Annotated in this window: 91 protein-coding genes, 1 pseudogene and 1 riboswitch (1 of these 93 running past the window's edge); of the genes and pseudogenes, 11 read left to right on the forward strand and 81 right to left on the reverse strand. The window is 50.4% G+C overall.

All coding sequences use genetic code 11. From position 1 onward, the window contains the following. The first annotated feature begins 525 nt into the window (after positions 1-525). Positions 526-942 (forward strand): DUF4395 domain-containing protein, encoded by a 417-nt coding sequence (locus D7Z26_RS23060; protein WP_120979390.1) that lies wholly within the window; start codon positions 526-528, stop codon positions 940-942. Between the two features lie 85 nt (positions 943-1,027). On the opposite strand, the gene D7Z26_RS23065 is transcribed toward D7Z26_RS23060, so the two are convergent. Then, positions 1,028-3,604, reverse strand: a complete 2,577-nt coding sequence (locus tag D7Z26_RS23065; protein ID WP_158602412.1) for an outer membrane protein assembly factor BamB family protein — start codon at positions 3,602-3,604, stop codon at positions 1,028-1,030. A gap of 265 nt (positions 3,605-3,869) precedes the next feature. Beyond that, positions 3,870-5,897, reverse strand: coding sequence for an NAD-dependent DNA ligase LigA (ligA, locus tag D7Z26_RS23070; RefSeq protein ID WP_120979392.1), 2,028 nt, complete (start codon positions 5,895-5,897; stop codon positions 3,870-3,872). A 175-nt stretch (positions 5,898-6,072) separates the two neighbouring features. Here ligA and D7Z26_RS23075 point away from each other — a divergent pair, with 175 nt between their 5' ends. Continuing rightward, positions 6,073-6,447, forward strand: a complete 375-nt coding sequence (locus D7Z26_RS23075) for a hypothetical protein (RefSeq protein WP_233567150.1) — start codon at positions 6,073-6,075, stop codon at positions 6,445-6,447. Between the two features lie 40 nt (positions 6,448-6,487). On the opposite strand, the gene D7Z26_RS23080 is transcribed toward D7Z26_RS23075, so the two are convergent. From D7Z26_RS23080 to D7Z26_RS23125, 10 genes are all read right to left on the reverse strand, one after another. Further along, a complete protein-coding gene (locus D7Z26_RS23080; protein WP_120979394.1) occupies positions 6,488-7,501 on the reverse strand; it encodes a S66 family peptidase in 1,014 nt (337 codons plus the stop codon). Then, a complete protein-coding gene (gene pcrA / locus D7Z26_RS23085; protein ID WP_120979395.1) occupies positions 7,498-9,861 on the reverse strand; it encodes a DNA helicase PcrA in 2,364 nt (787 codons plus the stop codon). The genes D7Z26_RS23080 and pcrA overlap by 4 nt, the downstream gene beginning before the upstream one ends. Then, entirely contained in the window at positions 9,851-10,570 is a 720-nt protein-coding gene (pcrB, locus tag D7Z26_RS23090) for a heptaprenylglyceryl phosphate synthase (RefSeq protein ID WP_120979396.1), read from the reverse strand. Before pcrB ends, pcrA begins: the two co-directional genes overlap by 11 nt. Before the next feature lie 624 nt (positions 10,571-11,194). Continuing rightward, positions 11,195-11,854, reverse strand: a complete 660-nt coding sequence (locus D7Z26_RS23095; RefSeq protein ID WP_120979397.1) for a MarR family transcriptional regulator — start codon at positions 11,852-11,854, stop codon at positions 11,195-11,197. A 126-nt stretch (positions 11,855-11,980) separates the two neighbouring features. After that, positions 11,981-12,859, reverse strand: a complete 879-nt coding sequence (galU, locus tag D7Z26_RS23100; protein ID WP_120979398.1) for a UTP--glucose-1-phosphate uridylyltransferase GalU — start codon at positions 12,857-12,859, stop codon at positions 11,981-11,983. A 21-nt stretch (positions 12,860-12,880) separates the two neighbouring features. Continuing rightward, on the reverse strand, positions 12,881-14,242 hold the full coding sequence (locus D7Z26_RS23105) for a UDP-glucose dehydrogenase family protein (protein ID WP_120979399.1): 1,362 nt from the start codon (positions 14,240-14,242) through the stop codon (positions 12,881-12,883). Positions 14,243-14,409: 167 nt separating this feature from the next. Continuing rightward, positions 14,410-16,926: a U32 family peptidase gene (locus tag D7Z26_RS23110; RefSeq protein ID WP_120979400.1), complete on the reverse strand. Its 2,517-nt coding sequence runs from the start codon at positions 16,924-16,926 to the stop codon at positions 14,410-14,412. 147 nt (positions 16,927-17,073) lie between these two features. Further along, entirely contained in the window at positions 17,074-18,999 is a 1,926-nt protein-coding gene (locus D7Z26_RS23115) for a stalk domain-containing protein (protein ID WP_120979401.1), read from the reverse strand. A gap of 40 nt (positions 19,000-19,039) precedes the next feature. Next, complete coding sequence (locus tag D7Z26_RS23120; RefSeq protein WP_233567152.1) at positions 19,040-20,167, reverse strand: S1C family serine protease; 1,128 nt, start codon at positions 20,165-20,167, stop codon at positions 19,040-19,042. Between the two features lie 160 nt (positions 20,168-20,327). Further along, a complete protein-coding gene (locus D7Z26_RS23125; protein WP_325050470.1) occupies positions 20,328-20,546 on the reverse strand; it encodes a hypothetical protein in 219 nt (72 codons plus the stop codon). Between the two features lie 287 nt (positions 20,547-20,833). Between D7Z26_RS23125 and D7Z26_RS23130 the strand changes: the two genes are divergently transcribed. The 3 genes from D7Z26_RS23130 (at position 20,834) to D7Z26_RS23135 (ending at position 23,402) form a co-directional block, all read left to right on the forward strand. Further along, complete coding sequence (locus D7Z26_RS23130) at positions 20,834-22,453, forward strand: nitrite/sulfite reductase (protein WP_120979402.1); 1,620 nt, start codon at positions 20,834-20,836, stop codon at positions 22,451-22,453. A gap of 129 nt (positions 22,454-22,582) precedes the next feature. Further along, positions 22,583-22,738 carry a hypothetical protein gene (locus tag D7Z26_RS27350; RefSeq protein WP_158602413.1) on the forward strand — a complete coding sequence of 52 codons (156 nt, stop codon included), beginning with the start codon at positions 22,583-22,585 and terminating at the stop codon, positions 22,736-22,738. Positions 22,739-22,817: 79 nt separating this feature from the next. Further along, positions 22,818-23,402 carry a hypothetical protein gene (locus tag D7Z26_RS23135; RefSeq protein ID WP_120979403.1) on the forward strand — a complete coding sequence of 195 codons (585 nt, stop codon included), beginning with the start codon at positions 22,818-22,820 and terminating at the stop codon, positions 23,400-23,402. A 60-nt stretch (positions 23,403-23,462) separates the two neighbouring features. On the opposite strand, the gene uvrA is transcribed toward D7Z26_RS23135, so the two are convergent. From uvrA to uvrB, 3 genes are all read right to left on the reverse strand, one after another. Beyond that, positions 23,463-26,321, reverse strand: coding sequence for an excinuclease ABC subunit UvrA (gene uvrA / locus D7Z26_RS23140; protein ID WP_120979404.1), 2,859 nt, complete (start codon positions 26,319-26,321; stop codon positions 23,463-23,465). Positions 26,322-26,452: 131 nt separating this feature from the next. Next, positions 26,453-27,436 carry a diaminopimelate dehydrogenase gene (locus D7Z26_RS23145; RefSeq protein WP_120979405.1) on the reverse strand — a complete coding sequence of 328 codons (984 nt, stop codon included), beginning with the start codon at positions 27,434-27,436 and terminating at the stop codon, positions 26,453-26,455. A gap of 1,155 nt (positions 27,437-28,591) precedes the next feature. Further along, a complete protein-coding gene (gene uvrB / locus D7Z26_RS23150; RefSeq protein WP_120979406.1) occupies positions 28,592-30,592 on the reverse strand; it encodes an excinuclease ABC subunit UvrB in 2,001 nt (666 codons plus the stop codon). Positions 30,593-30,840: 248 nt separating this feature from the next. Between uvrB and D7Z26_RS23155 the strand changes: the two genes are divergently transcribed. From D7Z26_RS23155 to D7Z26_RS23170, 4 genes are all read left to right on the forward strand, one after another. Further along, positions 30,841-31,869 (forward strand): SPFH domain-containing protein, encoded by a 1,029-nt coding sequence (locus D7Z26_RS23155; RefSeq protein ID WP_120979407.1) that lies wholly within the window; start codon positions 30,841-30,843, stop codon positions 31,867-31,869. A gap of 17 nt (positions 31,870-31,886) precedes the next feature. After that, a complete protein-coding gene (locus tag D7Z26_RS23160; protein WP_120979408.1) occupies positions 31,887-33,002 on the forward strand; it encodes a hypothetical protein in 1,116 nt (371 codons plus the stop codon). Positions 33,003-33,200: 198 nt separating this feature from the next. Next, the gene (locus D7Z26_RS23165) at positions 33,201-33,467 is read left to right on the forward strand and encodes an autorepressor SdpR family transcription factor (RefSeq protein WP_120979409.1); all 267 of its coding nucleotides are present in this window, start codon (positions 33,201-33,203) and stop codon (positions 33,465-33,467) included. 5 nt (positions 33,468-33,472) lie between these two features. Continuing rightward, positions 33,473-34,156, forward strand: a complete 684-nt coding sequence (locus D7Z26_RS23170) for an SdpI family protein (protein ID WP_120979410.1) — start codon at positions 33,473-33,475, stop codon at positions 34,154-34,156. Positions 34,157-34,168: 12 nt separating this feature from the next. On the opposite strand, the gene D7Z26_RS23175 is transcribed toward D7Z26_RS23170, so the two are convergent. The 7 genes from D7Z26_RS23175 to ftsE all read right to left on the reverse strand — a co-directional run bounded on the left by D7Z26_RS23175 (position 34,169) and on the right by ftsE (position 41,033). Then, positions 34,169-34,486, reverse strand: coding sequence for a DMT family transporter (locus D7Z26_RS23175; protein ID WP_120979411.1), 318 nt, complete (start codon positions 34,484-34,486; stop codon positions 34,169-34,171). Beyond that, the gene (locus D7Z26_RS23180; protein ID WP_120979412.1) at positions 34,486-34,830 is read right to left on the reverse strand and encodes a DMT family transporter; all 345 of its coding nucleotides are present in this window, start codon (positions 34,828-34,830) and stop codon (positions 34,486-34,488) included. The genes D7Z26_RS23175 and D7Z26_RS23180 overlap by 1 nt, the downstream gene beginning before the upstream one ends. A gap of 99 nt (positions 34,831-34,929) precedes the next feature. After that, positions 34,930-35,043: riboswitch (guanidine-I (ykkC/yxkD leader) on the reverse strand. Between the two features lie 41 nt (positions 35,044-35,084). Beyond that, positions 35,085-36,509 (reverse strand): PDZ domain-containing protein, encoded by a 1,425-nt coding sequence (locus tag D7Z26_RS23185; RefSeq protein ID WP_147423889.1) that lies wholly within the window; start codon positions 36,507-36,509, stop codon positions 35,085-35,087. A gap of 103 nt (positions 36,510-36,612) precedes the next feature. Continuing rightward, positions 36,613-38,088: a S41 family peptidase gene (locus D7Z26_RS23190; protein WP_120979414.1), complete on the reverse strand. Its 1,476-nt coding sequence runs from the start codon at positions 38,086-38,088 to the stop codon at positions 36,613-36,615. Positions 38,089-38,215: 127 nt separating this feature from the next. Then, complete coding sequence (locus D7Z26_RS23195) at positions 38,216-39,385, reverse strand: murein hydrolase activator EnvC family protein (protein ID WP_120979415.1); 1,170 nt, start codon at positions 39,383-39,385, stop codon at positions 38,216-38,218. A gap of 54 nt (positions 39,386-39,439) precedes the next feature. After that, positions 39,440-40,357 (reverse strand): permease-like cell division protein FtsX, encoded by a 918-nt coding sequence (gene ftsX, locus D7Z26_RS23200; protein ID WP_120979416.1) that lies wholly within the window; start codon positions 40,355-40,357, stop codon positions 39,440-39,442. Continuing rightward, positions 40,347-41,033 (reverse strand): cell division ATP-binding protein FtsE, encoded by a 687-nt coding sequence (gene ftsE, locus D7Z26_RS23205; RefSeq protein WP_325050471.1) that lies wholly within the window; start codon positions 41,031-41,033, stop codon positions 40,347-40,349. Before ftsE ends, ftsX begins: the two co-directional genes overlap by 11 nt. A 242-nt stretch (positions 41,034-41,275) precedes the next feature. Here ftsE and D7Z26_RS23210 point away from each other — a divergent pair, with 242 nt between their 5' ends. Then, positions 41,276-42,760, forward strand: coding sequence for a VanW family protein (locus D7Z26_RS23210; RefSeq protein ID WP_120979417.1), 1,485 nt, complete (start codon positions 41,276-41,278; stop codon positions 42,758-42,760). Positions 42,761-43,485: 725 nt separating this feature from the next. Here the strand turns inward: D7Z26_RS23210 and argH are convergent. The 49 genes and pseudogenes from argH to D7Z26_RS23455 all read right to left on the reverse strand — a co-directional run bounded on the left by argH (position 43,486) and on the right by D7Z26_RS23455 (position 96,548). Continuing rightward, entirely contained in the window at positions 43,486-44,907 is a 1,422-nt protein-coding gene (argH, locus tag D7Z26_RS23215; protein WP_120979418.1) for an argininosuccinate lyase, read from the reverse strand. A gap of 138 nt (positions 44,908-45,045) precedes the next feature. Beyond that, a complete protein-coding gene (locus D7Z26_RS23220; protein WP_120979419.1) occupies positions 45,046-46,287 on the reverse strand; it encodes an argininosuccinate synthase in 1,242 nt (413 codons plus the stop codon). 84 nt (positions 46,288-46,371) lie between these two features. After that, positions 46,372-47,331, reverse strand: coding sequence for an ornithine carbamoyltransferase (gene argF, locus D7Z26_RS23225; protein WP_120979420.1), 960 nt, complete (start codon positions 47,329-47,331; stop codon positions 46,372-46,374). Positions 47,332-47,391: 60 nt separating this feature from the next. After that, positions 47,392-48,582, reverse strand: coding sequence for an acetylornithine transaminase (locus tag D7Z26_RS23230; protein WP_120979421.1), 1,191 nt, complete (start codon positions 48,580-48,582; stop codon positions 47,392-47,394). Between the two features lie 30 nt (positions 48,583-48,612). After that, entirely contained in the window at positions 48,613-49,404 is a 792-nt protein-coding gene (gene argB / locus D7Z26_RS23235; protein ID WP_120979422.1) for an acetylglutamate kinase, read from the reverse strand. 15 nt (positions 49,405-49,419) lie between these two features. Continuing rightward, complete coding sequence (gene argJ, locus D7Z26_RS23240) at positions 49,420-50,649, reverse strand: bifunctional glutamate N-acetyltransferase/amino-acid acetyltransferase ArgJ (protein ID WP_120979423.1); 1,230 nt, start codon at positions 50,647-50,649, stop codon at positions 49,420-49,422. 28 nt (positions 50,650-50,677) lie between these two features. Continuing rightward, positions 50,678-51,730 (reverse strand): N-acetyl-gamma-glutamyl-phosphate reductase, encoded by a 1,053-nt coding sequence (argC, locus tag D7Z26_RS23245; protein ID WP_120979424.1) that lies wholly within the window; start codon positions 51,728-51,730, stop codon positions 50,678-50,680. Positions 51,731-51,949: 219 nt separating this feature from the next. Continuing rightward, complete coding sequence (locus D7Z26_RS23250; protein ID WP_120979425.1) at positions 51,950-52,870, reverse strand: YitT family protein; 921 nt, start codon at positions 52,868-52,870, stop codon at positions 51,950-51,952. 104 nt (positions 52,871-52,974) lie between these two features. Further along, a protein-coding gene (gene prfB, locus D7Z26_RS23255; protein WP_233567154.1) for a peptide chain release factor 2 occupies positions 52,975-54,094 on the reverse strand; the annotation gives its coding sequence in 2 pieces (ribosomal slippage) (positions 52,975-54,015 and positions 54,017-54,094; 1,119 coding nt in all). Between the two features lie 31 nt (positions 54,095-54,125). After that, positions 54,126-56,642 (reverse strand): preprotein translocase subunit SecA, encoded by a 2,517-nt coding sequence (gene secA, locus D7Z26_RS23260; protein WP_120979426.1) that lies wholly within the window; start codon positions 56,640-56,642, stop codon positions 54,126-54,128. Positions 56,643-56,857: 215 nt separating this feature from the next. Further along, on the reverse strand, positions 56,858-57,421 hold the full coding sequence (gene hpf / locus D7Z26_RS23265; protein ID WP_120979427.1) for a ribosome hibernation-promoting factor, HPF/YfiA family: 564 nt from the start codon (positions 57,419-57,421) through the stop codon (positions 56,858-56,860). Between the two features lie 222 nt (positions 57,422-57,643). Beyond that, positions 57,644-57,841, reverse strand: coding sequence for a cold-shock protein (locus tag D7Z26_RS23270; protein WP_120979428.1), 198 nt, complete (start codon positions 57,839-57,841; stop codon positions 57,644-57,646). Between the two features lie 333 nt (positions 57,842-58,174). Then, positions 58,175-58,334: pseudogene (locus tag D7Z26_RS28145) on the reverse strand (DapH/DapD/GlmU-related protein); the annotation flags it as partial. 714 nt (positions 58,335-59,048) lie between these two features. After that, positions 59,049-60,440 (reverse strand): glycosyltransferase family 2 protein, encoded by a 1,392-nt coding sequence (locus tag D7Z26_RS23280; protein WP_120979430.1) that lies wholly within the window; start codon positions 60,438-60,440, stop codon positions 59,049-59,051. A gap of 21 nt (positions 60,441-60,461) precedes the next feature. Continuing rightward, on the reverse strand, positions 60,462-61,646 hold the full coding sequence (locus D7Z26_RS23285) for a class I SAM-dependent methyltransferase (RefSeq protein ID WP_120979431.1): 1,185 nt from the start codon (positions 61,644-61,646) through the stop codon (positions 60,462-60,464). 2 nt (positions 61,647-61,648) lie between these two features. Further along, complete coding sequence (locus D7Z26_RS23290; RefSeq protein WP_158602414.1) at positions 61,649-62,551, reverse strand: NAD-dependent epimerase/dehydratase family protein; 903 nt, start codon at positions 62,549-62,551, stop codon at positions 61,649-61,651. A 2-nt stretch (positions 62,552-62,553) separates the two neighbouring features. Next, complete coding sequence (rfbC, locus tag D7Z26_RS23295; RefSeq protein ID WP_120979433.1) at positions 62,554-63,078, reverse strand: dTDP-4-dehydrorhamnose 3,5-epimerase; 525 nt, start codon at positions 63,076-63,078, stop codon at positions 62,554-62,556. After that, a complete protein-coding gene (locus D7Z26_RS23300; RefSeq protein WP_120979434.1) occupies positions 63,075-64,310 on the reverse strand; it encodes a class I SAM-dependent methyltransferase in 1,236 nt (411 codons plus the stop codon). Before D7Z26_RS23300 ends, rfbC begins: the two co-directional genes overlap by 4 nt. 3 nt (positions 64,311-64,313) lie before the next feature. Then, complete coding sequence (rfbG, locus tag D7Z26_RS23305; RefSeq protein WP_120979435.1) at positions 64,314-65,381, reverse strand: CDP-glucose 4,6-dehydratase; 1,068 nt, start codon at positions 65,379-65,381, stop codon at positions 64,314-64,316. Further along, a complete protein-coding gene (gene rfbF, locus D7Z26_RS23310; RefSeq protein WP_120979436.1) occupies positions 65,378-66,148 on the reverse strand; it encodes a glucose-1-phosphate cytidylyltransferase in 771 nt (256 codons plus the stop codon). Before rfbF ends, rfbG begins: the two co-directional genes overlap by 4 nt. 120 nt (positions 66,149-66,268) lie before the next feature. After that, positions 66,269-67,333 (reverse strand): glycosyltransferase family 2 protein, encoded by a 1,065-nt coding sequence (locus tag D7Z26_RS23315; protein WP_158602415.1) that lies wholly within the window; start codon positions 67,331-67,333, stop codon positions 66,269-66,271. Positions 67,334-67,335: 2 nt separating this feature from the next. Continuing rightward, on the reverse strand, positions 67,336-68,583 hold the full coding sequence (locus D7Z26_RS23320) for a glycosyltransferase (protein WP_120979438.1): 1,248 nt from the start codon (positions 68,581-68,583) through the stop codon (positions 67,336-67,338). A 14-nt stretch (positions 68,584-68,597) separates the two neighbouring features. After that, positions 68,598-69,722: a non-hydrolyzing UDP-N-acetylglucosamine 2-epimerase gene (wecB, locus tag D7Z26_RS23325; RefSeq protein ID WP_120979577.1), complete on the reverse strand. Its 1,125-nt coding sequence runs from the start codon at positions 69,720-69,722 to the stop codon at positions 68,598-68,600. Between the two features lie 13 nt (positions 69,723-69,735). Continuing rightward, positions 69,736-70,587, reverse strand: coding sequence for a dTDP-4-dehydrorhamnose reductase family protein (locus D7Z26_RS23330; protein ID WP_120979439.1), 852 nt, complete (start codon positions 70,585-70,587; stop codon positions 69,736-69,738). Then, entirely contained in the window at positions 70,575-71,588 is a 1,014-nt protein-coding gene (locus D7Z26_RS23335; RefSeq protein WP_120979440.1) for a polysaccharide biosynthesis protein, read from the reverse strand. Before D7Z26_RS23335 ends, D7Z26_RS23330 begins: the two co-directional genes overlap by 13 nt. Before the next feature lie 42 nt (positions 71,589-71,630). Continuing rightward, on the reverse strand, positions 71,631-72,905 hold the full coding sequence (locus tag D7Z26_RS23340; protein ID WP_120979441.1) for a glycosyltransferase family 2 protein: 1,275 nt from the start codon (positions 72,903-72,905) through the stop codon (positions 71,631-71,633). 40 nt (positions 72,906-72,945) lie between these two features. Further along, positions 72,946-75,069 (reverse strand): hypothetical protein, encoded by a 2,124-nt coding sequence (locus D7Z26_RS23345; RefSeq protein ID WP_120979442.1) that lies wholly within the window; start codon positions 75,067-75,069, stop codon positions 72,946-72,948. A gap of 17 nt (positions 75,070-75,086) precedes the next feature. Then, positions 75,087-75,803: an IspD/TarI family cytidylyltransferase gene (locus D7Z26_RS23350; protein WP_120979443.1), complete on the reverse strand. Its 717-nt coding sequence runs from the start codon at positions 75,801-75,803 to the stop codon at positions 75,087-75,089. After that, on the reverse strand, positions 75,800-78,430 hold the full coding sequence (locus D7Z26_RS27575) for a WD40 repeat domain-containing protein (RefSeq protein ID WP_199731768.1): 2,631 nt from the start codon (positions 78,428-78,430) through the stop codon (positions 75,800-75,802). The genes D7Z26_RS23350 and D7Z26_RS27575 overlap by 4 nt, the downstream gene beginning before the upstream one ends. Positions 78,431-78,452: 22 nt before the next feature. After that, complete coding sequence (locus D7Z26_RS23360; protein WP_158602416.1) at positions 78,453-79,514, reverse strand: NAD-dependent epimerase/dehydratase family protein; 1,062 nt, start codon at positions 79,512-79,514, stop codon at positions 78,453-78,455. 369 nt (positions 79,515-79,883) lie between these two features. After that, positions 79,884-81,812, reverse strand: coding sequence for a glycosyltransferase (locus D7Z26_RS23365; RefSeq protein ID WP_158602417.1), 1,929 nt, complete (start codon positions 81,810-81,812; stop codon positions 79,884-79,886). Between the two features lie 71 nt (positions 81,813-81,883). Then, positions 81,884-82,222, reverse strand: a complete 339-nt coding sequence (fliT, locus tag D7Z26_RS23370) for a flagellar protein FliT (RefSeq protein WP_120979446.1) — start codon at positions 82,220-82,222, stop codon at positions 81,884-81,886. Then, entirely contained in the window at positions 82,215-82,610 is a 396-nt protein-coding gene (fliS, locus tag D7Z26_RS23375; RefSeq protein ID WP_120979447.1) for a flagellar export chaperone FliS, read from the reverse strand. Before fliS ends, fliT begins: the two co-directional genes overlap by 8 nt. A gap of 21 nt (positions 82,611-82,631) precedes the next feature. Continuing rightward, on the reverse strand, positions 82,632-84,182 hold the full coding sequence (fliD, locus tag D7Z26_RS23380; RefSeq protein ID WP_120979448.1) for a flagellar filament capping protein FliD: 1,551 nt from the start codon (positions 84,180-84,182) through the stop codon (positions 82,632-82,634). A gap of 12 nt (positions 84,183-84,194) precedes the next feature. Beyond that, entirely contained in the window at positions 84,195-84,458 is a 264-nt protein-coding gene (locus tag D7Z26_RS23385) for a flagellar protein FlaG (RefSeq protein WP_233567157.1), read from the reverse strand. 175 nt (positions 84,459-84,633) lie between these two features. Next, entirely contained in the window at positions 84,634-85,707 is a 1,074-nt protein-coding gene (locus D7Z26_RS23390; protein WP_233567159.1) for a tetratricopeptide repeat-containing glycosyltransferase family 2 protein, read from the reverse strand. 72 nt (positions 85,708-85,779) lie between these two features. Then, positions 85,780-86,544, reverse strand: coding sequence for a flagellin N-terminal helical domain-containing protein (locus D7Z26_RS23395; RefSeq protein ID WP_120979450.1), 765 nt, complete (start codon positions 86,542-86,544; stop codon positions 85,780-85,782). 111 nt (positions 86,545-86,655) lie between these two features. Then, the gene (gene csrA, locus D7Z26_RS23400) at positions 86,656-86,871 is read right to left on the reverse strand and encodes a carbon storage regulator CsrA (RefSeq protein WP_120979451.1); all 216 of its coding nucleotides are present in this window, start codon (positions 86,869-86,871) and stop codon (positions 86,656-86,658) included. Position 86,872: 1 nt separating this feature from the next. After that, positions 86,873-87,292: a flagellar assembly protein FliW gene (gene fliW, locus D7Z26_RS23405; RefSeq protein WP_120979452.1), complete on the reverse strand. Its 420-nt coding sequence runs from the start codon at positions 87,290-87,292 to the stop codon at positions 86,873-86,875. Positions 87,293-87,369: 77 nt separating this feature from the next. Continuing rightward, positions 87,370-87,936 (reverse strand): DUF6470 family protein, encoded by a 567-nt coding sequence (locus D7Z26_RS23410; RefSeq protein ID WP_120979453.1) that lies wholly within the window; start codon positions 87,934-87,936, stop codon positions 87,370-87,372. A 24-nt stretch (positions 87,937-87,960) separates the two neighbouring features. After that, a complete protein-coding gene (flgL, locus tag D7Z26_RS23415; RefSeq protein ID WP_233567160.1) occupies positions 87,961-88,869 on the reverse strand; it encodes a flagellar hook-associated protein FlgL in 909 nt (302 codons plus the stop codon). 49 nt (positions 88,870-88,918) lie between these two features. Beyond that, positions 88,919-90,478 (reverse strand): flagellar hook-associated protein FlgK, encoded by a 1,560-nt coding sequence (gene flgK / locus D7Z26_RS23420; protein WP_120979454.1) that lies wholly within the window; start codon positions 90,476-90,478, stop codon positions 88,919-88,921. A 40-nt stretch (positions 90,479-90,518) separates the two neighbouring features. Then, positions 90,519-91,022: a flagellar protein FlgN gene (locus tag D7Z26_RS23425; protein WP_158602418.1), complete on the reverse strand. Its 504-nt coding sequence runs from the start codon at positions 91,020-91,022 to the stop codon at positions 90,519-90,521. Between the two features lie 33 nt (positions 91,023-91,055). Continuing rightward, positions 91,056-91,328 carry a flagellar biosynthesis anti-sigma factor FlgM gene (gene flgM, locus D7Z26_RS23430; protein WP_407643548.1) on the reverse strand — a complete coding sequence of 91 codons (273 nt, stop codon included), beginning with the start codon at positions 91,326-91,328 and terminating at the stop codon, positions 91,056-91,058. 64 nt (positions 91,329-91,392) lie between these two features. Next, on the reverse strand, positions 91,393-91,812 hold the full coding sequence (locus D7Z26_RS23435; protein ID WP_147423890.1) for a flagellar protein: 420 nt from the start codon (positions 91,810-91,812) through the stop codon (positions 91,393-91,395). Between the two features lie 88 nt (positions 91,813-91,900). Further along, on the reverse strand, positions 91,901-93,103 hold the full coding sequence (locus tag D7Z26_RS23440) for an acyltransferase (RefSeq protein WP_120979457.1): 1,203 nt from the start codon (positions 93,101-93,103) through the stop codon (positions 91,901-91,903). A 76-nt stretch (positions 93,104-93,179) separates the two neighbouring features. Continuing rightward, positions 93,180-93,941, reverse strand: coding sequence for a ComF family protein (locus tag D7Z26_RS23445; RefSeq protein ID WP_120979458.1), 762 nt, complete (start codon positions 93,939-93,941; stop codon positions 93,180-93,182). 49 nt (positions 93,942-93,990) lie between these two features. Continuing rightward, on the reverse strand, positions 93,991-95,955 hold the full coding sequence (locus tag D7Z26_RS23450; protein WP_120979459.1) for a helicase-related protein: 1,965 nt from the start codon (positions 95,953-95,955) through the stop codon (positions 93,991-93,993). Positions 95,956-96,134: 179 nt separating this feature from the next. Beyond that, complete coding sequence (locus D7Z26_RS23455; protein ID WP_120979460.1) at positions 96,135-96,548, reverse strand: hypothetical protein; 414 nt, start codon at positions 96,546-96,548, stop codon at positions 96,135-96,137. Positions 96,549-96,829: 281 nt separating this feature from the next. Between D7Z26_RS23455 and D7Z26_RS23460 the strand changes: the two genes are divergently transcribed. Then, positions 96,830-97,513 carry a DUF559 domain-containing protein gene (locus tag D7Z26_RS23460; RefSeq protein WP_120979461.1) on the forward strand — a complete coding sequence of 228 codons (684 nt, stop codon included), beginning with the start codon at positions 96,830-96,832 and terminating at the stop codon, positions 97,511-97,513. Positions 97,514-97,839: 326 nt separating this feature from the next. Here D7Z26_RS23460 and D7Z26_RS23465 read toward each other — a convergent pair whose 3' ends face one another. The 10 genes from D7Z26_RS23465 to D7Z26_RS23510 all read right to left on the reverse strand — a co-directional run. Continuing rightward, positions 97,840-98,568: a response regulator gene (locus tag D7Z26_RS23465; RefSeq protein ID WP_120979462.1), complete on the reverse strand. Its 729-nt coding sequence runs from the start codon at positions 98,566-98,568 to the stop codon at positions 97,840-97,842. Beyond that, entirely contained in the window at positions 98,558-99,736 is a 1,179-nt protein-coding gene (locus D7Z26_RS23470; protein ID WP_120979463.1) for a sensor histidine kinase, read from the reverse strand. Before D7Z26_RS23470 ends, D7Z26_RS23465 begins: the two co-directional genes overlap by 11 nt. A 146-nt stretch (positions 99,737-99,882) precedes the next feature. Further along, positions 99,883-102,582: a phosphodiester glycosidase family protein gene (locus D7Z26_RS23475; RefSeq protein WP_233567162.1), complete on the reverse strand. Its 2,700-nt coding sequence runs from the start codon at positions 102,580-102,582 to the stop codon at positions 99,883-99,885. Between the two features lie 181 nt (positions 102,583-102,763). After that, a complete protein-coding gene (locus tag D7Z26_RS23480; protein WP_120979464.1) occupies positions 102,764-103,123 on the reverse strand; it encodes an MmcQ/YjbR family DNA-binding protein in 360 nt (119 codons plus the stop codon). Further along, on the reverse strand, positions 103,120-107,475 hold the full coding sequence (locus D7Z26_RS23485) for an Ig-like domain-containing protein (RefSeq protein WP_158602419.1): 4,356 nt from the start codon (positions 107,473-107,475) through the stop codon (positions 103,120-103,122). Before D7Z26_RS23485 ends, D7Z26_RS23480 begins: the two co-directional genes overlap by 4 nt. A 147-nt stretch (positions 107,476-107,622) precedes the next feature. Further along, complete coding sequence (gene metK, locus D7Z26_RS23490) at positions 107,623-108,825, reverse strand: methionine adenosyltransferase (RefSeq protein WP_233567163.1); 1,203 nt, start codon at positions 108,823-108,825, stop codon at positions 107,623-107,625. Positions 108,826-108,953: 128 nt separating this feature from the next. Continuing rightward, entirely contained in the window at positions 108,954-109,217 is a 264-nt protein-coding gene (locus tag D7Z26_RS23495; protein ID WP_120979467.1) for an alpha/beta-type small acid-soluble spore protein, read from the reverse strand. Positions 109,218-109,580: 363 nt separating this feature from the next. Then, positions 109,581-110,054, reverse strand: a complete 474-nt coding sequence (locus D7Z26_RS23500; protein ID WP_120979468.1) for a hypothetical protein — start codon at positions 110,052-110,054, stop codon at positions 109,581-109,583. Between the two features lie 21 nt (positions 110,055-110,075). Continuing rightward, positions 110,076-112,211 carry a hypothetical protein gene (locus D7Z26_RS23505; protein WP_120979469.1) on the reverse strand — a complete coding sequence of 712 codons (2,136 nt, stop codon included), beginning with the start codon at positions 112,209-112,211 and terminating at the stop codon, positions 110,076-110,078. Positions 112,212-112,325: 114 nt separating this feature from the next. Further along, positions 112,326-115,343: the 3' portion of an S-layer homology domain-containing protein gene (locus tag D7Z26_RS23510; protein ID WP_120979470.1), read on the reverse strand. The gene runs 126 nt beyond the window's last position; only the last 3,018 of its 3,144 coding nucleotides appear in the window; its start codon lies off the right edge, out of view — the gene reads right to left on this strand; the stop codon is at positions 112,326-112,328.

A 115,343-nucleotide genomic window follows, 5' to 3' on the forward strand; every position in this document is an offset into this window, starting at 1 on the left:
CTTCTTATTAAAGAGCCTTTGAGGCTCAATCTGTATTGCTGGTTTGTCTCCGCCGACTCGAAAGTCGACCTCGACGATTGTTTGTTTCTTACGCTCAATGTTCAGTTTTCAAAGAACAATTTGTGTTGCTAGTTTGTATCGTTTGTTTCGTTATTTCGTTGTCGTCTTGAGGCGACTTAAAGAATATATCACAGACTGCTAGGCGAATGCAACCCTTTTTTCACATGGAATTTTAATACAGTTAATCATCTCTTCTAAGCCCTTTAATCGTTACGCTTGAAGTGGCCTATTCGAATGACTCCGCGCACCAGAGATTGCCGAACTACCGGCACCCTACATATCCGCCATACCTCCTTCCTCATCGATTATCCGAATGAACCTACATATGTAAGATCAAGATCGCTCTAATGAAGAAAGGCATATCGGGAAACGCATTAGAAAAAGATGAATCTATCCATTGTTATTTGATGCGTTATGAATTACATTAAATACAAGTAAACTCATCAACATTAGGGGTGAACACTCATGCACGAGGTGCCCATGCGTTATGTGAAAGCGAATCAGATCGGAATCGTTCTTTTCGTTATCCTTTCTTTTTTGATTCAACCCTGGTTGTTGGCAGCCCTATGGATTATTCAGGTCGCGGGATTGTTATCCGAAGGAAAGCTTAACTTGTTCGTCCTCCTAGCTAAACGAGTATTGAGAGGTCCCGGACAAGAAACGCAAGCGGTGGAACTTCAGCGTTTCAACAATACGTTAGCCATCCTCTTTCTCACGTTATCGCTTCTATCGTTCGCTTTCGGTTGGCAGATCGTCGGTTACGCCTTCGCAGCCCTGATGTTGCTTGCGGCAAGCGCGGCATTGCTCGGCTATTGCATCGGTTGCACGGTCTACTTCTGGTTCAAGCAAATTCGGGCCGGCAGAAGGTTCCGCAGAACTTAAGCGCACATAACGGGAAGAAGCATCTCCGGCTCACCGGAGATGCTTCTTTTTTGCTTTCATCATCGTAGATCAAGTTGACCGCGAATTAACGAATACCCGAGAGACTGACTTTTCCAAAAAAACCGTTCGACGAACCCACATACAAGTCGCCGCCCAAAACGGTCAAACTACCATATACTTGATCGCTTGGCGTAACTTCATGATACCCGACCCTAACATCGAGAAGACGAGAGTCAATGCTTCCGTTTGTTTTACTTACCGTATAGACATCGGCAACCTCTTCAACAAGCAGCTTACCGCCGAACGGCCTCAACATCCCGAACGCGGGGACCGCCGTTTGCCATATCACCTTGCCAGCCGATATATTGGCTGCTGCGGGCTTTCCGTCCAAGCGGAAGTAAATTCTTCTTCCCTCGACAATCCCCCGATCCGCTTTCCCTTTAACCGCCCATAAAGTTTTGCCGGTTCTCGCGTCGATCAAGGCGCTAGTGATATCCTTGCTATCATACAAAGCCACACCGTCATTCGATTGCTGCTTGAACAAATAGCGCTCGTCGATTCCGTCATAGTGGGTGCCATCGTCGAAAAGTATCGGTAAGGCAAGCTTCGTTTTGCCTGTCACGGCATCCGTCAGAATAAGAGAATCGACCGATTTCGTCCAATAACCGACCGGTTGGCCGTTGGGGAATCGACGATCCACGGTAAGATGAGGGTCCCACTCGTTTACCGCTAACCTTTCTTCGGTCTTCCACTTCGGCTTGCCGTCAAGCGGATTGAGCGCCGTAAGCTTGGCATCCGCAAGCAATTGGGTGCCCGTCTGGAGAAGCAAGTATGGCCGGTCGCCATTTTGAGTAATTAAATTACCCTCGCCTTGGTAACTCTTGCTCCATAACAACCGTCCTGTACGAATGTCGCGCGCCTCGATATGCGTCGTTTTTCGCCCCTCGTCCCCTGTAACGTACGAAATTGCGACAACCTTGTCCGCCGCGGCATATCCGTACTCCCAGATCCCGCCTTCAACTCTGAAAGTCTTCTCCCATTTCGAATTTCCCGTCTTCGTATCGATCGCGAGCAAACGATGTTTGGAATACGCAGGACCGCTCTCCAACTGCTTATAGAAGACAATCGTCTCGCTCTCCTCAGAATAAGCGTAAAGATGAATCTCGTGTCCAAAATCGTATTTCCACAGCCTTTTACCTGTATTTCGATCCAAACCGTACAGATGAGAAGCCTCATGCATGCCGCTAAATCCATTGTCTTCCCCTGCGACTAGCAAAGTACTCCCGATCGTTCCCACCAAGTAATTGTAGGGAAGCTCCGTTCGAACGCGCCATTTAAAATCTATGGAACGGGATGTCACCAGAGGTTTGCCTTTCTCCAGCTCCCCTGCCTTATGAAATCGCGTCGGCTCCTCCGTCGAATAAGTCTGATCGATACCGAACCCGTCCGGAATTGTCTCATCCCTATATCGGTAAGCTAACAACTCCCCCTTGTCCGACCAGGTTATCGTAAGCTCCGTCGACTTTTTTTCGTATCGCCATATTTTCAGCGTCTTAAGCTTGCCGGGTTCCGCGATGTTGTCCGACGTTTCTAGAAAATCCGGCTTGCCGAAAACCTGCTCCGCTCGTTTCTGCGTCAGACCGAACCGAAGCTCCGAACGAACCGCCGATGCGATAATTTGCGGAGTCGCGATTGAATCGTCGTACAATGAAGATACCTTCCCGTTTTCCTCTACTTGATTTTTATTCACCCACACCAAACCTAGATTAGGCCGACCCGCGCGATCGGGAACGGCTATTCCGTACCAATCGCCGTAGCTGCGCAAAGCGTATACTCTCTCGCCGGCTTCTAACTTGATTGCATCATCGACGGCCGCGGGATACCATTTAGCGCCGTTAACTTCTTTTATCGAAAGCCCCGTCGGCGGAATGTCTTGAGCTTGCGGCGCTTCTTGGGTGAAATACCACGTCGGCACCCAAGCCGTCACTCCGTCATCGTTCACTTCGACGAATTCCTTTGTTAGTGCCGTAATGGTCACTTCTCTTCGAGGATCGGCCATGTAGCCGAAAGACGGCTGAGCCGAGCCGATTAAATCGTACCCAAGCGCGTACTTCTTCGTTTTGATTTTCTGCCCGACGCGAATACCGTATTTGGACGCAAGCTTATTGTCTTCCGACGAGGACGGAGTTCGAATCGCTCCGACCGCGGGTATATAACTTCTCTTGTAGCCTTGGGCATCCCGATCATAGGAAACGGCATACGAAAGGGATCCGGATGGAGACCAGTACAGCCGGAGGCTCGCGTCCTTCGCGGTGTCGGAATAGGTCCACGTATCCATCGGCACCCATTCGGCGTTCCAATAGAGAGATGACGTTTCCGTCTCGTAGACATCTCCGAATGCTTTTCTTGCATCCTCGGCCGACATCGCCAACGACAATTCAGCCTTGATCGTGTCGTAGCTTATTCCCGCAAACTTATTCGACGATTGAGAAGGTGACGAGGCAGTTGTTATCGGTAGAGCGATTTCCTTAAGCTCCAAGTTAGTCGGAGCGGAGGGTTCGGCGGATGAGCTTGAAGCATCCTTATTCGGCGCATTCGTGCAGCCTGCAAATAAGACGGTCAGAAGCAGCATAAAGAGGTAACGCCAGACGGGCTTGTTCATTTGATTTCCCCCATCGATTTGCATTGTACTGATTAGACGAGGATAGCAGGAAATAGTTTCAATATTCTTCCAAGTTATTAAGCGTGCGACTCCTCATGGATCTGGTTATCCGAAAGGATATATAAAAGTATAATTATATGAGAATTTAACGATAAAAATAGTAAGGAAGCGCCAAATGGCGCGGGGTGAGCGTGGCGGGTGAGGGCGTTTGGAGGATGGGATGAAAAAAGGGCGAATCCGTATTGGATTCGCCCCTAGAGAGGGTTTAGTTCGATTCGCCGAGCAGACGAAGCAGTTCGTTCTCGTCTTCCAACACGGGAACGCCCAAATCCCGCGCTTTGGTCAGCTTGCTGCCCGCGCTTTCGCCGGCAATGACCAGATCGGTTTTCTTAGATACGCTGCCCGACACCTTGGCTCCGAGCGCTTCCAGCTTGCGAGCGGCTTCATCGCGGGACATGAGGGAGAGCGTGCCCGTGAGGACGACGGTTTTGCCGAATAGCGGATGGCTCGCATCCGCCGCCGCGGCTGCGGGAGCAGAAGCTTGCGGCGCTACGCCGTATTCGCGCATCCGGGCGATTCCGGCTTGAGCCAGCGGATCCCGGAAATAGCCGAAGATGCTCTCTGCGACGATGCCGCCTACGTCCGGCAAGCCGATCAGCTCATCGGCTCCCGCGGCCATCAGTCGATCCAAGTCGCCGAAATGGTCCGCGAGCATTTTCGTCGTCGCTTTGCCGGTGTTCGGAATGCCGAGCGCATTCAGGAACGAGGCAAGAGGCCTCGTCTTCGATTTCTCAAGCGCCGCCAACAGGTTCGTCGCCTTCTTCTCTCCGAAGCGCTGCAGCTTCACGAGATCGTCGAAGTTAAGGGCATATAAGTCCGCAGGCTCGCGAACGCCTAACTCGTCGTACAATTGCTCGGCGGTCTTACCGCTGAACGTCTCGATGTCCATGCAATCGCGGGATGCGAAATGGGTGATCCGTCCGATGATCTGCGGCTTGCAACCAAGACGATTGTTGCAGAACAAATGCGCGCCTCTCATTTCGAGAGGAGATCCGCAGCCCGGGCATTCGGTCGGCACTTCGATCGTACCGCCCTCCTCGTCGTCCGCCTTGCCTAGAATTTCGGGAATGACGTCATTCGAGCGTCGAATGAACACCCGCGTGCCTAGCGCATGGGACAGATTTTTACGTTCGATGTCCCCGATGTTGTTCAGCGTGCAATTCTGCACGGTAACACCCGCTAGATCTACGGCTTCTACTCGCGCGAGCGGAGTGACTTTGCCCGTTCTACCTAGCTCCCAAGAGACGGACTCGAGCACCGTCGTCGTTTCTTCCGCCTCGAACTTGAATGCCACTGCCCAACGCGGAAATTTGTCCGTGTAACCCAACGCTTCCCTCGTTCTCATATCGGTTAGTTTAATAACCGCTCCGTCGATTAAGTAATCGAGTTGGCCGCGGCGTTCGACGATCGCTTCCAGCTCGGCTGTCAATTCTTCTATGGACGAGAAATATGCGGTATATGGATTGACCGGGAATTTATTTTCCCGCAGGAAAGCCATCATCTCGCGATGATTAGCGAAGCTGACGCCTTCCGCGTAACCGACGTTATAGAAAAAAGCATCCAAACGCCGCGAAGCCGTAATCCGCGGATCGAGATTGCGAAGCGCCCCTGCCGCCCCGTTACGGGCATTCTTCAGCGGCTCGGCGGCCGTCTTGTTGTACTCTTCGAGAACGGACAGACGCATGAAGCCTTCCCCTTGCACTTCAATCGTTCCGCCTGCGAACCCGATCGTTAGAGGAACGGTTCTAATCGTACGAAGCTGGGCAAGAATGCCTTCCCCGACTTCCCCGTTGCCCCGCGTCGAACCCTGCGCCAATTCTCCGTCCCGATAAGTTAAGTTCAGGGACAAACCGTCGAACTTCAGTTCTACGACGTATTCCGGAGCAGGCAAAGGCTTATCCGGGTTTTTGGCATTGTAATCGGCGATTAGCCGATTCGCCCGGGCAGCCCAAGCCGCCAAGTCCTCGATATTCTGAGCCTTGTCCAAGCTCCATAACCTCGACAGATGGCGATGGGGTTCGAAGCCTTTCAGAATTTCCCCGCCGACCCTGCGAGTCGGGGAATCCGGAAGTATCGTCCCGCTTTCTCCCTCCAATCTCGTCAATTCGTCGTAGAGTACATCGTATTCTTTATCGCTGATCGTTGGATTATCTTCCGTATAGTATCGATGGCTATGCGCGTTAAGCTCAGCGACGAGCTCCCGCATCCGCTCCGCGATTCCGGTTTGCGCCATTCTTGTTTTGACCTCGTTTCGGATTGAAAATAACAGGCTTTTTCATTAGTCTATTTCAGCGTAGGAAGCGTGTCAAATCAAGCTTTCATCACGGGAATACGTGCCGTTTTGCTGTTTCACGTTCATATCCTCCGGTTTAATGGTTGATAGTCGCACAACCTAGGAGGTGAGAGAGATGGACAAGCAACGTTACTACGTCTCCGTCTCTGCATGCATGATCGGAACGGAGCCTTCGTTAACCGACCAGTTGACCATTCTCGCAACGAAAGAAGAAAGAGACCAGTTGCTAAGGCTACTCGAAAAGGAACAAAAGAGGACGGAGGAAACTTATCTTCGCGCCCAAATCCCCTATAAATCCGCAGACCGGGACAAAGCGACTCGTAAATACAACGACGCCCTCATCGATATTTATCGATTCATCTATCGAGTCGGGACGATCGAGACGCGCAGACATATCGAATATATGGATATTCTAGAAGAGCTCCGAACGCCCGATTATAGACAAAAAGGATACGGACACGAAGGTACCGACAGCTTGGGCACGCGTTAAAATGCGACAAGACGGCCACCGGGGCCGTCTTGTCGTATTCTCAAGGGAGAAAAGTTTGCTTCACGGTTCCTTTGCCCTCGGCGACTTCGATCTCGGCATATGCTCCGTTAACGAACGTCATTTGGGGAGGGACATGCCCGCAATCGATATCGTACACGATCGGGATTCGCAGCTCTTCCGATAGCTCCTCATAGACATCTTCCACGGTGTAGCCATCGACCGGCCGATTGGCTGAACTTCTTCCGAACAGAATACCCGAACAATCGTCGAACCATCCCGCCAATTTCATCTGTACGAGCGACCTTCGCAAATCGACGGTCGATATTTCGCAATTTTCCAACACCCATACGATAGGTTCGTCATGAGCGAATTGCCGTCTGAAACGTTGAACGTCTCCATACGGAGTTCCGATCAAGTGACGAACGACATCGATGCAACCGGCAAGCACTCGCCCCTGCATCGTGACCGCCCGGTTCCCGACCACGCGCCACTCGGTCGGTTCCTGCAAATGGAACACGCAAGGAGACGGAGTATCATGCGTCCACTCCTTCTGGTAGAGAGGCGACGAATACTGCGTTACGGACTCCCCTTGTCGCGTGGACAAGGCGGCCTGCCACTTCGCGGACGTTTCGTCGGAATAATCCCCTCTAAGATCGATAAGATTCGTTCCGTGAGCGGTCGCTATTCCGGTCGTTAACGTCACGGCCAGCAAGAGTACGCTCAAATCCGAATACCCTAATATCCACTTAGGCCGGATATCCTCGAATCGGACATTTTCCAGCATCTCGATGAGGAGTTCGCCTCCCCAAGGGGGAAAGATCAACCCGATCCGGTCGTCGGCCATCATCTCGTTAAATTCGTTGGCGCGAGTGCTTGCCGGAGCCGACTTCGCCTTATGTTGCGTCCAGACCGTAGGCCCAACCGTTAAGGAGAAACCTTTCTCCTCCATCCGACGGATCGCGAGTTTCATCATATCATGCAATTCGGGGCTCACGCCCGATGAAGGAGCCGTTACGCCGATGTTCGCGCTTTTATCCCAGGTAGGATAGATCATATCTTCGTGACCGGAGCGAATGCCGCAAGCAGTCTCTTGACGCCGGTCGGCGCAGGGAAGGCGATCTGCAGTTCCGCGTCGTTGCCCGTGCCTTTAACCGCAACGACGGTGCCGATTCCCCATTTCGCATGTTGTACTTTATCGCCGGCCGCGATCGCCATGCCGTCGCCGACGGGCTTAGCCGCCGAAGGCGTTGGCGATGAGGTTATCTTCGCACCGCCGTTCATGGGCACTACCGTAGGTCGTGCGCCGAAACCGGATGGCGTATTGCCTCCGGATGGAGAATAAGAACGGGAGCCAAAGCCTCCGCCGGTTCCCGGGCGGGAACCGTATCCGCCGAAGGAGCCCGATCGTCCGCCACCGGCCGGCGCGAATCCTTCTTTCAGCTCGCTCGGAATTTCTTCCAAGAAACGCGAAGGAGGATTAGAGCCCGTTCTTCCGTAGAGCAGTCTGGAACGGGCATTCGTGAGGTACAGCTTCTTCTCCGCTCTCGTGATGCCTACGTATGCGAGCCTGCGTTCCTCTTCCAGTTCGTCTTGTTCTTGAAGCGAGCGACTGCTCGGGAAAATCCCTTCCTCCATCCCGACGATAAACACGACGGGAAACTCCAAGCCCTTCGCGCTATGCATCGTCATCAGGATGACCGCGTCCCCGGCATCCTCGTCGTCATCATCCATCGAATCGATATCGGCGACAAGCGCGAGCTCGGTCAGGAAGGAGACGAGCGATTTATCGTCGTTGCGTTTCTCGAACTCTTGCGTAACCGAGAGGAACTCCTCGATATTTTCAAGGCGGGATTTGGATTCAAGCGTGTTTTCTTGTTGCAGCTCCAGCCGATATTCCGTCAATTCTAGCAGCTTCTCGGTCAGCTCCGTCACGGACAAATATTCGACCATCGAGCTTAGATTGTTAATGGTCTCACGGAATCCGGATAGCGCGGCTTTCGCGCGAGACTGAATATCCAGATGGTACAGCCCGTCGCCGAGCAAACCGTCGCCTTCGTTCAAGAAACGCAGGATGGACACGCCTTTGCGAGTCGCCTCGTCTTGGACTCTGGACATCGAAGTATCGCCCAATCCCCGCTTCGGCACGTTCACGATCCGCAGCAAGCTGTTATCGTCGTCCGGGTTAGAGATAAGTCGCAAGTAAGAAAGGATATCCTTGATTTCTTTGCGATCGTAGAACTTGATGCCGCCGACGATCTGGTACGGAATTTCCGACTTGATCAGCACTTCCTCGACGACCCGGGACATCGCGTTCGTCCGGTACAGGATCGCATGGTCGGCGTAACGACGCGCGCTCTGCCGGTTCTTGCGGATTTCCCCGGCGATGAAGTAACCTTCCTCATGCTCGGAATCGCCCGAATAGACCGTAATTTTATCTCCGCCGGATTGGTCGGTCCATAGGTTTTTGGCTTTGCGACCCGTGTTGTTCTTGATGACCGAGTTCGCCGCGTCCAGAATGTTGGAAGTCGAACGGTAATTCTGCTCGAGCAGAATGCTTCTGGCTTCGGGGTAATCCGCCTCGAAGTTCAGGATGTTCGTAATGTCCGCGCCGCGCCAACGGTAGATCGATTGGTCGCTATCGCCGACGACGCAAATATTGTGGTGCTTCTCGGCCAGCATTTTGCACAACGTGTATTGGGCTTTATTCGTATCCTGGTATTCATCGACGTGAATATATTTGAACTTGTTCTGATAGAATGCGAGAACGTCGGGAACGTCCTTGAACAGTTGGATCGCCAGCAACAAAAGATCGTCGAAGTCGAGCGAGTTGTTCGCCTTCAACCTTTTCTGATACTGCTTGTATACTTTAGCCACGATATCTTGAAAATAATCCCCTTGCTTCTGTTCGTACTGAGCCGGAGACATCAGTTCGTTCTTCGCGGCGCTGATGGCGGCTTGAACGGCTTTCGGTTCGAATTTCTTCGTATCGATATTGTTGTCCTTCATGACGTTCCGGATAACGGATAGCTGGTCGGTCGAATCGAGAATACTGAAATTGGAGCCGAAGCCGATTCTCTCGATATCCTTGCGAAGCACGCGGACGCACATCGAGTGGAACGTACTTACCCAAATGTCTCTGCCGGACGGACCGACGAGCTTGGACACCCGCTCCTGCATCTCGCGCGCGGCTTTGTTCGTAAACGTGATCGCCAAAATGCTCCAAGGAGCCGCGAGCCGCTTGGAGATGATGTGGGCAATCCGATGGGTTAGCACGCGGGTCTTGCCGCTCCCCGCTCCCGCCATGATAAGCAGAGGTCCTTCCGTCGTAATCGCGGCTTCCTTCTGCCTCGGATTCAGTTTATTAATAGAAGCATCGATATCGATCGAGCTTGAGTTATCCCGTTCAAAAAACATGATCTTGCTCCTTTGCCGCTGGTTTCACCGCGCCCACCGTCGCTAACGCGGCTCCCAGATTATCGTATATGACGTTTCCGACGACGATCGTATCGGCTGCCGCCGCGGCTTGCTCCGCTTTATCGGGGCCGTCGATTCCGCCGCCATAAAATAGATGTGCTTGCTTTAGATTAGATTTGATTCGCTTGAGTAAATCCATGTCGCCGAAAATCCCGCTATACTCCACGTATAGCACCGGCACGTTCCATAACCGATCGGCCACTTGGACGTAAGCCAGCGCTTCGTTAGGCGCTAGGTTCGCTTCCGCTCCGGTAAGACGGGCAACCGTCGAATCGGGGTTTAGGACAAGATAGGCCTCGCCCGCGATAGATTCCCAAGGCATGAGGTGCCCGAACTCTCGCAAGGCATCGACGTGATGGCCGATCAGCCATTCGGAGCGTTTCGTGTTAAGCACGCTCGGGATGAAATAGCCGTCGAAGCCGGGTACGCCGCATGTCGGATCGGATAGCTCGAACGCGCACGGCACCTCGTACCTGCGTATCCGCGACATCAGATCCACCGTGTTGTCGAAAGTAACTCCGCTGGAGCCGCCGACCAATATCGCGTCCGTCCCGGATAGGCATAGCGCATCCAGCGTCTCGTCGTCGATCTCGCGTTCAGGGTCCAGCTTAAATACGTGCCGCCATTCGCTATAAAAAGTAGGGAGCATGCTGCCTCCAATAGGAACAAGTGTTTACTTCTAGTTTACAGGAACTCCGGGTATCTTCCAAGAAGGAATGAAAGGGAGTTGGTGAAGGTGCGGTTAAGCGATTCGGCAGGAAGGGGCTGTAAGTAACGTTTCTTTACTTACACACCTCTTCTCACGTTATCGTCGGGCTGTAAGTAACGTTTCTTTACCTACACACCTCTTCACACGTAGTCACCGGGGCTGTAAGTAACGTTTCTTTACTTGGACGCCTCTTCTCACGCTATCGCGGGGCTGTAAGTAACGTTTCTTTACTTGCACGCCTCTTCTCAAGCTGTCGTCGGGCTGTAAGTAACGTTTCTTTACTTACACGCCTCTTCGAACACTACCGCAGGGCTGTATGTAACATTTCTTTACTTGCACACCTCTTCTCACGCTGTCGTCGGGCTGTAAGTAACGTTTCTTTACCTACACACCTCTTCTCACGCTACCGCAGGGCTGTAAGTAACATTTCTTTACTTGCACGCCTCTTGGAACGCTATCGCGGGGCTGTAAGTAACATTTCATTACTTACACGCGCATAGGAAGGAAAAGGAATACTTCGTACGAATTGATTCGAAAGCCATCATGACGAAAGCAAGGCAACTGCTACAGCAAAACTCTTCTCGCTTTCTCTTGCAACTCGTAGGAGTGCACGCGCAGGCCCCCGCTTCCAAGCGGTTTGAGCAACCCCTTGGCCACAAGCGACTTGAGTACTTTAATCACTGTCGGCTTGCTAAGCAGCAAACAAGAACATGCATCCTCCAGCCGCAAGGCGCGACTGAGGCCTATCGAATATCGAAGGATTTCCCGCTCGTTTACGGATAGCCCCTGCTCCGATGCGCCGCCCTTGCTCGCACGCTGCCCAAGTATCGAATACAATTGTCGTCTGCAAACTTCGGGCCTCTTGTCTATATCGTCCCAACTAAAAGGAATAAACGTATAGCCATACTGCGCGAACGTCCGGATTCTCATTTTCTCGAAATCGAAACGCTCCCTCGTAATCACCTCCGCATGGCTGACGAAACCTTCGCATTCGATGATCGCCCTAATGGGCGAGAAGAAGAAATCCCCGTAAATCTTCACGCCGGTTAGACTCAGCAACTCCTTCTCCATCTCCAATTCGTCGAATGCCCCGATAACCGGCCAAATCACTTCCTTTAGCAGCTTAACCTCTCCGGTCAGATTACGGTTCAACATCTCCAGTCTTCGGCCGTCCGCCGAGCCTTTCTGCTCCTCGAAATACCGTTCAAACTCCTTATCGAACATATTCCCTCTCCACTCCCTCCGAAAAATGAAAACGCCGCCTATCCCGAATGGGACAAGCGGCGTGTGCTTCACGCTTAACGAATATAGTTTAAGTGTACCAAACGAGTGAGAACGCGTCCAATCCATTCACCCTCTAAGCTTCTCTTCCAGATAAGCCCTAACTTCGTCCTTCAAGTCCGGACGCTCCAAAGCGAAATCGATAATCGTCTTCAGGTACCCCAGTTTTTCTCCCGTGTCGTACCGAGTACCATAGAAGTTATAGGCGAACACAGATTCATCTCGCATCAGGCGGGAAATCGCGTCGGTAAGCTGAATTTCCCCTCCGGCGCCGACGTCCTGGGTTTCCAAAATATCGAATATCGCCGGCGTTAAAATATATCGTCCGATGATGGCCACGTTGGACGGGGCCCGTTCGGGCGAAGGCTTCTCGACGACTCCGCGCACCTTCAGAATCCGGTCGCCGTCGCCGCCCGAAGGGTCCGGGTCCACGATTCCGTAACGGGACACTTCCGCCTCGGACACTTTTTTCACCGCGAGCACGGAGCCCTGCACTTGGTCGTAGACGTCCATCATCTGCTTTAAACACGGAACGTCGTCGGATTGCACGATGTCGTCGCCGAGCAGCACCGCGAATGGCTCGTTGCCGATGAACTTGCGGGCGCACCAGATCGCATGGCCGAGACCTCGCGGTTCCTTCTGGCGAATATAATGAATATCGATGAGATCCGATGGCTTCTGAACTTCGGACAGAAGATCGAGCTTCCCCTTGGACAACAAGCTCTGCTCAAGTTCGTAGGAGCTATCGAAATGGTCCTCGATCGCTCGCTTGCCTTTGCCTGTCACGATGAGAATGTCTTCGATGCCGGATGCGACCGCCTCTTCGACGATGTACTGGATACCGGGCTTGTCGATAATCGGCAGCATTTCCTTGGGCATCGCTTTCGTAGCCGGGAGGAATCTCGTTCCCATCCCCGCAGCCGGTATGATCGCTTTGCGAATTCTCATGAACGGGCACCCTCTCTGGACTTACGTTACGGGCTCGCCGGCCTTCCTCGAAGGTTCCTTCGGAATGACGGGCAAACGACCGACGCCGATGCATACGACGCCTTGCGCGTTTAACGCGGCAGCATCGAGCGCATTTCTTCCATCCATAATTATAGGGCGGTTCATCCAGTTTTTAAAGTCTTCCGCATTTATCTGTCGAAATTCGCGCCACTCGGTGACGATAATGGCCGCATCGGCGCCTCTTAATGCCTCTTCGGCGGAATCGCAAATCGTAACGCCGGAAGAAACGACTTTGCGGGCCGCATGATTCGCTTCAGGATCATAAGCGGTAATCGCGATGCCCGGATGGCGCCGGTTCAGCTCCGCGATCAGCCGAAGCGACGGAGCTTCGCGAATATCGTCGGTACCCGGCTTGAACGCGAGCCCGAGCAGCGCCACCTTGCGACGGCTCGGATCGGACAGCGCGGCTTCCAGCTTGCGAACCATGCGGAGCGGAAGCATCGCATTGGCCCTGACGGCCGCCTCGACGATCGTCTGCGGGGCTCCCGCTTCATCGGCCATGCGGACGAGCGCTCGCGCGTCCTTCGGCAAGCAAGAACCGCCGTAGCCTAAGCCCGCCGCGAGAAAGTGCGGCCCGATCCGCGGGTCAAGGCCCAGCGAGTGAGCCACCGACGGATAGTCCGCTCCCGTTTGTTCGGCAAGCGCCGCGATCTCGTTCGCGAAAGAAATTTTGACCGCAAGGCAAGCGTTCGCGGCCAACTTAGCTAGCTCGGCGCTACGCCGGTCGGTCATCATTATCGGGCCGGGCAACCGCTGATGCATCTGATTTAACCGCTCGGCCGTAGTCGCGTTAGCCGTGCCGATTACGATACGGGTAGGTTCGAAGAAATCCCGGACCGCGCAACCTTCTCTCATGAATTCCGGAATCGACACGACGTCTACCAAACAATGAACGGGCAGACGGTTTCTGATTCTCGACTCCGCTCGTTCTGCCGTGCCGATCGGAACGGTGCTCTTAATCGCGATAATTTTCCGCGAATCGTTGGCGGTCGCCGACCAGGGCTCCAATCTGTCGATAACCGACCAGAGAGCGGCTAACGACATTTCCCCCGTATCCTCCGAAGGAGTGCCGACCGCCAAAAACACAAGCTCCGCCTCATGCATGATCGCCGAAGGATCATGTCCGAAAGTCAGTCGTCCCGCTGAAGTATTACGGAGCACTAACGCTTCCAATCCCGGCTCGTGGTAGGGAATTATCCCGCGGGACAGTTGGGCGATCTTAGCCGTATCGATATCCACGCAATGTACCGAATGTCCGAGATCCGCGAACCCCGCTCCCGTCGTTAACCCTACGATCCCCGCTCCTACGATCGCTATTTTCATCGTGCGCGCCTCCTCTATATGAACCGAATGCCTAGACTCTATAGATGCTTGCTCCGATTGTAGCACCCGAGTAAAAACAAACTTCCATGATTGTGTTAGAGGAACGTAAATTATGGGCGCGCAAAAACGCCCCCCAGCCTTCGCCGGAGAGCGTGATCGTCCTCTATTTACTTCACCAATTGCCCGCGAGTAACTCCGAGCTGGTTGGTCGCCTTCAACTTGCGCCACACTTCCGGACCGCCGATCTTGCCGTCGATCGCGGCGCGGTAGAGCGTAAGCACTTCGCGAACTTTGTCCGCGTTCTCTTCCAGGAATTCGACCCGGTATGAACGAACGCCAAGCTCCATGAACGTGTCCAAGTACTCCGCGCCCGATTGCTCGATCGCATTGTACACCGTATTGCGGCAGCCTTCGTCGACTCGCACGGGATGAGACATGCCGATTCGGTCTTGCAGCGACGCCCGCTTCTCCTCGCAAGGACGGCCGCAGTTCGTGAAGTCCGTCCCTTCGCTCATGAACGTACAATAGACGCAATGCTCGGTGTGGAACATCGGCATATGTTGGTGGATCACCAACTCCAGTCTGGAGGTGTCCGAACGGCGCAGCATATCGACCATCTGCTGAATGTTCAAGTCGTACGAAGGCGTTACCCAGTCCAAGCCCGCTTCGCGGAAAAGATTAACGGTCTTATGGTTGGCCACATTCAGCGAGAAGTCGCCGATCAGCTCCGGATGTTGTTTGTCCGGGTTCTCCATGCGATCCTTCAAATAATAGTAGAGAGCGCCCGTGTTCCGAACGAGTACCGCATCCGGCTTCAGGTTCAGAATGTTGCGATGGTAGCCGTTCTCGCCCGGCATATGAATGCGCGGCGTAACGAGCGCGATTCTCTTGCCCGCTTCGCGACATACTTTGATCGCGTCTGGGAACTGCTTGATGAATTCGAAGTCGGCGTAGATAAGCTCTACGTCCGTTCCAACGACGGCCTTCACCTGCTCGAGCGTACGGCATAGAGCGGTCAGGACAACTTCGCTCGGCTTCACGGAAACGTCCGTGTCTTTGGAGTCCGAGAATTCGGCGATCTGACGTTTTATATATTTCGGCGGTTGTTCCCGCAGAATTTCCAATTGTTCCGCGGCTTCCCGGCGCATCCGGTTCAACTCGCGCATCGGAACGATTACGTCCCCTTTCAGCGCTACCTCCAACTGATCGAGATAGTAGAGCGTGCCGCCTAGACGTCCCAACTGATCCTGGAGCACCTCATGACCCAGCGGACGTTTCTCCGCCCGCTCAAGCGGCATCTCCGATTCGACGGCTACAGTCGTTCCTTTGCCGGGATCGGTCCATATCGTACGTAGCGGAGAGCCTTCTTGTCCGAAAACCGACACCGCCAGAGGGAATGTCCGGTAAGGCTTCTCCGTCTCGAACGTGGTACGCAATCTTCTATCCAGCGCGGGGTCGCTCGTCTTCCAAATTCGGTCCCCTTCATGAAGCCGGTTCAGGTCGACGTCGTTGCGGCCCGGAACGATCTCGATCCGCTCGCCTTCAGGTGCCTCGCCCTCAAGCTTATGTCCGCCGCGGCGAACGTCATAGACGCGGCCGCCTTCTTCCTTCTTCGTCGGATCGCCGGCATCGAACACGATGCCGTCTCCCCGCTTCAGCGGAGCTTCCAGCAAACAAACGACGGAGTCTCTTAGAATCTTCTCCACCTTGCCGAGATAGACGCCGCGACTTTTCGGGTACGTGCCCTCTACGAGCTGCTTGTTGTTCGTGCCGTCCAGGAATCCATGCGTGAAACCCCTGGAGAAGCTTTGTTGCAGCTCGCGAACCTCTTCCTTCGAAGGCTCCGATTCGTCTCCTTCGAAATACTTGTCGATCTCTTTGTTATACTTGCTGACGACGTTAGCCACGTATTCCGGGCTCTTTAGCCGTCCTTCTATTTTAAAGGAAGTAACACCCGCTTCGATCAATTCCGGCACGATATCGATCGCGGCCAAGTCCTTCGGCGATAGCAAATACGCGATGTCCCCCATCGGCTGTTGAACGCCGTCGACCATCAGATCGTATGGCAAGCGGCAAGCTTGCGCGCATTCTCCGCGGTTCGCGGAGCGGCCTCCCCACACCTCGGAAGTCAAACATTGTCCGGAGTACGAAACGCAAAGCGCGCCATGCACGAACACTTCCATCGGCAGCTTCGCTTGCTCGCCGATTTTCCGGATTTGCTTCAAGTTGTTCTCGCGACCGAGAACGACTCTCTCGATGTTGAACGGCTTCGTGAATTCGACCGCCTCGGGCGAGGTGATCGTCATCTGCGTAGAGCCGTGAATCGGGAAGTCCGGGGAAATCTCGCGAATCATTTTGACCAGTCCAAGGTCCTGCACGATCACCGCGTCCACGCCAGCGTCGATGCAAGCTTCGATCAGCTTGCGAGCTTCGGGCAACTCGTCTTCGAACACGAGAATGTTAAAGGTCAGGAACCCCTTCACTCCGTATTTATGAAGGAACGCCATAATCTCGGGCAATTCGTTCGTCTGGAAATTATGAGCGCGCGCCCTTGCGTTAAACTTCTCCACGCCGAAGAACACCGCATTGGCCCCGTTCGCAACGGCGGCCCTCATGCATTCCCAATCTCCCGCCGGTGCCAGTAACTCGATATCATCACGCCTTAAGGCGTTTTTGTCCGTCATTCTTCTATATCCTCCAAACCGCTTACCTACGCGGTAATCATCTTCTGATAGTATACCAAAATCCGAGGAACTGGGCCAAGAAAAGCGAAAAGCCGCCCTCCGGAGGAAGATTACTCCAGGGGGCGGCTTTGTGTTTGACGCTGTTTATTAGTTCGTAAACTTAAAGGAATTGATTGCCGCATCTAACTGAGCGCGATTAAAGTCGGTCGCGTTCGCATCGTTACTCATTGCTTGCAAGAAGTAAACTTTCCCTTTATTCGCGAACAAGTAGACCGTAATATGTCCCAATTTGGATGCGAGTTTACCACTGGATAGTTCATATTTGATTGCGGACACTCCCGCGTAAGTTATGTTTGTTTTCGAGTCGATTTTAAGCAAGCCGCTTTGCGTATACAAGTTCTCGAGAGCTTCCGGATAACCTTCCAAGCTATCTGCGGCTTCCACGTTCAAAGAAAGCTTAACCCCGAATCCCTCGAAAAGAAGTTCCCCCGAATCCATGTTGATGTTCGATTTGGTCCAATACTTCGGCAATGTAAGGCTGAAGTTATCTTGAACACTTGTCTTGGTTACCACAGTCCGATAATCTAATGAGTCGATAGGATCCGGGATATCTCCGAAAGTTTTTTCGATTTTAGAAAAATCGATCGTCATTCCCTTCAAGATCTGATCCAGAACCGCACTTCCTGCGGCTTTGTCTTCTCCTTTGAACGAATAATTCACGTAGTACTTGTAGTTCCCTTTTATCGCGTACACTTCGTATTCGCTCGTCCAAGTTTTCGAATCATCCGTATAAGAATCTTCCACTAATGTCGCAGGAATCCCGTTCCAAGTAATTTCGGTCGTCTTGAGTCCTTTCATGGCGGAATCTACGATCGTATCTTTATAATACTGGAATTTGCGCTTTAACCACTCTTGCGTCGTATCTCCCGCTTTTATCGAGTTGATCGCGACATGAATTCTCGAACCGTCTTTCCCGTAAAAGTTAGGAGAACTATCGTTCGAATCCAAGTTCCAACCTTGCGGCAATTGTACTTTTAGGCCGTACGTGCTACTTTCGAATGCGATTTTTCCGTCAATGATGCGTGTCAAATCCTTGATCGCTTTATTCGAAGTGTTGAAAGACGGCTTAAAACTGTCTAACAAAGCATCGTTCGCGGTCAATTCCGCACTCGATTTGGCCTTCTTGCCGTAAGTGATCGTATACAAGTATCCATTCGCTTGAATACTACGGTATTCATAATAGAAAGTAGAAGCTTTGGTCACGACGCGTTCGAAAGTGCCTCCGGGACGAACAATCGTTTTTACATCCACGACTGTCTCCCCATCATCCAGATAATCCATCAGGTTCTCGCGGATGTCGGAAGAACTCAATACCTCGGAGGGCTTTTCAACCGATATAGCTAAATAATAATCGCCCTTTACGTCGCTGAAGGAAAGCCAGCTTCCGTCAGACCATTGTTTGTCTTGAATAAGCCCCGTCGGATAATTCATCGTCCATTTATAATAGCTGTCGCCCATTAACGATTTGCCCATATCCGTATCGATTCCAGAGCCCGCGTTGCCAGAGCTTGCCGAAGCGGGGGTAATTCCGGATAACACGATTTCTTTCGTATTGGCGTCCGTCGATTGTGCCGCCCCGAAAGTTTTCGCGACGATCGCGAGCGGAACCATCATTGTGCCGTTCTTGCTCACCGGAGCAGCCGGCAATTCCGCTTTCTTGCCGTCGATCATCGCCGACTTGTTGCCTACGGTTAAGGTTACGATATGCTTCAGGTAAGTCAGCTTGATGATTTTATTATTAGTAAGCTGAAGTTTCGCCCCGAAGCCTTTCGTATTCGTGAATACGCTAAGAGGTACCATTGCATTGCCCGCGGATAAATACGGAGCTTGAATTTTGATGGCTTCGCCGTTGATTTTCATCTGGGCACTTCCGACTTTCACGCGAATTTCGACTTTACTTCCGCTAGTCGTCGCAGCCGCTGCGGGCAGTGCGCACAACAGAAAAACAATCGCAGTCAATACTACGGCTATAGCGCTTTTCCCCGTTACTTTAATTCCTTCAAATGAAAACATGAATCCTTGCTCCCCTCATATGGTCTTGCTTGAATGATGATTAGTGCGCTTGGCTTTCTGTCAATACGAGTTGCTTCGTAACCAAGTCGCCATTGGATAACAACGTGACGTTGACCGTCTGTCCCGGCAAATAAGCCTTCAAAAGCTCATTTAACTCCACGTGGGTCGCCACTTGCTTACCGTTAACCGAATACAGCTGATCGCCAACCTTTATCCCCGCCTTGGCCGCATTGCCCGGAGAAACCGCGATCACCGTCATTGGTTCTTCCGTAGGGAGACCGACGACAGCCGACCAGCTTTCCTCGAGCTCCACGCCCAACGCAGGACGCTTGACCATTCCGTATTTATAGAAATGATTCAATACGTATTGAACCGTGTCGGCCGGAATCGCGAAGCCCATACTGTCGATATCGACGTCGACGAACTTCATCGAGTTGATGCCCACGACTTCGCCTTTCAGGTTCACCAACGGTCCGCCGCTATTCCCCGGATTGATTGCCGCATCCGTTTGCAACAAATTGTAATCCGAAGAGATAGAACGATTCATCCCGCTGATTACGCCAACCGTAGCCGTATTACGCAACGAGAACGACACCGGCGTACCGATCGCGATGACCGTTTCCCCCACTTGCACTTTTAACGGGGATGGCGCGAGCGTCGCTACTTTTAATCCCGTCGCGTTGATTTTGACAAGCGCGAGATCGCTCGTCACGTCGATCTGCTTGCGGGTACCGGAGAACTCCTTGCCATCCGCGGTAACGACGACGATCCGGTCCATATCTTTCACCACGTGAGCGTTCGTTACGATCCACCCGTCGCTTTTTACGATAACTCCCGTACCATGAGCCAAGGCGAAGCGATTGCCCGAGTTTACGTCCGTCGGTTTACCGATAATGGCCACAACCGAAGGCGAAACCTTCTTAATGACATCGGGAATGACGGAATCCGGAGAGTACGTATACTTCTTAGTGGAGGCATTGTAAGAACCGGTTCCCCCGATTTGCGAGACGAGAGACGAAGCCTTTACGTACACCTCGCCATTAATTACCTTAGCGTCAACCGCTACGGTCCCTCCCGTGGCTGCGGCAGCCCCTGCCGTCCCGGCTATTGCCATAAACGCGGCAATTAAGACGGCAAGCCATACATTTCGACGATTCTTTCTAGTCAACAAGTCCCTCTCCCTGCATCTCTATTAAACAGGTTAACTCTATCATAACTAGTGCTTTATGGAAATGATAATGTAAGGATAATTTTACCTTATAAAATCAAAAAACGAGCCCCGGAGTCTAAACTCCGAAGCTCGTTCGCATCGTTGCGTATTCGTTGGATTACCAGACCCAACCGCTAACCATCTTGTAGTCGGCAGCCAGGAACACGAGAAGCGCTACAGTCGAGAAACCGATGGCAAGCACGTTCTTGCGCGGTCTCTGCAGTAGCAGACGGAACAATCCGGCGGCGATCAAGATCGTGAAAACAAGCATAAAAATATCGAAGTGTGAGTATGTACTCTCCACAGCCTCCGTTGCTGTTTCGGCTAGAAACATCATAAAGGGGACCTCCTTTATTTGACCTAATGAACCCATCTTTAACTATGTTAGCTTCTGGACGCTTGCCTTGCAAGTCCGAAGTTGACGCCGTAACAACTTTGTCACACTTTTCCTGCTAATTTCACCCCATATATTATAAGAAAAGATTGTGTTGACCATCAGAATTTTTTATAAACCGCAATTCAACCCGCGCATTGTCGCTCTATGCTTATTATGGTACGATTTAACCACTATTCAAACCAAAGGTATCGGAATTGGCAGAATTCCGACATAAAGGAGTCGCACAGATGGCTTATGAAGCGGTATGGATGGATCGTGACCCGTCCAAGTTGAATAAATTCGAATTTTACAAAATGGAAAAAGACGGCCTCGATATTATCCGCGATATCGTGGAGAAGTATTCTAAAGAAGGCTTCGCCTCGATTCCCCAGGAGGACTTCAACCTGTTCAAATGGGCGGGCGTTTACCAACAGAAACCGAATAACGGCCATTTCATGATGCGTATCCGCATACCGGGCGGCGTTCTGACTTCGGCTCAGGCACGGGTGCTTGCCCAGCTCGGACGAGACTATGGACGCAATCTCATCGACGTAACCACTCGCCAAGCGATTCAATACCACTGGCTCGAAATCGAGCATATGCCGGACATTTTCAATCGTCTTGAAGCCGTCGGCATGTCTGCTTTCGAAGCCTGCGGCGACTGCCCTCGCACGATCGTCGGCAATCCGCTCGCGGGTGTCGACCCGAACGAGCTGTTCGACACGACGCCGTGGGTCGATCAATTCGAACGCTTCTTCCTTGGCAACCGCGATTTCTCCAACCTGCCTCGGAAATATAAAATATCCATTTCTACGAACATTTATAACAGCGCGAACGCGGAAATTCAATGTTTGTCGTTCACGCCCGCTTCCAAAACGATCGACGGACAAGAAGTGCTCGGCTTCCACGTCCTTGTCGGCGGCGGACTGTCCGCGAAGCCGCACTTGGCTCGCCAACTCGACATGTTCGTTCGTCCCGAAGAAGCGCTTAAAGTCGCCATCGGCGTTACGACGCTGTTCCGCGATCACGGTTACCGGGAGAAACGTCACTATGCCCGCCTGAAATACCTCGTAGCGGAATGGGGCGTCGAGAAATTCCAAGAGGAACTGATCAAACTGATCGGCGACATGCCTTCCCTTGGAGACGATCGCACGATCGGTTGGAACGCGGCCTACTTCGACGGGGTGCACCCTCAGAACGTTGCGGGGCTCAACTATGTCGGATTAAACGTTCCGGTAGGACGAACGAACAGCGACGAATTTGAACTTCTAGCCGATTACGCGGATAAATACGGCGATGGTACCATTCGAACGACAGTATCGCAGAACGTTATCCTGACTGGAGTCGCGGACGAGAAAGTCGAAGCGCTCCTGAACGAACCTTTGCTACAGCGTCTGACTCCGAATCCGAACCGCTTCATGAGCCGCACGGTATCCTGCACGGGTAACGAGTTCTGCAACCTGGCGATCGTAGAAACGAAAGAATATGCCCGTCGAATCGCTCTTTACTTGGACGAGCATGTTCAACTGGACGAACCCGTACGCATTCATTTCATCGGTTGTCCGAATGGTTGCGGACAAAAACACGTCGCGGACATCGGACTGCAAGGTTCGCTCGTCAAAACGCCGGAAGGCATGGTCGACGCTTACGACATCGCTGTCGGCGGGACGCTAGGCCCGGGCGCGAAATACAATACGGCGCTCAAAGGCCGAGTGAAGAGCGATCTGGTAGGCAACGTGCTTGTCCAACTGATCAATTACTACAAGGATTCCCGCGAATCCGGTGAAACCTTCCATCAATTCGTCCAACGCGTCGGCATTGAATCGATGCAGAACAAATTGACGGAAATCTTGGCCGTCGCCTCTTAATCAATAAGCTTACGATCCCCCGGAGCTCGGTGCCCGGGGGATTTATTATTAGGAGCACTTAAGTGCACGCGTGATTTGGATCGAAATTTCTCATACTAATGGGCAGAAACTTTAAGAGGAGGAATTCGCATGCACGAGGAAATGTATTCGCTCGCCCTTCTGAAGCCCGAAGAAATCGAAGAGATCAGAGAAATGGAGCAAAGAATGACCGAACGGGTCGGTTACCCGATTAGCTTGATTGCTTATCATGGAGAAGCGGATATCGCCAGCGGTCGCCCGGATTAAAGTAGTTGAATTCGGAAAAGAATGGAAAATCAGTTTTAGTCCATACTAAAGGGGAATCCATCAATCGGGAGGAACCTACATGATCCATAGAAAACTGCTTAGGATTGCAACGTCGGCCTTAATCGCTTTGGCCATTCCAAGCATGGCCGCTGCGGCTGTACATCCGGGCGGCGAGCATGGCCAGCACCGCGTACACGACGAGCATAACTACCCTGGAGAAAAAAACCGTTCCGAGTCGGCGGATTGGAGCACTTATCCGGCGGACATTCAGGCGATCAAAGCCCAACTGGATAAGATCAAATCCGATCAGAAGATTTTGTTCGAGACCATGAGAACGAACGGCGAGCAAATTCGGGAAGCACGCAAGACGCTCACGACCGCGCAAAAGCAATCGCTCAAGAAATCCGCGCAGACGATTATTAAGCAGATGAAGTCTTCGCGCGAAGAAATCCACACGCTTCGCGACCAGAAGAAACAGGCGTGGGATCGGTTCCAATCCTTCGCCGATAGCAAGCAATGGAATTCCGCCAAGAGCGAGCTGCAGACGATTCTAAAACAGAAACAACAAATTTACGAGAAGCAACAGAGCGTCGTGAAGTTGCAAACGCAGCTGCTTAAGCTGATTAGCCCTTCCCACGAATCGCATATCCACTCCGTGGAATAACGAAGAAGACGAATTGTCCCTCGCGGGACGATTCGTCTTCTTTTTCTTTATATTATTTCGTTACACATTCGCCAATGCCGCTTCAGTCCGGGCGCGATCCCGTTCCAATACCGGCCCTAAATACTTGCCGGTATAAGAGCCTTTTACTTTGGCCACTTCTTCGGGGGTTCCCGTTGCGACGATCGTGCCGCCTCCGTTGCCGCCCTCCGGACCTAGATCGACCAAGTAGTCCGCCGTTTTGATGACGTCGAGATTATGCTCGATGACGAGCACGCTCTCCCCGGAATCTACGAGTCGGTGAAGGACTTGAAGCAGACGGTCAATGTCGTCCACGTGAAGTCCGGTCGTCGGCTCGTCGAGAATATACAGCATCTTGCCGGTGCTGCGACGATAAAGCTCGGCCGCCAGCTTCACGCGCTGAGCTTCTCCTCCGGACAGCGTGGTCGCCGGCTGGCCGAGATCCATATAGCCTAAGCCGACATCCATAAGCGTCTGCATCTTCCGGTGGATCTTCGGAATGTTAACGAAGAACTCCGTCGCGTCTTCGATCGTCATCGCCAGAACCTCCGCGATGCTCTTGCCTTTATATTTCACTTCGAGCGTCTCGCGATTGTAGCGCTTGCCTTTGCAAATCTCGCACGGCACATAGACGTCGGGCAAGAAATGCATCTCGATCTTGATGATTCCGTCGCCTTTGCACGCTTCGCAACGTCCGCCCTTGATATTAAAGCTGAAGCGGCCTTTCTTGTAGCCGCGAACCTTCGATTCGTTCGTCATCGCGAACACGTCGCGAATGTCGTCGAACACGCCGGTGTACGTCGCCGGATTAGAGCGCGGCGTACGGCCGATCGGAGATTGGTCGATGTCGATAACCTTCTCCAGATGCTCTAAGCCAAGGAATTCCTTGTACGTGCCCGGACGCGTCTTCGCTCTGTTCAAATCGCGTGCCAGCGTCTTATAGAGGATTTCGTTCACGAGCGTCGATTTCCCCGATCCGGACACGCCCGTAACCGCCGTGAACACGCCAAGCGGGAACTTAGCATTCAGGTTTCTCAGGTTGTTCTCCTTCGCTCCCTTGATCTCCAGCCAATTGCCGCTCGGCTTACGCCGTTCCCGCGGAACGGGGATGAACTTCCGACCGCTGAGATAGGCTCCGGTCAACGAATTCTCGTTGGCCATCACCTGCTCCGGCGTGCCTTCCGCGATTACGGTTCCTCCGTGGATGCCCGCTCCCGGTCCAATATCGATGATCCAATCGGCCGCCATCATCGTATCTTCGTCATGTTCGACGACGATGAGCGTATTGCCGAGATCGCGCATATGGTTCAGCGTCTGGATGAGCCTGTCGTTATCCCTCTGATGAAGACCGATACTCGGTTCGTCCAGGATATAGAGCACGCCCATCAAGCTGGAGCCGATCTGAGTCGCTAACCGGATCCGTTGCGCTTCTCCGCCGGACAACGTTCCCGCCGCCCGCGACAAGGATAAATAATCCAAGCCCACGTTCACGAGGAAACCCAGACGATTGTTGATTTCCTTCAGAATGAGGTTCGCGATCGCCAGCTCTTTCTCGTTCAGCTCCAATCCCGAGAAGAAGCGTTGCGCGTCGCCGATGGAAAGAGAAGTAACGTAAGCGATGTTCTCCTTGCCGACCGTAACGGCCAGCGATTCCTTCTTAAGGCGTTGGCCTTTGCACTTGCCGCAAGGCTTAGCGCTCATATAGGCTTCGATGAATTCGCGAATGCCCTCGGATCCGGTTTCCCGGTAACGGCGCTCCAAATTGTGAACGACGCCTTCGAACGGAACTTGGGCGTCGCGCGTATGCCCGAATTCGTTCTCGTAACGGAACCGAATCTTCTCCCCGCCCGTTCCGTACAAGATGACTTCCAATTGCTTGTCGTTCAGCTCCGCGACCGGTACGTCCGTAGGAATTCCGTAGTGCTCGCACACCGCGTTGAGAAACTGCGGATAATAGTTCGAAGTGCTGCCCGCCCAAGCTTCGAACGCGCCTTCCTCGATGCTGCGGGCGCGATCCGGTATTAATAGATCGGGATCGATGACCATCTTCACGCCAAGGCCGTCGCATTCGGGACAAGCTCCGTAAGGAGAGTTGAACGAGAACATGCGGGGCGCCAACTCATCCATCGAGAAGCCGCATTCCGGGCATGCGAGGTTCGAGTTGAACATGAGCACTTCCTTGTCGATGATGTCCACGAGAACTTGACCCCCGGACAGCTTCAGCGCGGTTTCCAGGGAATCCGCAAGGCGCGAAGCCACGTCGTCCTTCACCACGATGCGGTCCACGACGACCTCGATGGAATGCTTCTTGTTCTTCTCTAGCTCGATCTTCTCGGCCAGATCGCGGATTTCCCCATTCACGCGGACGCGAACGAAACCTTGCTTCTGCACGTCGGTCAGCAGCTTGGAGTGCTCTCCTTTGCGACCGGATACGATAGGAGCTAGAATCTGTAGGCGAGTACGTTCCGGGTACTCCATAATGCGGTCAACCATCTGCTCGACCGTCTGCGACGTAATCTCTATGCCATGATCCGGACAATGCGGTTTGCCCACACGCGCGAACATCAACCTCAGGTAGTCATAGATCTCAGTGACCGTACCGACGGTTGACCGCGGGTTACGGCTTGTTGTCTTCTGGTCGATAGAGATCGCTGGCGACAAGCCCTCTATCGAGTCTACGTCCGGTTTGTCCATCTGCCCGAGGAATTGACGGGCATAAGCTGACAACGACTCGACGTATCGACGCTGCCCTTCGGCATAGATCGTATCGAATGCCAAAGACGATTTTCCCGAACCGGACAAGCCAGTCAGAACGACGAACTTGTCGCGCGGAATCGTAACGTCGATATTTTTCAAATTATGGGCTCTTGCGCCCTTGATGATAATCTTCTCGTTAGCCAAAACGAAAAAGCCCCTTTCGCGACTTCGCGGGGGCTGCTTGATTTCATGCCTGCCGCAGTCGCACACAATAGGAATGTGTGTTCCCGTTCATTATACAGAACTGCGGCAGCTCATGCAAACCATTTGTTATTTTATAGAAGTTCTTTGCGAAGCTGCTCCGGGGATTTCGGCGAAAGTAATCCGTAAGGAACGTCGAACACCGTTTTCGCTCCGGACTGTCCCGCTTGCGCCATGCGGTATGCCGCCCTTGCGTAAGCAACGAGAACGCTAGCCGTAAACTCGGGATTGCTATCCAGCTTCAAGCTGAATTCGACCAATTGGGTATTGCCGTTGTTCTCGCCGGTTTGACCGCTTCTCAGTACGTTTCCGCCATGCGGCATTTTGGAATGCTCCGCTTTCAGAACATCTTCGGACACGAAATGAACGACGGTCTCGTAATCCGCGAAATAGTTCGGCATGTTCTTGATTTCGTTCGCGACCGCTTCCGCATCTGCGCCGTCTTCGAGTACGACAAAGCATTCCCGCAAATGCTTTTCTTTCGTCGTCAACACGGGGTTGCTTCCGCTACGCACGCGGTTTACGGCTTCTTCGCGCGGAATCGTGTACTGAATTCCGTTGCTAACGCCTTCCACCCGGCGAATGGCATCGGAATGGCCTTGGCTAACGCCTTTGCCCCAGAACGTATATTCTTTACCGTCAGGCAGCACTGCTTCCGCGATCAAACGGTTAAGGGAGAACAAACCCGGATCCCAACCGGTCGAAATGACGCTTACGTTTCCGTTCGTGCTGGCCGCGTCGTCGACTTTGTTGAAGTATTCCGGGATCAGCGCATGCGTATCGAAGCTATCGACCGTATGGAAATGCTTCGCCAACGACGGCCCTTGCTCCGGCAAATCCTTAGCGGAACCGCCGCAAAGAATCAAGACGTCTATCTTGCCTTTATATTGCTCGATATTGTCGATCGATACCATCGGCGTGCCCGCATTCAGGGAATCGGGATTGCGGCGGGTAAATATCGCTTCCAACTTCATATCCGGATTCTGGCGAATCGCCGATTCAACGCCTCGTCCAAGATTACCGTAACCTACGATGCCGATTGAAATAGTTTTGCTCATTTTTTCCTCCTAGATACGCGCAATGGTCGCATCCATAGGTTGCAACCGTTTGTCGCTGTTTAGTCGCATGGCGAATCATGACACACAACAACACAATTCTACACTTATATTGCCGGATTTTCATTTTATTTTTTGTGAAAATATTATAAATTTCATGGCTAAAAGAGTAACAAATTCTAAGTAACCGTAGGCTGTTGAAAAAGTCTGCAATGAGGTCCCTGAGTGCACGCTTTTTCGGGCTAGCGCATCTTACGATGATAAACATCGTAAAGGAGGTGAACTAGGCGGAAAACACTTAATTCTCTCCTACTTGCGTTGAAAAACATCGTAACAGCTAACTTTCTCTTCGAAAATGCTCATCATGCGATGAAAAACATCGTAACGGAGTCTATTTAGACGGAATTCACCCAACTCCTCCCACTCTTGCGTTGAAAAACATCATAACAGCTAACTTTCTCTCGAAATTGCTCATCATACGATGAAAAACATCGTATCGGAGTCGATTTAGGCGGAATTTCACCCAACTCCACCCACTCTTGCGTTGAAAAACATCGTAACAACTAACTTTCTCTTCGAAATTGCTCATCATACGATGAAAAACATCGTAACGGCTGGCGATTTTGGCGAAAAATGCTCTTTTCTCACCTTCTTGCGATGAAAAACATCGTAACAGAGTCGATTTTGGCGAAAAATGCTCTATTCTCACCTTCTTGCGATGAAAAACATCGTAACGGGTGGCGATATCATTGAATGTGTGTAGTAGAGCAAGGGGTGAATTGGGAGGAAAGAGAGTGATTATTGGTTACTTGAGAAACAAAACATCAACAGCGACGGATTGGGAGGCACGTGAGCGATTTTTAGTTACCTACGAAACAATACCTCAACAGCCGCGGATAGGAGGAAAAATGAGCGATTATGAGTTTCTAGCGATACAAAACATCTTAACGGAGTGAAATCCCATCAGGTGGAGGTTCAAGTCTTCAGGGTTCTGCTGGGATCAATCGCAGAAGGGCCACATGGCAATCGCACCGTTGCTCGCCTTCATTCGGGTAAGCCCCATCCAGTAAACGCGCAAGAAAAAAAGGGCCTTGCAGGCACCGCCCCAAGGTCCTTCTCCTTCCTCTCCTACCTGCTCAGCGCGTATAGCCGACAACACTACAAGCTCGCCTTCAGCTCCATCAAAGCGTCGCGAAGCTCCGCGGCGCGCTCGAACTGCAAGCTCTTCGCAGCTTCTTTCATCTCGAATTCCAGGCGTTCGACCATGGAGGCCCGATCTTTCTTCGACAGCTTGCTCAAATCCTCGAAGCCGGATAAGTACGAGCTCTTCGACTCCGCGGCTTTCGTCGCTTCGATGAGATCCCGCACCTTCTTGATGATCGTCTGCGGCGTAATGCCGTTCTTCTCGTTGTATGCGAGCTGGATCGTACGACGGCGTTCCGTCTCTCCGATCGCCTTCTCCATCGAGTCGGTGATTTTGTCCCCGTACATGATGACTCTTCCGCCCGAGTTCCGCGCCGCACGTCCGATCGTCTGGATGAGCGAGCGCTCGGAACGAAGGAACCCTTCCTTGTCCGCATCCAGAATGGCGACGAGAGATACTTCCGGCAGATCGAGTCCTTCCCGCAAGAGGTTGATCCCGATCAGCACGTCGAACGTGCCGAGCCTCAGATCCCGCAAAATCGCCATCCGTTCCAGCGTCTTGATATCCGAATGGAGATAACGCACCTTGATGCCGACTTCTTTCATATAGTCGGTCAAATCCTCGGACATCTTCTTCGTCAAAGTCGTCACGAGCACGCGCTCGTCCTTGGCGATCCGATCGCGGATCTCGCCCAGCAAATCGTCGATCTGGCCCTTGGTCGGACGTACCTCGATGATCGGATCGATGAGGCCGGTCGGACGGATGATTTGCTCCACGACCGTCGGCGTATGTTCGAGTTCAAAGGGGCCGGGAGTTGCTGAGACGAACACGAGCTGCTTCGCTTTCTCCTCGAATTCTTCGAAGCGCAAAGGTCGGTTGTCCTTAGCGGACGGCAAACGGAAGCCATGATCGACGAGTACCGTCTTCCGAGCTTGGTCGCCGTTGTACATCGCGCGTACTTGAGGCAACGTAACGTGGGACTCGTCGATAACGATCAGATAATCGTCCGGGAAGAAGTCCATTAACGTATAAGGCGTCGCCCCGCGTTCCCGGAACGTCATCGGTCCGGAATAGTTCTCGATGCCCGAGCAGAACCCCATCTCGGCCATCATCTCCAAGTCGTAACGCGTGCGCTGCTCGAGTCTCTGCGCTTCCAGCAGCTTGCCGGCGTCCCTCAGCTCCACGAGACGCTCCTCCAGCTCGCGTTCGATGTTCACGAGAGCGCGCTTCATTTTCTCCTCGCCGGTGACGAAGTGAGACCCCGGGAAAATGATGACGTGTTCCCGCTGTCCCGTAATCTCGCCCGTCAGCACGTCGATCTCCGTAATCCGCTCGATCTCGTCTCCGAACATCTCGACGCGAATCGCCGAATCCCCCCGCGAGACGGGGAAAATCTCGATGACGTCCCCACGGACGCGGAACGTCCCCCGAACGAAATTCAGATCGTTGCGCTCGTATTGGATATCGATCAGCTTATGAAGAATCGCGTTACGCGACTTCTCCATGCCGACGCGCAAGCTCAGGCGCAAATCACGATATTCCTCCGGAGAACCGAGACCGTAGATGCACGAAACGCTCGCCACGATAATGACGTCCCGCCGCTCGAACAAGGAGGCCGTCGAGGAGTGGCGCATCTTATCGATCTCGTCGTTAATGCTTGAATCCTTCTCGATATACGTATCAGTCGACGGAATGTAGGCTTCCGGTTGAAAGTAGTCATAATAACTGACGAAGTATTCCACGGCGTTCTCCGGGAAAAACTCCTTGAATTCGCTGCACAGCTGCATCGCGAGCGTCTTATTGTGGGCGATGATCAGAGTCGGCTTGTTTACCTGCGCGATCGTCTGCGCGATCGTGAACGTCTTCCCCGTTCCGGTCGCTCCTAACAACGTCTGATATCTCTTTCCCTCGGAGATGCCCTCGACTAACTGGCTGATCGCCTTCGGCTGATCCCCGGATGGTTGAAATTCCGAAACGAGCTTAAACGGCTTACTTTCCGCTTCCAAAACCGACATTACCGATATCCCCCTCTCGTCTACCGAACAGGAATAGAATGTGTGTTCGCATGGCATTCATTATACCTTTTTCCGTACGCATCGTCAAAAGAAACAAGCCAATAAATCCCATATTATCAGCGTTCCCCCAATGGAAAAAAAACCGTCTCCGCCAAGCCGATCATCAAAGCAAATGCTCGACATTTTCTGGTATGATAAGGGAAATACAGATGCCGTTCATGAACGGCCGCCGACTAGGAGAGTGAAGCATGGGTTTATTCGATTTCATTAAAGGCCAGTTCATCGAAGTCATCGAATGGCTAGACGATAAAGGGCTTCTCGTATACCGTTTCCCCGCTTACGACAACGCGATCAAGATGGGCGCGAAGCTTATCGTACGCGAATCCCAAGCCGCGATCTTCGTGAACGAAGGACAGCTCGCCGACGTGTTCGGACCCGGCACGCATACGCTCAGCACGCAGAATCTGCCCGTCCTTACCGCGCTCAATTCATGGAAATACGCGTTTAACTCGCCGTTCAAGGCGGACGTATACTTCCTCAATATGACCAATTTCACCGATTTGAAGTGGGGAACTACGAATCCGGTTATTATGCGCGATCCGGAATTCGGCATTATTCGCATGCGCGGATACGGGAACTACTCGATCAAGATCAACGATCCCGCTCTATTCCTGCGCGAGATATTCGGCACGAAACAAGAATTCAACACTTCCTCCATTACCGGTTTCTTCAAATCGATCGTCGTATCCGGCATTAGCGACTTGATCGGCGAAGCGAAAATTCCGGTCGCGGACTTGTCCAGCTCCTATAACGAGCTTAGCCACCTGTCCGTTACCAAGCTGCAGCCGCAGTTTGCCGCCTTCGGCTTGGCTCTCACCAGCTTAACGATAGAGAACATTTCCTTGCCGGAGGAAGTCGAGAAAATGATCGACCGCAAGTCCTCGATGAATATCGCCGGCAATCTCGATCAATACATGAAATACCAGACCGCCGAAGCGATCCGCGAAGCCGCGAACAATCCCGACGGCGGCGTTGCCGGAACCGGAGCCGGATTGGGTGCGGGCATGGCGATGGGGCAAATGATGGGCCAGATGATGAATCAGATGTCCGCTCGTCCGGCTGACACTCAGCAACAGCCCTACGCCCAGCAAGCGCCCGCTCAAGCTGCTCCTTCGCAACCCTCCGCGCAGCCTGCCGGCAAAAAGTTCTGTTCCGAGTGCGGCAGCAAGCTGGCCGAGAACGCCAAATTCTGCTCCGAATGCGGAAGCAAAACATAACGGAGGCCAAGCGCGATATGAGTACCGAGACGACAGCGGCGGCCATCCGCTTCCCGTGCGCAAGCTGCGGGGGGCCGATGGTATTCGATACGGAAAGCCAGAATTTGAAATGCCAATACTGCGCCGCGGAAAAGACGATCGATAGCGTGGTCGGGGAAGCCAAGGAACACTCCTTCGACGATGAGGACGAGGACCTCGAAAGCTTGCATGATTGGGGAACGGAGCAGCAAGCCGTCCATTGCGAGGCTTGCGGAGGGGAAACGCTGATCCCGCCCGATCAGACGACGTCGCTATGCGTTTTTTGCGGGTCTCCTAAGGTTCTTCTGGAGGAAAACGTGCGCAGCATCCGTCCGGAATCGATTATCCCGTTCCAGGTGTCCCGCGACCAGGCGCTTAGCTCCTTCGCCTCCTGGAAGAAGAAACGATGGTTTCTCCCGAACGCGTTCAAAAAGCAGGACGTCCGTTCCGAGCTGAATAGCATTTATATTCCTTATTGGACTTACGATACCGAAACCTACTCCGTCTATACCGCAGAGGTCGGCGTTTATCATTACCGCACGGTTACCCGTACCCGGGTCGTCAACGGCAAGACGGAAACCTACACGACGACAGAGCGTTATACGGTTTGGCATTATACGAACGGAGATTACGACCGCTCGTTCGACGATATTCTTATTCCCGCATCCGGGCATTACGACGAGAAGCTGCTAGAGAAGCTTGGCGACTTCAATCTCGACGAACTGCACGCCTATAGACCGGAATACTTAAGCGGCTATATTTCCGAACGCTACTCGGTTACCCGCGAGGAAGGCTGGGAGGAAGCTCAAGACGTCGCGAACGGACAATTAAGAGATGAAATCAAGGATATTATCGGGGGCGACGAAATTCGTAACCTGAACATCCGAACCACCTTTGACGACATTACTTATAAGCATCTGCTGCTCCCGGTATGGAACGCTAGCTATACTTACAAATCCAAGCCCTTTTACTATATGGTCAACGGTCAGACGGGAACGGTATCCGGTCACGTCCCTCGCAGCGCCATCAAAATTACTTTTTTCACGTTGTTATGCCTGGGAGTCGCGGCTGCCGTCGTATTGTTCGTCATGAGCCAGCAGACGTCAACGACTTAACCTCTCGCTTCAAACCAATGAGTGCAAGAACGGACGCGAACCTGCCGCCCGTTCTTTTTTTCGCGGAAAACGGCTTGACGCTATTTAATATTTAGCTTATCATCTAAATATAAGATTTAGACAATTGGCTAAATATCAAATAGTGGGATTCGCGCTCAAGCATTCACATACGTCAGCCATCCCCGAGGAGGAAGCCTCATGAACGACGCCTTCAAGGCGCTCTCCGATCCGACCCGCCGCAAGATCCTCCAGCTTCTGAAAGAGAAGGACCTTAGCGCCGGGGACATCGCCGATCAATTCGACATCTCCAAGCCGAGTATTTCCCATCACCTGAACATTCTAAAGCAAGCCCGTCTCGTGCAAGATGAACGCCAAGGGCAGAACATCATCTATTCCATTAATCTGACCGTCATGCAAGAAGCCATGGGCTGGTTTCTCGGAATGATCGGTACCAAAGGAGACTAACCGCTATGACGACGAATTCGAACACGCCTGCCAAAACCTCTTGGCTCAATCATTCTTGGATCCTCATTGCCATTAACGTTCTGATTTTCATCGTAATGTTCCTAGTTTTTAACGATAAGCTTCCCGACAACGTGGCTTCCCATTACAACGTCCACGGGGAAGTAGACAGGACGATGGCGAAGTGGAGCTTCTGGCTTCTGTATGCCGGACTCGGCATCGCCCTGCCCGTGCTCATCTCCTTATCTCGTTACATCGATCCGCGCCAAAGCAATTACGCCCGGTTTGAAGGCTACTTCTACTTGATACGGTGGGTAATCAGCTTGTTCCTTCAAGCTGTCTTCCTGTTCATCATCCTAGATAACGCGGGATATGACCTCCCGATGCCCAAGTTGATCGTTGGAGGCCTCGGAGTATTATGGATGCTGGTCGGCAACCGAATGGGGCAGGTGCGCAGCAACTTCTTCATCGGGATCAGAACGCCCTGGGCGCTTATGGACGACGACAATTGGAGACACACGCACCGCCTGGGAGCCAAATTGTGGGTTGCGTCCGGCTTGCTCATGTTCGTTACGGCTTGGTTCGGATCCATGCCTTGGCGAATCGGAGTAACGATCGCCGGCGCGGCGGCCAGTTCGCTTATACCGACCGCATATTCCTACCTACTCTTCAAAAACAAAAGAAACGCCTAAGCGATGCTTTCCTTAGTGGCCGATTATTTTCAGTCCGATAACGGAACCTAAGACGAGACAGAGGAAAAAGATTCGGAGAACCTGGCGGGACTCCCCATAGAACAACATCCCGACAAGAGTCCCGCCCACGGTTCCGATCGCGGTCCAGATCGCGTAGGCAGTTCCCATCGAGATCGACTTCATCGCCACCGACAACAACAGGAAGCTGGCGACGAAGCCGCCTCCGAGCAACAGCATGCTCACCGCATCTTTTTTCAGATTATAACGATTCATTCCGATTACGCCGACTACTTCGAACAAACCCGCGCACACGAGCAACAACCAAGCCATTATTCCTCGACCTCCCGTTCGGAGCCGTGAGACGTCATTTTCAAACCCGCGATTCCGATAATCATGACGATAACCAACCCTATCTTGACTGCGTCCAGCGTCTCTCCGAAAAAAATGGTTTCCGCCAACACCGTTCCCGCGGCGCCGATTCCCGTAAATATCGCATACGCCGTCCCCACCGGCAGGATGCGAGTGACATAGATCAAGCCCATGAAGCTGAGCACGATGCCGACGGCCGTCAACACCCACTCCCCTACATTATCCGCATGCTTTAGTCCCGATACCCAACCGACCTCGCACAATCCCGCCAACAACAGCAATAACCAGAATCGATTACGATTCATGCCGCACCTCCGCTTCTCATTTTTCCCGATACGCAACAAAAAACCCGAGCGCATCGAGGGTCCGCGCAACGAAATACCGTCGCTTCGAACCGTCATCGATACTCCCGGGTTTTTATCCCGCCGTGTTCGTCTCCGCAATTCGCGAAAACGCGCTCCCTCTCGGACCGAACCGACGCGCTTGCGGCGCGACGTGGAACCCTAGGCAGCCAATTCCTGATGATGTCATTCCAAAATACTTCAGCGGGCGGGGATAGTCAACCCTTTTTTCTTGGAATCGCGGAACTTCCCCGCGGCGGCAGTCCCGCATTCTCATCCGGTTCCGCCGCGGCTTCAGCCGCGAGCATTGCGGCTTGCTCGGCAGCCGCCTGCTCCGCCTCGGCTCGTTTCGCTTCCCGCTTAGCCAGCATCGTAGGCGAATTATTCAGCCTTCGCGCGCCCGCAGCCCGAAGTCCTTGCCAGATGGACGCCGATCGGGGAGCCGCTACGAACTCTACGTCTTCGTCCGGCGCCAAGATCAACCCCAATTGATAATGTTCTCCTTCGTACCTGGCCCGTTGCACGAACCGAAGCTCGCCATTTCGATTAGCGACTTCCAGCTTACAGAACGCCGACTGCCGCTGAAGCGCGGCATGCAGCTGTTCTTTGTTCCGAACGACCGCTCCGTTCGCTTTGCGAATCACTTCTCCGGCTTCGAAACCCATCTCCACCGCCGGAGTGTTAGGTAACACCGCCAGCACTTTTACGCCCGTTCCATCCTGGGAATAGATCGGATCTCGACCCGCTTCCCGCGAGCGGCTGAACAACAGCACGCCTTCATGCAACGCGAACGCGGCAACGGCAGCAACGACGCCAAGCCAGTCCACGTACTCCGCTCCGGCAGCCAAAGCCGCCACTATGATTCCGTATAGGATCAATGAGTTGCCCGAGCTTTTCGCTTTCTCTTGCGGCCAGAATGCCGTCGTACGATCGCTGAATCCGATCAATACGGGGAAAGCCAGCAGACTCCAAAGGGAGACATCTCCGCCGAAGAGCGGAGTCCACGGAAGCGTAAAGCCTTCCCCTGAAGCCGGGATGAGCCATAGCAGGGGAATCGGCCATACGCCCGTTAGCGAGTATGCTCCCATAGGCTTGCCTCGTTTGCCTTGGAGGAATAGGGGAATCGCTAGCTTAGCCCCCTGCAGCCGAACGAGAATTCCTTCCGCTACATGCAGCAAGCCTGCCAAGAACAATAAGCTAGGAACATCGATCGCGGATAACGTCTTCAGCGTCTCCTCGAAAGCGCCGGAAGAACCTTTTATTCCCGTCCAATCGGAAAGAGCCTGCAGCAGGCCTAACGCTCCCGCCGCATAAGCCAGACACACGTAACGCAAACGGAACAAGGCCAATGCCGCCATCGCGACCCAGATGAACAATAACGTTTCCTTGGTCAACCCGACCCCCGCTCCGAAACCCATTCCCGCCAACGAGAGCAGGAATCCGACCCCGATACCCGCGGCGATCCTCGTTATCGTCAAATACAAGGTTCCATACAGCCGCACATGAAACAGCTTGCGCTGGAGGGCTGCGCCTTGTTTGGCATGCCAAATAACGAGCGCTATCGCAATATAAAAATAAGGTAACGAGAACAATCCGATCACGGCTTGTCCCGCTTCCCGCAAAATATCCAGCAGAGGATCCACTTGCCCCTCCCCTTTCATGAAAAAGGAAGCTGGCCTAAGGCCAACCTCCTAATGTATTCGACGAAAGCAAGAAAATTCCTTCCCTGCGGATATTGCTTATTATTTACTTGGAAGCATTGGCCAATTCCCGAGCCTTTGCCAACGCTGCCTGCAATTGCTTATCGTTGCCCGCAATCAGCAAGTTGGAATAAAGCGCCTCTTCTAAGCGTTGCGCCGTCTCCGCCGTGACTTCCCCGGTCGCCTCCAACGATTCGCGCTTCTGAAAAGCTTTAAGCGCCAGAGCCGTTCCTTGGCTGAAATATCCGTCGTTTCGGTCCGCGGGGAATCCGACGCCAGCTAAAATATTCTGAAGATTCATGACTGCTTCTCCCGTGGTGTCGTACTTCATAACGATATCCCTGGGAAGCCGGGAAGCTTGGAAGTAAGCCGGCTGCTCGACCGCAATATCCGGAGATATTCCTTTCTCGTGAATCCACGTCCCATCCGGCAGCAACCATTTATAAATAGTAAGCTTCATCAGGCTACGATCTCCAAGCTCATGAGGGTATGAGGCTTGCACCGTTCCTTTGCCGTATGTCTGCTCGCCGATGAGAATAGCGCCAGCCGATTGCTTGAGCGCACCCGCTAGAATTTCGGCCGCGCTCGCGCTGCCCTTGTTCATGAGCACGACGATAGGAACCCGGATACCGTTCTTGGCACCGTGAGTCGCCACGTCGACATTGCGTTTGCCGTCCCTGTATTCGGACTGGACGATCGGCTTGTCTTTCACCAGCAATTGATCCGCGATCTCGATGACCGATTGGAGCATGCCTCCCGGGTTATCCCGCACGTCGATGACGAGCGCCTTCAACCCTTTGGCCCACATGGCTCCAAGCTCGTCCGCGAATTGTCCCGAAGTGTCTTCCGTGAATTGGTTAATCGTAATTTGGCCGACTCCGTCGGTTCCGAAATCCGCACTCACCGTTTGGAGATCTATGCGATCGCGAACGAGTTCCAAGTCCAGAGGTTCGGCAAGACCCTCGCGTCGAACCTTCAGCTTGGCCTTCGTCCCCTTGGGACCCCGGATCTTGGCGACCGCATCGTTAAGCTGCAGCCCTTGCAGATTGTCGCCGTTCACAGAGAGCAGAATATCTTTAGGCTGAAGTCCAGCCCGTTCCGCCGGAGATCCGCGGATCGGCGCCTCCACGACGATAAAACCGTTAACGACGTTTAGAGTCGCTCCGATTCCCGTAAACGCGCCTTGCAACGAGTCGCTGAACTTCTCCGCTTCCTCTTCGGATTTGTATACCGAAAATGGATCGTTCAGCGATTCCACCATTCCCTGAACCGCGCCGTCGATCAGCTTGTTCCTATCCGCCGGCGCGATATAACGGTGTTCGATGAGTCCGACGGCTTTGTTGATCTTATCCAACTCCGCTTGATTAAGCCCATCCGCCATGTCGGATGATGCGACCCCGGGTCGCGAGTCTCGTGACTTCAACGCCCACCCGGAATATTCGAAAACGGCGTACGTCGCCATGCCGGCAACCAACGCCGTAACTATCATCATGGCAACAACGGTGCGACCTCGAAACCACACGTAAGCCCCACTCCTTGCCTCAGCGCTATTGTTAAACTATGACAACGGAAAAGCTATTATCCATATGGACGCCGAAACAGCCGACATCCGACCGGATCGTCGGAAAATCGGCTGTCCCTCGTGATCGTTATTTCAGATAAGGTTTGGGATCGACCGGTTCGGAATTTTTGCGCACTTCGAAATGCAAATGATTACCCGTCGATTGGCCGGTGGAGCCGACCAATCCGATTTTCTCCCCGCGTTTGACGGTTTCGCCCTTCTCGGCAATAATCTGGCTCATATGTCCGTACACCGTCCACAAACCGCCGCCGTGGTCGATGATGACGCAGTTGCCATAGCCGCTCCAGGATTGGGCGACGATGACGACGCCAGTCTCCGCCGCGTAGATCGGCGTCCCCTTGGGGGCGGCCATATCCATGCCCGCGTGAAGCTTTTTAGTATGCAAGATCGGATGGATCCGATAACCGAAATCCGAAGAAAGGCGCCATTCGGTCTTCAGAGGCATGCCCAGCTTGCCGCCCTTGTAATAATTTTTGATCCGATTTTTCTTGGCTTCGAGCGCGGAGGCTTGCTTCGCGAGCTCGGTCAGCTGTTTCTCCGATTCTTCGCTTATCTCTTCCATATCCTCGATCTGCTTGGCGATCTTCGAGACGAGGACTTCTTTATCTTTCTCGTCTTGCTTGAGCTCGGCCTGATGGGACTCCATATCTTTGTATAACGCCTGGACGTCGACAAGCTCTTGTTCGCGCTGAACCTTCATCGCGGCCACTTCGTCCGTATATTTCTGTTTCTCGTCGGCGATGTTGCGGTCTTGGGTCGTGATCGACTCGACCGCGTCGAACCGGCTCAAGAAATCGGAGAAGCTTTTCGCGCTTAATAAGACGTCTAGATAAGAAACCGGCCCGGCGGTATACGCCATCCGGACGCGTTCGTCCATCAGCTTGTTCCGGGTATCCCGTTGCTTAATGGCTTCTTGCAGCTCTTCTCCGGTCAGGATCAGCTTTTCTTCCGCCGCCGCGATTTTCGCTTGCGTGCTTTCCAGGTTCTTCTGCACTTTGGCGATGCGATCCAACAGAGTCTGGATATCTTCTTTGGTGGCTTCCTGTTTGCCCGTCAATTCTTTGACGCTTTTCTCGGCGACTTTCTGATTATGGGCCGCCTTAGCCATGTCGTCCTTGAGTTTCTTGATGTCCTGTTCGATTTTCTCGACTTCGGAGAGAGCTTGTCCGTCATAAGGCCGAATCAGCACGGCCATCGTTAGCAAAATCGCTAACAGCAGCAGGAATTTCCTGGTCACGTGAATCCTCCTTCGGAAACGGGTTTGCCATCTCCAGCTATCGGTTAATTTAGATTAGACCTTCAAGTACTTGCGCACGGAAATCGTACTTCCCCACACGCCGAGCAGCGTGCCGAGTATGACGATCGTGCCGCCAACGAGGGTTCTGACCTCGCTTACCGTAGAGAAGCGGATCATATACAAGCCGACCGTTGCGCTCGTCGATTGAACGAGCTGGGAATAGCCGTATAGTAGGACCAGCGTGCTCAGGAACGAACCGCCGAAGCCGATGATCGCGCCTTCGATGAAGAACGGCCAGCGAATGAAGTTGTTCGTCGCTCCGACGAGCTTCATGATCGAGATTTCCCTGCGGCGGGCGATAATGGTCATCTTGATCGTCGTGGAGATCAGGAACATCGCCATGACCGCGAGGCCAAGCACGATGAACAAGCCGATATTGCGCACCGCGTTCGTAATGCTGAACAGCTTGTCGATCGTTTCCTTGCCGTATTTCACTTTGGAGATCGACTTGGACGGGTCCGTCGTATTGATCGCTTCGATCTGCTTGGCGACGAAACCGACCTTCTGCGGATCGAACACTTCGACTTCGAAAGCGTCGGGCAACGGATTGTTTTCCTTCTCGTAGCCGTCCAAAGCCGCCTTTCCTTCTTCCCCCATGCTGTCGCGGAATCTGGTCAGGCCTTCATCCTTCGATACGAAGGTTACCGATTTGACTTCGGGAATGCGTTTGATCGACCGTTCGATCTCGTCTTCCTTGGCTTTGGCGGTATCCACTTGCATATAGACGGTTATCTGAACTTGATTATCTAATTGATCCGCCAGTTTGTTCACGTTAAGCGCTAGCAGCATGAAGATCCCGAGTATGAACAAGGAAACCGCGATGGAACTCATCGACGCGAACGTCATCCAACCATTGCGGGCTACGTTCTTGAAGCCTTCGCGAATATGACGGCTAACGGTGCTAAATCTCATAGCCGTAATCCCCTTTCAGCTGATCACGAACGATAGAGCCTCGCTCGATCGCGATAACCCTTTTGCGCAACGTGTTCACGATCTCTTTGTTGTGGGTGGCCATGACGATGGTCGTGCCGCGGAAATTAATCTCCTCCAGCAGGTTCATAATGCCCCATGAGGTTTCCGGATCCAAGTTCCCCGTAGGTTCGTCGGCAACGATAACCGCAGGATTGTTAACGATCGCCCGGGCGATGGCGACGCGCTGCTGCTCGCCCCCGGATAACTGCGCGGGAAGACTGCTCGCCTTATGCTTAAGGCCGACGAGCTCGAGTACTTCCATCGTCCGGCGACGGATCATCCGGCGCGGAGTCTCTATGACTTCCATCGCGAACGCTACGTTCTCGAACGCGGACATCTTCGGGAGCAGCTTGTAGTCTTGGAAAATAACGCCGATGTTGCGGCGGACGTAAGGAATTTTGCGATGCTTCAGCTTGCCTATGTTAAATCCGTTAACGGAGATCTGCCCTTTGGTCGGCACTTCTTCCCGGTAGATCAATTTCATGAACGTGGATTTGCCCGCGCCGGACGGACCCACTATGTAAACGAATTCGTTGCGGTCAATAACGACATTGACGCCTTGCAGAGCGGTCGTGCCGTCCGCGTACGTCTTCCAAATGTCTTGCATTTCTATCACGGTATCACTTCCTGTTAAGATTCAGACTTTAGATACTTCGACATCATGCCTGATATTCCTCTCTTTGTCGATACGCCTGCTGGGGAATTCTGTCGTTTGGTGAGCTGAAAGCCTTACTGTGATTAGGCTTTAGGTAAATTTTAAGAAATTTCTAATTTTCCAGGAAAACCAAACGTTAAGAACGAGGTATAAGTAATTAGAAAGATTTGTAAAAGATACACACGGGAGCGGAGAGGGTTCGCATGAAAAAGGGTTGGATCATCACGAGCGTGTTACTGGTACTGATTGCGGCAATGACCGGCGTCGGAATCGGCGTTACGATGCAATTCGGCAACGACGATAAGCTCCCTGAAGGTTTTTCCGTCGGAGGCATGCCCTTAGGCGGCATCGAACCCGAAGTAGCGCTGTCGCGGATTCAGGCCCGTCTAGGGGAGTTGCGAGCTTCGAAAATCAGCCTGGCTTCGGAGTCGGCCGACGGCCAGGGAAAACCTATGGACAGTCTGACTTACGAGCAGCTCGGCTGGAATATCGAAGCATCCGAAGCAATCGGCGCAATCGAACGCTACCGGGATTATTCCTGGTGGGAGCGCGCCAAGGTACGATACTCCAAGGACTACGGCAAGACGGATTTCGGCGTGAACGTCTCTTGGGACGAGAAGGCGTTCAAACAAGCCGCGGGCAAAGCTTGGGGCTCCTTCGTAACCGGTCAACCCGAGGATGCGACGCGCACGATCGACAAGAACGATATCGTCGTCTACACCGAGGAGAAGTCCGGTCGCGCTCTGGATCTGGCGGCATTGTTCAAGCAAGCGGAACAGCTCTCGCCTAAGGGATTGGCGGCTACGGAAGACAACGTCAAATTAGAGATGAAGGTAACCGAGACGCAGCCGAAGATTACGGTCGCCAAGCTCAAGGAGGAAGGCATCGACCGCAAGATCGCCGAGTTCACGACCTCGTTCTCCACGAGCGGAGAAGGTCGTTCCCATAACGTGACGGTAGCGGCCAAAGCGTTAAACGAAACGTTGCTCATGCCGGACGAAATATTCGAATACGGGAAGATCGTCGCCAAAGCGGACAAAGAATACGGCTACAAGGAAGCCCCCGTCATTCTGAAAGGCAAGCTTACGCCCGGCATCGGCGGCGGCATCTGCCAAGTATCGAGCACGCTGTATAACGCCGCCTTGATGTCCGGGCTCGACATCGTGGAGAGGCGCAACCACTCGCTCGTCGTTCATTACCTGCCCAAGGGCTTGGACGCGACGTTCGCCGACGGCTTCGTCAACTTCAAATTCCGCAACTCCACGGGTACGCAGTTGCTCATCCGAACGGTCGTCCAGGACAAGACGCTCACCGTTAAATTATTCGGAACGATGCCGGACAATGTCTCCTACCGCACGGAAACCGAGGAACTCAAGGTTAATCAGCCGAACATCGTCTACGTCGCCAACAATAAACTCGCGCTCGGCAAACAGGACGTGCTGCAAAAAGGAGAACCCGGTTACGTGATCCAGTCCTATTTGGTGAAATCGGTAAACGGGGAGTTCGCCGAGCGCAAGAAGCTGTCCAAAGACACATATCGCACCCAGGACACGCTTATTGCGGTTAACCCGAACGACCCTAGACTGCATCCGGAAGGAGGCAAGACTCCCGCCCCATCTGTAACTCCCGAGCCGGAGGACGGCCTTCCCGGACCCGTCGGGGACGATAGCCCGGTCGAGCCGGTGTGAGAAGTTAGGGGAAGCCTGATTTTTAACCTAAAAAATAAACCGCCCTGTAAGCTGTAAGGGCGGTTTATTTAACTATGTTACCCATTCGTTTCACACCAACTCTAATAGGCATCTGCACAATCAACCAGATATTCACTTACGTATCCTGAAATAACTAACTTCTGGATTTATCCAACCCCGGAGTTAATCGATGTACTATCGTCGCTTTGCTTTGTTCGCATGCCGGCGTTTTGAACTTTTTTTATTTGTACTTAATATGCCAGCACCTGGTGCGCCAAAACCTGCCCCCGGAAAAAACCCGAGTCCCGAACCTGGGAGACCGAAACCAAATCCAGGGAAAAAACCAAAGCCTGAACCCGGGAAACCTAGACCAGGAACAATTCCCGGCGCACCAAAACCCGCTCCTGGGAAAAAACCAAGTCCTGACCCTGGTCCTCCGAAACCGAGTCCCGGGGCAAAACCAAATCCTGAACCGGGGAAGCCTATAGCCATTTCTCTTCCACCTCCATTACTATAATAGAATAATATATGGACGCGAGAAGCCAATTGATTGTATAAATGTCCTTAGGCGAAATTATAAGGCGGAAACACACAAACAATATATAACGAAGGACCACATGGGAGGAAACCATGTGGTCCTTTTCCGTCAAAACGCCCCCATTCACCCATCGTAGATGAATCGGGACGTTCGTCGTCCTTGTTGCCTAAGTTAGCAATAGTTAGCCTTACGCCAAACCGGATTTCACTTCGTACTCCGCGAGCCACGTTGCCGTATTGGACAGTTCCGCTTCCGCGCGGCCGATGGCGGCTTCGACTTGCGGCGTTGCCGTACCTCCGTAGACGTTGCGGGCGTTAACGACCGCTTCAGGCTGCAGAACGGCATAGATCCGATCGTCGAACAGCTGGGAAAATTGCTTGAACTCGTCGAGCGTCAGGTCGAGCAGGAACTTGTTCTGCTGAATGCAGTACAGAACCGTCTTGCCGATGACTTCGTGCGCCTGACGGAAAGGAAGGCCTTTGCCGACCAGGAAGTCGGCGATATCCGTCGCGTTCGAGAAATCCTGATCGACGGCGCGGCGCATTTTGTCCTTGCGAACTTTCATCGTCTCGATCATCGAGGCGAACAGCTGAAGCGCTCCTTGCAGCGTTTTTACCGTGTCGAACATGCCTTCTTTGTCTTCCTGCATATCCTTGTTGTAAGCCAGCGGGAGCGACTTCAGCACGGTGAGAAGCCCCACCAGGTTGCCGTATACCCGTCCCGTCTTACCGCGCACGAGTTCAGGTACGTCCGGATTTTTCTTCTGCGGCATAATGCTGGAGCCCGTGCAGAACGCGTCGTCGAGCTCGACGAACTGGAATTCCGTGCTCGACCAAAGGATCAACTCTTCGCTCAGACGAGACAAATGAGTCATGATCAGCGATGCGCCGCTCAGAAACTCGACGATAAAGTCGCGGTCGCTGACGGCGTCGAGGCTATTCTCGTACACCCGGCCGAAGCCCAGCTGCTGCGCCGTGAAATGACGGTCGATCGCGAACGTCGTGCCTGCTAGCGCGCCTGCGCCCAATGGCAATGCGTCGATTCGTTTGTAGCTATCCTGCAGACGCTCGATATCGCGTCCGAACATCGACACGTACGCCATCAGGTGATGCGCGAACAGAATCGGTTGCGCGCGCTGAAGGTGCGTGTACCCCGGAACGATCGTATCCAGGTTTTGTTTGGCTTGTCCGATCAGCGCCGCTTGCAGCTTCTGCAGCATGCCGACGAATTCGACGACCCGCTTGCGCAAGTACAAGTGCATGTCCGTAGCCACTTGGTCGTTGCGGCTACGTCCCGTGTGAAGCTTGCCGCCGACCGGGCCGATCTCGTCGATCAAAGCCTTCTCGATATTCATGTGGATGTCTTCATCGGATATGAGGAACTCTTGCTCGCCGTTCTGGATCCGGCGACGCACCTTCAGCAAGCCGTCCTTGATCTTCTCGACATCGTCCGCCGGAAGGATTCCGCACTTGCCCAGCATCGTTACGTGCGCCAAGCTTCCTTGGATATCCTCTTCGGCCAGCTCTTTGTCGAACGTAATCGATGCCGTATATTCTTCCACCAGCTGGTCGGTTTTTTTCGTAAACCGACCGCCCCATAGCTTACTCATGCTCGGAATACCCCTCTCGTCTGTATCGCGCTTAAACGGCAAAAGGGGAGCCCCGTTGACGAAGGTGCCTCCCGCATTGCCCCTCCTGGAGGGGGATGGTTCGGCAGGCTTCGCGCCCGGTTCTCCCTTTTGTCTTTATCACTTAATGCCGGAGGCGCCGGTAACTCCCGAAGATACCTTCAGGCGCAGCGCGTTCAGGCGGATAAAACCGGTAGCGTCGCCTTGATCGTACGCTTTCGTAGGGTCCGCTTCCATCGTGGCGATGTGCGGATTGTACAGGCTGACCGGACTCTTGAGTCCGGCGGCCATGATATTGCCTTTGTAAAGCTTCAGACGGACCGTGCCCGTCACGTTCTTCTGGCTTTCGTCTACGAGAGCTTGGATCGCGAGACGTTCCGGCGCGAACCAGAAGCCGTTGTAGACGAGGGAGCTGTATTTGGAGATCAAGGAGTCGCGAAGATGCATAACGTCGCGGTCCATGGTCAACGATTCCATCTTGCGGTGAGCGGTAAACAAAATGCTGCCGCCCGGAGTTTCGTACACGCCGCGGCTCTTCATGCCGACGAAGCGGTTTTCCACCATGTCGACGCGGCCTACGCCGTGTTTGCCGCCGATCTCGTTCAACTGCTCCATGATCGCGAGCGGGCTAAGTTGCTCGCCGTTGATCGCGACGCAGTTGCCGCCTTCGAAATCAAGCTCGATGTACTCGGCTTGGTCCGGAGCTTTCTCGGGCGAAACGCTGAGCACGTACATGTCTTCGACGTCGGACGCGCTGGAATCGAACCAAGGGTCTTCCAGCATGCCGCTCTCGAAGCTGATGTGCAGCAGGTTGCGGTCCGTGGAATACGGCTTAGCAGCGGAAGCTTGCACCGGAATGCCATGCTTCTCCGCGTAAGCGATCATCTCGGCGCGGCCCGGGAATGCATCGCGGAACGCTTCGAGACGCCAAGGCGCGATTACGTCGATGTTAGGAGCGAGCGCGGCCGCCGTCAGTTCGAAGCGGACTTGGTCGTTTCCTTTGCCCGTAGCGCCGTGGGCGATTGCCGTCGCGCCTTCGGCGATGGCGATCTCGACCATGCGCTTCGCGATCAGCGGGCGAGCGATCGAAGTGCCGAGCAGGTACTGGCCTTCATACAGCGCGCCGGCTTGGAACATCGGGTAGATGAAATCTTTCGCGAACTCGTCGCGAAGATCGTCGATGTACACCTTGGAAGCGCCGGTCTTGAGCGCTTTCTCCTCCAGGCCGTCGAGTTCGTCCTTCTGGCCGATGTCGGCCGTGAACGTAATGATCTCGGCATCGTACGTTTCTTTAAGCCACGTCAGGATGACCGAGGTGTCGAGGCCGCCGGAGTAGGCCAGGACGATTTTATTTTTTGCCATGGGATTAGAGCTCCTTTAATAGATATTCCAATTTGGATCATGGTGGTTAGTTTAAGACGCTCGTAGCGTGCTATTCGACGGAAGCTACATTATGGCGGCCATGACCGCTTTCTGCGCGTGCAGGCGGTTCTCGGCCTCATCGAAGATGACCGAGTTTTTGCCGTCGATGACGCCTTCGCTTACTTCCTCGCCGCGGTGCGCGGGCAGGCAGTGCATGAACAGATAGTCCGGCTTGGCGTATTGAACCAACGCCTCGTTGACTTGGTAGTTCTTGAACGCTTTCTCGCGATCCTTCTGCTCTTCCTCGAAGCCCATGCTCGCCCACACGTCCGTGTAGACGATGTCCGCGCCTTCGATCGCTTCGCGGGGATCGCGCAGGATGTCGATGCGGGAGCCTGTTTCTTGCGCCGCTTCTTTGGACTGCTTCACCGATTTCTCGTCCGGGTCGTACCCTTCCGGAGAAGCGCTGGCGAAGTGCATTCCGAGCTTGGCCGCGCCCATCATCAGAGAGTGAAGCACGTTATTGCCGTCGCCTATGTAAGCGACCTTCAGCCCTTCAAGTTTGCCTTTATACTCCAGCGCCGTCTGGTAATCCGCCAGCGCTTGGCAAGGATGCGATTGGTCGGACAACGCGTTGATGACCGGCACGGTCGCTCCGCGCGCAAGTTCAACGACGTTGCGGTGTCCGAACGTCCGAAGGATCATTCCGTCCAGGTAGCGGGACATGACCTGTGCCGTATCCCGGATCGTCTCTCCGCGCCCCATCTGAATGTCGTTGCGGCTCAAGAACAACGCTTGACCGCCAAGCTGGTACATCCCGACTTCGAACGAAACGCGAGTACGCGTGGACGATTTCTCGAAAATCATGCCCAAGGATTTACCCTTCAGCGGCTGGTACACTTCGCCCGCCTTCTGCTTGCGCTTCAATTCGATCGCAAGGTCCAGCAAGTACCGGATCTCTTCCGGCGTATAGTCGACTAAGCCTAGAAAGTCGCGGCCTTTCAGTTGCGCCGCGATTTGTTCCGGGTTAATTGCCGTCGTCATGGCAATCCCTCCTTCAAGTAAAACGGCTAAGCCGTTATCTCGTAATGTTTATCGTAATGTTTATGAGTTAGCGGTTTTGACCGCCGCCTGTTCCGTAAGCACGGCCGCGATCAAAGCGACCGCCGCATCGATGTCTTCATGGGATACGAGCAGGTTCGGCAGCAGGCGGATTACGTTCGGTCCGGCCGGAACGACGAGCAGTCCGCGTTTGTGCAACTCGGCGATAGCTTCCCCCGCAGGTGCCGCGCACACGATTCCGATTAACAATCCTTTGCCGCGAATGCTCGCGACGTTCGGAAGACCGCCCAGCTTCTCGTTCAATTGCTTCAGCAGATAGTCGGAGGCTTCCGCCGCCCGCTCTACCGCTTTCTCGCTAAGCATCGTCTCGATCGTAGCGATAACCGCCGACATGATGAGCGGCGTAGCCCCGAACGTCGTCGCGTGCGCGCCCGGCACGAATGCCGGCTTCACGTGCGCTTTGGCCAGCATCGCGCCGACAGGAACTCCGCTTCCTAGCCCTTTGGCCAGCGTGAAAATATCAGGCTCGACATCATAATGCTCGTAAGCGAACAACTTGCCCGTACGTCCCATGCCGGTCTGAATCTCATCGAGGATGAGCAAGATTCCGTGGCGGTCGCAGAGCGCGCGTACTTCCCGAAGGAAATCGCCATCGACCGGGATAACTCCGCCCTCGGCTTGCACGAGCTCCAGCATGATCGCGGCCGTCTTGTCGTTCACGGCTGCTTCCAACGCGGCGATGTCGTGTAACGGTACGTGACGGAAGCCTTCGGGCAACGGAAGGAAGCCTTCCTTGACCTTCTCTTGGCCTGTCGCCGTCAGCGTAGCCAGCGTCCGTCCGTGGAACGATTGGTTAAAGGTAATGATCTCGTAACGATCGTTGCCCTTCAGCTTCTGGTGGTAACGGCGAGCGATCTTGATCGCCGCCTCGTTCGCTTCCGCGCCGCTGTTGCAGAAAAACACCGCGTCGGCGCAGCTATGATCGACAAGCAGCTTAGCCGCTTTTTCTCCGTTCGGGTTGCTGAACAGATTAGAAACATGCCATAGCTGGTCGAGTTGCTGCACGAGCGCGTTCTTCACCGCGTCCGGCGCATGCCCGAGGTTCGTGACGGCAAGCCCGCTCATGAAGTCGATATACTCCTTGCCTTGATCGTCCCACAATCGGCTGCCTTTACCTTTCACCAATGTAATGGGGAACCTTGCATAGGTGTCCATCAATGCGCTGTCGCTCATCCCGATCTCTCCTTTTTCGTCCGAATTATTCTATTCCTTCACGATCCGCGTTCCGATACCGCCATCCGTGACCGCGCGGCTCAGCACGCGATCCGCGGAGCCGTCTACGATAAGCACTTCCTTGACGTTACCATGCAAGCAACACATTGCCGCCCGCACCTTCGGAATCATCCCGCCGTAGATCTCTTCGCTCTTAATCATCTCTTCGATATCAGCGAACGTTACGCGAGGCAGCACGACTTTTTCTCCGTTCACCGTGCGCATGATCCCCGGAACGTCGGTCACGACGATCATCGTATCCACGCCGAGCTCGGAAGCGACGGCGCCCGCGGCGGTATCCGCGTTGATATTATAGCGTTGTCCTGCTTCGTCGATCCCGATCGGAGCGATTACCGGCAAATAGCCTAGCTCGATAATGCCTTCTACCAGCGAAGCATTCACTCCGGTCACGTCTCCGACCAACCCGACTTCGTGCGCATTGGCGACGGGCTTCGCTTCGATCAACTTGCCGTCCGTGCCGGAAAGTCCGATCGATCGGGCTCCGTTCTGCTGCAGCTTGCGAACGATCTCCTTGTTGATGCGTCCCGCGAGCACCATCTCGACGACGTCCAGCGTCGCCTCGTCCGTGACGCGAAGCCCGTTCAGAAAGCGACTCTCGATGCCCAGCTTGCCTAACGTCTCGTTAATTGCCGGACCGCCGCCGTGTACGATAACCGGTTGAGTTCCGCTAGCCTGCAGTTTCCGCAAATCCTCGAAGAAAGCGTCCGGCAAAGCGGCCAGCGTGCTTCCCCCGCATTTCATGACAAAACGTTGATTACTCATCCGTATTCGATCTCCTTACGTCCGATAAGCGGCGTTGATGCGCACGTAATCGTACGTTAGATCGCAGCCCCACGCCGTCGCTTGACCGCTACCCATATTCAGGTTGACGTTAATGCCGACGGTATCGCCTTTTAAGTACTCCAGCGCAATCTCTTCGTCGAAAGGAATCGGACGCGACTGCTCAAGCACGAGAATGTCTCCCAGACGAATATCCACCGTGCCGATGTTAACCGGCTGTCCGGCCCGGCCTATCGCTGCGATAATGCGTCCCCAGTTGGCATCCGCGCCGTACACGGCGGATTTAACCAAGCTGGATCCGATGATCGTCTTCGCGATCGCCTGAGCTGCGAAATCGCTCTCCGCTCCGACAACCGTCGTCTCGATCAGCTTCGTCGCGCCTTCTCCGTCGCGCGCGATCGCCTTGGCCAGCTCCGCGCATACGTGCCGCAGTCCGTCCGCGAACGCAGCGAAGTCCGGATGTTCGCGAGTCAGTTCTTCATTTTCCGCCAATCCGCTAGCCATCGCCACCAGCATATCGTTCGTGCTCGTGTCGCCGTCTACGGTAATCATATTAAAGCTCACGTTCGTAACCTCGCGCAGCAGCTCCTGCAGGAGAGGAGCGCCGATTCGCGCGTCCGTCGTCACGAAACCGAGCATTGTAGCCATGTTCGGATGAATCATCCCCGAGCCCTTCGCCGCGCCCGCGATCGTCACTTGTCGCCCGTTCGCTTCCAGAGCGACGCAGCTGACTTTTTTCACCAAGTCCGTCGTCAGGATCGCCTGGCAGAAATCGTCGGAGCCTTGCACGTCGCTTCGCAGTCTTCCGGGAAGCTTCTCGATTCCCGCGTTTACGCGGTCCATCTTAAGCAATTCGCCGATAACCCCAGTGGAAGCCACCGCCACCTGATCCTTGCTTACGCCCAGCGCTTCGGCCGCGTTCGCTTGCATCACCCTCGCGTCCGCTTCGCCCTGCGCTCCCGTGCACGCGTTCGCGTTGCCGCTGTTCACGACGACCGCGCGGAGCAAACCGCCCTCGCCCAGTGCTTCCTTCGTCACCAGCAGCGGAGCCGCCTGGAACAAATTCGTCGTATATACCGCCGCAGCCGCAGCCGGAACCTCGCATACGATGACTCCGAGATCGTGGCGATCCGTTTTTTTCAAGCCGCAATGAAGACCTCCGGCCGTAAAGCCTTTGGGCGTCGTAACGCCTCCGCCTTCTACGATCGCATAACGTTGATTTCCCATGATCTTTCGTCGTTCCCCTCGTCCCGTATTATGGATATACCGGCGTGAATTGCAGGCCGAGCGTCTCGTCCCAGTTCATCAGCAGGTTAAGATTTTGGATCGCTTGGCCGGCAGCGCCTTTAACCAAGTTATCTGTGACCGAAATAAAGGTGACGCGTCCTGTTCTATCGTCGACGGAGAATCCAATGTCGCAATAGTTCGTGCCGAATACTTCCTTCGTAGCCGGCCAGCGGCCGTCAGGACGTATGCGCACGAATTTGCGTCCTTCATAGAATTGCCGATACAGCTCCACGAACTCCGCGCTCGTCCGTTGCTCGGTAAGCTTGGCGTACATCGTGCACATGATCCCGCGCGTCATCGGAACGAGATGCGTCGTGAACGTCGTGATGACCGGCTTGTCGGCCGCCTCGGACAATACTTGCTCGATTTCCGGAGTATGCTGATGTTTGTTGATTTTATAAGCTTTGAAGTTTTCGTTGATCTCGGAATAATGAGAGCTTAAGTTCAGCCCGCGCCCGGCTCCGGATACGCCGGATTTCGCGTCGATGATGATGCTGTCCGGATCGATCCATCCCGCTTTTACCGCCGGATACAAGCCCAACAGGGTCGTTGTCGTAAAACAGCCGGGATTCGATACGAAGTCGGTCTTCGCGACCTGATCTCCATATACTTCGGCAAGACCGTATACCGCTCGCTCGACGAGCGCCGGATCCGCCGGCTCGTGTTTGTACCATTGTTTATAGACTTCTCCGGATTTCAAGCGGAAGTCTCCGGATAAGTCGATAACTTTCAGACCGGCGTCCAAGAACTCCGGAGCCAGCTTCATGCTAACGCCGTGCGGGGTCGCAAGAAACACGACGTCCGCCTTGGAGCGGATCAAATCTACGTCGATTCCGTCCAACAGGTCGGTACGAATTTCCGTCAGATGAGGAAAGCCCTCTGCGATCGGGGTTCCCGATGCGGAAGAAGATATAACCGAAGTGACGGTAACTTTTGGATGAGATTGAAGCAAACGAATGAGTTCGACGCCGCCATAACCGGTAGACCCGACGATCGCCGCGCGAATATGAGATGAATTCATAACGACACCCCCATGCATAACGTCCATAACGCGCACATCGCGTATTTGGCAAACCTTCCTAATTGTAACGGATATCGACCCCGAAATGAAGCGAATAAGTTGACAAAAGACGTAACGCTCTTGGTAATGCTACAAATCGTCGCCCGTGTGACTCGTTATGCATTATTATACACTCTATGTTGTATTTATTCAATGGTCGAAATGCACTAGAAGCTTAGCCTAAAGTAACCTTTCGTCATGGAAGCCTTCGCCTAACACTTCTGCGGCGTTGGTGATAATGATGAAAGCATCCGGATCCGCATCGCGCACGAGTAGCTTCAGTCGGACGACTTCGTTCTGTCCTACGACCGCAAGCAGCACCGGACGATCGTCCCCCGTATAGCCTCCCACGCCTTGCAGCCTCGTCAGTCCCCGGTCCAGCTCATGCAAGATCGCCCCGGACACCCGATCCGGATGCCTCGAGATAATGAAAGCCGCTTTCGAAGTTTGCAATCCCGACTGGATAATATCGATCGTCTTGCTTGTCGCGAACAAACCGATAAGCGCATAGAGAGCATTTTCCAAAGAGATGAATAATCCCGCCGACAAAATAACGAGACCGTCCAGCATCGCGACGGCGAGCCCGAGCCGAATGCCTATGACCCGATGAATAATTTGCGCCGCGACGTCGAGTCCCCCGGTCGAGCCCCTCCCCCTGAACACTAAGCCTAAGCCAAGTCCTACGCCAAGTCCCCCGTAAATGGCGGCTAGCAAGGGATCATGGGTGGGAGAAGTCCAGTGCGACGTCAGCAAGACGAATAAGGGGAGAACGATCGAACCGACGGCCGTCTTGATTCCGAATTGCTTCCCGAGCACGAGAACTCCCGCGATGAACAGAGGAATATTCAATGCCCATTGCGTGTATGCGGGCATAATGCCGGTCAGCGTGTTCAAGATGACGGAGATCCCCGACACGCCGCCGGAGGCGATCCGATTGGGAAGCAGGAACAAGTTAAAGCTGGCCGCTATGGAAAACGAGCCGAGCAACATAGAAACGTAGCTGAATATCGCTCGGGTCCTGCGGGAAAATTTCGGGGTCGCCCTCTTATTGACGAGCGCCGGTATAGCTGGAATGTCGCGAGATGGTTCCGAATGGTTCATGAATTGTCCTCTTTCCTACGTTAAAGCATCAGTTGAAAAGTCCTTCATACTAAGAAAACTTCCTACACGGTCAGTGTAAGAAGTTTCCGGATAAGCTATGCATTTTATTCGACCTCTTGTTTGATCTGGCTTCTCAGGTAGCCGTCGATGAAGGCGTTAAGATCACCGTCCATGACCGCTCCGATGTTCCCCGTCTCCACGGAGGTGCGATGGTCTTTGACCATGCTGTACGGATGGAAGACGTAAGAGCGAATCTGGCTTCCCCACGCGATATCCATTTGTTCACCGCGCACTTCCGCCAATTCCTTCTGTTGCTCTTGGATCTTCAGCTCGTAGAGCTTGGATTGAAGCATCTTCATCGCTTTTTCGCGGTTCTGGATCTGCGAGCGTTGCGTCTGGCAAGCAACGACGACTCCCGTAGGAATATGAGTCAGCCGGATAGCCGAATCCGTCTTGTTGATGTGCTGACCTCCGGCACCGCTGGCACGATAAGTATCGACTCGCAAATCCTCGGGACGGATTTCAACATGAATCTCGTCGTTGATCTCCGGAACGACATCGCAGGATACGAAAGAGGTATGGCGGCGACCGGAAGCATCGAAAGGAGAAATCCGCACGAGCCTGTGAACGCCTTTCTCCGCCTTGAGATAGCCATAGGCATTGTGTCCTTTGACGCCGATCGTAACGCTCTTGATCCCGGCTTCGTCGCCAGGGAGATAATCGAGCAGTTCGACCTTGAAGCCGCGTTTCTCCGCCCATCTCGTATACATCCGGTAAAGCATCTGTGCCCAGTCTTGCGACTCGGTGCCGCCCGCTCCGGGATGAAGTTCGAGAATCGCGTCAAGCTTGTCGTACGGCTGATTCAACAGCAGTTGGAGCTCGAAGGAATCGACCTTTGCGGTTAATCCCTTTACGCTCTCCGTCCACTCGGCAGCCATCGATTCGTCGGTCTCTTCCTCGAGAATCTCGAGCATATCCGACAGGTCCTGGCATTCGTTCTCCAAGCCTTCGAATTGGTCCACGACCGCCTTGATCGCGTTCATCTCGCCGATCACGGACTGCGCTTTTTCATTATCGTCCCAGAAATTCGGATCGCTCATTTTGACTTCGTAGTTCTCGATCTGTTCTTTCTTCAGATCTAAGTCAAAGTGACCCCCTAAGTTGCTGAAGTCGCTTCGCGTTTCCGCGAAGGTCTTGCTTAACCGATACGTCTAGCTCGAACATGCTGAAATCACTCCTATGAATCTTAATGCCCTTAGTCTATGCGACCGTGGCACAATTTGTATTTCTTCCCGCTGCCGCATGGGCAAGGATCGTTGCGTCCTACCGCGTCCGCGCTGCGGGTCTTCGGTTTCTTCGGACCTTCGTCCGCCTTGGCGTCTACGGCTTGCCCTTCGGCTACCGCTTCCCGCTTCGGAGGCGTCGTCTGAACGGTCGCTCTCATGATGTACATCGTGATCTCTTCCTCGATGCGTTCGATCATGGAGAGGAACATGTTATGACCTTCGAACTGATATTCGCGAAGCGGATCGTTACCGCCGTATGCCCGCAAGTGGATCCCTTGACGAAGGTGGTCCATCGCATCGATGTGATCCATCCACTTGCTGTCGACCGCGCGAAGCACGACGACTTTCTCGAATTCGCGCATCGTTTCGGTGCCGATCATCTCTTCGCGCTCGTCATATAGCTTGTTGACGCGTTCGACGAGCATCTCGATCATTTCTTCCTTTTCCTTGCCCCAGAGATCGTCCTTGGTCAGGCGGTCTTCTGGAAGGAAGTTGGAGTGCGCGTAGGCAACAAGGCTGTCCAAGTCCCAATCTTCCGGCACGTCTGCATCCGAGCAATGACTCTCTACCGTGCGGGTGACGACGGAACGGATCATGCCCTCTACCACGTCGCGGATGTTGTCGGAGTTCAGGATGGCGCGGCGATCTCCGTAGATCTTCTCCCGTTGCAGGTTGATGACGTCATCGTATTGCAGAACGATCCGACGAGTATCGAAGTTGCTGCCCTCTACGCGTTTCTGGGCGGACTCGATCGCACGCGAGATCAAGCGGCTCTCGATCGGGGAATCCTCGTCGAAGCCGAGGCGTTCCATCATGCCCATGATGTTGTCCGCGCCGAAACGGCGCATGAGCTCATCTTGCATGGAGAGATAAAACTGCGACGATCCCGGATCGCCTTGACGTCCTGCGCGACCGCGAAGCTGGTTATCGATCCGGCGGGATTCATGGCGTTCCGTGCCCATGATGTGCAGACCGCCGATTTCGGATACACCCGAACCGAGCAAAATGTCCGTTCCGCGTCCGGCCATATTCGTCGCGATCGTAACGGAGCCATGCTGGCCCGCGCTCGAGATAATCTCGGCTTCCTCCGCGTGATACTTCGCATTCAATACTTGGTGCTTGACGCCTTTCTTCTTGAGCATCTCCGAGATGCGTTCCGAGTTCTCGATCGAGACGGTACCGACAAGCACGGGTTGTCCCGTCGCATGGCGCTTGACGATCTCTTCGACGACGGCGCGGTACTTGCCGTTCTCGGATTTGTATACGACGTCCGGAATGTCCGCGCGAACCATCGGACGGTTCGTAGGCACTTGGATGACGTCCAGGCCGTAGATGCGCTTGAACTCTTCTTCCTCGGTCTTCGCCGTACCGGTCATTCCCGCGAGCTTGCGGTACATCCGGAAGTAGTTCTGGAATGTGATCGTCGCGAGCGTCATGCTCTCGTTCTGTACCGTGAGCTGCTCCTTCGCTTCGATCGCTTGGTGCAAGCCTTCGCTGTAGCGGCGACCCGCCATCAAACGTCCGGTAAATTCGTCGACGATGATAACCTCGTCTTCTTGAACGACGTAGTCGACGTCGCGTTTCATAATATAACGGGCGCGAAGCGCCTGGTTTACGTGGTGGTTCAGCGTCACGTTGTCGTGAGCAAACAAGTTCTCGATATTGAAAGCTTTTTCTACCTTCGTTACGCCAGCTTCTGTCAAAGCTACGCTGCGCATTTTAATATCGACGGTAAAGTCTTCGGTATCCGCAAGGCGGCTCACGAGCCGGTCGGCCGCGTAGTAGAGCTCTGTCGATTTCTGGGCTTGACCGGAAATGATGAGCGGAGTCCTCGCTTCGTCGACGAGAATGGAGTCGACTTCATCGATGATCGCGTAATGAAGCGGACGCTGAACCATCTGCTCCTTGTACAGGACCATGTTATCGCGCAAGTAATCGAATCCGAACTCGTTGTTCGTTCCGTATGTGATATCGCATGCGTAGGCTTCCTGCTTCTCCTCGTGGGTGAGGCCGTGCAGGTTGCATCCCACTGTCATGCCAAGGAAGGAATAGATTTGTCCCATCAAGGCGCTGTCGCGCTGGGCCAAGTAATCATTGACGGTGATGACGTGCACGCCTTCGCCTTGCAACGCGTTCAGATACACGGATAGCGTACCTACGAGCGTCTTGCCCTCACCCGTTCTCATCTCCGCGATCTTGCCGGAGTGGAGAACCATGCCTCCGATTAGTTGAACGTCGAAATGGCGCATGTTCAATACGCGCTTGGACGCTTCCCTTACGACTGCGAACGCCTCCGGAAGAATGTCATCCAAGGACTCGCCTTTGGCGATGCGTCCGCGGAATTCCTCCGTCTTGGCGCAAAGTTGATCATCGCTAAGCGATGCGACCGAGGACTCCAGCCCGTTAATCTGGTCAACGGTTTTGAGGAGCCGTTTTACCTCGCGTTCATTGGCATCTCCGAATATTTTTTTGACAAGTCCTAGCATTTGGATGTACCCCTCTCTCTCGGGTCTAACAACATCTTCTCATTTTATCAGTTTGGGGAAAATGGGGCAAGGAGAGAGGGATTAGCGCAATTGTGTCCAATTCAGCACTGTGAGATGGTCCTTTTATGGCTCGCCTCGACGAACAAGTGTAGTCCGGCGCAAAACAAGCCCCGGCTGCGATAGCCGGGGCTTGTTTGATAAATTTTTATGGATGGTTATTCGGCGGATTCGATCAGCCCGTATTTGCCGTCATTCCGACGGTATACGACGCTGACTTCCTTCGTCGAAGTATTGGCGAAAACGTAGAAGTTATGTCCGACAAGATTCATCTGAAGAATCGCTTCTTCGACATCCATCGGTTTCAGATCAAATCGCTTCGTCCTCACAAGCTCCAGATCGTCTTCTTCCTCTCGGGCAAGCGTCGTGACGCTCGTTCCGTTGCCGAAGTCCTCCTTAAAGAGTGCCCTTGCCGATCCTGCTTCTCGGAAATTACGGTTGATTTTCGTTTTGTGTTTACGAATCTGCCTTTCGAGTTTGTCCACTACGAAATCGATCGACGCATACATGTCCTCTCGTTTCTCCTCGGCTCGCAAGAGCGCTCCTGGAAGAGGGATCGTAACCTCGATGGCCTGTTGGCCTTTCGTGACGCTCAAAGTTACGTTGACATCGGATTGGGGAGGAGCTTCAAAATACCGCTCTAGACGACTCAGCTTCTTCTCGACATAATCACGAAGAGCATCTGTCACTTCCATACGCTGACCACGGATGTTGTATTTCATATGGCATTCCTCCTTTGCGTAACTCTATGATAACACACCGAAGGTAGGCGTTTCAAAACATTCCGCAAATAATTTTGAATTATCTGATAATTTGGCTCATATGCTACAAATCGACATTATTGCAATAAAAAAACCCCGGAGAGATCCGAGGTTTGGTGAAATGCATAATCGTACGTAAGAAGGCTTCTTGTATAATTGTTCGACGCGAACGCGCCGGAATGATTACACTTTAGTAACGTTCGCTGCTTGAGGGCCTCTTGCACCTTGAACGATGTCGAATTCAACCGTTTGGCCTTCTTCTAGCGCTTTGTAACCGTCCATTTGAATAGCGGAGAAGTGAACGAACACGTCGCCACCTTGCTCAGTTTCAATGAAGCCGTATCCTTTTTCCGCGTTAAACCATTTAACTTTACCTTGCATGTGTTAAACATTCCCTTCATATTCAAATGACGTTAGGCGTAAGCATTTGTGCCTAGCCCACATCACGAATATAACACCTGTGAATATTTGGTGTCAACGGTTTTTTGTAAGCGGATACACAGGGCCTCAATTGGCTTTTTCCATTATCGGGTCTTTCGTCTAATTCCGATCTATGTGGACCCAAGCAAGAGACCCGAAGCAAAATTCGCTACCCATTGCTGAATTCATAAATAAAGCGATCGTTATTCATGAATAATTGGGCGCGTTCGTTTATTTGCTCTTCCGTCCATTTCCACCACTCAATTCGATTAAGCTCTTCGATTTGCTCCGGTGCAAATCGATAACGAATGACTCGGGCGGGAACCCCTACTACAATTGCATAATGAGGTACATTCTTCGTTACGACAGCGCCTGCTCCAATGATTGCTCCGTTCCCGATCGCAACTCCAGGCAGAATAACAGCATTAGTACCGATCCATACATCATGACCAATACGGATTTTTTTGTTCTTGCTTGCTCTCTCAAAATCGATGAGGTTTTCTTGGTCCACGAATCCATACATCGTACCGTAGCCGGAACTATTGTTGATGATCTCGCCACGTGCAAAATGAATAACCGGACTCGTCGTAATCGCGTCCATAATATGATTGATGCCGCCTGTGGCAAATACATTAATCGAGCAAAAAGAGCCGATGCTCTCGATATGAGCGTGAGCAATCAACTTCTCGAATCCATACGAATAACGCCCTATCTTAACTCCGTTTATTACTCGGGTCTTCGTAAAGTCGTTAAGCGGATTGTACGCAGTCTCACCGCCATCCTCGGCAAGCAAGGAAATAAATTCTTCAATGCCAACCCCCTTTTGAAGAAGTTGCCGTTCGACTTCCGCATAATAAATGGTTGCAATAACAATAAGAGAATTGCTCTCTCTGATCTCGTTAAGCGAAGCGACATCGAACACTGGTACCCCCATCACAGCCGTATTGTGTTTTCTTGGATTATTATCCACAATACATTCGACAGGAATCCCTACTGTTTTAAATGCAAATAGCGCAAGCTCTCCCGCTTTTCCTGCGCCAAATATAATGATCTTTTTCCCCATTAACTCCGAATATTTGCCTGAAATGCGATGAATGATTTTTTCCAGCATGTTTGCGAACTCCCAACAAAGATGTCGATTAAGATCGAGCGTGCTCCATTTAGAAAATTAGCTCAATTGAATAAAATCCGCCACACGAAGTGGAGACAACACCTTCACATTAATATTCATCTCACTAATTTGTTCCATAACCTCACGATGCCACTTTGCTACTGTCGAGATAAATATGACATCTACAGTTTCTTTTAGAAGATTGGCCGGGCTTGTAATAGGGGTTCCAAGCAGTTGCTTATCCTTACGATTACTATTGATGTCCACAATATAACTTATTGCATGGGGGGAATCCTTTAATTGACTAAGAAAATATTCTGCCGTTAAGCCAGCTCCCCAGAAGGCGACTTTCTTTCCATTTCGGAGCATAGCACGCAGCATTTCCACGAGGAATGCTGACGAGAGGTCCATTTGTGCCTGATAACGCCCCACACTTATGCTCGCTTCGTAATCAGTAATCATTTGTCTAATGAATATAGGATAACGACCAAGCTCCTGTTGGAGTTGTTCCCGTTCGGGTTCCGCATTGACCCCATGCAGCTCCATCTCATGAATTTGCTCGCATGCCTCTTTAAAGACGCTAAGCTTATTGCCTTCAAACGAAAGAAGATTGCCGCCGAAACGAGATTTTATTCTGTTGAAATCTCCCATCATCAAGTTATACAAGGATTCTATAGAAGTGTCCGTGTCAGCGTACAAATTCTCTTTGCGACCATTCAAGGAAAGCCTCGTGAAATCTTGAGCCACATCGGACTCCAGCATCTTTCTTCTAAACATCTTCCCACTGCTGAATTCCTCATTGAAGTGAACCAATGGAGCATCGATATATTCCAACCGATTGAAATAGGAAAGTTGTGCGAACATCGAAGTGTAGTCTGGTGTCAGTGGTTGAAATAAATCTTGCTGCAGTGCTTCGCAGTGGTTCAATATCGATCGATGGCAGCAGGAAAAGATCATTTTTGGTAAAATCGGATTTATTCTTCCATGATTCTCGTTGATAAACATTTGGAGAACTTCATTGGAACTAAAGGAATACGTATGCAGATTTGACGGAATCGATTCTGGAAATGCCGAAGCGTTGGCGATAAACCCCCATACAAAAACATGATTTTCTGGATTAGTCGATACTTGTCTTTGAATGACATCCAATGCATACGGAGCATACTGGGCTTTATCTTGCAAAACCGTTATAAACGTCCCACTCGTTTCTTGAAGGCCCGTTTGCCAATTCGTATGCATTGGCAAATTGCCAGTGCGAACGTACTTTACTTTGCCCCCTATGTACTTCCTTGCGACTTTAAACGTTTTATCATCTGTGTCATTATCAACAATAATTAATTCCCAGTCTGTGAACGTTTGATTAATGACACTTTGAATCGCTTTCTCCACGACAAAACTACGATTTCTCGTCGGCAGAATGATTGAAAATAGCGGAGACTTCGTTTGCATCGCATCCTCCTGTATTGGGCCTTATAGGGTTTCCTCTGAAATCGCCAATATGTTGACTTGAATTTGATTGTCTATTAATAACTTCTCTATTTCTTCTCTATAATTAGGGTTCATTAACACTACGTTGCGAATTGAATATGATTGAAGCTCTGTTGGGCTTACGATAGGATGCCCTGACCCTGGGATAAATCCGCCTTGCTTCTGTGGATTCAAATCGATAACACAAGCTATTTGCTCTCTGTTCTTATCGAATAGATTGCAGAACGTTACACCTTTCGCCCCCGCACCCCAGACCGCAAGGCGTCCGACCGACAACGAAGCTTCAACTAGATGCTCCCATTCGTTTACAATCCGAGCTTCTTGTCGTACGTACTCATTTGCAAGAGGAACGATTGTTGCGGCATTGCCCTTCGGCTTACGGTTATATTCATGGTTCAACTCTGCTTCGACCCACAGATATTGCCCTTGAAAAACATGGTGAATGTTTACTATTTGAAATCCTGCTTCTTCGAAAGCTCTTGTAAGGGAAGAAGTCGAGAAGTAGGAGCAATGTTCATAGAAAAAGTCCCAAATAACGGTATTTTCGAGAATCCATTTCACACATGGCGTTTCAAAGTACACTCGGGCGTTAGGAGAATGCTCCAGCGCCTTCCGAATCGTTCGTAGCAGCTCAACCGGATGGGAAATGTGTTCGATAACGTGACGGCAAACGACAACATCTGCTTGAATTTGCTCGTACGCCGGTCCATAGAACGAACGAATAAATTTCAATCTCCCGTCAAACTCAACTTCGTCTCCGACATACGCAGGATCGAATCCATATCCTTTGATTTTGTCGTTTCTGCGAAACAATTGACGAATGAAGTCTGCTTTGCCGCATCCGACTTCAATGATCGTTCCTTCCTGAAGACCTTTCTCATCAATAATGTATTGTGACAGTTCCTCTGTATATTGATTAAAAGCAGCCGAGTAGTTCTGGCTGTTATTATAGCTGTCTCCGTAGCTAAGTTTATTCGCGTCAAAAGTGCTGTTGTAAATAAATCCGCATTCCTCACAAAGCCTTAAATGCAAATCGCCGCGGGTTATGCGAGCGGCATCCTCCTTGGATTGAAAAACCATATTTTGATGCACGGGGACGTTGTCTCTCGTAACCAAAGATTTCGTATTCGAATGTTGACAAATTGGACAAGCGATCAATGCATGCATAATTATCCGCCCTTCACTTGAGTTCTCCACCAACTAATCGTATCTGCGATTCCAGTTTGAAGGGTATAATTCGGCCTCCAGCCCAAACTTTTCAACTTATCTGCATTTCCTAAGACCAGTGGAGGAACATCACTTTTCTCGATGGCGAAGTTCACCGAATCTTCTTTCCCTAATTGACGCGCCACTTCCTGCACTACACTTCTAATGGAAACGGCATGTCCTGAAGCTATATTAACAGCCCCATTCATTTCGCTTTCGAAGATGGTTACAATCGCTCTTGCAGCATCCTTAACGTGCATATAATCTCTACGCTGACTACCCTCAGAACAACCTGCATCTCGATTGTCCAGCAAGGAGCAAATAACAGAAGGAACGAGCCTTGTCGACGATTCGAATGGTCCATATAAAAAAAATAGTCTGCACCAAGCCAAAGACATTTCCGTCGTTTGGGCAAACTGTTGAAGTAATGCAAACAAACGGTTTTTACTTGAAGAGTAGAGCGAACCTTGCGATAAGACGCTGAAATCCTCCGTCAATTCGCCTTCAATCCAATCGTATTCCGCGCAGGTTCCCGCAGTAACCATTCGCTTACCGCCATATCGTTGAAACGAATGGGCTAAAGCTAAAGTCGATTTCACCCATATGAAATTGTTCTCAGAGTGCCAATACGTTTGCGGATCGACATCCCAAGCCAGATGAATCAAGAGTGTTGGCCGCAATTCTCGCATCAGTGACTCTATCTCTTCTGGCTGCAATAAATCAAGCTCATGCCAGCACACTCTAGAGGAAAAGGCTTTATTCGAATCTCGGGTAACCGCATGGATCTCGAATTTGCTGTTATCTAGCAGCTTCAGCACCTGCTTGCCGACAAATCCGGTTCCACCTGTCACCAGAACTTTGGACATATTCATAACTCCTCAAAATTGCGATCCCGATCGGAGATACCCGTGCAAGATAATGGCCATTCTATCCCAAGTTTCGGGTCGTCCCATCGAATTCCAGCCGCAAAATTAGCTTGATAGCTATTATTCATATGGTAAAACACTTCCGTATTATCTTCCAAGGTTTGAAATCCGTGGGCGAAGCCTTCCGGAATAAAAAGCATGCGAGGCATGTGCTCATCCAGTGTTACGGAAATCCACTGTAAGTAGGTGGAAGATTCAGGTCGTATATCGACCACTACATCATATATCATTCCGCGCGTACATCTAACGATCTTCCCCTCACCGTGAGGTGCCGCTTGATAATGCATGCCGCGTATCGTTCCTTTAAGATGATTGAATGATACATTGCACTGTTTAATTTGAAATTCGATCCCTGCTTCAGCTAACTCTTCCGTACAGAACGTTCGAGCAAAGAAGCCCCGTTCGTCTTCCAATAGCTCCGGTTCAATGATGTAGATTCCACGTAGAATCGTCTCCGTAAACTTCATTTCGTCACCGTTACTTCCGGAATCGGTACGACCCACTGTCCGCCCCATTCACGGATAAAGTTCGTCTGCTCAATAATCTCCTCTTTAATATTCCAAGGCAGAATCAACAAATAATCAGGCTTCGTTTCCATGATGCGGTCGGGAGAGTATATCGGAATTCGTGAGCCAGGCAAATACAATCCTTGCTTGTGCGGGCTTCGATCCACCGTGTAATCCACAAAATCCTGATCCAAACCGCAATAATTCAAAAGCGTATTCCCCTTAGCCGGAGCACCATAGCCAACGATGGTCTTGCCGCTATCCTTCAGATCGATGAGAAAACTAACCAATCCTCTTCTAAGCTTCTTAACCTCTTCACTGAAGTTATGATAAGTGCTTATTTGATTAATGCCAAACGCCTCTTCTTCACTCAACAACCTTTCTACATTGGCCGACTGTTCGAAGCGATTGGACTGGCTGTGCAGAGCAAAGATACGTAACGAGCCGCCGTGGGTAGAGATTTGCTCAACATCGAAGACCTTCAGCCCATGTTTCTCGAATAGGGCTACAACCGTCGTAAAGGATAAATAGGAGAAGTGTTCATGATAGATCGTATCGAATTGACATCCCTGCATGAGCTTCATTAAGTGCGGGAATTCCATTGTGATAACGCCGTCATCGCTTAGTATGATTTTCATACCCGCAACAAAGTCGTTTAATTGCGGCACGTGGGCAAGAACGTTATTCCCCAATAACAAATCTGCTTTTATTCCGTCATCAATAAACTTTTGCGCTAGTGCCGTTCCAAAGAAATCAACTACGGTAGAAATCCCTTTCTTTTCCGCTGCTTCGGCTACATTAGCCGCGGGTTCAATGCCAATGACGGGAATATGTTCTTGTTGAAAAAACTGCAGCAAATACCCATCATTGCTTGCAATTTCAATTACTCTGCTGTCTTTATGTAATTGAAGGCGTTGAATAGCCATATGCACATACTTTCGACAATGCTCTAGCCAACTATCTGAGAATCCACTAAAGTAGGCATACTCCCCGAATATATGCTTAGGCGTCTCAAAGTCTTCTACTTGCACCAAAAAACACTCTTCGCAGACAAACGTTCTTAATGGATAGATCGGTTCCATTCGTTGAAGCTGATCTGCTGATAAATAAGAGTTTGCAAGCGGAGTCGATCCTAAATCGACGAAAGTAACGTTTAATGGATTATTACAAATCCGACAATTCTGGTTGCTCATCAATTACACCCCTTTCGCCACAATGAAATTTTGAATTTGCTGTTTTGTAAAATCATGCATGTCCATCCCCGCTGCAAAGGCTCGATACCATTGAATCGTCCAATCTACCGTCTCTTCGATACGTAATTTTGGCGTCCAGCCAAGCTTCACTCGAGCCTTGCTACTATTTAACGTAAGAAGCGGTGCCTCATGAACAGCCTTATCGTCACCTTCGATATACTTCACTTGGTTCGGCCATCCCTTTACGGCAAGCTTGATAAGATCCTTGACCGTGACGATCGATTCTGGATCTGGACCAAAGTTCCAACCTGTCGCATAACTAGCGCCCAACTCCCACATTCTCTCAGCGAGAGCCAAGTAGCCATTAAGAGGGTCCAACACATATTGCCATGGGCGGATTGCGTTTGGATTACGGATAATCATGTCCTTACCTTCTAAGAGAGCGCGAACATAATCGGGCATGATTCGGTTCTCCGCCCAGTCCCCGCCGCCTATTACATTCCCAGCTCTCGCAGAAGCAAGCAGTTTGTCAGACGGGATGAAGAATGAATTGCGATATGAATTCGTAACCAGCTCTGAGCAACCCTTGCTCGAACTGTATGGATCATACCCGCCCATAGGGTCATTCTCCGAGAATCCTTCTGATTTCGCCCCTTGATTGTCGTAGCACTTATCACTCGTCACATTCAGGACAACCTTGACGCTATCGCAATGTCTGGAAGCCTCCAGTACATGCACAGTACCCATTACATTCGATTGAAACGTCTCGATTGGCTGCTGATACGAAGATAATACCAACGGCTGAGCAGCCATATGAATCACTATTTCGGGTTTAAAACTTTCAATCGTCTGAGTTACTTTTTGAAAGTCAGCTACATCACCGTAGAACGAGTTCATATGATTGCCAACTTGGGCTATTCGATATAACGACAATTCGCCTGTTGGAGGCAATGCATAACCACAAACCTTCGCTCCAAGCATATGAAGCCACAATGACAGCCAGGAGCCCTTAAACCCGGTGTGCCCTGTAATCAATACCTTTTTGCCATACCAGAATTGATCCAAGCTCATGTGTACACCCTCCACGGGGCTTGTCCTGATTGCCACATTTCTTCGAGTTTAACCTTATCTCGCAATGTATCCATCGGTTGCCAGAATCCCGAGTGAATATAGGCCGATAGCTGTCCATCGGAAGCTAATGCTTCCATTGGCCCATGCTCCCATAACGTTTCATCACCATCGATATAGTTAAAAACATCGGGTTCAAGCACAAAAAAACCGCCATTGATCCAAGTGCCGTCTCCCTGAGGCTTCTCTTTAAACCCTACAATCTGATCAGCCATAACATTAATAGAACCAAAGCGCCCAGGCGGCTGAACGGTCGTTACGGTAGCACGCCGGCCTTTTTCCTTGTGATACCGAATCAAATGCTCGATATTCACGTCGCTTACGCCATCTCCATAGGTGAAACAGAACGTTTCATTTCCAACGTGCTGCTTCACCCTCTTAAGCCGTCCGCCCGTCATCGTGTTCTCGCCTGTATCCACCAGAGTGATCTTCCAAGGCTCGGATTCATTCCGATGAACGGTCATCTCGTTCGTTCTTAAGTCGAACGTGACGTCCGAGGTATGGAGAAAATAGTTGGAGAAATATTCTTTAATCAAATAACCCTTATATCCTAGACAGATAATAAATTCGTTAACGTTAAAGTGGGAATACTGCTTCATAATATGCCAAAGAATTGGCTTGCCACCGATCTGAATCATCGGCTTAGGTATAAGATGCGTTTCTTCGCTGATTCTAGTTCCGAATCCACCTGCTAAAATGACAGCTTTCATAGGTTCTCCTTTCGGCCTCACACTGGTGTCCATCTGCGGCCTACACTATCATAGTCCCCATACCTAAACTATCGGAAGATTAACCCTCAAGAATAAGTATCATTTTGACGGTTAATGGATTTATAGTAGCGATCTGTTTTCTCTGTAGACCGATCGAATATGCTGACGCTTGCCATTTCGGACAACAAACTTTTTCCCCCTGCTTCGAATGAGGAGGACCAATGGCATCGCCATTCTCATCCGAATCAGTCTAGGGATGATGGCGCTATCTGTCTTCCGGCTGCGTTTATATACTTTGGATGCCTTCCTCACATAAGGATGGTTAATAATAGATTTGACTCGTTGAAGTAAATCTCTGTTAGTGAAGAACTCTGCGTAGGCTCCCATATAAACAAGGCTGATGATGACCAGGTTAAAAAATGAACGCAGCATCTGTCTTTCGAGATCCTGGGATATTTCACTCGAAACAATCGAATACAGACGTTCGAAATATTTGATTCTAAGCGAGTACAGATCGGGAGAGAAATAAGTAATTGCGCTGACCCGATCAGCAGGATCATATTGGTAGTAGTTGTATAATACCCGGTTTAATACATAGATGGACCTGCATCTGCTCATATACTCCAGCATAAACAGACCGTCCTCTCCCATTACGAAAGAGGAATCAAAGCGAAGCTTATGGTCACGAAGGATTAAGCTTCTAAATAGCATATTGCATGAACTCCAAGTGAGTGGAGCCAGATTCGGGGTAGTATATGCACGAGCCATGAATTCGGATGCCTCGTATACATTCGAGTCCGCTCGAATCTCCTGAACGGTTTTCCCTCTATTCACGTATCCACATACGACCAGATCACAATCTTGCTCCCTTATCGCATGAACCAATGATTCCGTCATGGTACTTTCTATTTCATCGTCCGAGTCTAAAAATTGGATGAACTCTCCCCGAGCAGCGTCCATGCCTGCATTTCGAGCGGCAGACACCCCTTTATTAAGCTGATGAATAACGGTAATCCTCGGATAGGTGCTTGCATATTCGTCGCAAATCTGCGGTGACCTATCCGTTGACCCATCATTCACGAGAATAATTTCGTTGGCCGAATAAGTTTGCGCCAAAGCGCTTTCTATCGATCGTCTTACGAATTTCTCCGTGTTATACACTGGAATGATAATAGAGACTAACAATACTATCTTCCCCCATCTATAGCCGGAACCAGTCGGTGATCCGGTGGAGTTCGAAGCCACTCCGAATCAAGTTGCTGCTTCGTGTACACATGTGGATATCCTTTAATCGACATCTGCTTCACCATAGTCTCTGGCATCCGAGCAGCAACGATAACGAGCACCTGGTCTTTGCACTCACCTAATGTCGCAGGTTCTATGCAGGGTACCTGATTGATCGCAAGTCCCCACTTGCTCGGGTTATTGTCGAAGAAGAAATCGACTTGGAGGCGCCGGACCTTCAGATCCTGCAATAATTGTAATCCATAGTTGCCCGCGCCGAATATGCCTATTTTCCGTGCCTTACCATTGGATAGTTGCTCAATCTGGTTTTTAAATTGAGTCAACTTCTCGTCTAGATCATCGGGCACCACGGCTGACTGAAAATTATGTTCTGCATAGCGGGCAGCCGGTTCTAGCCCCGTCTCTAAACAGTAATTTCTCATCTGATAGAAAAAGAAGTACGGGCTTCCGTACATGGATGCCATTTCAGCTTCGGTCAGTTCATTCATAAAGTGGATATATAGTTCGCTTCGTTCCCGTTCATGCTGAGGAAGCGTTCTGCTGCCCTGTTCTTCGTGCACACGAGAAATAACCAGCGCCTCGGGAACGAGAATCAGTCGCTGGTGACGGAACATTCGAAACCATAAATCGTAATCCTGTGTTGTGATTAACTTCTCATCGAACGTTCCGACTCGTTCGAAATGCGTACGATGAATAAGCAAACTACAGCCATGAATGAGGTTATTTACAACCGGAAACACGGAGTTGGTTAATTGCTCGGTCGAATAGCTTAGGCTATCCCGAATCGGAGTCACGCGCCCGGAATCTACATCCAATTGGTCGTATTCGCTAAAGACGATGCTTGTTCGATTCTGAGTCTGCAACAATGCATCGACTTGTTTTTCGATTTTGTCTGGCGTGTACAGATCATCATGGGATAGCCAAGAGAAGTATTCGCCTCTCATCTCTTGAATCCCACGATTAAGCGCAGTCGCGACTCCGCCGTTTACTTTCTCGAAATAGCGAATCTTCTCGCCATAGGATTGCGCAATGCTCTCCGTTGCCCCATCATCGCGAGAACCATCATTGACAACGATTACTTCAACGTTCGGATAGGTTTGCGACAGAGCGCAATCGATCGCGGCTTGCAAATAATTCGAGCCGTTATAAACGGGAATAACAATGGATACGAACGGATACTCTTGGCGCATATTGGCTCTCCTCCTTACTTCCCCCAAACCTTCCTATTCACGATCCCCGTATAGCTCTGAATTAGACGAATGACCGTCGCGGATACATTAAGTTCCGTGTAGTCAGGCACGGCAGATCCATAATCCCCTTGACGAGCCATGCCGACCGCCAATTCTACCGCCTGCATGATCTCTTCCTTCGTGATGCCACCCAGAATAACACAGCCTTTGTCTAGTGCCTCTGGCCGCTCCGTCGAAGTTCGAATGCTCACGCCTGCGAATCGGCTAATCGCCGCTTCCTCTGGTAAAGTGCCACTATCGGAAAGTACGCAATAGGCATGTTGCTGCAGATGGTTATAGTCCGTAAAGGAGAACGGCGGCAGCGGTCTTACCAGATCATGGAACCTGAACTGTCTTTTCTCGATCATTTTGGCACTGCGTGGATGCACAGAGTAGATGATGGGCATCTGATATTTCTCCGCCATCGCATTGACCGCATCCATTAGTCGGAAGAAGTTCGCCTCGATATCGATGTTCTCCTCACGGTGGGCAGAGAGAAGAATGTAATGTTCTTCACTTAGACCCAAAGTCTTGAGCACTTGACTGTTCTGAATCCCTTCTCTATGAGCGTGAAGCACCTCGCCAATTGGCGATCCTGTTACGTAAATATGCTCTCTCCGCACTCCTTCAGCTAGAAGATAACGGCGTGCGTGCTCCGTATACGGAAGATTTACGTCCGAAATATGATCAACAATCCGCCTGTTCGTTTCCTCCGGCAGGTTCTCATCGAAGCACCGATTACCCGCTTCCATATGAAAGATAGGAATCTTGAGCCTCTTGGCCGAGATTGCCGATAATGCGGAGTTCGTATCACCGAGAATCAATAGTGCATCCGGTTTTAACTCTGCCATCAGTTCATATGACTTCGCGACGATGTTCCCCATCGTTGCTCCTAGATGATCCCCAACAACGTTTAAAAACCGGTCGGGCTTACGAAGCTTCAAGTCTTCATAAAAGATCTCATTCAAGTTGTAATCATAGTTCTGCCCTGTATGTACGAAGATGTGTTCAAAGAAATTATCCGCTTTTTTGACAATCTCAGACAATCGAATGATTTCAGGCCTTGTTCCGACAATCGTCATCAATTTGAGCTTTTGCATCCCGATCATCCTTTTAATAATAGTGCGGATATAGCTCTTGATGAGCATCTATCCACTCCTTTAATTGTTCTAGCATTTCCTCGTAACTGGGAACCCTGAAGCTAAAGTCGGTTCTGTTATTGACGAGCGATTTATCAAGCTTCACCGCGTCCGATGGAAGAATGTCGATCGGCTCTAGCTTCAGCACACGATTGAAGAGGCTCAGCAGCTCGAATTTCGAAATCTTGCTGTTGTTCACCAGATGGTATAAACCTGTTAGCTGTTCCATTAGCGCCGCTTGAATGGCTTGGGCCAGCGTATGCGTTGTTACCCCCGTCCAGATGGCCGAGGAATAGCCGTTGACGGGTCCTTTCTGCTTAAGGAACCAGTTGAGCAATCCGATGCCGCTCTCGGAACGGTCAGGACCTATAATGGAAGTGCGAATAGTGAGATTGGTTGAATCGATGACTTCACCTAACGCTTTCGTCCGATCATACTGCGTCTCCCCATCTTTGACACTGTTCTCGTGGTAATTCCCCGTTCGCCCCGAGAATACACAATCCGTGCTCAAGTGGATCAGTCGAGTCGCCGAGTTGCGAAGGCGATCCGCAAGAAAGTGCGGAAGGTAACTATTCAGGAGGATGGCTTCAGACAAATTGTGGTCTACAGCACGATTGAGAACTCCGATGGCGTTAACGACTGCATCATATGGCTTGGACCGAATCGCTTCCACTATCGTCTCTTGGTGAAACGCATCGCCTATAAATGTGTCGCAGTAAGACAAGCTTTTTCTGGAGTAGCCAGTCACTTGGTGACCCTGCTCACGCAAATAGATAGAAATCATGTGCCCTGCCATACCGCCTGCTCCAAGCACTAATATTTCCATGATTTCAGCTCGCTTTGAATATATTCCAAGCTTAGTAGCTTTTCTTTCACTTGCTCCACATTCAATATAGTCGTGCTGTTTGAATTGAATTCTCGTATTTCCGGCATCGTTTGCTTACCCTCTTCGAAGTATTGGGCGTAGTTCAAATCCCTGTTATCGGCTGGCACCTGATAGTAATTGCCTAAGTCGCTCGCATGGAGACATTCTTCCTGTGTAAGCAACGTTTCATAGGATTTCTCCCCGTGTCTTATGCCAATATACTGAATCTCACTGCTCGAAGGGAACAGTTCCGTTATCGCTTGGGCCAGCACTCCGATCGTACATGCCGGTGCCTTCTGCACCATAATATCGCCGGGGTTCGCATGCTGGAAGGCGAATAACACCAATTCAACAGCTTCTTCCAAGCTCATGATGAATCTAGTCATATTCGGGTCGGTGATCGTAATCGGCTTGCCGGATTTAATCTGATCGATAAACAACGGAATGACGGAACCGCGTGAGCACATCACATTGCCGTAGCGCGTACAGCTAATAATCGTCTTATCTGTCGTGCGAGACTTGGCTACAAGCACTCGTTCCATCATCGCCTTACTGATGCCCATCGCATTAATGGGATAGGCAGCTTTGTCCGTCGATAATCCGATCACTCTGCCAACGCCTTCTTCGATGGCCGCAGTCAGCACATTGTCCATGCCGATCACGTTTGTCTTCACCGCTTCCATTGGGAAGAACTCGCAGGAGGGAACCTGCTTCAGCGCAGCGGCATGAAACACATAATCGACTCCGAACATCGCATTGCGCGCGCTATGAAGATCGCGTACATCACCAATGTAAAATTTGATTTTGTTGCTTTTGTATAATCGGCGCATGTCATCCTGTTTTTTCTCATCGCGAGAGAAAATCCGAATTTCTTTTATATCCGAATGTATGAAGCGGTCGAGCACCGCATTGCCGAACGAGCCGGTTCCCCCGGTAATCATAAGTGTCTTATTCGCAAACAAAGGTGAACACCTCCCCGTTGATTCAGAAATATATTGACCGAATCAATGTATCCCATATAGTTGCAATTCCTGATAATCAATCGGCAATACATGCTTAAACCCTAAATGCGACAATGTATTCTGGATTTCCTCATGTAGATAGGAATAAGTAGCGACCACCACAAGCGCATTCTCTCGAACTTCGGTTAATTCATGAATAGATCTAACCTCTATACCGTATATGTTACTCGGATTATCTCTTCCTCGTGTAACGGCGAAACAGCTCACACATGAACCTTGAATTCCCTTAATGTATTCCAGCGCTAGCGTTCCGACCCTACCCGCACCATAAATGATAATACTCGGATATTCCTGAAGCTTTTTAACAAACGTTTTTTCATTCTCAATCGCTTGTTTCACATGATTCGAAATATACTCTCCTTCAAGCAAATACGCCTCACTGCCATCGATGCCCTCTGAATGCAATAAGTCGACATCAATCGTTCGATTGATCTGAATGATCCTCTCCTGCAAGGCTGAGTTCCACTCGACTGCGTGACGATAGAGGGCAGGAGTTAGATCGTCATGTAAGACTGCGATCGAATTTGCATGCAACCGCGCCAACCCCTCTTCACGAGACAATGCCAGTAAATCCAAAACACCGGTTGCGTAGTCACTCGTTTTTCTCAACGTTAAATTATTCGGTTTATGCCCTAAACGATAACTGTACACATTTTTATTAATCGCATAAAATTGACCAACGAGATTCAAAGCTTTAGCTAGAAAAGGCGGATCTTCAAAATAGGTATAGAGCGGGAAGCTCAACTGATTTTTCCTCAGAAAACCTAGATGATAAATAAATCTCGTAAAGCCGTAAGGAAATTGATATTCACGAAAAGTCATCATCTTATTCTCTTGAAAAACACAATTTTGGTCCCGTTGTGAAAAGGCTGTTATGGTCTGATCTCCAATATATTTGCTTAGAGATCCGCCGCATATTTGAACATTGTTTTCTATGGCGCTGTGATATAGACATTCCAGCACGTCGAGATCCGGATAGAAATCATCCGCATCCATAAAGGCGACGAACTCTCCTCGCGCCATCTCGATTCCCCGATTACGCGACGCAGCGACTCCACAATTCTCTTGATCCAACACGATGATATTGGAATGAGCAGAGCTATATTGTCGTAAGACCTCAAGCGAATGATCGGATGAACCGTCATTAATGCAAATGATCTCTATTTCTTTTAAAGACTGTAATAATAGGCTATCCAGACAATTCTTTAAGTAACCGCCCATATTGTATACAGGAACAATGACACTTATCTTAAACATAGATTTGGCCTCTTTCCCGTTTAAAGATAATGGATCATTCTCATTGCTCCCGCAATTCAAACGTTCGATTGCTGAATTCGTCAACCAACTTCTCACTATCGAAGTAGTCGGATTGCATATGACTGTATTGCCCTTTCAGCAACTGGAAAATCAAATCAGGAATGGCCAGGTCAATCTCCTGTTCAAGAGTGAAGTCCCAATTTGCTTGTCCCATATAGTCTTTAATTGCCTGGTGCATCACTTGTAAATGGTGAAGTTGCCTCTTCGTTCGGTGTTCGGAGCTAAAAATAGGTTGACCATCTTCGTCGAATGCACTCAAAGTAGCCTCCGAAGAAGTCAATACATTCTCCATAAGAAAATAGTTATCCATGAACTTCCACTGCTTCTCATACACATTATGAACCGTGTACATCGCTTTAATTGGTATTTGCGATTTATAACCCGAGCCCGAGCGTACATGGGAGAAATACAACCCGATCAACTCAAAATCTACAAAGTTGGATAGCGCCTTCTGGCATGTCCCCGAAGAAACAAAATCAAAAAAACCAACTCGTTCGCCCGGCTTAACTGGTAATTTGTCCAAATATCGTTTGTATTTCTTTCTTGCCTGCCTTCCTTGCTCTAAGATCGCCTCACGATGCCTTAACAAATAATCCATGTCGGATTCTTCGCCTCGCTCCTGAATATCCCCCTCTGTTAAACAGAATCGATCTTTCAGCATGTCCCGCGTCGAACCCGAATAAGCCAGTCCAGAGGCAAACTTAATGTCCTCATCGTTTTGCAATCCTGCTAATACAGCGGTCGCTCTAGAAGTATAAAAATAATGCGTTGTTGGAAAATGAGGGATCCTGCCCCGCAGCAATCGGCTTATCTCCTCTAATAAGTACCCGTCCCGCGCGCTATACAAAATATGATTGAGCTGCATCTCGTTCGCCGTTCTCAGCATCCAACGAAGGAAGCAGTAGACAAGAGGTGCGAAATATGAAAAGGCCATATCGTAATTTCGTGCGATCCGGAACTTCCCTTCTGTTTCGTTAAACAAGAAGGGGTCGTTCAACTCCCTTGCAATAAACTCTCCGATGACTAACCGGTCGATCAGCTTATTCGTATGCTCCAGCAGCTCGCTTGCGTAAGAATCTTCAAGCATCTTCAGCGCACTCTGAAGATGAAACGTTTCGGCAATTTTATGTAGCCGAGCAGCTCTCTCATCCGCTTCGTAATTATCGCCAATGTGAATAATTTTGTTACTATTCACCTTAGCATGCAAGATCTCGAACAAGCCATTCCCCTTAGAAACGCCATATTCGCAGGATACGAGCAAATGACCCGGTTTAACATAGATGCCAAGCCCTTTTAACAACGTGCGAAGAGTCGCTTCTGGCAAGTACATATCGGACACGAAGTAAACCTCTTTGCCCAATGACAGGGCAAATTGATAGACACCACACATGTTCTCTCGTCGAATGAGATATTCGGATTCCGTCTTTATCTCAAGCTCCAACCAGTCACGCTTCATTGCTTCTGACAAGCCTAACTTCTGCTGCAATCGATCATAGATCTCATTCAGCTTAGGATTTCGGTCCTCCGCGCACAACTCTCTCTCCGCAATAATCCTCGACTTGGCAAATGCATAAGGTTCGGTCGTTGACCTTATTATTTTCTCTTCCATCACATAAAAAATATCCTGCGGATACAACGTACGGCGCATTACCAAGGTGTCAAATACATCGAAACTAACGACATCCGCTCGCTCAATCTTTGCCTTTAAACCAGCCTCGCTAACATCACGATAGGAATCGAATGTCTTTGTCGAATTATGGTTCGTTTGAAGCAGGCTACCAAGCAGATCATATACACGTATCGCATGCTGCGAGCATAATGTTGAGATTCTTCTATAGATGATTCGCACATTGTTGCTGCGGGCTACAATGACGATGAGATCCGCTCTTCGTTCCACGACTTCTTCGGGCGTGAGAATAGGCTTGCCTAATAGGAATTCTCCGGCGCGCGCCTCGTCCATTAAGCCGATAATATTTAATTCCGTGAAGCTTTCTACTATGATCTGGGTGTTTGGCCCAATGCCATAAATGACGATTCGTTTATCCTTGAATGAGCCAAAATGGGTTCGGAATGTTTCAATTACGTACTGCTTCTCATCCACCATACTCGATGTCATCCCGCTTATATCCCAAGTATTTGTTGATTCTCAATTGCTTCGTGCAACGCTCGGAAAATATAGTAATCGGCAGGTGAAGTGATTTTTATATTGTTAGGCGGACTCTTCACTGTGTGCATTTCAACATGGTAGATGCTCAGCAAATGTGAGGAATCGATACACATGAGATTATCATTATATGAGCGCTGGTAGTACTCCCAAATCAACTCAAAGCGGAACGTCTGCGGAGCTTTGGCGATATATATCGTGTCGCGCGTAGGAACGGAATCAATCCGTTCACCGCTCCAGCTTTGAATAACGCTCTCCCTAGCAGGCTCGACTGTAATAGCGGTGCCATGTTCTAATGCTGTCGCAATGTTAGCTGAGATGAGTCCTTCGGTTATCAATGGACGAACGCCGTCATGAATGAGCACGATATCATCTGCACTACACACACCGCTTAGTGCTTGCAAACCATTGTAGATAGATTCATGCCCCGTTCCGCCTCCAGCCACAATTCGGCTCACTTTCTTGATATCGTATCGCCGCAGCAGGATCCTCAACTCATCGATCCAGCTTTCTAAGCATACGACAACAATATTGTCGATCTCCGGATGATGCTCGAAGTGCTCCAACGTATAAAGAATAATCGGCTTACCATGGAGTTCAAGAAACTGTTTAGGCTTGGCACGCGTGTTCATGCGTTGTCCCGTGCCGCCTGCAAATATTAGAGCTGTATTCATCGCTTACCTCCCGCAGATGAAAGGATGACTTGCTTGTTGGATTGATGAATGGCTGTTCCCGATGTCCCTTCCAAATTGCTTGTCAGTTCAGCACTCAATTGGATTTGTTTCTCTGCTTGCACCCGAGCGAACGGTAAATCCGTCTGACGCGTGACATAGTCCAAATAAGTATCTAGACTTGCAAACGCTTCTAAGTGCAGAGTATCTATCACATTAATTAATTGGCTCGAAAGTTTGTTGAGTGTCTCTACCCTCTGATCCGCAACGGCAACCGTGTCATTCTCCGAAACCGCAAATTGATCGTATCGGTGAAGTTGATTCTTAGCATCCCATTGCATAACGCGATTTGTCATCAGCGCATATACCATTTCATCGTTATTAATGACATTGATATATCCAATTTCCGTATGAGATCGATATTCATCAAACATGCTTGCGATTTGAACGGCATTCGAATGAATATCAACCTTTAATGTGCGGTCAGTCTGTTGCGGGAACAACCACACATACCCATTGGCATAGACCAGTGCTTGGAAGTTACAAGCCTGCCCTGTCTTTATACCACTAGGAAGCTCGATCTTGATACGTTTTTGCGTTTGGCGATTCCATTTCACAATGTAGTTTTGCGTTCTAGCTGCCAGCCAGTAATGCTCTCCGTCAAAGCATACACCGAAATACCTTTCATCATTTTCACCGATTGCATAAAACTGATGCTGCAAGTTCTCTATATCGAAAAACAGGAGTTCGTTCGTTAACAATGTACTTGCAACAACCTCGGAGCCGATTATACACACATCCAGAGATAAGAGTCCTTCGAAGTCATAAGAGTACTGACCCTTTTGCCAATCGCTCGACTGTTTCGCCGCCTTTTCCAGATGGTGAATCCATTCCGTGTATTCGACCGTTTCGCCGCTTGCCGGATCGTATCGCATGATTGCAGGATAGGTATATGGCACGAAGAACAGCTGCTGTTTATGCGTAATGACTCTGCTGAAATATCGATTGTCGCCCGGTCTTAGCCAGTGCGGCTTGTCTTTGATCGGGAATAGCCTTTTGTCGAACTGTTTTTTTTCTTTATCGAAAATAGCCACATAATCAGCATTGAAGGGAGCAAAGTACAGCTTCTTCTCGTATTCGGCAACGTCCATATGAAGGAACTGATGTTTTTCTTCCGGGAAGCTACCGATGTATTCCGCAATCATCGTTTCTTTGTTCACTCTGAACAGCCCATTGAATTCGTAGGCTGATATCCAATAGTAGTGACCATCATCATGAAGAAGGTACGTCCCGACACCCGCATTAGACGAAGAATACAGATGTTGTAGCATTATTGGCTTTCCCGTACACGCATAGAGTGCGACTACCGAACCCATATCGCCGTAATAAGCGTCCGACAGTGCGATCGCTCGGTGCAAATCCGCCGTGTCATCATAAATCCCGAATTGATTGCGTTTGTACTCTTCGACTATTCGGTCATACTCTGCCAGAAGCTGCGGTCGCATCGATTGATAGGTCGATTGATTAAGCGGGTGAGGACGCCAGAGTAGAACGACGTCATTGCGCTTCCGGAAGGCAGCAAATACATCACGCAATTTGACGAGCACTTTCTCGTTTCCCTCAAGCAACGATGCAATGCTCGTATTGTAAAGAACAACCTTCTTCCTCGAACCGTCAGCCCTCTCGATCAAGCGACTCCAAGAGTCGGGAAGCGCATAATCCTCTCTCTTCGAATTGATCACCTTATCGAACTTCGGAGAACCGAGTGCAACGATCTTTTCCCCCACATTGCCGAAGTATCCCGTACATTGGTTTTTTAGTTCAAACTGCTGGATCACACGAATGTATGTCTGTCTGATTTTCTCCGATTGAACGATAACCCGATCTGCATGCAATACCCCAGCGCAAGTGCAGAAGTGGGCATCCACATCGTCCAAACTCACGAAGTAAGGAATGTACACCAAAAGATCGGTCAAATCCTTGAGTCGCTGACAGAAATAGTCCGGATGAACCACCGTTACCATATTACCATTATCATAGGGATTAATCGTCACAATGATATCCGGACGGCGTTCCTCGAGGTTATAATTCTGCCAATCGACAATGGGAACATACTCTGGGAACTGGTTCCCTTCGTAGTGCATCTGTCCGACCGTGCCGTCTGAATTTCTATCGAAGTAAGGGATTGGAATGACATACGCATCGCACTGCGGATCCTCATTAGCCGCCATCCAGACGGATTCGCAGCTGTCCCACATACTCGCTTTATAAGGTAGAAAGGCGATCTCAATCTTGCTTTGTTTAAGTTCATTAGTAGCACTGTTTCTAATCTTACCGAGCTGCTCCAGTAAGCGATTGATGTAAATCGAGGCATCTCCACCATTATCTATCTCGTTGCTTGTAAAGTAGAGGATCTCGCAATACTCTTCGAACAAGGAGACCGTTGCGGTTCCCACACCTTCGTGGCTCTCTATATAGAGACCGATTTGGATAGCACATTCTTGGCAATCGGCTAAGAGCCCTATGAACGCATTCGTCCTTTGTTCATCATACAGCCGTATGAGCTCTCTATGCGCTTCGAATAACGTCTTGATGAGTTCCAGAACTTGCTCTTGATGATATTTCCTCATCTTGCATCCCTCCTTCTACTCATCAAATGGCTGGCGCGTTCATACCCTCTTGCCAATCCGCAATCATCCGCTTGTACATTTCTGCGAGTCCATATTGAGCCTTCCAACCAAGGCTCTCCATCTTGTCTGCACTTAGTTTCATTGTCGCATCGGGAGCATAACCGCGTTTATGGATGTCTAGTGGAATATCCACAATAACGGACATTCTTCCCCCACTAACTTCGTTGGCGACCATATTCGCCATTTCCCGAATAGTCATGCTTGCCTCTGGATTGGCGATATTGTACGTCTCGCCATTAGCGCCTTTCAGTAACAATAGAATAAGTCCGCGAATCGCATCGCTAATATAGCAGTAATTGCCACGCGACTTCCCCTCGGTATGCAACACGATATCGGAACCCGCAATTGAACTTCGTGCGAATTGGGCAAAGATTCGGGAGTCATCACTTGGGAAACCTGCCCCGAATGTCTGTGAAAGACGCGCTACTTTAACCGGCGTGCCATACTGAGCGAAGTAACAATTACACAAGTTCTCACTCATTCTCTTGCTTTCCGGATAGCTACTCCTAGGACTTTGAAGGTTTATATAGCCCAGGTCTTTCTCGGTAACATATTGAAGATCCGGATCCGTCACCCCGTAAACTTCCATCGAGGACAGATAAACCATACTCTTCGTTTGTTTCTCCTTGGCCAGCGCCAATATATTCTCCGTACCTTTGAGTGCAGTCTCAATTACACCAACGGGCCTCGTGACCATCTCGACGGATTGCGTCACTGCCGCTCCATGCAAGATGTAATCTACTGGCCCGTTCACGATTAATGGCATTCGGATATCGTGCTCAATAAATTCAACAGGTTTCAAGTTGCCAAAAAGCTGGTTAGCTCTCTCCACATTTCTTCCATAGGCCAAAATACGGAGACCGAGTTTATACCTGCTATCGGCTTCCGCCAACGCTTGAATAACGACGGTGCCAATCGCGCCAGTAGCACCTGTAATTAACACAACCCTATCTCGCAGTTCTTCCCATGGAATATTATTATTGGAGACGATTTGATCTATATCTTCTTGTAATACTCGCGACAATTCGTGACGCCCCCTGATAGATAAAATAAGCACCGTTATCTAAATTAAATTATATTATCTATATCGACTTTAATCGACATGAACTTAATACCCCCGACCCTACTGGAAGATACTCCCTCGCAGGAATCACCTAAAACTGCTTAGACTTGTAGTCCTTTCCTCCGTGTTCGCCGCCTAATTATTTGGTAGGAATTTGTCTATTGTTGTTTAATAAAGAGAATGCCCCCGGCTCTTTGGCGAGGGAATTCGGGAGTCGCTCAGGTGCAAGAAAATATTACGATAACTTTTATCCAAACTAACAAAAGACGGTTCTCAACATAATTGAGAATCCGTCTTCTTAGAATCCGTTTTATTATGATAGCCCTAATGTCATTCAGATGTAATCCGGGATATTAATTGCCTATACTGAGGAAAATACTCAAAGCCTTGTTTCCAATAAGTTTCAGTTGTTCCCTCATCCGTACATTTCGCGCTTAGTGTTGAGTAATATTGTACCTTACCTGACTCGAGCTCTATCGCTGCTTGAAGGAATCCAATCCCTTCTTCGGCTTCTCCTTGATTGAAGTGAAAATGAGCAAGATTCTCGTACCCTTGTGCGTTCAACTTGCCTTCCTGCAAGAGAATGGAATAATAATCGGTCGCAAGCTCCAAATGATGATGGTCGTAATAATAATTGGCCAGCATATTGATTAGATTTGCGCTGGATATTCGCTTCATAAGAATGTCATAGACCTCGTAGATCTGATACCGATACAATTCCACCAACAAATCGTATAACAATATCTCTTGAGCCGCTGATGGCGTAATGATGGATTTATCACCTTGAATAGAAGTATTGATGAACGAATGAAGAAATTGTACTGCTTGAACCTCCGTATTCGCTGGCAAATACTCCGTATCATTCCATAGTAATGCGGCTAGTAATTCGGGCATTACATGATCAACATGAACGATGTCCGGCGAATTCACCCGATATTGATCGAACAGCGATCTATCTCTTTTCAATATCGCATATCGTAGATGGCTGTGCGTCCCTATATCATGGCCTGCCGAAACCATTGCTGATAAATAATGCTCAGATAACCCATGATCAGCTAATTTAAGAGAAGCACACAATAGTAAAAATAGATCTTGATTCGTTTGCTTTGGGTATAGTTTATTCATCAGGGAGACGATCGACTGCGTACTCTCCGATTGTGAGAGAAGCGTAACTAATCGATATAAAGTGTAAAAATGATTCGGTCTTTCATTTAATATTTTTGACAAGTAAAATACAGATTGGTGGATATCTTGCTTTCTATAATAATACTCCACAAGGTTCTGATAAGGAAAAACACCGCCGTAGTCGGGGCTGATCAACCAGTATTCTTCGTCTCCGTTAGAGCCGTTCTCGGCTATTCGTATAGCTTTTTCACTTTCAATTCTGCCCTTATCATAGAACCCTAGTTCGTTAAGTACCAGAGCCTTAATCGTGTGATATTCAGGATATCGACTCCATCTGGATAGATGCTTCTCTATGTGATTATATGCTTCTTGCAGCATATTTAGCGCTATATAACAATCAATTAACCCGATCAAGCATCGCTTATAATAACTGAGTTCCGGATTGAGGTTAGAGAAAGCTTTCTCATAGCATTCAATAGCTTTTTGATATTCCTTGATCACTTTGTATTCGTTACCGAGCGTATAATAGTCGTACTGTTTCATTTTTCCGGACTCTTTAAGCTTCTCGAAGATTTCCAAATTTCGCTTGGATTTGTTCTTCTCTTGAAGAACCTCAGGCGTATAACCTGAATGATAAATACGCAGATCATATTTGTACAATGGTAATTTCCCCGAATCGCAAGTTAGTTGCTCATGGATCGGTCTATGAAAATATATCCCTTTATTGGCCGGGAATATTCTTGCGACTTCGGCTTCAAGAACATTGCCGGACTCACCTGTTAGACTCAGTACAGGCACGGATAACGCGAATTTCTTCCTTGTGTTTAGCGACGATAAGAACGGACGCAACGCTACTCCATCGCTACGTTCAATATACTCATCCGCATCCAGAACAAGTATCCACTTTGAGGTCGCTCTGCGGATCGCCTCATTGCGAGCAGCCGCGAAATCTTTAACCCACTCGAAATCAAATATGTGATTCGTATATTGCGCGGCAATCTCTTTTGTTCTATCCGTTGAACCCGTATCTATAATAATGATCTCGTCAACAAAATCGCGAACGCTATCCAAACAGCGAGAGAGCACCCTTTCTTCATTCTTCACGATCATACAAAGAGATAATAACTTGTCCATGTAACCCTCCTGATGCCAGATCATTCATAGGCGATAAAAAAAACGAGTTGAAGTCTCCTTCAACTCTTCCTTTATTTTTTCTTATCGAAAAAGGCACTGTCCGCCGCATAGGCTTTATCGTAAACGTTATGATGCATTTTGCTTTGTTGAATTTTTTGCAATTCATGACTTGCTTCGTTTTTCAATTGATTCATTCGGTTAAGGATCATATTATCTAGTTGTAACACCGCTTGAATCCTTTGTTTTTGAACTAGAGTAAGGGATGAAGGCAATTGTTTCGAGTCGGAAATTTCGGCTACAAGTTGCTCCCGTTCCTCGATAAATGCCATGACTTCTTCGTGTTGTACTTGATCGAGGCCGGAAACGAATTGATCCGTTAATTGCTCCAAGCGAATGATAACATCATCCATGAGTTCCGCTCACGGTCTCTTTCGCAGGAGATTTAGCAGCCTCGATCCAGACCTCTTTCAATTGTATCAAATGATTGAGCACTTCTTCTACCTGAATTGCATCCCTCTTGATATTTCCTTGAATCAAACGATAATTAAAATACTCGTAGATCCGATGTAGCTCCTGCGAGATCTCATACTGGCTATCTAATGATCCCCTGAACTCGTTAATGATGCTCTGTGCTTTAAACAGACTCCTACTAGCCCCGGAATAATCCTTATCTTCTAAACATTTAATGCCTTGCCTGCAAAATCGAATTGCCCCATCGTAAAGCATAATCAACAGCTTGGAAGGAGTGGCCGTTTGAACTGCGGTTTCCAAATATTTGTCCGGTCTCGCTTGAAGCATGTAAGAGGCCCCCATTCATTCCTATGAGCTTGATCCGAATAACGAAGTAGATTGCGAGCTAAACTTGCTCATCGCTTTTTCCATATCCCCGAATTGTCTGTAATATCGGTTCTCGATGATCGTTAACCTCGCGGTCTGATCATTAATTTTATCCGTGAGTCCTTTGATGCCCTTCCCTAACACGCTTTCCGTTTTCAACGTGTCCGTAAGCGAAGTCGAATACGCGTTAGTACCCGCTCTTTCGCTCATCGCATCAAGTGCGGTTTTGAAATTTCCGTACAATCGTTGAAAAATACCGACATTCTCTGTTTCGGGAAGAATTTTCTTGCCAGGATTATTCGGATCGGAAACCGGATCCGGATTCGAGGTAAATAGCGCCATAACCGCTTTGGGATCTTTCTCGAGTGCTTCTCTTAATTTGTTTTCGTCTTTCAGGTAAAGTTTACCACCTTCATAATAAGGACCGGTTTCCAACCCGATATTGGTCATCTGTTTAATGCTGCTGCCCGTATTCACCTTGGTCATTAGACTCATACGCATATCGGAAATCGTCTTCGTTAAGATGGTGTCGTTCGCAAGAAGGCCGCTTTTAGCCTTGGCTTCCCATTGCGTGATCTCGGATTCCTTCATCGCACTGCGTTGATCATCCGTTAAAGGCGCATACTTCCGATAGCGAGTCTCTCCGACTTTGTCCTGCAACATTTTGAGCAATTCGTTATAATCGTTAATAAAACTCTTGATATCGTCGACGATCTTATCAACGTTCTTACTGGTTGTAATGACCGTGGAGGATGAACTTACACCTTGTAAAGTAATCTCTACACCATTAAGTGAAAACGAATTGCTGGAACGAGTTGTATCTACACCATTAATAGATAACGAAGCATCTTTTCCTTTAGCCAGCGGATTATTCGCAACACCCAATACAGAACTAAGGAAATTATCGGTATCTTCAATTGTAATTGATGCACTACCGCCGGTGTCTTTCGATGTCATAATCACTTTGCCGGTTCCTTCGTCATAGAAAGCTTGAACGTTTGTTTTGCCGTTGATCTGGGATAATACATCGTTAACTGACATTTTTGAAGGATCGACAGTAACTTGCGCTCCATTAATTTTAAATGTGTATGTGCTTGCCGGTATAACCTTATTTTTCAGCGTGTCTTCATCTGCAATCGCTTTACTCGTGTCGATCGCGATCTTTGCAGGAGGGACTGACGTGTCGGACGCTCGAATGTCGCTACCTACGTTATTTGCGGATTCCGCAAGACTCTTCACTTTAATGGTTGTCGTACCTGCCACCGCACTTGTAGTACCTTTAGCGGAGACGATATTACCTTCTCCGGCCACTTCCGTTTTCACTTGGGAGAACTCGCTCTGAGTATTATAATTAAACAATTTATTGTTGCGGAATGCCGCTATCTTGGCATTGATTCCTCGATATTCTTCTCTTTGCCATTCCAGCACTTGTTTCTTCTGCCCTAATTGGTCAATCGGAATCCGCTTAGCCTTCATCATTTCCTTGACCATGGCGTCGATGTCCATGCCGGAAGAAAATCCGCTGATTCTCATTTAAATCCCTCCTTATCTACGCTCGTCTACTAATAATCCAGCCATTTTCCACATCTTCGCGACGAAATCGAGCGTTTTCTCCGGTGGGATCTCGCGAATGACTTCCCCGGTATCCTTATTCAACACTTTGACCATAATCTCTTTGGTCTTATTATGGACGGAGAATTCAAGCGAAGTATTCGGACCTTGCATATTCTTGATCGCCCGATCGATTGCCTTGACAAGTTGGTGATCGCTAATCGTCACATCGCCTTGCAGTTCAGCCTGTTTAATCACTTCGATGCTCTTAGGAATGCTGGGGGCCGAATGTTCAACTTTCAATGAATCGGAGGGATAGTTCACCCTGATCGGTTCTATCTTTGCTATTCTATCGAGTTCCATTCTCTCACGCTCCAATATTAAGCTATTACCATATTTATCGGAAACTATCGAGCAAAAATGTAGAGAAAATCTATAGCGAAAGTAGTTGCAATCGCGATAATGCCGGCTGATAGTCATACTCCGCAGACTTGCGGTAACAAGCCTCCGCACTCTTAATATTGCCGACTACTTCGTAATACGTTCCGAGGTTATAATAAGCTACAAAACTCCCTGTTCCGATGACGCTATCGTATTTTTCCGTTTCGCCAATTTCAATGCACTTTAAGTAGGATTCTTCTATTTTGTTTAGCAAATGTGCGTTTTTCGCAACATCGCTAAGTATATATTCTAAATAAAACACGCCGCACGCGAAATGATAATCCGGATAGTCATGAATAAACTGCTGTTTCTCCTGTATGACTTCTATTCCCTCTTCATATAACCCACCGGCAACAATGTTATAAATATAATCCACAATTAAGTTAGGGGCATATATTTCTCTTCTCGAAATTAATCGATATGCTTTTTTATATAGCGAGTTAGCCTCTGCAAAGTTGCCAAGGCCATTATATTCTTTAGCCAGCTGGTATAAATAGTAGGAAGAATTCGGGTGATCCCGCAGTTCCATTTGCAAGATTGGTATATTACGATCCGATTTTTTGATTTCGAAATATCCGTCATGCTGAACTTCTACATCTATTTTCACTCTCGGCAAATCCGAGTCGATCTGTTCGTGAATCCTGCCACTATACTTAATCCCTGCCGGGAATAACCTAGACGTATAGCTATTCTCGTAGCTTTCGCCATCTTTATGCATTACTTTATTGACTTTCTTTATTCTCCCAATCTCAACGTCTTTTCTGTTAATGAATGTCCGAATAGCGAGTGCGCAATCGTTCGAAATATATTCATCCGCATCAAGCGTAAGATTCCAATCGCTTGTCGAATGGCTTAACGCGAAGTTCCTCGCATCCGCAAAGCTTTGTGTCCATGTAAAGTCGTATACCTTAGCCCTGTAGCTTAGGGCAATTTCCTTCGAATTATCGCTGGATCCGGTGTCTACTACAATCATTTCGTCAACGATATCATGCACACTTTCCAGGCACCGCTTCAACTTGTCCGACTCGTTTAATACAATCATTACTAATGATATCGTCTTCATCATGAGCATCCTCTTAAACTATTATGATAATGAAAAGAGGCCTTAGAATATCTAAGGCCTCTAGTGAAGAACAGATTAACGAAGCAATTGCAGAACGCCTTGCGGATTTTGGTTTGCTTGCGCAAGCATTGCTTGGGAAGCTTGAAGGAGAATGTTGTTTTTGCTGAGGTTAACCATTTCCTTCGCCATGTCCGTGTCGCGGATACGGGATTCAGCAGCTTGCAAGTTCTCGGACGTAGCGCCCAAGTTGTTAACCGTATGCTCCAAACGGTTTTGCATAGCACCCAGATCAGCACGAGCGGAAGAAATCGTGTCGATGTTGCTGGAGACTCCTGCAAGAGTAGTTCCTACAGTAAGCGTAGTAGGAAGAGTGATGCTCAACGAATCCGAAGCTTCGTGACCCGTTTGAATTGTAACCGAACCAGAAGTAGCAAACAAGCTGATATCATTGAACTTCGTGTTCGTTTGGATACGAGCAATCTCAGACGTCAATGCATTCAATTCTTTATCAATGTTAGCTTTGTCCGTCGAGTTGTACGTTCCGTTTGCTTTTTGAACATGCAGTTCTTTCATACGAACGAGCATATCGGAGATTTCAGTCATTGCGCCCTCAGCAGTTTGTACGAGGGAGATACCGTCTTGCGCGTTGCGTTGAGCTTGATCCAAACCGCGGATTTGTCCACGCATTTTTTCGGAGATGGACAGACCAGCAGCATCGTCAGCCGCACGGTTGATGCGAAGACCGGAAGACAATTTCTCCATGCTTTTGCCGGAGTTCAGAACGTTGTTGCCCATTGCGCGGTGCGCGTTCATTGCGTTAAGATTGTGATTGATAATCATTGTGTATTTCCTCCCTGAAATTTGGTTTTCCACATCCATGTGGAAAGGCTTATGCCCTAATACATTTATCGGAGTAACTATCCGCTTTGTTTATAGCATTTTTTTCATTTTTTAAAGTTTTTTTATTTTTTCGAGGAATGCTTTCGGACTGGCTGCCTCGCGATTGCTCTGTTCGATAGAATCTAATACTTCCTTGCGCAAAATGACGATTTCCGGCGGCGCGTTGATTCCGATCTTCACCTGGTCCCCATCAACCGCGGTAACGATGATTTCGATATTGTTGCCGATCAGGATGGATTGACCCGCTTTTCTGCTTAAGATGAGCATTCTATTCACCGCTCTCCACTTTAATTTGGCTAATGAGCGGTTCCTTTGTCCCGAACGGACTGTTAGGGGGCAATATGCACTGGCGTCCAAGCTTGTTGTGAATATTAATGACTAATGGAGCCAACAAATTCATTGTTGAACTCTCAAACGGCTCTTGTATCGTCATGATCGCCACGACCAGCACTTCATCCTGCTTCTCGATCTTCAAAGCTTGTTTATCATTCTCTTGGAGTTCGAAGCTGAACTCCGTGTTGAACGCGAACGGGTTAACGACCAGAAAACCGATATCTTCATGATCAACGCACTGTAAATATGCATATTGCTGATCTTCGATTATGCTTAATTCGAATTCGTGATATTCCGCGAACCCGAGTATACTGCCTTGGAAGTTAATTTTCGATCCTGAAAGTTGTTCAATCATAATCAACCAATCCCTCCTTGAAAAATGTAGAAATGCTATAGCTTAAGCTATAGCATCTTTGCCAATATCATTTGATTTTACACGAAGCGGTCATAGGACGTCACTTCGAATTGAATCGAGTTTTTCTGACGGAGATAAATATCCAAGTTACCTGGATTGTAAGTAATTTCGGGTTTATGAGGCGTGTACTCGATAATCGCCCTTTGCGGTTTAACCTGTATATTCACTTTGTGTGGAATGTAATCGATCTGGACGTTAAAACAGGAAGCTTCGGTCGTGTACCTAATCGGGCTTTTTTCTTGAAATACGTCCCTAGCAATATCCGCGAACGCATTCCTCGGATTCGTAATCTGCGCCATGCGGTTTCCGTCTTGGACGATGTTTCCGAGAGCTTGAAGATAGACGTTCTGCATCTGGCTATACATGTTACTCATAAATCTAAGGTGCGGTCCAACGCCCAATGCGTCTTGGGCTCTGGTGGAATCGATGATGAGCTCCCCAGGCGGGGATTCCATCTCGACTTTGGCCTGGGGTTGTTGGATAGACAACTCGCCTCGAGGGGAACGAATATCGATCGTAGCCCTTCGGCTTTCCATCCCGATCAGGGCGTTAGTCTGATGAATAGAAAGACGTAAGTTCTCCACCGTTTCCCCTCCTGCTCCTTAATCTTATCTCAAGAAGTCTAGTAAGCTAGGCTGAATGACCTTCGCTCCGACGCTTAGGGAAGCTTGATAGACGTTCTGGCTCATATTCAGCTTCATGATCACATCGGTAATATCCGCGTCTTCCGTTTTGCCGCTTAATTCATTCAGATTAAGATCCAAATCCTTAATCCGATTGTCTATAAATTCTAGCCTATTCGTTCTAGCCCCGATATCGGCCCGGGCATTCAATAATTTATCCGCACGGCTGTTCAAAGATTCCAAGAGGGGTGTCGCCGCGTTTGGGTCATTCGAATTGAACGCATTGGCCAAACCCTTAAATACGCTAAACAAATTATCGCCCGTATCCCCAGGTGACCCCGTTGCAACTCCGAACACTTCATCGCCGGTAATATTGACCGCGACCGTAACGCCCGCCGCGAACTTGTAGTCGATAGACTCGGTGTCCGTCTGTTCCGTACCGGCGTTGGCAACCGTATACGGTTGCTTGTCCGTAAATTGTCCATTAAAAATGTATTTCCCGTTCAGTTGATCATTCCCCAGACTAACTAAATGGTTGTAAAGCTGGGAGATTTCCTGACCAATCGCGCTTAGCGCAGTCGGAGAGTTCGTTCCGTTAAGCCCTTGAACGGTAATTTCTTTGACCCTGTTTATCAATTCCCCGACCTGTCCCAGCACCGTATCCACATGTTGCAAAGACGCTTGCGCCGTATCCATGTTTTTCTGATACTGCTCGTTCATGGCGATTTCGCTACGATACCGGAGAGCATATGTTATTCCTACCGGATCATCCGACGGTTTATTGATCTTCCGTCCCGTGGACTCCATGTTCTGGTAGTTATCGAGCTTGTGAAGGTTGGTATTAATATTTCTTAACATCTGATTGCTGATAATACCTTGCGTAATCCGTTGCAATCGAATCCCCCCTCAGTAATTAATCTGTCAGTCGCTTAGGACCCTTATATTATCTTCCGACTACGCCCATGGAATTGATGACTTTATCCAACGTCTCGTCTATCGTCGTCATAAACCGGGCCGCGGCATTGTAGGCATGTTGGAACTTGATCAGATTGGACATCTCTTCGTCGAGAGAAACGCCACTCACCGATTGTCGGTTGGCGTCGGTGTAATCCACCAACGTCTGATTATTCTTAAGCTGACGATCCGCTTCCTGGGATTGAACGCCGAGTTGTCCGATCATCGAACGGAAATAATCGTCCACTGTACCGTTAACGAGTCCTCCCGTTTCAAGATCGGTGAACTTGAACTGCAGATCCTTTAACTGCGATACTACCATGGCCAAAGTACTATTCCCTTTAACGGCTGCTTCGGCGGCCCCGCTTCCCGTTGTCCTTAAGGACGTCGCGATTTTGCCGGTATCCTTCTGGATCTCCTTGTTCAGTTGGATGCTCGAAGCGGTAATCGTTCCATCGTCTTTCGATGTGAAAAAGGGTAAGCCCGTCGACATCGGATTTTCGAACGTGTATCCCAATTGATGCAGACCGTTTAAGCCTTTAACGGTAACCGTCAGATCTTGCGCAAGCGTTCGATTTGCCCCAGTGTAAGTAATGTTGTCCAGCGTGGTGCCATCGGGGATAACCGATCCCGCAGGAATCGTTATCGTTATGTCGCCGTTAGCGATCGTATTCGCCATCGCGTCCAATTGAGCGGAATAACTGGAGACGTATTGGTCTCTCGAAATGAACATACCGTACACTTCGCCATTGTTCAAATCGCCGGAACTCATCGCCGATTCAAGCGAGTCGGATGTCATTTCGGTGGCATTGCGCCCAGTGACCAGGTTAACGGTCCCCATCGAAATCGTGTAACCATCCGAGGACTCAACAACCGAAATATTGGCGATCTTCGATAGTTGGTCCGTCAACACGTCGCGTTGATCGCGCAAATCGTTCGCGTTGTCTCCCAGCGCCTCCGTACGTTGGATAACGCCATTTAAATCCGCGATACTGCTTGCGATCGTGGATATTTCTTTCGCTTTAACGCCGATATTATTGGTTAAATCCGCGCTCATATCGCTTAATTGCTTCGAAATCTGATTAAAGGTATCCGTCAGCGCGATCGCGCTTTCCCGTACGATTTTGCGTCCCGTTACATTCTCCGGATCTTGGGCCAAGCTAGTCCATGCTTTCCAGAAGTTATCCAGCACCGTGCGAATTCCGGTATCCGAAGGTTCGTTAAAAATCGTCTGAAGTTTGTCCAATGTACTAGACCTTGTTTCCCAAGCTCCAAGAGATTTGTTCTCATCGCGGAACTGTTGATCGAGAAATCTTTCCCTCACTCGGGTGATAGACTTGTATTCCACCCCCGTACCCAGCTGACCGGGGGCCGTGGAATGTGTCATTCCAACCGCTTCGATCGGTTTGGTCGCTACCATATTAACGCTCTGGCGTGAGTACCCGACCGTATTGGCGTTAGCTACGTTATGTCCCGTCGTTTGCAAAGCTGCCTGTTGCGTGAACAGACTGCGCTTAGCGGTCTCCAATCCATGGAAGGTCGACCTCATTCTCATCTTCCCCGTTTCTCATTGTGAGTTGTGAGCGATTTTACGCTTTCGAATCAAATAGTTTCAACGAATTCTGGCTTCGCCCGTAGTCGGCCGGCTTCTTGTATACGAAGTCCCGATCGTCGAACGGGCTCGTGATCAGGTTGAGCGAAAACTCGTTAAATTCGATCGCCTGTTTCGTCAAGTTCATGTTCGTCCCGTTCAGTTCCTTCAAGCGTTCTATGATCGATAGCAGCTTGTCCGCCAAGCTTTGCAGCTTGGTCTTGTCTTCCGAGCTCGGAAGAACGCGAACCAGATCCGAAATCTTCGAACCCGCGTTTCCGCTTAGTCCCTGCTCCGCCAAGAAACCCGCGACGACTTTACGCCAATCGCCTTCGCTTTCGGCGATCGCCTTAATGAGCCTGGATTCCTTGTTCACGGCCTCGTTCAGAACGCCGACGTCATTTGCGATGAGCGCTTCCCGCTTCCGTTCTCCGAGGGCGATCATCTGTTCATGCTGCCGCAAAAGCGTCTCGAGCGTCTCGAACAAATCGAGAATCGCCATAATTTCACCTTCTGCCTTCATTATGACTTGATTCTACTCGCGAACGAACGGCAACAGCTTCTCGGCAAGCTTACCCGAATCTACTTCGTAAGTTCCGGAGCTAACTTCCTTCTTCAGCGTCTCGATGCGCTTCGCGCGATTCGGATCCTCCGAACGCTGGGCGCCCAATAGTTCCATAGCCTCCGCGGAAAATTGGACTTCGTCCTTACGACGAAGGCCGCTGGCTTGATTCGTGCGAGCTTCGGATTGTTGCTGATAGGTGCGATAGGCACCGATTCGTTGAGTATCGTTAATTTTCACGTTCATCACCCCAATAATAAAAAAGACCGATAATGTATATCCTTATTATCGGTCGACGTTTATGAAATGTTTAGAGTTCCGTTTTTTTGCGGTCGTGAAGACGATTTCCGATCTGGTAAGCACCGGTGTGCTTCTCATCCGGATTATGCTGGAGCGTGCCCGTTGCATTCTTCACATCGCGTTGCAATCGAGCCTTGCAATTATCGCACATATGCCCGTCCCGAATGAGAATGCCGCAAGACTCGCATGGGTATGACATGTTCGGCGCGTTCAATAGAGATATTCTGCCTTCGCGGATCCACTTCGTGATCTGCTTGACGCTGACTTCCATGTCTTCGGACAATTGCGTAATATCCAAGCCTTTATTCTGGCGCAGATGCTCGACGCATCTCTCGTAATCTTTTTCCAGCGACGCATGGCAATTATTGCAGACCTCGCGGAAATTTTTGGAGAACAACTTCCCGCACTTAGGACAGTAGGTTATTTCCACGCAAACCTCACCCCGAATTCTGACATTAATCGACTAATTTATAAGTATTGTACTCGAAATTCCCGAAACGTGCTATCCCTTTGTTTAGTCAACCGGAAACGGAAGGGCTCGCGGAAGGCACCCTTGTCCCACGCCCCGACTCTTGTTCTTTTTCCGCATCGACTGCTTTCATCTGATTGGGAACGCTGCCGAACAGCACCCAGGACCAGTTCGTTAACCGGCAGATCGCCGTGACCACGATCCAAGAGATGAATAACGCGCAACAATAACCCCCTAGATACCAGAAATGTACCATCAACGGATTACTGGCGTTTGGCGGAAACTGACGGTATATCAGCAATACGATCGGGTGCACCAAATAGACTCCGAACGAAATAACGCCCAAGTAACGCAGCTTGCCCACCCAGAAAGAGGTATTCATGCGCCCTCCGATCAGGAAAGCCACTTGCATCAGAATGAGCGGAGTGAGCATCGTATACATGTCCCAGAGCGCGTCATATAACGCATTGCTAAACACCGCGCGATGCATCCGAGCTTGGTAAAATATCGATACATATTTGATTCCCGCCGTAAGCCAGACCGCCCACAAAAGGATCCAGAGAGCGACCTTCCCCTTCGTAACCGTATCTCTGGCAATGATCAGCCAGGATTTAATGCGATCGAAATAGATGCCCAGCCACGCGCCGAGAAAATACTGACCGAAATAAGTAGGAGACCAGCTCCCGCGATACTGGACTTGCCAATATTCCCTGTTGTACAGGAAGAACGCCCATTGCAATCCCACGCCTATTACGACGGCGGAGGCCGCGAGCCATCGGAAACGTTTGAACAAGTATAAGAGGACCGGGAATAATAAGTACAACTGAATGCTAATGAAAACGAAATATAAATGCGTGTAAGCCTGTCCGTTCAATAAATCATGCAGGAACTTCGGCCACATTAACGGGATATCCCACGGCTTATGATTCATGTACCAACGGATCACGAAATAGATGACCGAGAAAACCACGTAAGGAACGATGATGTACGTTAACCGGTTTCGGTAAAATTTCTTGAATCGCTGAAGGGTCAGAGGCTGCGGATAATAATTGTAGAACAACACGAAACTGCTAAGCAAAATGAACGAGGTCGTGCCGATCTTAAAGAAAATGTTCAGGAAATTATAGATCCCGTACAAGCCCGAACTTTTCATTTCCAGCGTGGCCGCCGACGTGGAATGTACCATCAGCACCCCGATCATCGCGATACTCCGCACGATATCGATTTCCCTCAACTTTGCGCGACGTTCCATGATGCCTCCTTCTGGCGTAAGCCGATTCTTTTTGTAGTATCCCTATGTAACTCTTTACTCTATTTGGCTACGAAAGTTACGATCGTGCCCATAGCAATCCATAGACTTCCGCTCTGTTAGGCATTGCCTGCTTAAGTATTCTTGCGCACTCGTCGAGCGTGCTTCCCGTCGTATATACGTCGTCCACGATGATTATTCTATGCGGGGATGCCCTCTCGGAAAATAAAACCGCCGGATCGGCCGCGAAGTTGCCTCTCATATCGGTCACGCGGCTTCGACGGGTTTTGAGGCTTTGTTTCTCGGTATGCCGCAAGCGAAGCAGCATCGGACTGTACGATAACCCGTACCATTCCGACAACCGTTGAGCCAACCTCTCGGCCTGATTGAAGTTCCTCTCCCTTAGCCGTTCCGGCGCCAACGGCACGGCCGTGATGCCGTGGAACGTAAGCTTCGTCGCTTCCCCAAGTCGCTCGAAAGCGAAAGCCAGCATGGCGGCGAGCACGTTCTCCACGCCTTCGTGGCCGCGGTACTTGTACAACGCTAGCCAATCCTTCATCGCTTTGTCATAACGAACGCCGCATCTGCTCAATTCATAATGTCTGATCTTGCGACGTAAGCAATCCTCGCAACGTTCCGCTCTGCCGCAAATCCTGCACGCCGGATAGACGATCCAAGGAATCGCATGCCTGCACGAACCGCACAACGAGTCGATTATCCGCCGGGGATCCGGATGCTTAAGCGGATTCGCAATCCCTATTCGGGCTTGAGTATGCCTGTTTCCGCACATCGGACATACTGCGCGCGAGGGCGAGAACCATGAACTAAAATTCATAGACATATAATTATCCCTCCATAATAGACGCTTGGCAAAGGAAAAAAGTTCCTTTTTAGACAAGAAGATAATTTTTATGTCGAGCCAATGCGTTCATTGCGCGAATTTGGAGAGTGGCGTTTCGCTGGGAATCGGTCCAAGAAGGCGCGCCATAATAAACGAAACCAAAGGGGTCGTCCGCCGATCTGCCTGCCCTGCCCGCCATTTGAACAAGCGAAGAAGCATCGAATAACGGATTATGCGCGTCGAGAATAAATACGTCGCTGCGAGGGATGGTGACCCCGCGTTCAAGAATCGTCGTCGTTATGAGCAATCGGGTAGTCGAATTCCTGAAATCGACGACTTTCCCCGTTCGCTCCTCATCCTTCGAAGATGTGCCGGCGATAGCCTGCGCGGGAATACCAAGCTTATCCGCATAGCTGCGGACAAGCTGGACGAATGAATCGACTTGTTTGACGTAGGGAACGAACAAGAATACTTGAGCGCCTCTTCGTACCGAACTCGCTAGGGCCTCTACGACTTTAGCCGGTAGAGCTTGTTTGCGCAGGAGATGGGCAATAGACGGCGAGGCTAAACGAACGGGTACCGGAAGCGGATGCCTATGATATCTAACGGGAACGCGAGCGCAGGAAATTGTTCCTCGCGCGACTTCGCGTTGCAAGCGCGGGGGAGGCGTCGCGCTTAACAGGACGGTGACGCCGTCCTGCTTGCGGCACTTGTCCGCGGCGTAATGCAGCATCGGGTCGTTGTGATAGGGAAAAGCATCCAACTCGTCGATCAACACGAGATCGAACGCTTCCTGGAATCGGAACAGCTGATGAGTCGTGGATAACGTTAGCGCTCCATTGGCCCAGCGGTCGGGGCTTCCGCCGTACAATACGGCGTGGTTGCGCCCGGGAAAAGCTTTGACCAGCCTTGGCGCAAGCTCGAGTACCACATCCCGGCGGGGAGTCGCGACAAGCGCTTTTCCTCCTCGGGATAGAACGGCGTCCAACAAGGGGAAAATCATCTCGGTTTTGCCGGCTCCGGTCACGGCCCAGAGGAGAAAGGATTGGCTTTCGCGTTGTCGGATTCCGGCAGCCGCATCGCCTTCTTGGCCCGCAAGGAATCGTAGCGCCTCCGAAGCTGCGGCGCTTTGGGCAGGGCTCAGTCCCCACCGTTCGGAGAGCATCTCCTTGGTGGGGATTTGGTGAGCGGCTATCGGCATAGCTTGCGCCGCGAGCCGCGGCACGCCGATGACGAGCAGCCCGCATTCGCGGCTGCGTCCCATCGTTAGGCAAGCCTCGCAATATGCGCAGGCTTGCCTTCCGCAGGCGGCGCAGGGCGTGTGCCGCAGCTTGTCCTTGCCGCTGCCGCAGCGGCGGCAGGCCAGGTCTTGGGCACGGCGCCGCCTTGGCGCGGCGCGCAGCCGCTCGCTTATCCAGCCGCGGAGTCCGTGTCGCGGCGGAGGGGCTGGTCTTGGGGCCACGGCAGCGGTAAGCTGCAAGGCCCCGGCGAGCGCCGCGTGCTGAAGCAGCGCGAGGCTGTCAATGGTACAATCGGCTGGCAATGCGCTTGCCAGCAATTCGATGGCCTCTTCCCTGAGCAGGGATCGCCCCATGAGAAGGTCACTCACAACCTGTATCCATCCTGCAAGAGGGACCTTCTCACGCTCTCGAAGCCCCACTCCTCTTTCTCCAGTCTCCACCCGAGCATTCTGTAGCGCCTCTCTCTTCTCACCCGCTAGCTCCCAGGCCGTTCTTACAACCTTTTCAAACTCCTCCGCCAAACCCTGAGCCAGTCCTCCGCCTTGTCCTTGTCCTTGTCCTCGTTGCTCCTGCCACTCCCCTCGCTCAATCCCCACCAGGCGTTCATTCCAGATGTCGCAAGCACGAACGGCGATCCCAAGCGGCAGAGTTTCCGTCACTCGAACAATCCTAGCCGCTTTTACTCCCCAATAAGCCGCATCCGCCTCCCAAGCCACGGAGAATCGCGCCCGCCAGCCCTTCCTTTCACGCACCGCATATAGAACAACCTTCATCCCGCTTCCCCCTCCTCCTCGCGTATGAGAACGCAAAAAAGCACACTCCATCGCCGCCGTTCGCGCGGTTCCAGAGTGTGCTTCACTCGAAATTCCTATAAGGCCTTCTCCCGATATTGTAAGCAAGATCTAGCAGGAAGGCAACCATTTCCTCCCCTATCGGTAACCGCACGATCCTCCTACAATGGTAACCGCCCAACGTCTTCCGTCCGCCCCAACTCCACCCATACCACCGTTTCGTTCCGTCCGGGCTTGTTATCCGCACATTCCGAAATCTGAGCCTCTGCCTCGGTCGATTCGGTCGTGCGTTTTCTAACGCACTCGATATTTGTATCCCTTCGCGTAAAACGCTCTACGATCGGTCCCGTTTCGTCCGAAGACTGGTCGAGAACGACCGTAATCCCGACATCCGTTCCGCTTCGCCTTGCGAATTGTTGAATCGACCTGATATACCACTCGATCTGTAATTGATGATTGCCCGCTACTAGTACGTAATGCCGTCGCTCTCCACCGGAATTCCTCCGGATAAGCCAATGCGCGACTACCGCCGCCGCAGCGTAAAAGCCGACAATCCACAATAGATCCGGAATCACGGCGGCCACCTCCTTTGGGAATGAAGGCGAGAGACGGACATCGGATAGTCGCTCGGCCATCCCAGCCATCCGTCTACTCGTTCAACACTATATGCCGCGCCCGAACAGGGAGTTCCGGTCACCAACACTTGCTGGGTCAGCGATCCATGCTTGACATTATATATCCGTTCAATTTAAGCTAAAGTCGAATTTACTCATCCGGTCGCGAAGCACGCGCCGCTTTTCCGTCAGTTTAATCTGATGGGGAGGCGGCTATTTTATTTTGGGGAGAGGGCCTGATTATGGAATTCGAGCAAGCCTACGACGCATTCGTGGAATACCACAGGAAACGTAGAAAGGGGGAGCGACTACGAAGACTAAACGAGGGCCATCGTCACGCCGAGAAGATGCTTCTAGAAAAAGTGTGGTGGCCGGCTTTCCGGAATTTCGACGGTTTGCATCCAGAATACGAGGTTAGCGATTTCAAGGACGGCAACAGGTTTCTCGACTTCGCCTTTCTCGAGGCCAACTTGCGGCTTGATATCGAAGTAGACGGCCATCGATCTCACGCCAAGGACATTAGCCGAGATAAGTTCTCGGACCACCTCATGCGGCAAAATCACTTAACGTTAGACGGCTGGAAAATCATCCGCTTCTCTTACGACGACATTGCGGAAAAACCGAGGATGTGTCAGCAGTTGCTGTTGCAATTTATGGGGAGATGGGCAACAAACAAACTTTCCCGTCCTATTTACGAATTGCGTGCCGAGGAACGGGACATCCTCCGCATTGGGCTTCGGGATTCCACCGGAAAGTTGACCGTTACCGAAATCTGCCTACGCCTCGGAATAGGCGACAAAAAAGCACGCAAACACCTATGTGCACTAGTTGCAGCTGGCTTGATCGCTCCCAGTCGCAACAATGCGCAAAGGATACGTTCGTATCGTCTAACAGCCGCCGCGGATATAGATCTGTTGGGTATATGAGCGGGGAAAAGCGTGTAAACGGCCACAGGCATTAACGGTCAACAACACCCTTAACCATCCGGTCCATCCTATGGGTAAGCCACTTAACGGTCATTTCTGCGCTTAAGTGCCTCTATTCCGGCGTGGCTTCCTAGTAAAATACCTTTTAACCGACCAAAACACCGTTATCCAGCCTCTCTGATCACTATTAAGATATTTAAATGCCTTTTTGACCGTTATACCGAGGGGAATGTTAACCTTGCGAGTCATCTCCCGCACGCAAAAGAAAAAAGCGCGATTCCCCGGCCGGTGAGAGACCAAGGATCCGCGCTTCGCGCTTGCTTCTATTAGAGCGTAACCCATCCGAACTTAATCGAATTGATAACCGCTTGCGTACGATCGTCCACTTCCATCTTCTGAAGGATGCTGCTGACGTGGTTCTTGACCGTCTTCTCGCTGATGAAGAGGTTTTCCCCGATCGTCTTGTTGCTCTTGCCTTCCGCCATCAACCGGAGGACCTCGGCTTCCCGTCGAGTCAGAGGATTGTTGCCGCGCGGGATGAATTTCGTAACCGTCTCCCGGCTGGCCGCAGCTCCCGAAGTCGCGCCAATCTCGTCGAGATACGTCATGCGGCGAAGCTGATTGATCAATTTGCCCGTAACTTTAGGATGTATGTATGCATGCCCATCCGCTACCGTGCGAATGGCGTTGATGAGAGATTCGGCTTCCATATCCTTGAGAAGGTAACCCGTCGCGCCCTTGCGAAGAGTCTCAAATACGTAGCTCTCGTCATCGTGTATGGATAAGATAATGACTTTGATTTCCGGGAAAATATCGCGTAACCGCTCGGTAGCCACAACGCCGTTCTCAATAGGCATGTTAATGTCCAGCAGGACAACGTCGGGTTTCTCGCGGTTGCAGAACTCTAGCACCTGAATGCCGTCGCCGCACTCGCCGATGACCTCTAGATCGTTTTCCATGTTCAGAATTCGCTTCAATCCTTCGCGGAATAGCTGGTGGTCATCCGCAAGGAGGACTTTAATCGTGCGGGTGGCCGTAGCCGTCTTATTCTCCATGTGCGATTAACTCCTTTCCTGTTTCTGCTTTGATAGGTACGTTGATCTTGATTTTCGTGCCGTTGCCTAAGGCGGACTGGATTTCGATCTTGCCCTGTAACAAGTCGACGCGTTCCTTCATCCCGATCAAGCCGAAATGAGAATGGGAGCGAGTCCGGGATTCCACGACCTCCTGTTGGAAACCCACGCCGTTGTCTTCAATGACCATCTGGATCGTGTCCTCGTAAAAAGCGAGATCCAACGATACGTAAGTCGGCTGAGCATGTTTTAGAGCATTATTGTAACCTTCCTGGACGAGACGGAACATCGCGGCTTCCATGGCGCTGGGCAATCGCTTTTCCTTACCCGACGTATCGAAGACGGCTCTGATCCTTGTCTTCTCTTCGAAATCCTGCACGAATTTGCGAAGCGTAGGCACCAAACCCAGATCATCAAGGGCCATCGGCCGAAGGTTGAAAATAATTTTGCGAATCTCTTCCAGACCGATACGGATTTGCGACTTCAGGTCGATCAGCTCGCTACGGACGACTTCAAGATCCTTCGTGTCCAACAACCTCTCGGCAATTTCCGTCCTTAGTACGAGGTTGGCAAGAGACTGAGCCGGGCCGTCATGAATTTCTCGGGCGATCCGTTTGCGCTCGTCCTCTTGCGCGAGGATGATTTTGAGACCGATCATTTGCCGGTTTTTGGCCGATTCCAGGATGCGCGTAACTTGGGTCAGGTCTCCGGACAAGTAATCCAGCACGACGCTCATCTGCAGATTAATCGTGTCCGCTCGCTCTATGGAAAGCTCTACGTTTTTCACCCGATGCTGCAGATCGTCCCTTCGGGCTTTTAAGTAAGTTTCTTTCTCGCGGTAAACCATGAGATCCAACTGCAGTTGCGTCGCCTTCTCGTAGGCGGACTTGATATCATGCTCGGAATACCGGACGAAATCCCGGCTCACCTCGGTCAGTCGAATTCTGGCAAGCCGGTAATCCCTCTCGAACCGATCCACTTTATCTATCGTTTCGGATGTTTCTCTTATTATCGATTCTAGTTCATGAGTTAGGGAATGCAGCTCGCGACGTGCCGCCTCGCAAATTTCGAACACTTGTACTTTGCTGTCTTCCATTACGGATATGGCATTCTGAATGACGCGATCTATCTGGTCCACATGAAGCTCCATGAGTACGACTCCCCTACCTCAGCATGCGCGCCCTTCTGTCGTGATTCCCCACTGGCACTAAGCCGCTCGGCGCTTGCTAGCAATGCTTACATCATACCATAAATCTTAGAAACTAAGAGTAGAGGTTTGAGAGAAATGAGCCCAAATTAACGAATTGTAATGGTTTTCGTTTTGGATTCCCATCCTACTTTTTGTCCGAGTTGCTCGGAGATTACGCGAACCGGAACATAGACGCTGCCGTTAAGGACGATCGGAGACGCCAAGACCGGCTGGCGAATGCCGTTAACCGTCATCGTGCTATTGCCGACCCATAGCTCCAGCATTTTATCGCCTCTCAGAACCGTAACCCGCTTCGCTATATTGTCCCAGAACACTTGGGCGCCGAGCTTATCGGCCACGAATTTCAGAGGCACGTAGTTGGTGCTCGTTCCCTTCTGAACGAAAGGAGCTCCCGGCAGCGTGACTTTCTTGCCGTCTACGGTGGCTTCCTTCTTGCCGACCGTCATGACGATCGTCGGTTGAGCGACTTGAATCTGTGCAGGAGGTACTTGCAGCACCAGATTGTCGAAAGCAAGCTCTCCTACCATCGCCCGCTCGTCCTGGCCTTCTTCTTGGTTCACGATATATAGCTTGGTGAGTTTGGACGGACCCTTCAACCCTGTGGCAGCCAAGTCTACGCGGAGGTTCTTCCATCCGGACCAATCGATCTTGTCGGCGATCGTGGCGTACACGGTTTTGCCGTTCACGTCCGTGAACTCCGCTCTTAGCCAGTTCATGCTCTGATCGCCCAGAACGTCCAGCGTCAGCGTGCTGGGTGAACCGTTAATCGTAATGCCTTTGCCGTCGTTCAGCACGGCGTTGGCGTATCTCTTGCCGGATCCGACCGTGAAGTCGTAATCCATGACGAGCACCTTGGACGTCTCGCGCCCCGGAATACCGGTCGCGATCGCCGTCGTGCCGACCGTCTCGACCGGCGTGCCGGCGAAACCGACATTGTAAGAGGCGTTCTCGAAGTTCTCGAGCACTTGTTCCGTACCCGGCGCCAATACGGCTACCGTGCCGTAGCCGTCGTATCTGGCGATTGCGTAACCGGCAGCGATATTGTTCTGGACGTTAGCCACCGTAATCTTGCCATTGGCGGAATTGGCCGTGAAGCCGCGGAATTCCCATTTTACCGAAGATGCGGGAACGCTCAGCTGCCTGCCGTCCGTTAATTGAACCTTAACCGGCATATCGATTACGGCTCCCGGACGAAGCACCCTTGTGCTCGGCTCGACGGTTAACTGGGCGATCTTCGCTTCGCCGATGACCTCGAGCGAGATTTTGTCGCTGGCCGTTCCGGATTTTACGTTTAACGTCGTTTGTCCCGATTTGGTAGCCAACAACGACCCGCCCGTCAAAGTACCGATCGGATTGTCGAGCTTCCATACGGCTTGGAGACCGTTCGGATCAAGCGGATTGTAATAGGTGTCGTAAGCCTTCAATGAATAACTGGCTTGTTGTCCGATGAATAACGTCTTCTCGCCGCTTGCCGTAATGCCTTTGAGCGCGCCTTGCGGCGCTGTCGTGTACACGCCGATCCCGTTCGCTACCAGACGTTGGGTCGTTCCGTAGAACGTCGGATGGGAGAGCTGGACCTGGAACTCCCCTAGCGGGCGGGAAACCATCGTCGTGGAGCCGCCACCGTCTAGGTTGACCGCTTTCCATGCTCCGATTCCGGAGAGAATCTGCTGAAGCTCTTTTAACGTGACGCCGTTACGGCCTCCGTTCTCCTCGACCGTCAATAGATACGCGGTCGATCCGTCTTTGGAATAACCGACCGCCGTACGCGCGCGATCAGCCGAACCGCTCACTCCGCTGATGTCTCGCGTGAAAGCTACCGCGGCTCCGTTGTCCATCAGAAGCGTATGTCCGCTCACCATCATCTGGAAGTCGGCGGCGTTGTACGTCTTGCCGTTCGTCAGAGACTGCAGCGAATAATCAGCCTTAACCTTATCCCCTAATACGAAATGCGTCTTGATGAAGTTAGCCGCTTCCCCGTGTCCCCGGAGGATATATCCGTTCGCTGGAATCGCCGTCTTGATCGCTTGGCCTAGCGATACTTCCGTGACGACGCCGTCGACGACTAGAGCTTCCGTCGGCGTCGTTCCGCTCGCCGCGGGACGTTCAGGAGCGGTCCATGCGTTCGTGTATATGTACAATGCGTTGACATGACTATAGGCTTTGTTCGTCTCCGTAATATACGAGGACTTGTTCATCCCCGCGAGAGCGAAAGTCGTCCCGTCCGCGGCGGTCGCCGTGCCGGTGAAATTAAATCGATCGATGATCGGCTGACGGTCGTTGGTCACGCCGAAAGCGTACATGCCGTTCAACTGCTCGGTACTCACCAGCAAGCTGCCGGAAGTAATCTGAGCTCCCATCGGCACCCCTTCGGCCGCATTGCCCGTACGGAATACGTCGCCGTTGATGCCCGCTACCGCCCCCGTCTCCTTCGCCATCGCTCCGACGGATTGTTTTCCCGTCACGCTACCTTTCGGCCCGCCCATGGCGTTAAGCTGGACGTACGGATTTTTAAGATCGACTTGCAGGACGTGCAACACTTCCGTTGTCTTCGAGGTATCCGAAGGCACCCAACCGTAGGTAATCTCACGTACGCCAGAAGTGACGATCGATTCTGCTTGCTTAACTAACTTGTAGGTAACCGCAGCCTGCGTCGTCGTGGACGCGGCGTGCGCCGAAGGAAGATATCCGGCGTTCATCGTTGGGGCGAGAACCAAAACTCCCGCGAGCAAAGGCAGCAGCAGACGTAAAGGTTTATGTCGGTTTTGCGTTGTAAATTGTGGCATTCCATTCTCCTGTAAGTCTATTAGATTTGGATAAGAGCGTCGAAGCTCCCAATTGTCCTTAATCTATTAGACTCTTTAAGAGGCAAAAAGTTACACCCCATTAAAGATTATTAATAGGCCGATCGTCGAGAGAAAGGCGAGCAAGGCAACAAAAAAAGCGGCCAAGTGCGCCGCTTTCCCGTTATTGTATGTCCTCCCGCTCCCGCTTGGTCAGCTTTCCCCAAGCGAGGCGGTAGGATTGCTCCAGCATCGCGAGCAACTCGCCGTCCGGAACCTCTCCGTTCAGTAGGACGGTATTCCAATGTCTCTTGTTCATATGGTATCCCGGAAGTACCGTCCCGGGATATTGCTGCCGGAGCAGCCATGCCTCCTCGGGATCGGCTTTTAAGTTGACGCTCTCCGACTCTCCCGTCTTGCCGAACAACGCGAACATCTTGCTTCCGACGAACAATACGGGCAAGTCCGGATCGAAGGGATATTTCAGCGCGGTTCCCTTCCACTTCTTCCCCTTCGCTATGAGCTGATTATGGTTCAGGCTCATAGGAAATTAACGTACTCAAGGAATCGTTTGATCATAATCGCCGCTTCCGCGCGGGTCGCGTTGCTTTGCGGGTTAATCGTATTCGCCGTCGAGCCTTTGATGAATCCGGCGGTTACGCAAATGGACATCCCGTCCTTCGCCCAGTTGCTCACTTTATTCTTGTCCTTAAATGCGTTTAGAGCGGAACTCGATGTACTCGTCTGCACGCCAACGTAATTCATGGCTCTCACGAGCATCGTCGCCATTTCTTCGCGTGTTACTGCAGCGTTCGGACGGAATTTGCCATCGCTTCCTCCTTCTACGATTCCCGCTTTGCTTACCGCGCCGATATAAGCGGCTTTAAGGTTTTGAACGGAAACGTCCGAATAACGCGAGGCTGCCGTACGATCCCCATCCAATCCGATTCCGCGAGCGATGAACTCGGCGAACTCGGATCTCGTAATGCTCCTGCCGGGAGCAAAGGTTTTAACCGTATAACCCGGCACGATGAATTTGGAAGCAAGGAGCAATACTTCGTTACTCGCCCAGTGCTTATCCATATCCGTAAATGTCGCGTTTTTGCGAACTACGGCATACGTGCTATTGCCCTTGCGCATGAAGTTAACTCTAGTCGTTCCTCCGGAGCCTTCAATGACGGTCGGTACGTATACCAGCTCATTCGAAGCGCTATCCAAGCGAACGACCGAGACATTGCTCGTCGAACCGGATAACGACGATAACACGAATGTACGCTTCACGAACGAATCGTAATTGTCTATCGCTTTTACGTTCGTTCCCGTTAGGATGCCGGCGGAGAAATCCGCAGGCGTCGCCAAGGACTGCGCTCCGATTATGTTCAATGCCGATACGACCGGAGCGCTGGCATTTTTCTCGATGCTGAGTTGCAAGTAGGACGAATTGGTATTCCCGCCCGCTAGATAGATTTCTTTGCTATAGTTCACCGCGGTAAGCGGCAACTCGAACTGCAAGTCTCCGAAGTCTACCCTGAACGATGCATTGGAGGCTCTGGAAGCCGCGTCCATGATCGCGCTGATCGGAATCGCCACCAACGCTCCGAGCTCCGTAGACGGAACCTTGAAAGTGACGCGAGGAACGCTGACACCGCCGCTTTGCCTAATCGTGTCATAGGCTCCGAGGAACTTCGTCCCGTCCAAGGTATATCTGACCGTCGATCTTCCGGAAGGCAATGCGCCTGATCCCGTGGACGATGTCTTGGCAACGACGAACTGCAGTCCTCCCGTGCTATCCGCCTCAAGGTAATCCGGGAGATTAACAATCGTAGAAGATTGATTTGTAACGGCCGTCTCCGCAATCGCGGCGACCGGCTGATTCAGTTGGTCTTTCAACGGAACCCCTGTCGGCATATAACTCAACGAAACGGTCTGGCCGGTCTTGACCGGGGTTGCAAGAGTTAGGTTCACGGTCGCTCCCGATACGGCGATCGAGCTAATGCTAGAGAAAGTACCGTCGACCTTGACATAATATTGCGACGAGTACGGAACGGAAGTCGCATTAAGCGGGGCGCTATAGGTCAGCGTTATTACTCCCGCTTTAACGACGGCGGAAGAAAGTACCGCCGTAATCGATGAACTCGCTACGATACGATAACTATTAATGGCCACCGCGGCGTTTCCCGCCAAATCCTTGATGCCTGTACCGCCCGGAATATAGGAAACGTAGAGAACCGCGTCGGTCTCGATCGCTTGGGTCATTGTCAATTCGACCGCGTTATTCGTGACGACCACCGAGGATATCGCCGCCGCCGTTGATCCCTTTATTACGGAGAAATTGGACTTCAACGGAACGGAGTTCATATCCAGGCCCTCGTTAAAGGTTAACGTAATCTTCGTCCCCACAGCCGTTGCGCTTGCTAGAACGGGAGGAGTGATATCGTTCGCGTTCTGTACGTAGAAATCAGCGAACCCCGTTACCGCGTTGCCGCTTAGATCCCGAAGCGGCGCCGCTCCCGGCGCGTAGGACACGCTTACCGATTGAACGTTCACGCTCGCGTAAGGTATCGTCAGCGTTACCGTTGTGCCGCTTGCCGAGATGTTGCTAACGCCTTGGGCGACGCCGTTATATTTGACGACGAATTGAGAGACGGCACCGCTCGTCAGAGCGGCCAAAGATTTGTTGAACGTTAACGTAAGAACCGTGCCGTTCAACATTCCGCTGACCGGTCTTGCCAAAGTCGTATCCAGCGTGTTCGTAACTTCTTTCGCCGTGAATGGCGCAGCCGGATTACCCGATAGATCCTTCAGGATGTGATTACTGTCCGAATCACGGGTATACGAGACTTTTACGGCTTGGCCGACGGCAACCCCGGATTGCATCGTCAACCGAACCGTTCTGCCCACGATCGAGATCGCGTTAACTTGCCTAGGAACGTCGTTAACCGTAACGAAGAAGTTTGACGGATATGGAACGAAGTCTTCATCCAGGTCTTTGTTATAAGTTAACACGAGCGCGCTGCCATCCATCATCGCGCTCACGAATACAGGCGCAGTCGTATCCGTTCCGATCGTCTGGAAGGTCCACCGGTAATCGTTCAGAATTCCCGGGAACGGATTAGCGGCGACGTCCGTAATGGCGTTATTAGGTACGTTAACGATATAGGATGTAGCCATCGTCAGTCCCGGCGTCGTCAGGTTGACCTTACGTGAATTCGCAGAATCAGCCGATAAAGTCGCCGGTATTCCGGTTCCCCTCACGGCGCCGATGACGGGATAGATCGTAGCCGTCACTCCCGCATTCACTAGAATCGGTTCGTCGAACAACATGGACAGAGTCGCGTTGGTCTTTACGCTATTCGTTCCGGATACCGGCGACGTGCTGACCAATTCTGGCGGCGTAGTATCGGAGGAGATTCTGAACCACCAGGAGCTATAGTCCGTTGTTGCTATGCCCGCATAGGCGTTACCGGACAAATCCGTTATCGCTAGCGATCCGATCTGAACGGCATAGGATGTGTTCTTGACGAAATTGCCGCATGTTCCGTAAGCCGAAGGCGTAATCGTAATCGTGTCCGTCCCTCCGCCCGTTACGGCGCCGGAGGTAACCGGAATCGAACAGAAAATTGAAGTCGTAGTCGCGTTACGAATAACGATCGTTCCGCTACCCGGCTTGACGGGTTCGTTAAACTTGATGCTTAGGCTTCCGCTAATCGCGGAAGTTGTGGAACCGCTTGACGGCGTTACCGAAATGGCCACCGGCGGGGTAGTATCCGTTCCCGGAATCGTGGAGAAGTTCCAAGACACGGCATCGACGATTCCTTCGTACAAATTATTGGCGGCATCCTTGAATACCCCGGGATCCATCATAATGTAGTAGGAAGTATTCGGTAACAAACTCGTTGCGAAATTAATAGTCGCACTAAGTCCTGAAGTCGTAACCCGTGATGCATCGGAGGTTGCCATATCCAGAGTGGAAATGATGGCGTTATTGTCTACTCTCTTTAGATAGATTTTCCCCGAGGTCCCTTTATATATCGTTGACCCGAACGTCATCGTCGCCGTGAAAGCTCCGATAGGCACGCCTACGCTATCATCAGCTGGAGCTAACGAAGACACAGATACTAGTGGCGCAGTCGTCGTGAAGCTCCAGAATGGAGGCGCGAACGCATTTCCCACGACGTCAACGAAAGCGGTAGGGTCTATTTGAACTTGATAAGATTTACCCGATACGAGTCGAATCGAGGGACGGATGGTAATCTCCGTTTTACCTCCGCCTGCATCGATGCCGCTGCCCGTAACTTCCGGTGACAGAACCGAGATGATTTGCGTATCTCCCGTATCCGTACGGATAATCCTAATGCTACCCGAAGCGGTGTTAACAATCTCGCTGAAAAGCAGCTTCAATGCGCCAGTAGCTGTCATTGTTCCTCCGGAAACCGGAGTCAACGTCGCGGTAGGAGGAGTAAAGTCATTCGCGATGACGCCGAAATTCCACGTGGTAGCATTCGCGATTCCCGCATAACCCCCGCCGGAAGAATTCACGAAGGCATTGTTGCTGATTTCCACGTAATATCTCTGCCCTGCGACAAGCGACGAACCGGGATCGATCTGAACCGTATCCGCGCTTAGGAATATAATATTGCCGTTATTAATGTCGTAAGATACCGCCGTTGCATTCGTAGCGGAATTCTTAATAGCGATCGTACCGCCGCCCCTAAGCACGTTCTGGTCGAATTTAATTCTTAGCTTGGCATTCGCGGGAACCGATGTCTCGTTGTTCGACGGATAAGTCGATACTACGGCCGGATCCCCCTGAGCCGCAGTCGCCACTCCCGCCACCCATAGTTGCAACAATAGCGATAGGATCATAACAAAAGATAGTGTACGTTTAAGCTGCAAAAGATAACCCTCCCGATGAACACACATAGTACTTTATATTTCGGCTAACAAGACCCATATGATTAGGGACAAAGGACTTATTTCCCAATTCGTCGCGCAAAAAAAAGACTTCCGCTTTCGCGGAAGTCTTCGTTATAATCCGTTCGGTTATGCCAATGCGCCTTGCTTTAAAGCTTCGACTTTGTCGAGACGCTCCCAAGGGAGGTCTACGTCCGTACGGCCGAAGTGACCGTATGCAGCCGTCTGGCGGTAGATCGGACGGCGCAGGTCGAGCATCTTGATGATGCCAGCCGGACGAAGATCGAAGTTGTTGACGATCAAGTCGACAAGCTTTTCTTCTTCCACTTTTCCGGTGCCGTAAGTGTCTACGTTAATCGATACGGGACTAGCCACGCCGATCGCGTAAGCCAGCTGGATTTCGCATTTGTCGGCCAAGCCGGCAGCAACGATGTTCTTCGCAACGTAACGAGCCGCATAAGCCGCGGAACGGTCGACTTTCGTCGGATCCTTACCAGAGAATGCGCCGCCGCCGTGACGAGCATAACCGCCATAAGTATCGACGATGATCTTGCGTCCCGTCAACCCCGCATCCCCTTGCGGTCCGCCGATAACGAAACGTCCCGTCGGGTTAATGAAGAATTTGGTTTCGTCATCTAGCCATTCGGATGGAACTTCCGGATAGATGACGTGCTCGCGAATATCGTTCTGGATTTGCTCCAGCGATATGTCTTCGGAGTGCTGAGTCGATACGACGATCGCGTCTACGCGGACCGGTTTGCCGTCTTCGTATTGTACCGTAACTTGCGTTTTACCGTCCGGACGAAGGTAATCCAACTTGCCGTTCTTGCGAACTTCGGACAAGCGGCGGGACAAACGGTGAGCCAAAGCGATCGGTAGAGGCATCAGTTCAGGCGTCTCATTGGATGCGAAACCGAACATCAAACCTTGGTCTCCGGCGCCGATATCTTCGTTCTCTTGTTGGATGTCTTTGCCGTCGCGCGTCTCGAGAGCCGCGTTAACGCCCTGGGCGATATCAGCGGATTGTTCGTTAAGCGAGGTCAATACCGCGCATGTGCTGGAATCAAAACCGTATTTAGCGCGCGTATATCCGATTTCTTTAATCGTGCGGCGTGCGATTGCGGAAATATCGATATAATCGGCTTTGCTGCTGATCTCGCCGATAACGAGTACTAACCCAGTCGCTACAGACACTTCGCATGCCACCCGGGCATAAGGGTCTGCTTCTAGGAACGCATCCAATACCGCGTCCGAAATTTGATCACAGATTTTATCCGGATGGCCTTCGGTGACCGATTCGGATGTGAAGAGATGCCGTCCTTTAATCGACAAAGTCTCCAACCTCCACATATAAAATCAACCTTTTCCACTAGGAAAAGGTTGTTTAAGCTAAACCTTCGATTAATAATAATACCGGAACTGTCGAGGAGTGTCAATGAAATGGGGCCTGATCCATCTTTTTATAAAATTGTTTGTTGCGCTTGCCGGACCAGCCTCTGGGTTATTCCTCCACCTAGAGCGCCTGCTTCTCTCGAGGTTAAGTTCCCCAAATATTGTTCCCCATAACTTGCGGAAAATATACCTCCCAATTCACCCGCGAATTCCGTGTCCAAGCCCCCGGTATTCGTCGTTATCGGTACACCAAGCTCGGATGCGATCTCGTATTTCATCTGTTTCAGCGCATTCGCGCATTCCGGTACGACCAATCTGTTGCTTCTAGCCATGTTGTAATGAACCTCCTTCAATGTGATGGTCTTAGTGTGGCTCGGGCCACCTCATTCAAGGCGTATGACTTATTGGGACGAGGGGCAAAATGTAGAAGTATTCTTTATCGACTTTAAGCTTTCGTTGAATATACAGGTCTGTTCGCTGGATGCGGAAATTATTCTCCTTAATCACATTTTTTACGTTGCCAACGGCACGTTTCTTGTGTCTTCGACATTTATTTCCCAGGTAACTATCGCCCCAGATTCCGAACGATATGCATAATCAAAACTAATACTCCACGATTGCAACTTACTTAGTCCAAACAAAAAGCCAACCGGAGAAAGAAAATCCGGTTGGCTCTTCGATAAAAATAATAATTACTATTGCAGTTTGTATCCGCCGCGCACGAGCACGATAAGTCCTTTAGTCTGCTTAGGATCCGCTTCGATTCCTCTTGCACCTCTAGGGTTCAGAATCAAATGATCGTTCTTGACCGGTTTGCCAGGCTTGACGTCAAGCCCATCCGTCAAGTCGGATAGCCCATTCGCGTCCGAACTGTACGCTATAGCTTTTCCAGTCCGCACGATCATTTCTCCGCCGTCTTCAACCACTAACTTCGTTCCCCAAGGAACCGTCACCGTCTCAAGCTTAGAAGAGCCTCCGCCCCCCGTTGAACCCTGCTTGGCAAGCTCTTGCTGTACGAGCTTGCTAACAACGCTGTCCACATAACCTTTGGTAACGATCGGATCGTCTACCGAGCCGGGAGTGGAATCAGACGCTGCAAAAGAAGAAGCACTCCATATGATTGCTACTAATATTACTGCTCCGAGCACAACCCATAACTTTTGCTTCATTTTGGATCCTCACTGACTTGTTTAATTGTCGATATAGAACCATGTGATTTCTTTAGTTGCCATCAAGAATTTCTCGTCTTTGTATACATGGTATACGTTAACACGATATTTAACGCGGCTTTCGAATTTGATAAAGACTTCTGGTGTTGTCTCAACGATCGACTTTGACAGCTTTGTTCCAACTTTTAAGTTGTCTTCGGCATCTGCCTTTACCGGATCGTTAATGCTAAACTCCTTGGAGAATTGAGCCATCTTGGAGTCTAGGTTAACGACTTCTACGAGAATTTTATGATCGTTGGATTCATTCTCGTAATCTCCAAGCTTTTGAAGATCGTAGTCAAAGGTCAGTTTTACGCCATTTGTCATATAATCATTGCCGACTTGAACTTCATTGAAGGACGCCAGTACGTTATTCATAGAGAACACATAGTTCTGAACGCCAATGTCTTTCAACATCGTTTTTGTAGTCGATTGATCGTTTTTGACAACTTTGTAGGCGAACGGTTGTGCAATTGACGTTAATGCCGTAGTTCCTTCTCCAGTACCTGGTGAAGAAATGCTTTGACCGATGGTGAAAGTTACATAATCAGTCGTATATGTTTTCGGCACTTTGGCCCATGCAGTTAATAGCACTTTACCGGTTGGCATAATTTTTTCTTTGTACTCGGTGAACGTTACAGGTATTGTTGCTTGAGATTGGTTTTGTACATATCCTGCCAGCGCCGCTGGCGAAACCGGTCTATTTTCTTTATTCTGATATTCCACTTCAAAATAGATGTTCTCATAACGATCACCCTCAAGATAAGTTGCTCTCAGCAACTTCACATCCGCACGACGTCCCAAGTTACTTATCACATAGGTTTGATCAATATTGTAGGAAGGGATTATATTGACATGGTTGTCGGAAAAATGATAGATCGTTTTGGCAGTTTCCTCACCTGTCTTTTTCTCCGCTACTGCCAGGACAATCTCTTTTATAGATGTCGAGAAAGGTATTTCCGTTCGGATTACTGTACTGCTAGTTTCACCCGGTCCTAGAAGAGCAATTTGGTCTAGTATTGTCGAAGTCGTCTGAGAAGCGCTCATATCGACACCGTTTACCGTAAATACTCCGCTCAAGTTAGGGATTTCTTTGAATGTATTTGATTTATTCGTAATTTGCAGTTCAGCAAGCAATACATCTCCATTGCCGGAAGGCGTTCTCTGAATGTTATTCAATTTTATCGAATAATCATTATAGCTAAATGCTCCGCCGATCTTCTGCGCACTTGAAGTTTGTGCTCCAATCTTTGCAGGTACGATGAATACGCCCAAAGGAATCGTAACGTTATTAGCTTCATCAGCGACTGCAGCTGTTAGATTAATTCCTTTTTTTGCGCTTTCTATAGGGATTGTACTATGTAACGTTATAATCTTTCTTTCCGAAGGCTGAATGATTACTTTCGACAAATCTCCAGTATCCACATCATATGTCATTTGATTTTCCGTTTGTACGAAGAATTTCATTTTAGATAAGTTCGTCGTTTTACTTCCTACATTTTCTACTAAAAAGTTCATGGTAACAAATGCTTTGTCATCATCCTGACTGACTAGATATTGCTTCAATGCACTGCGAACTTTCGTCGTATCGTAGAGCATTGCTTTTGCAGTAAATGCTTGAACCTTTTCCGTAGAACTCGCAGGGTATTGAATCGTCCCTAGTTTTCTTTCATAGCCGCTTACCGAGAAATCCCATTTTATAATTTCAAATTTATAATCAGAGATTTTAGCCGTTGAATCGACAATGCCAAAGTAAGTTAAATTTAAGGATGAGTTCGCTGCAACTTTAGTTTTGCTTTTATCTGCGGTGATCAGATTAACACTGTAGGATTTATTAGCAGAGTCTTTTACTCTGATCCAATAGTCGATCAAATTCAACTCTTTATTTTCGTTATTCGTAACTGTCACCGTGAATGACAACACTCTACCACGCTCTTGAGAAAGAAATTGAGCATCTTTTAACGTTAAAGAACTTTTGGCGGAGAGCTTGATAATTTGTTTATCGATGCTCGGTCTAGTATTAGCAGCATTTACATGGATAGAGGCTGGACTAAGAAACGACAATGCCATACACAGCATTAGCATTATCGTTGTAACTCTTTTGATCTTGAGTATCAAGGTAATTCCTCCTGTTTCGTTATATATAACATATAAACGTCCAGAGTATGGAATTAGTTTCGTATAAATAAAAATAAAGAGCCGAGTTTCCTCGGCTCTTTATTTTGATAAAGATTAGGACAGCGTTACAGTCTTAGTACCAACAACAGTACCAGAAGTTGCAGTTACAGTAACAACGTCTCCAGCTGCAGCCGTACCAGTTAGAGTTAGAACACCAGAATTGTTAATTGTAACAGATCCCGCAGCACCAGTCGTAGATACAGTCCAAACAACCGTAGGTGTAGCGATAGCAGTGCCGTATTGATCAAGTACTGCTACAGTGTAGTTAGCCGTAGGGCCAGTGTGTGCAACAGTTGCTGCACCGCTAACTGTAACTGTTGTTGCAGTTTGAGTATAACCTGGAACGAATGATGGAGCAGAAATGTTGTAGCTGTCAGCAGTTGGATTCACATAGTATACAGCAGTTTGAATCGTTCCTGCATTTACAGTTACAGACGTAAGGTTTGCGCCATCAGTAGTAGAGCGGAAACCACCGCCGTTTGGAGTCAACGTAACATTGTAAGTGTAAGGAGTAACAACTGCGTTACCATTAGCATCTACAGGTTTAACGAAGACTTGAACTGGCGTGTTAGCTGTAACAGCAAGTTTATCAGCGGAAAGGTCTTTACCGTTCACATCGAACACTTTGAAGCCAGAGAATGCACCAGGAACTACGTTGATTGCGGAAGAACCTTGAGTAGCTTGCGGTACGGACGTGTTCTCAACAGTTACAGACAGCAATCCAGCTTTATCAGCTTTTACGCTAGCCGCACTCAAAACTGCATTGACTGCAGTAATCGAACCTTCCAAGTAGAGCTTGCCACCGTCAGTCCACTTCGAACCAAGAGCAGGAGCATTAACACCGCTAAGTGCAGAATCAGGAGTGATCGTTACTTTAACATTGTGAGTACCAACTGTTGCATCGCTACCGTATTGGTCTTTTGCAGACACTACGACTTTTACAACTTCGCCAGCAACAGCTTGAGAAGTACTTGTCGAGAAAGCAGTAATCGATACGCCCATTTGTGTAGGGACGATATACGATACAGTGATTGTTTTCCCTGCAGATGCAGTGAGGGAAGCATTCGAAGCTGTCAATGTCCAAGCATTACCATTGTAAGGTTGTGCAGTGTACGTTGCAGTAGCTTCACCATTAGCATCTGTGTAAACAGTTACTGGAGCAGTTCCGCCGTTAATCGAAGAAGTACCTGTTCCAGCGGCTCTTGCAGCATTAATAGATACAGCTACACCGGATTCTTTAACTTTATTACCGTTAGCATCAGTCAGTTTAACTGTAACCGTAGTTGTTGGGTTAGAAGCGGAAATCGTGTCTTGGCCTACGGACAAGGACAATTTAGCTTTATCTCCAACATTTACGGAGAACTTAATAGCATCAGCAGCTGTCAGGTTACCAGCGCTGTCTTTAACGACTACATTGTACTCGCCAGCAAGAGCTTGACCATTTGGTGCATTCAACGTGAAGCTAGTAGCGCCAGCAGTAAGCGCAATACCGTCGCCATTTGCTACAGGAGTAGCACCAACATTGATGCCGATTGCAGCAGATCCATCAGCTTTAGTTACGAAAACTTTAGGAGTAACGCCAGCAACGCCAGCTTTAGGGTATCCATTAACGTCAAGGGAGCTCAGGTTAACTGTAAGAGTAGTTGCACCTTGATCCAAAGTCGTTGTTGAAGTAGACAGACCAGCAGCCAATTTCTTTTCAACGCCAACAACAACAGCATTGATCGTTGCGGAAGCAGCCGTCAGGTTAGTTCCTGTTACATTCAAAGAAGAAGTTCCAACTACACCCAATTGAGATTTCAAGCTAATTGGAGTAGGTGTTCCAGCGATGTAAGAAGTGCTGTAAGTGTCTTGGTTGCCAGACGCGAATTTCAGTGCGCCTGTCAAGCTTACCGTCAATCCGTAGACGCCGGATTTCATCGTTTTACCGGATTGGTCAAGCACTTGAACCGTTGCAGTTGCTGTAGTTGCTGCGTTTGCTTCTACATAAGTAGGAGCAGAGATGTCGATTTTAGTTGCAACTTGACTTACTGTTTTGACATCAGCAGTTGCAGTAACGTTAGCAACATTTTGCAAGTTCAGAGCAGTGATCGTAGAAGTAACGCCTGCAACAGAACCGGATTTGATTTTAGCTTTAGCAACACCATTTGTTACTGTAGCATTAGTAATTTGTGCAGGGCCGTTAACAAGTGTAGCTGCTGCATTTACAATTTTAATGTCAACCGTGCCATTGTATCCTTCTACTACACTACCGTTTTTGTCGACCGCTTGAACGGAGATGTCGTACTCGGACTCGTTGTTTGCAACGATTTCAGCTGGAGCAACAACTTTAAGTCCTGCAACAGCGCCGTATACGGAGATTTTAACCGTACCGGATTGCGCGCCAACCGTTGCAGTTACAGTGTACACACCAGGAGCAGTAGCAACGAATTTACCAGCAGCCGTGACGATTGCATCGCCAGTTACGCTGAATGTTGCGCCAGCTTTGCTAGAAGTAACTGTTACAGCTTCGCCTACAGCTACGTTTTCTTTGGAAGCTTTAACTTCCAGAGCTGTTTGGCCAGCTTGAGCTACAGCGAATGCGATGTCGATCGTTTGACCGCGAGTTGCATCAGCAGTGTATTTCAGGCCTTCGGAGATAAGTCCAGCTTCAAGAGCTGCTTTGATGTAAGGACCAGCCCAGTCGGACGATCCTGTAACTTTTACTCCGTCTTCTGTTTTCAGTTTAGCGATTGTAGCAGCAACTTTAATGATGGATTCTACAGTGACGTTAGCTTTCGGGCTGAATTTGCCAGCGCCGGAGCCGTTAACCAAACCAGCTTTAGCAGCTGCTTCGATTGCACCGAAGTACCATTGGCCGACTTTAACATCGGAGAAAGTGTTGCCGGAAGTTGCAGGAGTCAGACCAGCAACAGCAACAGCGATTGTAGCGAACTCAGCGCGCGTCAATTTGTCAGCAGCGTGAACGTCGCCATCAGGAGTACCTTTCAAAATTCCAGCATCTACGAACCACTTGTATTTCTCAGCAGTCGTGGATGGTGCAGCAGCGTCAGCAGCAGCCGCCATGTTGGC

Source organism: Cohnella endophytica, from assembly GCF_003628305.1.
In the GTDB taxonomy this organism is placed as follows: domain Bacteria; phylum Bacillota; class Bacilli; order Paenibacillales; family Paenibacillaceae; genus Cohnella; species Cohnella endophytica.

Coding starts and splice junctions, on each gene's coding strand:
- flgK (WP_120979454.1), bottom strand. CDS start 90,478: ATGAGGTCGACCTTCCATGGATTGGAGACCGCTAAGCGCAGTCTGTTC.
- D7Z26_RS23450 (WP_120979459.1), bottom strand. CDS start 95,955: ATGAAGGTTGTTCTATATGCGGTGCGTGAAAGGAAGGGCTGGCGGGCG.
- D7Z26_RS23500 (WP_120979468.1), bottom strand. CDS start 110,054: ATGAAGCAAAAGTTATGGGTTGTGCTCGGAGCAGTAATATTAGTAGCA.
- argC (WP_120979424.1), bottom strand. CDS start 51,730: ATGAATTCATCTCATATTCGCGCGGCGATCGTCGGGTCTACCGGTTAT.
- argF (WP_120979420.1), bottom strand. CDS start 47,331: ATGACGACGGCAATTAACCCGGAACAAATCGCGGCGCAACTGAAAGGC.
- D7Z26_RS23170 (WP_120979410.1), top strand. CDS start 33,473: ATGACGACGAATTCGAACACGCCTGCCAAAACCTCTTGGCTCAATCAT.
- D7Z26_RS23160 (WP_120979408.1), top strand. CDS start 31,887: ATGAGTACCGAGACGACAGCGGCGGCCATCCGCTTCCCGTGCGCAAGC.
- D7Z26_RS23465 (WP_120979462.1), bottom strand. CDS start 98,568: ATGGAGAATAAGACGGCTACGGCCACCCGCACGATTAAAGTCCTCCTT.
- flgM (WP_407643548.1), bottom strand. CDS start 91,328: ATGAACGTGAAAATTAACGATACTCAACGAATCGGTGCCTATCGCACC.
- D7Z26_RS23270 (WP_120979428.1), bottom strand. CDS start 57,841: ATGCAAGGTAAAGTTAAATGGTTTAACGCGGAAAAAGGATACGGCTTC.
- argB (WP_120979422.1), bottom strand. CDS start 49,404: ATGAGTAATCAACGTTTTGTCATGAAATGCGGGGGAAGCACGCTGGCC.
- D7Z26_RS23425 (WP_158602418.1), bottom strand. CDS start 91,022: ATGGCGATTCTCGATTTGTTCGAGACGCTCGAGACGCTTTTGCGGCAG.
- rfbF (WP_120979436.1), bottom strand. CDS start 66,148: ATGAAAGCTGTCATTTTAGCAGGTGGATTCGGAACTAGAATCAGCGAA.
- D7Z26_RS23110 (WP_120979400.1), bottom strand. CDS start 16,926: ATGACGGACAAAAACGCCTTAAGGCGTGATGATATCGAGTTACTGGCA.
- D7Z26_RS23280 (WP_120979430.1), bottom strand. CDS start 60,440: ATGCAAACGAAGTCTCCGCTATTTTCAATCATTCTGCCGACGAGAAAT.
- D7Z26_RS23115 (WP_120979401.1), bottom strand. CDS start 18,999: ATGTTTTCATTTGAAGGAATTAAAGTAACGGGGAAAAGCGCTATAGCC.
- D7Z26_RS23210 (WP_120979417.1), top strand. CDS start 41,276: ATGAAAAAGGGTTGGATCATCACGAGCGTGTTACTGGTACTGATTGCG.
- D7Z26_RS23065 (WP_158602412.1), bottom strand. CDS start 3,604: ATGAACAAGCCCGTCTGGCGTTACCTCTTTATGCTGCTTCTGACCGTC.
- D7Z26_RS23350 (WP_120979443.1), bottom strand. CDS start 75,803: ATGAATACAGCTCTAATATTTGCAGGCGGCACGGGACAACGCATGAAC.
- D7Z26_RS23365 (WP_158602417.1), bottom strand. CDS start 81,812: ATGGACAAGTTATTATCTCTTTGTATGATCGTGAAGAATGAAGAAAGG.
- D7Z26_RS23095 (WP_120979397.1), bottom strand. CDS start 11,854: ATGTTCGATAAGGAGTTTGAACGGTATTTCGAGGAGCAGAAAGGCTCG.
- D7Z26_RS23145 (WP_120979405.1), bottom strand. CDS start 27,436: ATGAGCAAAACTATTTCAATCGGCATCGTAGGTTACGGTAATCTTGGA.
- D7Z26_RS23180 (WP_120979412.1), bottom strand. CDS start 34,830: ATGAATCGTAATCGATTCTGGTTATTGCTGTTGTTGGCGGGATTGTGC.
- D7Z26_RS23075 (WP_233567150.1), top strand. CDS start 6,073: ATGGACAAGCAACGTTACTACGTCTCCGTCTCTGCATGCATGATCGGA.
- D7Z26_RS23440 (WP_120979457.1), bottom strand. CDS start 93,103: ATGGAACGTCGCGCAAAGTTGAGGGAAATCGATATCGTGCGGAGTATC.
- D7Z26_RS23285 (WP_120979431.1), bottom strand. CDS start 61,646: ATGCATGCATTGATCGCTTGTCCAATTTGTCAACATTCGAATACGAAA.
- D7Z26_RS27350 (WP_158602413.1), top strand. CDS start 22,583: ATGCACGAGGAAATGTATTCGCTCGCCCTTCTGAAGCCCGAAGAAATC.
- D7Z26_RS23155 (WP_120979407.1), top strand. CDS start 30,841: ATGGGTTTATTCGATTTCATTAAAGGCCAGTTCATCGAAGTCATCGAA.
- D7Z26_RS23395 (WP_120979450.1), bottom strand. CDS start 86,544: ATGATTATCAATCACAATCTTAACGCAATGAACGCGCACCGCGCAATG.
- D7Z26_RS23290 (WP_158602414.1), bottom strand. CDS start 62,551: ATGTCCAAAGTTCTGGTGACAGGTGGAACCGGATTTGTCGGCAAGCAG.
- D7Z26_RS23250 (WP_120979425.1), bottom strand. CDS start 52,870: ATGAACCATTCGGAACCATCTCGCGACATTCCAGCTATACCGGCGCTC.
- pcrB (WP_120979396.1), bottom strand. CDS start 10,570: ATGCTCCCTACTTTTTATAGCGAATGGCGGCACGTATTTAAGCTGGAC.
- fliS (WP_120979447.1), bottom strand. CDS start 82,610: ATGCTTCAAGCGAGACCGGACAAATATTTGGAAACCGCAGTTCAAACG.
- D7Z26_RS23300 (WP_120979434.1), bottom strand. CDS start 64,310: ATGAGCAACCAGAATTGTCGGATTTGTAATAATCCATTAAACGTTACT.
- D7Z26_RS23480 (WP_120979464.1), bottom strand. CDS start 103,123: ATGAGCCTGAACCATAATCAGCTCATAGCGAAGGGGAAGAAGTGGAAG.
- D7Z26_RS23475 (WP_233567162.1), bottom strand. CDS start 102,582: ATGCCACAATTTACAACGCAAAACCGACATAAACCTTTACGTCTGCTG.
- secA (WP_120979426.1), bottom strand. CDS start 56,642: ATGCTAGGACTTGTCAAAAAAATATTCGGAGATGCCAATGAACGCGAG.
- fliT (WP_120979446.1), bottom strand. CDS start 82,222: ATGGATGATGTTATCATTCGCTTGGAGCAATTAACGGATCAATTCGTT.
- D7Z26_RS23060 (WP_120979390.1), top strand. CDS start 526: ATGCACGAGGTGCCCATGCGTTATGTGAAAGCGAATCAGATCGGAATC.
- D7Z26_RS23330 (WP_120979439.1), bottom strand. CDS start 70,587: ATGGAAATATTAGTGCTTGGAGCAGGCGGTATGGCAGGGCACATGATT.
- D7Z26_RS23165 (WP_120979409.1), top strand. CDS start 33,201: ATGAACGACGCCTTCAAGGCGCTCTCCGATCCGACCCGCCGCAAGATC.
- D7Z26_RS23390 (WP_233567159.1), bottom strand. CDS start 85,707: ATGATGAAGACGATATCATTAGTAATGATTGTATTAAACGAGTCGGAC.
- ftsX (WP_120979416.1), bottom strand. CDS start 40,357: ATGAGATTTAGCACCGTTAGCCGTCATATTCGCGAAGGCTTCAAGAAC.
- D7Z26_RS23460 (WP_120979461.1), top strand. CDS start 96,830: ATGGAATTCGAGCAAGCCTACGACGCATTCGTGGAATACCACAGGAAA.
- D7Z26_RS27575 (WP_199731768.1), bottom strand. CDS start 78,430: ATGAGGAAATATCATCAAGAGCAAGTTCTGGAACTCATCAAGACGTTA.
- D7Z26_RS23125 (WP_325050470.1), bottom strand. CDS start 20,546: ATGATGTTTCTAGCCGAAACAGCAACGGAGGCTGTGGAGAGTACATAC.
- D7Z26_RS23345 (WP_120979442.1), bottom strand. CDS start 75,069: ATGGTGGATGAGAAGCAGTACGTAATTGAAACATTCCGAACCCATTTT.
- uvrB (WP_120979406.1), bottom strand. CDS start 30,592: ATGTCGGTTTTGGAAGCGGAAAGTAAGCCGTTTAAGCTCGTTTCGGAA.
- pcrA (WP_120979395.1), bottom strand. CDS start 9,861: ATGTTTTTTGAACGGGATAACTCAAGCTCGATCGATATCGATGCTTCT.
- D7Z26_RS23340 (WP_120979441.1), bottom strand. CDS start 72,905: ATGTTTAAGATAAGTGTCATTGTTCCTGTATACAATATGGGCGGTTAC.
- D7Z26_RS23445 (WP_120979458.1), bottom strand. CDS start 93,941: ATGTCTATGAATTTTAGTTCATGGTTCTCGCCCTCGCGCGCAGTATGT.
- D7Z26_RS23135 (WP_120979403.1), top strand. CDS start 22,818: ATGATCCATAGAAAACTGCTTAGGATTGCAACGTCGGCCTTAATCGCT.
- csrA (WP_120979451.1), bottom strand. CDS start 86,871: ATGCTCATCTTAAGCAGAAAAGCGGGTCAATCCATCCTGATCGGCAAC.
- wecB (WP_120979577.1), bottom strand. CDS start 69,722: ATGCAAAAGCTCAAATTGATGACGATTGTCGGAACAAGGCCTGAAATC.
- galU (WP_120979398.1), bottom strand. CDS start 12,859: ATGAGAATTCGCAAAGCGATCATACCGGCTGCGGGGATGGGAACGAGA.
- ligA (WP_120979392.1), bottom strand. CDS start 5,897: ATGGCGCAAACCGGAATCGCGGAGCGGATGCGGGAGCTCGTCGCTGAG.
- argH (WP_120979418.1), bottom strand. CDS start 44,907: ATGAGTAAGCTATGGGGCGGTCGGTTTACGAAAAAAACCGACCAGCTG.
- D7Z26_RS23175 (WP_120979411.1), bottom strand. CDS start 34,486: ATGGCTTGGTTGTTGCTCGTGTGCGCGGGTTTGTTCGAAGTAGTCGGC.
- D7Z26_RS23105 (WP_120979399.1), bottom strand. CDS start 14,242: ATGAAAATAGCGATCGTAGGAGCGGGGATCGTAGGGTTAACGACGGGA.
- rfbC (WP_120979433.1), bottom strand. CDS start 63,078: ATGAAGTTTACGGAGACGATTCTACGTGGAATCTACATCATTGAACCG.
- hpf (WP_120979427.1), bottom strand. CDS start 57,421: ATGAAATACAACATCCGTGGTCAGCGTATGGAAGTGACAGATGCTCTT.
- fliW (WP_120979452.1), bottom strand. CDS start 87,292: ATGATTGAACAACTTTCAGGATCGAAAATTAACTTCCAAGGCAGTATA.
- D7Z26_RS23230 (WP_120979421.1), bottom strand. CDS start 48,582: ATGAGCGACAGCGCATTGATGGACACCTATGCAAGGTTCCCCATTACA.
- D7Z26_RS23130 (WP_120979402.1), top strand. CDS start 20,834: ATGGCTTATGAAGCGGTATGGATGGATCGTGACCCGTCCAAGTTGAAT.
- D7Z26_RS23495 (WP_120979467.1), bottom strand. CDS start 109,217: ATGGCTAGAAGCAACAGATTGGTCGTACCGGAATGCGCGAATGCGCTG.
- D7Z26_RS23320 (WP_120979438.1), bottom strand. CDS start 68,583: ATGCGCCAAGAGTATCCGTTCGTATCCATTGTTATTCCCGTTTATAAC.
- D7Z26_RS23470 (WP_120979463.1), bottom strand. CDS start 99,736: ATGGAGCTTCATGTGGACCAGATAGATCGCGTCATTCAGAATGCCATA.
- D7Z26_RS23220 (WP_120979419.1), bottom strand. CDS start 46,287: ATGGCAAAAAATAAAATCGTCCTGGCCTACTCCGGCGGCCTCGACACC.
- fliD (WP_120979448.1), bottom strand. CDS start 84,182: ATGAGAATCAGCGGATTTTCTTCCGGCATGGACATCGACGCCATGGTC.
- rfbG (WP_120979435.1), bottom strand. CDS start 65,381: ATGAGCTTGGATCAATTCTGGTATGGCAAAAAGGTATTGATTACAGGG.
- argJ (WP_120979423.1), bottom strand. CDS start 50,649: ATGGGAAATCAACGTTATGCGATCGTAGAAGGCGGAGGCGTTACGACG.
- D7Z26_RS23080 (WP_120979394.1), bottom strand. CDS start 7,501: ATGATCTATCCTACCTGGGATAAAAGCGCGAACATCGGCGTAACGGCT.